Below are 111,477 nucleotides of genomic sequence, written 5' to 3' on the forward strand. Positions count from 1 at the left end.
CGCAGCCGCCACAGACATCCCAGCGCGTTCCGCGGAACGCAGGACAACCCGCTCGCAGCCGCGTCGCCGCAGACATCCCCGCACGTTCCGCGGAACGCACGACACCCCGCTCGCAGCCGCCGCGTCGCCACAGACACCCCCGCACGTTCTGCGGAACGCGTGACGGCCCGGCGCGTTCCGCGAAACGGTCGCCGGTCCTCGCAGTCCTCCCGACATCCCGCAGAACGGGCTGCGGACCGCTCGTGCGTTCCGCGGAACGCACGCCGGCCGCCGCACCCCGCCATCGACTGTCATCCCGGCGGTGCACTGCGCGGAGCGGGCCACACCCGGCACTGCCGCACACCCCGTCACCCGGTCCGGCGCGTTCCGCGGAACGCATGCGGCGCCCCCGGGCGTCCACATTGCTGCCCGGCGGCCGACGGCCGCACACTGTCGGACCCCTGGTGCACACTCATGCGAACACACGTTCGATTCATATGGTCGACCCAGGGGGAACCGATGAGCACCGACCACGGCACCGGACCCGATCGGCAGCAGCTGCCGCCGCCCACACCGCTACCCGAGCTGGAGTCGGAACTCCTGGGGCTGGCAGGCCACATCGCAGCGGCGGAATGCCGGTTCCTGCAGCTCCTCGCCGAGTTCGACCGCCGCGACGGTTGGGCCGGCGTCGGCGTGCGCTCGTGCGCCCACTGGCTGACCTGGCGGGCGGGCATGAGCATGCGGACCGCCACCGAGCACCTGCGCATCGCCCGCGCCCTGGAGAACCTCCCCCGGATCAGGGCGGAGTTCGCGGCCGGGCGGATCTCCTACTCGAAGGTCCGGGCGATCACCCGCGTGACCGGCTCGGACACGGCGGCCCTCGCCCGCATGGCCGACCGGATCACCGGGCCGTCCGCGACCGGATCGGGCACCGCACGCCCCTCGGGCATCTCTCGCGCAAGCGACCGGACCGGCCCCAGCACCGTCGGCGACACCGCTCCGAGCGCCGCCGATCGCACCGCCGCGCCGGATCCCGGCCACACCGACGGCTTCGGCAGGGACGGCACTTTCCGCACCAACAGCACCAACAGCACCGACAGAACCGACAGAACCGCCGGCACCGCCGGCACCGACGAGGACACCGCCGGAGCCGGCATCGTCGACTCCGACGCCGCCCCGGACTACGACGACCCGGACTCCGACGCCCCGGACTCCGACGCCCCGGACCGCGACGACCAGCGTTGCGACGAACAGGGTTGCGACGACCAGGACTGCCCCGACCAGGACGACGACCGGGGGCTGCACCGACAGAGACTGCGACGACCAGGACTGCGCCACGGACGGGACCACGACCGGCGTCTCGGTCGCCGATCCCGAGGTCGCCGAGCAGATCCTGCTGGAACTCGCCCTCTCCGGAACCGCGAGCCACGTCGAGACGGTCGTCCGTGCGGTCCGCCGCCGAACCGCACCGCCCACCGTCACCGCCACCCGCCGTGGCCTGAGCTGGTACCACGACGCCGACGGGTCCCTCGTCCTGCGCGGCCGGTTCACCCCCGAGGACGGCGCGGAGCTCGTCGCGGCGATCTCGTCCCGGCTCACGGTGCCCGCCCCGGCCGGTCATGATCCCGAGCAGGCCCCGGGTCCGGTTGCCGACCCGAGTGCGGCCCAGCGGGCCGACGCGCTGCTGGACCTCGTCCGCCACCAGGAGGGCCGGGCCGGCGACGACGCACCGGCGGTCACCCGCGGCGAGGCCCGGGTCGTCGTGCACATCGACGCCGGAACCGGAACCGCCCGCCTCGCGAACGGGCCGGAGATCCCCGGCCCCACCGCGGAACGGCTCGCCTGTGACGCCCGCGGCCGCGTCCTGCTCGACGATCGTCGCCGGAACCGGCTCTACCTGGGGCGCTCCCGCCGGCTCGCCTCCCCGGCACAGATCGCCGCGCTCACCGCACGCGACTGCGCCGACGGCGGAGGCTGCCGGTTCCCCGGCTGCGACAGCACCCGGTACCTGCACGCCCACCACGTCCGGCACTGGCTGCGCGGCGGACGCACGGACATCGACAATCTGGTCCTGCTGTGCGGGTTCCACCACCGGCTGGTCCACGACCACGGCTACCTGATCCACTACGCCGACGGGCGCTGGCAGTTCCGACGGGCCGACGGGACACCGGTACCCGGCGCCGGTGCGCCCCTGAGCGGCGACGACGGAGCGCTGGTCGCCCGGAACACCGGCGCCGGCCTCGGGATCGACGGCGACAGCCTCACCCCCGAGTGGTACGGCGACCGGCTCGATCCCGGGCTGATCCTGGACGCCCTGCTCCCTCCCGTCGTCCCGGGAACGGCTGCCTGAGGGCGCGGGACTACGCCCCGTCCAGGAACTGCGCGATCCGGGGAACCTGGCCGAGCACCGCGTGTCCGGAGCCGGGCACCAGCTCGACGCGCGCGTCCGGGCAGAGCCGCAGCAGCCGGTCTCGGGTCCGCACCGGATCGAAGACGCGGTCCCGCTCGCCCAGCAGCGCGAGCACCGGCATGGTCAACCGGCGGAGGGCGTCGTCGTCGAACACCGGGAAGCGGGTGGTACGCGGACGGAAGTGCTCGAAGAGCAGGCAGATCTCGTCCAGCACCTCAGGGTGCTCGCGTCCGTCCAGCCCGGTGACGATCTCCGCGGAACGGCGCCGCCCGCCCGGCCCGAACGCGCTGAGCAGGAATGCCGGGGCGATCCTCCGGAACGTCTGGCCGCCGATCCCCGCGGGGCAGACGAGTGCCAGCCGGTCCACCCGCCCCGGGTGCCGGATCGCGAAGTCGGTGGCCGTCCATCCGCCGAGCGAGATGCCGGCCAGGTCGGTGGCGCCGATCCCGAGACCGTCCAGGATCCCGGCGAGCCAGTCGGCGGTCGCCGACGTCGTGAGATCGAGCCGGACCGGGTCGCTGAGCCCGGGCTCACCGAGCAGGTCCACCAGCACCACACGCCGGGTGGCCGCCAGCAGCCCGATGTCGTCCCGCCACACCGCGCTGTTCGCCCCGGAGCCGTGCAGCAGCACCACCGGCCGACCCGCCGGGTCGCCGCAGGTCAGCACCGCCGTCGCGCCGGCGCCGGTCTCGACGCGGTGCCGCTGCAGCGGCACCGGCCAGCCGGCGAGCTGCCGCTCGTAGCGTTCCCGGACCACGGTCGCGCCCGCCTCGCTGATGTAGATGCCCGTCGCCCGCCCGGTCCGTCCCACCGGCCGATGACAGCACGGCCGGCCCTGCCGGCACCATCGGATTGCCGTGCCGGTAGACAATGCCGATGCGCTGGTACGCGGAACGCCCCGCCCGTCTGGCCCGGCAGGTCGTCGCCGACCTGCTCGCCGTCCTGTGGTCGGTCATCGCGGTGCTCGCCGGGATCGCGGTGCACGACGGGCTGCGCACCCTCGAGGGCCCAGGCCGCTCGCTGGTCGCCGCGGGCGGCCGGATGTCGGAGGTCTTCACCGGGATGTCCGGGGCCGTCTCGTCGCTCCCGTTCGTCGGCGCGGACCTCGCCGTCGCGCTCGACCCGGCGACCCGCGCCGGGGCGGATCTCGCGGCCGCCGGGCACGAGTTCGGCCGGACCGTGGGAATGCTGGCGACCGGTGCGCTGGTCGTCGTGCCGCTGCTGATGCTGCTGCCGGTACTGCTGGGCTGGCTGCCGCTGCGGCTGAACTACGCCCGCCGGGCCGGGGCCGCGGTCGCCGCCCGGGCGGGCGCGCCGGACCTGCTCGCCGTGCGCGCGCTGGCCCGGGTCCCGGTGGCCCGGCTGACCCGGGTGGCCCCCGACCCGGCGGCCGCGTGGCGGGCCGGGGACCCGGACGTCGTCGCCGGGCTGGCTGCGCTGGAGCTCACCTCGCTGGGCCTGCGGCCCCGGACCTGAGCCGACCACGGCACGGCGGGATCTGCAGCAGCGGTCGGGGCAGCGGTGATCGTCAGGCAGGTCCCGGGTCCGGGTCCGGGTCCGGGGACGACGCGTGCGCCCAGTACCGGCGCGGGATCCGCCCGGCGTGCCGGGCGGCCCAGCCCGCCTCGACCCCGCGGCGCATCGCCGTGGCCATCCGCTCCGGATCGGCGGCCCGGGTGACCGCGGTCGCGAGCAGCACGGCGTCGCAGCCCAGCTCCATCGCCAGCGCGGCCTCGGACGCGGTGCCGATTCCGGCGTCGAGCACCACCGGCACGCCCGCCTCGGCGACGATCATCTCGATGTTGTGCGGGTTGCGGATCCCCAGGCCGGTGCCGATCGGTGAGCCGAGCGGCATCACGGCGGCACATCCGGCCTGTTCCAGCTTGCGGGCGAGCACCGGATCGTCGTTGGTGTAGGGCAGCACGACGAACCCGTCGTCGACGAGCTGCTCGGCGGCGTCCAGGAGCTCCACCGGATCCGGCAGCAGGGTCCGCTCGTCGGCGACGACCTCCAGCTTCACCAGGTCGGTCTCCAGCGCCTCCCGCGCGAGCCGTGCGGTCAGCACCGCCTCGGCGGCGGTACGGCAGCCCGCGGTGTTCGGCAGCACCCGGATCCCGAGCCGGCGCAGCAGGTCCAGCAGCCCGGTCCCGCCGGTGACGTCGACCCGGCGCAGCGCCACCGTCGTCAGCTCGGTCCCGGACGCGACCAGCGCCCGCTCCAGGATCTCCAGGTTCGCCGCACCCCCGGTCCCCATGATCAGCCGGGAGTCGAACTTCTCGTCGCCGATGATCAGCGGCGCGTCGGCCTGTTCGGTCATGGTCATCCTCCCTGCACCGCGGTCAGCACCTCGACCCGCGCACCGTCGGTGATCCGGTGCTCGTTCCAGGACGCCCGCGGCACCACCTCGCCGTCGACGGCCACCGCGATGCCCCGAGCGGGCAGCCCGGCGTCGGCGAGCACCCGGGCCAGCACCGGCTCGCCGTCGCCCTCGATCTCGTGGCTCTCACCGTTCAGCACGATCTGCAACGTCAGCTCCTCTCGGCCCCGACCGGGTCGAACCGGCGGGGGTCGGCCGCACGGGCGGTGTCCGGCACGTCCCGGCCGCGCAGCAGCGCGGCGACCGCGGCGGCGGTGACCGGGACGAGCAGCATGCCGTTGCGCCCGTGCCCGGTCGCCACGAACATCCCGTCCGGCCCGATCCGGCCGATCAGCGGCAGGTTGTCCCGGCTTCCCGGGCGCAACCCGGCCGCCGTCTCGGTCAGTTCGTACTCGGCGATCCCGGGCAGCACCCGTTCGGCGTCCCGGAGCAGGTCCCGCACCCCGCCGACGGTGACGGCGGTGTCGAACCCGTTCTCCACGGTCGTCGCACCGATCACCAGGTCCCCGTGCCCGGGTACCACGCGGGGGACGGCGTACACCGGGCGTCCGTCGACGAGTGCGCGCACCGTCCGCGACGGCGGCGGCAGCGCGCAGGCCCGCCGGGTCAGCCGCAGGATCTCGCCCTTCACCGGGCGGACCAGCCCGTCCAGCGCCGGGTGCAGTCCGGCCGAGTGCGCCCCGGCGGCGAGCAGCACGGCGTCGGCGTCGATCGCGGTGCCGTCGGCCAGCCGCACGCCGGCGACCCGGCCGCCGGTCTCCCGCACCTCGGTGACGGCGCGCTCGTCGACGGTGACGCCGAGCCGCGCGCAGGCGGTGCGCAGCGCGGCGAGCAGCCGCCGGTTGTCCACCGACGGGTCGCCGGGCACCGACAGCCCGCCGCGGACGTCCGGACCGAGCGCGGGTTCGAGCCGGCGCAGCTCGCGGCCGGTCATCCGCTGCACCGGCCGGTCCAGCGACTCCAGGTACCCGGCGAGCGAGTTCAGCTCGTCCCGGTCCCCGGAGCCGGTGGCGACGACGACGGTGCCCTCGGGATGCATCCCGGCGTCGGTCCCGGCGTCGTCGGACAGGGCGCGGGCGAACTCCGGCCAGCGTGCGACCGAGTCCAGCCCGAGCGCCAGCAGGTCCTCCTCGCCCGGCCACGCCTCGGTGACCGGCGCCAGCATCCCGCCGGCCACCCAGGACGCCCCGGTCGCCGGCGCCGGGTCGAACACGGTGACCTGCCAGCCGGCCCGGGCCGCCTCGCGGGCCGCGGACAGCCCGATGGCACCGGCACCGGCGACGGCCAGCCGGCCGCTCCGAAGGGCGGTCATGGAACTTCCACCTCACTCCCTGCGCCGGCATGACCCGGATCAGGTTCGACGGTCGGGACCGCGGCAGGTCCCCTCTCAGCCCGCTCGCCGGGCTCCCGTGGTTCGTCTCGTGCCACCGTCAGGCTACGCCGTACCGTGCGGGCCGTGTCCCACACCGATACCCGCGTCCGTCGCCTGGACAGGCTCGCGGACGCCCGCCTCTACCTGTGCACCGACGCCCGCTCCGAGCAGGGCGACCTGGCCGACTTCGCCGACGCCGTGCTCGCCGGCGGGGTCGACATCGTCCAGCTGCGGGACAAGGGCGGCCCGGACGGGCCGCTGGAGGCGCGGGCCGAGCTGGCCGCCCTGGAGATCCTGGGTGACGCCTGCCGCAGGCACGGTGCGCTGCTCGCGGTGAACGACCGGGCGGACGTCGCGCTGGCCGCCGGGGCGGACGTGCTGCACCTGGGCCAGGACGACCTCCCGGTGCGCTGGGCGCGCCAGGTGGTCGGCGACGACGTGATCGTCGGCCGGTCCGCGCACAGCGCCGACGAGACGGCCACCGCGGCCGTCGAGGACGGCGTCGACTACTTCTGTGCGGGCCCGTGCTGGCCGACGCCGACCAAGCCGGGCCGTCCCGCCCCGGGCCTGGACCTGGTGCGCACGGTCGCGGACCGGGCACCGGAGCGGCCGTGGTTCGCGATCGGCGGGATCGACGAGCAGCGGCTCGACGAGGTGCTCGACGCCGGGGCCACCCGGATCGTGGTCGTCCGGGCGATCACCGGCGCCGAGGACCCGAGGGCCGCCGCCGAGCGGCTGCGCGCCCGCCTGCCCCATCGGACGCAGGCAGCAGGCGCGCCCGCGCCGCACCACTGAGCCGGGGCCGGCGGCGCACCGCACCGCTGGGCTCAGCCGGTACCGCCGGTGGTGCCGCCGTCCTGCCCGGACTGCTGCCGGCCGGACTCGGGCTGCTCGGTCGGCAGCACCCGGTTCAGCCGGTCCTGCAGCGAGTCGCCCTGTCCCGAGCCGGATCCGCTCTCCTGGCCGGGCTCGGAGGTGGCGGTGCTCTCCGCCGACTCCGAGGTGGACGTGCTGGTGCCGGTCTCCCCGGTCGAGGTCTCGGACTCGCTCGACCCGGTGTCGCCGGAGCCCGCGCCCTCGTCCTGCTCGGTGGTGTCCGTGGCCGGCGGGCCACCGACGGCGCGGCTGATCGAGGTGCCGCCGTCGCCGCCGCTGAGCGGCGAGCCCTTGATGAACTCGATGCCGGTGATCAGGAACATCGAGACGGCGAAGGTGACGACGCCGATCACCGCGGACACGATCACCGACTTGCGGGTGAGACGCACCCGCCGGAACCGGCCGGGCGCCTGCTCCGCCGGGGCACGGCGGGTCCGGCCCGGTGCCGCCGCGGCGCCGAGCAGCACGGTCTCCTCGCCGGTCGGGCCGGCGGCCCCGCGGACGACCGGCTCGCGCACCGGCAGCACCGCGCCCTTCTTCGCCAGCTCGACCGCCTTGGCCGCCTTGTCCTTGCTGACCTCGATCGAGCGGGTGAACAGGGTGGTGGCGAGCGTCGAGATGATCGAGCCGAGTGCGGCGCCGACCACCGTGCCGACGGCACCGAGGAACGACCCGAGGATCGCCGTGACGACCGCGGCACCGGCACCCGCGGCGATCTTGGTCGGGCTCAGGTCGGCCTTCAGCGACGTCTCACCGCCGGCCTTCTCGGTGCCGCCGTCCGCGCCGCCGGAACCGCCGCCGGGTCCGCCGCCACCGGGACCGCCCGGGCCACCGGGGCCGGTCGGTCCACCAGGGCCACCGGGACCGGCCGGGCCACCGCCGGCGGGGCCGCCGCCGACCGGGCCGTGCGGGCCGCCGGGACCGGCCGCACCCGGGCTGCCGGGGTACGCCCTGGTCTGCGGGTGGCCGCCCGGGGGCGTGCCCTGCGGGACGCCGGGGCCGGGCACCACCCGGGTGGGTCGCTGCACGGCCCGCGGGGACCGCGCCGTCGGGACGCCGGGGGGCGCACCCTGCGGCGGCCGGGACGGGGCGGAACGGCGCTGGACCGGGACGCGCGGCGCGTCCGGTGCGACGGGACGGCCGGAGGGGAACGGGTGAGCGGGGCGGCGTCCACCGGGGACACCACGCGGGTCGTCACCGGGGCCGGGCTCGGGGGGGCGCTGCTGAGGCATGGCTCCTTGCAAGGGTCGTGGTCCGGCGGCTCCGCACAGGTGAACGTCCCGGGGCGCGCGAACGCACCCGATGATCACCTGAAGTGGCAACCCTCACACGGGTGAGTGAAAGTCACGTTGTGATCACGATTCTACCGTGACCGGTCGTTGCGTCGCGTCACCGGGGGTGACGGATCCCCGGGTGATCGTCCGGCAGCGCCGTACGCAGCAACGGCCACGACGCGAGCACGCTCAGACCCACCAGCACCGGGCTCAGGACGGTGCGCGCCAGCCCCAGCAGCACCACCTGGTCCGCGGCCCACAGCGGGAGGAACACGGCGAGCCGCACGACGTACTGCGACACCCACGCCCAGGACGCCCGCTGGTACCCGCGCAGCAGATCGGGATCGCGGCGCCAGCGGGTCCGCTGGCCCAGCAGGCCGCCGACGATGACGCCGAGCAGCGGCCAGCGCACGACGATCGAGATCGCCCACGCCAGCGCACTGCCGGCGTTCGACACGATCTGGACCAGGAAGAAGTCCGACGCCCGGCCGGTGATCAGCGCGATCGCCGCCGCGGCCACCACCCCGGCCAGCCCGAACAGCACCGCGCGCGGCTTGCGCCCGCTGCGGATCCGCCAGACCGCCACCGCGGCACCGGCCACGACCGCCGCCCCGGCGCCCCAGTTGATCGGGTAGACCGATCCGGCCCATCCGGCGGCCAGCCAGGTCGCGACGAACGCGACCACCGGGACCGAGGCGTCGACGGCCCCGGCCCGGCCGCCGAGCAACTCGGCCAGGCCGGGGTCCTGTCGGGGCGCTGCGTGGGGGGTCGGATCGGGGGCCACACGGTAAGGGTGCCCTATCCCGGGCCCGCGCGTCGACGGATCGGCTGTGGCACATCGCGGGAACCGCCGTGACAGATCGCGGGAGCCCCGGCGGGCGGAGGGCCCGCCCCGGAGCGTCCGGGACGGGCCCTGCCGTCAACTGATGATCTTGTGGTGGTTAGCGCACCGGGGTGGCGTCACGCGCGCCGATGTACTCGGGGCGCGGCTTCGGCGCGTAGAACGGCTCCACGCACGCGTTCTCGACGCTGTTGAACACCAGGAAGATGTTCGACCGCGAGTACGGGGTGATGTTGTCGCCGGAGCCGTGCATGCAGTTCGAGTCGAACCAGGTCGCGGAGCCGGCCCTGCCGGTCATCATCGCGATCCCGTGCCGGTTCGCCATCGCCGTGATCGAGTCCGGGTCCGGGGTGCCGATCTGCTGCTCCTTCAGCGACGTCCGGTAGTAGTCCTCGGGCGTCTCGCCGACGCAGGACACGAACGTCCGGTGCGAGCCGGGCATGATCATGAGGCAGCCGTTGTACGGGTGGTTGTCGGTCAGCGAGATCGAGCAGCTGACCGCCCGCGGCGTCGGCATGCCGTCCTCGGCGTGCCAGGTCTCGAAGTCGGAGTGCCAGTAGAAGCCGCCACCGCCGAAGCCGGGCTTGTAGTTGATCCGGCTCTGGTGCACGTAGACGTCGGACCCGAGGATCTGGCGGGCCCGCGACAGCACCCGCTCGTCGCGCACCAGGCGGGCGATCGCGGCCGAGATCCGGTGCACCTCGAAGATGGAGCGCACCTCGTCGGACGACTTCTCGATCACGCACCGCTCGTCGGAACGGACGGCCGGATCGTTCGCGAGACGGTCGAGCTCGGCCTGGTAGAAGGCGACCTCGTCGCCGGTGAGCAGGTCCGGGACCTGCACGAAGCCGTCGCGGGAGTGCGCCGCGAGCTCCTGCGCGCCGAACATCCCGGCGCTCCCGGGCTCACCCCACACCGTGGGCTCCACCCGCTCGATGAACGCGGGCTCCGGGGAGACCCGGGTGTAGTAGCGGTCACCCGCACCCTGCAGGCGGGTGAGATCGTCGCTGCCGGCCAGGGCAGTCATGGACATTCCTCCTTGCGGTGTCTCTCTTCTTCCCTTCGACGGGGGTCGGTCGGACCTGACGGACCGAAAGGGGCGTTCCCGCTGTCATACAGCGGAAACGCCCCGGTTTCGGACCTGCGTGTGCGGAGGAGGCTCAGCTCTCCTCGGTGATGAGCGGGTACACGCCGTTCTCGTCGTGCACCTCGCGGCCGGTCACCGGCGGGTTGAAGACGCAGACGCACTTGATCTGGGTCTTCGGGCGCAACTGGTGCCGCTCGTTGCCGTTCAGCACGTAGATGGAGCCCGGCTTGAGCTGGTACGTGACGTCGTTGTCCTTGTCGTAGATCTCGCCCTCACCCTCGGTGATGAAGACGGCCTCGATGTGGTTGGCGTACCAGAAGTCGTTGATCGTTCCGGCCTGCAGGGTGGTCTCGTGGACCGAGAAGCCGATCTTGTCGTCGGCGAGCACGATGCGCTTGCTGCGCCACTGCCCGTTCTCGGACTCGACGTCCCGCTCGGTTCCGGTGATCTCGTCGATGGTGCGGACGATCATGTGGGTATCAGCTCCCGATGACGCTACGGACGGACTCGCCGATGATCGCAAGACCCTCGTCGATCTCGTCATCGGTGGTGGTGAGCGGAGGCAGGAGCTTGAGCACCTCGTCGTTCGGACCGGCCGTCTCCAGCAGCATCCGGTGCTCGAAGGCCTTGCCCGCGATCTTCTCCGCGAGCCCCTCCTCCTCGAACTGGATGCCGCGGGCGAGGCCACGCCCCTTGGCGAACATCTCGGTGCCCTGGTTGTCGGCGATGATCTTGTGGAAGCCCTCTTCGATCTTCTCGCCCTTGCGGAGGGTGTCCTTCTCCAGGGTGTCGTCGGACCACCAGTGCCGCAGCGTGTGCGTCGCCGTGACGAACGCCGGGTTGTTGCCGCGGAAGGTGCCGTTGTGCTCGCCGGGGCCCCACTGGTCGTACTCCGGCTTGATCAGCACCAGGGCCATCGGCAGGCCGTAGCCGGAGATGGACTTCGAGATCGTGACGATGTCCGGCTTGATCCCGGCGATCTCGAACGAGAAGAACGGCCCGGTGCGGCCGCAGCCCATCTGGACGTCGTCGACGACCAGCAGCAGGCCCTTGCGCCGGCACAGGTCCTCGAGGCCCTGCAGCCACTCGATCCGCGCCGGGTTGAGGCCGCCCTCGCCCTGCACCGTCTCGACGATCACCGCGGCCGGCTCGTTGAGGCTGGACCCGGTGTCGTCGAGGACCTTCTCGAACCACAGGAAGTCGGGCATCTTGCCGTCGAAGTAGTTGTCGAACGGCATCGGCGTGGAGTGCACCAGCGGGATGCCGGCGCCGCCGCGCTTCATCGAGTTGCCGGTCACCGACAGCGCGCCCAGGGTCATCCCGTGGAACGCGTTGGTGAAGTTGATCAGCGCTTCCTTGCCGGTGATCTTGCGGGCCAGCTTCAGCGCGGACTCGACGGCGTTGGCGCCCGTCGGGCCGGGGAACTGGACCTTGTACTCCAGGCCGCGCGGAGCCAGGATCTTCTCCTGGAACGTGTTCAGGAACTCGCCCTTGGCCGTGGTGTACATGTCCAGGCCGTGGGTGATTCCGTCGCGGCCGAGGTACTCCAGCAGCGGCTTCTTGAGCACCTCGGGGTTGTGCCCGTAGTTCAGTGCCCCGGCGCCACCGAAGAAGTCGAGGTAGGAGTTGCCGTCGACGTCGGTCAGCCGGCTGCCCTTGGCCGTGTCGAAGACGACCGGCCAGTTTCGGCAGTAGCTCCGGACCTGGGACTCGAGATCTTCGAAAACGGTCATGTGTTGTCAACCTTCTCTGCTGCGATCGGGCCGATGCGGTACAGGTGCTCCGGCTCGTGCTCGTCACCGAGCAGGTCCGGACCGAACAGGTCCTCCCGCTCGATCGTCGTGTCGTGTCGTCGGGCGAACGAGGTGAACAGGCGGATGGACGACTCGTTGTCCGGGGTGATGGTCGTCTCCATCCGGTCGGTGCCCGCCTCTCGCGCGGTCCGGTCCCACACCGCGTCCAGCATCCGGCCGGCGAGGCCGGCGCCGCGGGCGACCGGGTCCACGCACACCTGCCAGATGAACAGCGTGCGCGGCTGCCCGGGGCGCAGGTAGCCGGTCACGTAGCCGACCGGCCTGCCGTCGTCCCGGCGGGCGATCACGGACGCGCCGGCGAAGTCACGGCACCAGAGGACGTAGGCGTAGCGGGAGTTCGCGTCCAGCGTCTGCGACTCCACCGCGAGCCGCCACATGAGCGCCCCGTCGGCCGGCTCCGGCGACACGATCTCGTACGAAGGGTCACCGTCGGCGTCGGCGTCGGACCGTTCCGGGGAGCTCGTGGCTCCGGAGGTCGACGCGGACGCCCGAGGTTCGGCCTGCTCGGGTGCGATCATGTCGGACGAGATTAACGGCCCGGACGGGCCGTCGCAGCCGCTGACGGCCCGGACCACCGGCTCGGGCCATCGAAATTGTGACTGCACGCACATCAGGCAACCGGGCGGACGAATCGGACGTCGTCCCAGCAAGCGGCCGGGTTCCGGGGGTCGCCGGGGCCCGTCGCCGCACGGTCCGGAGGGTGTGCAGAATCGGTCGTCGTGTCGCTCGCCACGCTCCGCGACGAGCCGGCCCGCCGTTCGGCCGTTCGTGCGGATGCACTTGCATCTGCACGGGGCCGGGGTGACGATGGATGCTCCGCCGCACACCAACCGGAGGAGAGCCGTGTCGGTACCGCCCGCAGGTGCGCGTCAGGTGCCGTCGCCGACCCTCCCGGTCGAGCCGTCCGTACCGGCTCCGGAGCAGAACGTGGCGGTCACCTGCGCCCGTGACGGGTACAGCCACGTCGTCCCGCACGCGGTGCTCGCCGACTCGCTGGCCTCCGGGACCGGGCACTGCACCGCGATGTGCGGGCACGTCGTGCTCCCCGCCTCGCTGGCCGCGCCACCCGGCGACAGCTGCCTGCTCTGCGCCGAGACCACCGGGATCGGGCGCCGCGCCCCGCGCCGGCGTTCGTGGGCCTCCCTGGCGCGCTCGGCGCGCACCCCCTGACCCGTCCGCTCCCCCCGGCGACCTACCGGCCGCCGGCGACGTCGAGCACCGTGCCGGTCACGTAGCTCGCCTCGTCGGAGAGCAGCCAGGCCACCGCGGCCGCCACCTCGTCCGGACGCCCGGCGCGGCCCATCGGGATGGACGGCGCCATCCGGGCCGCCCGCCCGGGCTCGCCGGCCCTGGCGTGGAAGTCGGTGTCGAGCAGCCCCGGGCGGACCGCGGCCACCCGGATGCCGTCCGCGGCGACCTCCTTCGCCAGGCCCACCACCAGCGCCTCGACGCCCGCCTTGGCCGCGGCGTAGTCGTTCCACTCGCCGGGCGAGCCGAGCACCGCGGCCCGCGACGTCACGTGCACCAGCACGCCACCGGCACCGCCGTGCCGCGGCGACAGCGCGCGCACCGCCGCCCGCGAGCAGATCAGCGCGGCCCGCAGGTTGAGCGCGAGCACCCCGTCGATCCGCTCGTCGCTCATGTCCTCCAGCCGCTGCCGGGACGGCGCACCGCCGGCGTTCACCACCACCCCGCTGAGCGGGGCCGGCATGTCCGCCGCGAACTCGAACAGCTGCTCGACGCCCGCGGTGCCGGTCACGTCGGCGGCGACCGCGCGGGCCTGCACGCCCATCGCCCGGCAGTCGGCGACGACCCGCCCGGCCTCGCCGGGCGACGACCGGTGCGCCACGACGACGTCCCGCCCGCGGGCGGCCAGCAGCCGGGCGGTGGCCGCGCCGACCCCACGGGAGGCACCGGTGACGAGAACGGTCATGCCCGCAGTGTGCCCCGGCCGGTGGGCGGGATCACCGACCCTGATCGTCCGGTCACTCCCCGTGGACAGTGCGCGCCGAGAGCGGTTCTGATGGGACCCGACCATCGACAGGCGGCGCCGGTGCCGCCGGGCGCGAAGGAGCTGATCGGTGCTTCCGAGTCTGGAACCGGTCGATCTGACCCGCTACCCGCTGCACGAGCCGGGCTCACCGCGCTGGGCGGCCGCCGTGCGGGCGGCGCGGGAGGCCCTGGACTCCGACGGCTGCGCGGTGCTGCCCGGCTTCGTGCGGGCGTCCTACCAGGACCGGCTGCGCGCCGAGGGTGAGCGGATCGCCCCGCTGGCCCACCACGAGAGCCGGGTCGTCAACGTCTACAACACCGAGCCGGACCCGGCGCTGCCCGCCGACCATCCCGCCCGGGTGCCGCTGCAGCGGGGCAACGCGTTCGTCGCCCGGGACCGGATCCCGGCCACCGGGCTGATCCACCGGCTCTATCCCGATCCGGCGTTCCGCGCGTTCCTCGCCGCCTGCGTCGACGTGCCGGAGCTGCACGAGCTCGCCGACCCGCTGGCCGGGCTGTGCCTCAACGTCGTCGCCGACGGCCGGTCGCACCCGTGGCACTTCGACACCAACGAGATCGCGATCAGCCTGCTCACCCGCGCGCCGGAGCAGGGCGGGATCTTCGAGTACGTCCCGGGCATCCGGTCCGCCGACGCGGAGAACACCGCCGAGGTCGCCGCCGTGCTGGCCGGCGAGGGCGGCGACCGGGTGCGCAGGCTCCGGCTGCGCCCCGGTGACCTGCAGCTGTTCCGCGGCCGGTACTCGCTGCACCGGGTCACCCAGGTGCGCGGCGCGACCGCCCGGCACACCGCGATCTTCTCCTACAGCGGACGCCCCGGGGTGGTCGGCAGCGCCGAACGCACCCGGCAGCTGTTCGGCCGGGTACTGCCCGCGCACGGGGGGCCACGTTCCGTCCGGGTCGACGGGCTGATGGACTGATCGCGTGACGGAGCAGACACCCTCGACCTTCGCGGCCGACGACGACCTCCCGAAGGTTCCGCTGCCCACCCTGTCCGCGTCGGTGGACCGCTTCCTGGAGTGGTGCGCGCCGCTGCTCACCCCCGACGAGTACGCCCGCACCGCCGACGCCGCGGCCGAGCTGCTCGTCCCCGGCGGCACCGCGTCGGTGCTGCAGGCCGACCTGGAGCGGTTCGACGCCTCGGCGCACAGCTGGCTCGACGAGTTCTGGCCGTCGCGCTACCTCGGCCGCCGGGACCGGATCGCGCTGAACGCGAACTTCTTCTTCCTGTTCGGGCCGGGCACCGCCGACCAGTGCCTGCGCGCCGCCGAGCTGGCGACCGCCGCGATCGGGCACAAGGTGGACCTCGACGCGGGCACGTTCCCGCCGCCCGCCGGCCGGGGCGGCCCGCAGTCGATGGACCAGAGCAGGCACATCTTCTCCACCACCCGGATCCCGGGCGACCCGCAGGACACCGTCCGCACCCCCTACAGCGACGCGTGGCCGGGCCCGTCCACCGAGTCCCACGTGGTGGTGCTGTCCCGGGGCCGGATCCACCGGCTCGACGTGTTCGGCCCGGACGGCGCGCTGCACACCGTCGACGAGATCGCCGGCGCACTGCGCGCGATCCGCTCCGCGCACGCCGCGCGCGCCGGGCTCGACGAGGCGGTCGGCTCGCTCACCACCCTCGCCCGGGCCGAGTGGGCGGCCGTGCGGGACCGGCTGACCGGGCTCGCCCCGTCGAACGCCGACGCCGTCGATCTCGTCGAACGGGCGCTGTTCGCGATCTGCCTGGACGACGACGTCCCGGCCGACGAGAGCGCGGCCGCCCGGACGCTGTTGGCCGGGGACTCCGGGAACCGCTGGTTCGACAAGGCGCTGTCGATCGTGGTGCTGCCCGACGGGACCGCCGGGGTGAACATCGAGCACTGCGAGCTGGACGGCACGACCGTGCTCACCCTGGTCGACGCGATGTTCGCGGACAGCGTCGCGACGCACGCCGAGCGGGCCGGGGCCCGCCCGCAGGGCTCCCCGGCCGTCACCGAGCTGGAGTTCGTGCTCGACGACGACCTGCGCGGCACCGTCCGGCGGGCGCACGAGGGGTTCGCGGCGTTCCTCGACGCCACCGCGACCACCCTGGTCGCCGTCGACGACTTCGGCGCCGACACCGCCAAGGCGCTGGGCGTCTCCCCGGACGCCTTCGTGCAGGCCGCCTACCAGGTCGCCCACCGGCGCGCGAAGGGCGTCACCGGCGCCACCTACGAGTCGATCGCGACCCGGCAGTTCCGGCGCGGGCGGACCGAGGCGATGCGCGTGGTCACCCCCGAGATGGTGGCCTTCGTCGACCTGATGCAGGACCCGCAGGCCTCCGCCGACGACCGGCGCACCGCGCTGCGGGCCGCCGCGGACGCGCACGTCGCCCGCGCCCGGCAGTGCCAGCAGGGCGACGCGCCCGAGCAGCACCTGTGGGAGCTGGAGTGGATCCAGCGCCGCCGCGGCGCCGGGCTCGGCGCCACCGGGCCGCTCGCTGTGTTCTCCTCGCCGGGCTGGACGATCATGCGCGACGACTGGCTGTCGACCAGCTCCGCGCCGTCGCGCAACGTGCGGTACTTCGGCTTCGGGTCGACCAGCTCGCGCTGCATCGGCGTCGCCTACGTGCTGCTGCCGGACCGGTTCCACCTGCACCTGTCCACCCCCGCCGACCAGGCCGAGCCGATGGCGGCGTTCGCGCGCGAGCTGCGGGTGGTGATCGGCGAGCTGGTGGCACTGCTGGAGCGGTAAACCGCTGGCCGCCGGACGAGCGCCGTGCTGGGCTCCGCCGATGGAGAGATTCCTCGTCACCGGCAGCTCGGGGCACCTCGGTGAGGCGCTGGTCCGCACGCTGCGCGCCGACGGCGTCGGCGTCACCGGGCTGGACCGGTCGCCGTCGCCCTGGACCGACGTCGTCGCCCCGCTGGCCGACCGGGCCGCGCTGGCCGGCGCCCTGGCCGGCGTCACGCACGTCCTGCACACCGCGACGCTGCACAAGCCGCACGTCGGGTCGCACACCCGGCAGGAGTTCGTCGACAGCAACGTCTCGGGCACCCTCGCGGTGCTGGAGGAGGCCGCGTCCGCCGGGGTGCGCGGCGTCGTGTTCACCTCGTCGACCAGCGCGTTCGGCCGGGCGCTGAGCCCTGCCCCCGGCGGGCCGGCGACCTGGATCGACGAGAGCGTCGTGCCGCGGGTGCGCAACGTCTACGGCGCCACCAAGACCGCCGCCGAGGAGCTGTGCGAGCTCGCGTCGCTGGACCCGGGCCTGCCGGTGGTGGTGCTGCGGACCTCGCGGTTCTTCCCGGAGGCCGACGACCGCGACGAGATCCGGGCGCGGTTCGACGACGCCGCGGTCAAGCTGGTCGAGTTCTGCCACCGCCGGGTCGACGTCGCCGACGTGGTGTCCGCGCACCTGGCGGCGGCGCGCCGGGCGCCGGAGCTCGGGTTCGCCCGGTACGTGATCAGCGCGCCCACCCCGTTCACCCGCGACGACCTCGCCGGGCTCGGCCGGGACGCGCCCGCGGTGCTCGCCCGCCGGGCGCCGGAGGTGGCCGCGCTGCTGCGCGAGCGGGGCTGGGCGGTGCCGGCGGTGGACCGCGTCTACTCCTCGGCGCGCGCCGTCGCCGAGCTGGGCTGGCGGCCGCGGTGGGACGCCGCGACGATCACCGCGCGGCTGCGCTCCGGGGCCGGGCCGGGCAGCCCGCTCGCCGCGACGGTCGGCGCGAAGGGATACCACGCAGAGCCGACCGGCGTGTACACACCGTGAGATCAGCTCACCGGACCAGGTGACTGTAGGACGCAAGGGCTAACGCCGCGGGTGCGTGCGGCGGTATGGGTGACACAGCAGCATCCACTCCCTCAGCACCGACCCCTCAGCACCGACCCCTCTGCACCGACCCCTCTGTACCGACCCACTCAGCACCGCCCCACAGCGCTTGCCCCTCAGCACCGAGCCCGGAGGTCCGCATGACCGGCCCGCACCAGCCCCGGCCCCACCCCGCCGACGGGACCGCCGGTGCACGGCCGTCCCCGCAGCCCCGGCACGGCCGCTCCGAGCACGACTTCCCGGAGGACTCCTACCAGGGCGACCAGCACGGCGGCGGCTATCCGGACCTGCGGGCCGCCCGGCCCACCGAACGCCCGGTCCCCTCCGCCGAGGGCCCCGACGACCTGTACGGCGAGCGCCCCGCCGGGCCGGGCGGCTACGGCGACCCGGGTGGTTCCGGCGACCCGGGCAGCTACGGCGATCCGGGCAGCTCCCGCGACCACGGCGGCTACAGCGACCCGGGCAGCTCCCGCGACCACGGCGGCTACAGCGACCCGGGCGGTTACGGCGCCCCCGGCGGCCACAGCGACCCGGGCAGCTCCCGCGACCACGGCGGCTACAGCGAGCCGGGCGGTTACGGCGCCCCCGGCGGCCACGGCGACCCGGGCAGCTCCGGCGAGCACGGCGGTTACGGCGACTACGGCGATCCCGGCGACCCGGGCAGGCACGGCCGTCCCACCCCTCGCGGGCAGGCCGACCGGGACCACCGTGGCTATGGCGGTGAGGTGCCCGAGCCGGAGCCCGGTGCGGCCGGCCGGCCGGGCTACCTCGAACCGTCCCCGGCGGCCGCCACCCGCCGGCCCACCCACGGCGCCGGGCCGTCGCGCGGCGCCGGCTCCCGCCCCGGCTACGGCGAGTACGGCGATCCGGCGTCGCGCGGCGGGACCGCGATCGACGGCGGCCCGCCCTACGCCGCCCCGGCGACCGCGGCGGCCGCACCCGCCGGAGCGGGCTCAGGCTCGGAATCGGGAGCGGGCTCGGGACCGCGGACGGCGGTGGCCGAGCGGGCCGACTCCGACCTGGCGACCGGGCCGACCGCGGCCGTGCCGGCACAGCGCGGGGCGCCCGCCGGCCAGGTCCCGGGCGCGGCCTCAGCCACTGCCCCGGCCACCGCGTCGAACCCGGCCCCGGCTCCGGCCACAACCGCCGGGAACCGGCCGGCCACCGTCGCCGAGGCCGCCGCCGCCCGGTTCGGCAACCAGGGCGGCGCGCCGTCCAGCGGATCCGCGCCGGCCCCGGCCGCCGCCCAGGCATCCGCTCCGGCCGATGCACCGGCGGCTGCACCGGCGTTCGTTCCGCGGCGGGACCCGGCCGCACTCACCGTGCTCCGGGTGATCACCTACGTGCTGGTGTCGCTGTCCTGCCTGATCTTCCTGGCCGGTGCGGTGTACGGCGTCGTCGCCTGGCTGGAGCTGCGCGAGGCGCTCAGCACCTCGCCGCTGTTCGGCGGGATCGGCGGCTGATCCGGGCGCCCGGCCGGACACCCGGCCGGGCCCACAACCGGGCTCACAGCCGGGCCAGCACCTCGCGCAACCGTGCGTCGAACGCGGCGGGGTCCTCCATGAACCCGATGTGCCCGCCCGGGAAACGCTCGGGCGTCACACCCAGCCGGTCCGCCAGCGCGCGCGAGGTCAGGTCGCAGAGCTGGTCGTCGGAGTCCGCGCCGATCCCGACGGCCACCCGGCGGCCGCGCAGGGCGTCGAGATCGGGCACCCACCGCACGGTCTCGCGCATCTCGTGCAGGAAGAAGTGCCGCTCGTCGGCCGCCTGGCGTTCCTGGTCCGGATCCGGGCCGTCGGCCCCGGGCAGGCCGGTCGCGGCGGTCTCGCCCGGGCCGTCCCCCGGCCCCTCGGTGGGGTCCGCCGCCGGCGGCCCGACCGGCAGGTTCGCCGCCTCCATGAACAGCGCCCAGGCCGCACCGGCGCCCTGCTCCCGGTAGCGCCGCACCATCTCGTCGGTGGTGGCCCGCCGGGCGGCCGCGTCGGGCAGCAGCTCCTGCAACGGCGGCTCGTGCGCGACGACGGCGTGCACCAGCTCGGGCCGCGCCTGCAACAGTGCGAGCGAGACGACCGCACCGCCGCTCGACCCGAACAGCGTCGCCGGCCCCTGGCCCAGGTGCTCGACCAGCGCCGCGAGGTCCGCCGCGCGCAGCGGCACCGGGGAGTCGGCGTCGACGTCGTCGACCGGGCTGCGGCCGGTGCCGCGCGGGTCGAACGTGACGACGGTGTGATCGGGCGCGAGCAGCGCGGCCGTCGCGGCGAACCCGTCCGCCCCCATCGGGGACCCGACGAGCACCAGCAGCGGGCCGGTCCCGCGGACGTCGAAGTGGATACGGGCCCCGGCGACGTCCAGCACGGCGTCGGTGAGGGTTCCTGCGGTTTCTGCGGTGCCGGTCACGGGGTACCTCCGGTCGATTCGGCCTGCACGGGTTCCGACCGGCGGCGGACCCGGAACTCATCGCCGTACGCTGGAGATCGTGCCGAGAACGGTGGGCCGACCGATCGCCAGCCGCATCACCGCGATCCTGGGCGTCCTGCTGGCGCTATTGCTGCTCGGCGGGGCGCTCGTGTGGTTCGCCGAGCGCCGCGGCCTGACCACCGACGACCTGTGGGAGATCGTCGACCCGCCCCCGCCGGAGCAGTGCACCGAGGACGATCCCACCTCGGCGGGCTGCCTCACGCCGAGCACGCTGCGCCTGCACGACGCGGCGGTGGCCCGGTTCGGCGAGCCCGGACCGGACGCGCCGGTCCGGTCACTGACCTGCTGGTCCGAGCACGCCTGGAACCCGTCCAGCGACCATCCCCAGGGGCGGGCCTGCGACTTCTTCCCGGCCGGCTACGGCGAGTTCCCCGCCGGGACCGACCTGGAGCAGGGCTGGGCGGTGGCGGACTGGCTGCGGGAGAACTCGTCCGAGCTGCGGGTGCGGTACGTGATCTGGCAGGGCCGGATCTGGTACCGCGGCGCGGGAGACGCCGGGGAGGGCCGGGCGGGCTGGGGCCGTCCCTACGACGGCGGCGGCATCTACGACCCCGACGACGCGACCGGCGGGCACTTCGATCACGTGCACGTCAGCGTCCGGCCCTGACCGGCGACGGTCAGAGGACCTGCTCGCCGTACATCTCGCCGAGCGGGTCGGCGATCAGCTCGACCCGGGCGCCGTCGGGATCGCGGAAGTACACCGACACCCCGGAGTGCACCTCGTGCTCGACACCGGCCTCGGTCAGGCGCGCGACGAGCGCGTCCCACCGCTCCGGCTCGACGCTGATCGCGATGTGGTGCAGCCCGCCGAGCACCTCGGCGTACGGGCCGACGTCGAGCCCGGGGAAGTCGAAGAACGCGAGCAGGTTCCCGTTGCCGATGTCGAAGAAGAAGTGCGACGAGCCCGGGTAGTCCCGGTTCTCGATCAGCTCGGTCAGCGGGAAGCCGAGCACGTCCTGGTAGAACCGGACGGTCCGCTCGACGTCCGAGCTGACCAGGGCCGTGTGGTGCAGGCCGCGGGCGGTCGAGGCCGGTCGCTCCCCGGCGGGCCTCAGGTGGGTCCGGCGGATCCGGTCGCGTTCGGCGTCGAGGGTCGGGACGTCGGTGCTCATGGTGCTCAATCCCTTCGGTGCTGCCGTGGAAGATCGGTGCTGCTGGAAGATCAGTGCTGCCGGGCGATCAGTGCTGCTGGGCGATCAGTGCTGTGAAGTCCGCGACGTCGTCGAAGGCGTCGGTCCGTGTGGCCCGCGGCCGGTGCGCGACGACGTCGGCCAGCTCGCCGGCGGCCCGCTCGATCCGGTCCTCCAGGGTGCTCGACGAGTCGGTGGCACCCCAGTCCTCGGGGGCGGCGAACACGGCGGTCGGGACGACGACGGCGTGCAGGTGCGCGAACAGCGGGCGCATCGCGTGCTCCAGGGCCAGCGAGTGCCGCGCCGTCCCGCCGGTGGCGGCGACGAGCACCGGGGTGCCGGTCAGCGCCTCCCGGTCGAGGACGTCGACGAACGTCTTGAACAGGCCGCTGTAGGACGCCGCGAAGATCGGGGTCACCGCGATCACGGCGTCGGCCAGCGCGACCGAGTCCAGGACCGGCGACAACGACGCGTTCGGGAACCCGGTGAGCAGGTGGTCGGCCAGGTCGTGGGCGTGCTCGCGCAGCTCCACGGTCTCGATCTCGACCTGCTCCCCCCGATCCCGCAGCGCCGCCGAGGCGGCCGCGGACAGCCGGTCGGCGAGCAGCCGGGTCGACGACGGCGTCGACAGCCCGGCGCTCACCAAGACGATCCTGCGTGTCATCAGGCGGCCTCCGTCCCCTTCTCACCGTCGGTCTTCTCCGTGTCGGCGGTCGTCGCCGCGACCAGCGTGGCGTGTGTCGGCGCGTCCGGCACGCCGGGCGCGCGCAGCGCCGCGAACTCCTTGCGCAGCACCGGGACGACCTGCTCGCCGAGGATGTCCAGCTGCTCAAGCACGGTCTTGAGCGGCAGCCCGGCGTGGTCGATCAGGAACAGCTGACGCTGGTAGTCACCGACGTAGTCACGGAACCCGAGGGTCCGGTCGATGACCTGCTGCGGGCTGCCGACGGTCAGCGGGGTCTCCCGGCTGAAGTCCTCCAGCGAGGGACCGTGCCCGTAGACCGGCGCGTTGTCGAAGTACGGCCGGAACTCGCGCACCGCGTCCTGCGAGTTGGCCCGCATGAACACCTGGCCGCCGAGCCCGACGATCGCCTTCTCCGCCGGTCCGTGGCCGTGGTGCTCCCAGCGCTTGCGGTAGAACTCGACCATCCGCCGGGTGTGCGACGCCGGCCAGAAGATGTGGTTGTGGAAGAAGCCGTCGCCGTAGTAGGCAGCCTGCTCGGCGATCTCCGGGCTGCGGATCGAGCCGTGCCAGACGAACGGCGGGACGCCGTCGAGCGGGCGCGGGGTCGAGGTGAAGCCCTGCAGCGGGGTGCGGAAGCGGCCCTCCCAGTCCACCACCTCGTCGTCCCAGAGCTTGCGCAGCAGCGCGTAGTTCTCGACGGCGAGGTTCATCCCCTGCCGGATGTCCTGGCCGAACCACGGGTACACCGGGCCGGTGTTGCCGCGGCCGAGGGTGAGGTCGATCCGGCCGCCGGACAGGTGCTGCAGCATCGCGTAGTCCTCGGCGATCTTCACCGGGTCGTTCGTGGTGATCAGCGTGGTCGCGGTGGACAGCTGCAGCCGCTCGGTCAGCGCCGCGATGTAGCCCAGCGTCGTCGTCGGCGAGGACGAGAAGAACGGCGGGTTGTGGTGCTCGCCGAGCGCGAACACGTCCAGCCCGACCTCCTCCGCCTTGCGCGCGATGGCGACGACGTCGGAGATCCGCTGCGCTTCGGTCGGCGTCCGGCCCGTCGTCGGGTCGGTCGTGATGTCGCTGACCGAGAAGATTCCGAACTGCACGACTACCTCCGAGATTGTTGACCTGTCATCTACATTCTGTCCGAACGTAGGTGACGCGTCAACTATTCCGGTAGTCTGGGACGCGTGACACGGTGGCTGGACGAGCGCGAGCAGACGACGTGGCGGGGTTACCTGCGGATGCAGGCGAGACTGCAGGCGGAGCTGCACCGCAGGCTGCAGGCCGAGTCGGGCCTGTCGATCGCGGACTTCGACGTGCTCGTGGCGCTCACCGACCGGCCGGACGAGCGGGTGCGCGTGCTGGAGCTCGCGACGTCGCTGGAGTGGGAGAAGAGCAGGCTGTCGCACCACCTGGCCCGGATGCAGCGGCGCGGGCTGATCACCCGCGAGGAGTGCGACGACGACGGCCGCGGCAACTTCGTCGTCCTGACCGACCAGGGGCGGACCGCCATCGAGCGGGCCGCCCCCGGACACGTGGAGTCGGTCCGGGAGCTGGTCTTCGACACCCTCACCGACGACGACGTGGACGCGCTCGCCCGGATCACCGGCGCCGTCGGGGCGCGGTTGGACCGGGCGCGGCACTGACCCCGCCGCAGCGCCGCGCCCGCGTCCGGGGCCTGGTCCGGGGCCGGGTCCGGGTCCGGGTCGGCCGGAACCACGTCGGCCCGTGACCAGGTCGGTCGGGGCCGAGTCGCTCGAGGCCGGGTCCGGGGCCGGGTGGCTCGCAGCCGGGACCGGGCCGGGTAGCTCACAGCCGGGACCGGGCCGGGTAGCTCACAGCCGGGACCGGGCCGGGTAGCTCACAGCCGGGACCGGGCCGGGTAGCTCACAGCCGGGACCGGGCCGGGTAGCTCACAGCCGGGACCGGGCCGGGTGGCTCGCGGCCGGGTCCGGGGTCGGGTGGCCGGCCGCGTTCCGCGGAACGCCCCTGGGTCCCCTGCACCGGGCGGATCGCGTTCCGCGGAACGCGATCGCGGCCTGCCCGGCCGGTGCGGTGGGCGTTGGGCGGGCCGCGTCCTGCGCGTGCGCATCACCGCTCCCACCGCCCCGGCCGCGTTCCGCGGAACGCACCGCGGCTCTCGCCCACCGGCTGGATCGCGCTCCACCGGACGCACGGCGCGACTCGCCCGCTCGGCCCGGACCGCACCACCGGCCTCACCCGCCGTGCCCCATCGCGTTCCGCGGAACGCACCCACGGCACGATCCCTGCCGGCCGGGCCGGGTCCGCGGAAGCCGATCGGGCCACACCCGGCGGCCGGACCACGTTCCGCGGAACGCGCCGGGAGCCTCGTCCGCCGGCCTGGTCGCACTCCATGGGAGGCGCCGGGAGCCGGGGCCTTCTGCGTTCCGCGGAACGCAGTTCCGGACTGCCTGCCGGCCGGACCGCGGCCCCGCCGAACGCGCCACGCGGCTCGCCGCTTCGGCCGGCCACGCCCCGCGGAATACACGCACCACCGGAACCTTCTGCCGGCCGGACCGCGTTCCGCGGAACGCGCCCACGGGTCTCACCCGGCCCGATCGCGTTCCGCGGAACGCGACGGCGCCGCCCACCGCGGCCCCGCGGAACGCATCAGCGGGCTCCCCCACTGGCCTGACCGCGTTCCGCGGAACGCGTCGAGGCTGCCCCCGGCTCCGGCCGGACGCGCTCCATGGGAACGCTCCGAGGTCTCGCCCCACCATGCTCCGCGGAACGCACCACCGGACTCCCCGGCCGGCCCGGACCACGGCCCGCAGAACACACGTCACGAATCGCGCCCCGATCGACCCGACCGCGTTCCGCGGAACGCAGGCCCGTCCGGCCTCCCCAGCCGGCCCGACCGCGTTCCGCGGAACGCGTCGCCGCATGCGAGACGTGGCCGAGACGGTGCGAGACGGCCCGGAGCTGGACGGGCCGGAGCGGGGCGACGGCGACGGCGACGGCGAACAAGCCACCCGCCGTCACCGCCCGCCGCTGCTCACCACCTGCCCCGGCCCTCCGTCCGCGCCGGCTGTCCGTCCGGCTCACCCCCCGACCGGCTCACCGCCGGCCGTCCGATTTACCACCCGCCTGATGCTCCGCTGACCGCCCGATACCGCTGCCCGACCAGCTCACCGCCGCCCGGCCGACGCACCGCTGCCCGACCAGCTCACCGTCCGCCTGATGCACCGCTGACCGCCCGATGCCGCTGCCGCTCAATGCACCGCTGCCGGTCCGATGCACCGCTGCCGGCGCGGCTCACCGCTGCCCGGCGTCCCCGACGGTGCTCCCGGGGTAGCGGGTGCGGAGCAGCCCGCGACAGAAGTGCGCGTTGCCCTCGATCGAGATGCGCTGCGACCGGGCCATCCGCAGCTTCAGCGGAACCTGCTCGGCCGGGTACGGGACTCCGTCGTGCCCGACCAGCACCGGCTCGCCGTCACCGGTGCCGAGCCCGATCGCGGCCCGCCGCCTGCGCAACGCGTCGGTGCCGGGACCGGCGGGCAGGTCGCCGAGCGTCACCCCGTGCAGCGACTCCGGGGTGCGGTCCGGGTCGGCGCGCAGCAACGCGGTCAGCGCGCGCTCCATCGCCGCGGCGTGCGCCTTGCGCCGGAACGTCTCCCGCAGGCCGTCGAGGTCGGAGTCGGCCTCGTGCCGGAAGGTGCCGCGGTATCCGGCGTCGGCGGCCAGGCCGGCGTTGATCAGGTCCGAGTCGTGATGGTCGTCCAGTTCGACGACGATCTCACCGGTCCAGTCGAGCGCGGTCAGGACGTCCTTCGCGTCGGACGCCATCAGATAGGCGAAGTTCGGGGCGCAGAAGGCGGTGGGCAGCCGCAGGTGGACCTCGACCCGGTCGCCGTCCACCTCGATCGACCGGACGAACTCCAGGTCGGTGATCGGCTCGTCCAGCTCCGGATCGACGACGGCGTCCAGCGCACGACGGGCCGCCGCGACCCGGCAGCCGGGCCCGCCCACCGCCGTGGCCGCGGCGGTCACGGCAGCGCCGGAACCACCCCGAACACCGGCGGGGCCAGCGGGAACGCCGGCGGCGCCATCCGGAACACCGACGAGGCCAGCGGGAACGCCGGCTGGGCCACCGGCGGCGTCGAGCACCGGCGTGTTCACGAGGCCACCGCCACTTCCTCCGGGGTCTCGTCGCGCAGCTGCAGCTGCTCCGGCACCTCGATGTCGTACATCGTCGCGGCGTTCAGGCCGAGGATCTTCTTCTTCTGCGCGGTGGTCAGCGGCGCGTACTCGGCCAGCTCCTCGGGGATCTGGAAGTCGACGAACCGCTCGACCAGCCAGCGCGGCGTCCAGATCGCGTAGTCGCTGGAGAACTGGATGCGGTCCTCGCCGATCCAGTACAGGAGCTCGCCGAGGATCTGGGCGAAGTACTTGGGCCGGGTGTGGATGAACGGCATCGCGACCGCCAGCCCGGCGTGCACGTTCGGCTCCTGGGTGGCGATCCAGCAGAAGTCCTCGAGCCGCGGCAACCCGCAGTGCTCGACGACGAAGTTCAGCTCGGTGAAGTCGGTCGCCACCTTGTCGACGTCGGCCACGTCGAACGCGTCCCGGTCCAGCGGCCGGATGGTCGGCCCCTTGTGCACGTGGATGTTGCGGATCCCCAGCTCCTGGGCGGCCTCCAGGTACCGGTAGGACCAGAGGTCGTCGAGCTTCCAGCCGCGGGAGTCGCCGTGCCACTCGGCGGTGTAGAGCTTGACGCCCTTGAGGCCGAACCGCTTCGCGTCCTCGCGCAGCCGGCGCAGACCCTCCTCCCCGTTGCGCGGGTCCCAGTTGTGGTTGTAGGTGAGCCGGTCCGGGTTGGCCCGGGCGAGCGCGAACGCCTCCTCGGTCTGGCCGAAGCCGTTGACGTAGAACTCGCCGAGCTGGGCCGGCTGGAAGATCGCGTGGTCGACGTGGCCGTCGATGAACAGGTCCTTCATCAGCCGGTCGCCGCCCTGGTAGAGGTAGTCCTCGTAGGGCCAGACCTCGGACTCCGGGCTGAGGTTGCGGTGGTAGTCGTAGAAGCAGTCGATGAACTGCCTGCCGTGGATGTTGCGCTGGTTCTCCGGTCGCGCGTCCCACAGCGCCACGTGCGCGTCCACGATGAAGTAGGACTCACCGTTCGTCGAGTACATCGTCGTCCTCCCGGTCGCGGCGAGGTGGTGGACACCCCGCGACTGCGCGGGCCGGTGCAGGTCCCGCGTCGGAGCCCGACGGTAGGAACGCCGGACACCCGGATGGCGCCCCCGGCGTCTCAACCTGAGACGAGACGGCCGCGCCGGGGCGTGCACCGTGGAGACACCGGCCGGGTGGGAGGTGCGTGATGGGGCAGCCGCCGGCGCCGGCGCGGATCTCGGCGTCCTGGATGCGCAGCGAGACCTACGGCGCGCCGACCGAGGCGGTCAGCCCGGCCTTCACCGGCACCGTCGACGACGGGTCGCTGTTCGCCCGCTGCGGCAGCGAGGTGCTCGCCGGGCTGCACGAGGCGTTGCCGGGCGAGCCGATCAGCCTGATGCTCACCGACGCCGAGGGCGTCGTGGTGTCCCGGCTGTGCGACGAGCGCGCCCTGCTCGACGCGCTCGACGACACCTACCTGGCCCCCGGGTTCGCGTTCGGCGAGCGGGAGGTGGGCACGACCGGGCTCGGACTCGCGCTGGCCGACCGGGTGCCGTCGCTGGTCCGCGGCGACGAGCACTACTGCGCCGGGCTGTGGGGCTACACCTGCGCCGCCGCGCCGGTGCTCGACCCGGTCGACCAGAACCTGCTCGGCAGCATCAACCTCACCACCTGGTCGCAGCGCTCGTCCGGCCTGCTGCTCGCGCTCGCGCGGACCGCGGCCGGGCAGACCTCGGCGCTGATGCTGGCGCACGGGCGGGGCGCGGCGTCCCGCCCGGCGCCGCGCGGCGAGGTGTTCCGGATCGCCCCGCAGGCGCCCGCGCTCGCCGCGGACGGGCTGTCCGCCGGCTGGCGGCAGGCGCTCGACGAGGTCGCCGCGGCGCTGCGCGACGGCGCCCGGGTCGGGATCGTCGGCGAGCCCGGCGCCGGGAAGTCGGCGCTGCTGGCGGCGGCGCTGCGCGCGGCCCGGCCACGGCACCGGGTGCTGCACGCCCGCCCGCCGGCCGCCGCGGACGCCGTCGACTGGCTGTCGCTGTGGGCGCCGGAACTGGGCAAGCCGGACACCGCGGTGATCGCCGGGCGGGTGCACGAGCTGCCCGCCCCGGTCGCGACCCGGCTGGCCGGCCTGGTCCGCGCGCTCCCGCCGACAGCCCTGAGCATGACCGCCGGCTCGGCCGACGCGGTGCCCGAGGCGCTGGGCCGGCTGCTCGACGTCGTCGTCGAGGTCCCCGCGCTGCGGCACCGGTCGGCGGACGTGCTGCCGCTGGCCCGGCACTTCGCGCGGCCCGGGACGACCTTCACCGACGACGCCGTCCGCGCCCTGCGCGGCCATCCGTGGCCGGGCAACGTCGAGCAGCTGCGCCGGGTCGTCCGGGACGCCTGCGCCCGCAGCACCGTCGTCGACCTGCGGCACCTGCCCGCCGAGCTGCTCACCGGCCGGTCCGCCGCGCTCACCCGGATCGAGGCGCTGGAACGCGACGAGCTGGTGCGCTGCCTCAACGGGCACGGGATGAGCGTGACCCGGGCCGCCGAGGAGCTGGGGATCTCCCGGGCCACCGCCTACCGGCGGGTGCAGCGCTACGGCATCACGCTCCCCGACCGGGCCCGCTGACGCTCACAGCCTGCGCACGCAGGAACCCACCCACACGCCGCCGAGCAGCACGACGATCCCGCCGGTCACCAGCGCCCCGACCACGAGCAGGGACACCCCGCCGGCGAGCACCAGGGCGGCGACGAGGAGCTGGATCCACAGCAGCACCGCCCCAGGATTGCACCGCGCACGATCCCTCGCACGATCCCGCGCAGCACGGCGCACCATCGCGCGCACAGCGCGGCGTACACCCACAGGGACACCACCGGGGTGCCGCGAACCGCGTCCGGTGCCATCATCGGTGCAGCGGGCAACGGCGCTCGCAGGGCCGCCCGGGTGACGACGTCCGACCGATCGGACGCACTGTCCACACCCGTTCGGCCGTTCCTGCGGCGGCCGGGGGAACCTGCACCCTCCCCGGACGTCACAGGTGGTGACGGACGGCGTCCGGCCCCGGTGCCCGGGGCGGCGTCCGGACGCACCGGGGGACAGGGCACCATTTCCGGGTGGTACCTGATCGGAGGCTTGCGTGATCGGACTGTCGGACACCGTGGCCGCGTTGCTGGCCGCGATCCCGGCTGCGCCGATCCGGTCGCTCCTCGTGATCGGTCTCGGGGCCTTCCTGGAGGGCCCGATCGTCACCGTCGCCGCGGCCGCACTGGCCGGCGCCGGTCAGCTGCCCTGGTGGGGGGTGTGGCTGGCCGCGGTGGTCGCCGACGTCGTCGGCGACACCCTGCTCTACGCGCTCGGCAGGCACGGCGACCGGCCGGCCGTCGCCCGGGTGCTGGTCCGGCTCGGCCTGTCCGACGCCCGCCGCGAGGCCCTGACCCGCGAGGTGCACACCCACCTGCCCCGGATCGTCGTCGGGGCGAAGCTCGTCGACATCGGGGCGATCCCCGCCTACCTCGCGGCCGGTCTGGCGAACGTCGGCTACCAGCGCTTCCTGTCCTGGATCATCCCGGCGACCGCGGTCCGGGCGGCCGTGCTCGTCGGCGTCGGCTACGCGGCGGGCGACCGGCTCGCCGCGGACCTGGAGAGCCGGCCGTGGCTGCTGGTCGTCGCCGGGATCGCGGTCGGTGTGGCGCTGGTCGTCGGCAGGCTGGCGATCGTGCGGGCCACCGCGGGCCGCCGCCGGGCGCACGCCCGCTGACCGGCGCCGGCGTGGGACGCGCCGGGCGGCGCGGGCCCGGCGGTCCGGACATCCCGCCCAGCTGACGGGAACGCGTTGACAGGCACCGCCGGGCCCGGGTGGGCTGGGCGGTGGTCCGGACCGGAGGGGAGGCGGGTGCGCGTGCGTACCGACGTCGTCCGCCCCGTGTGGTCCGTGCGCAGGCACGTCGACCACTGCCGGGTCTGCGCCGACCTGTGTCGCTGAACCCGATCGCCCCGCCGCCGATCCGGTCCGACCCGCCCCTGGAGCCCTCCCGTGCTCGACGTACGCCGCCTGGCGATCCTCCGTGCCATCCGTGACCACGGGTCGCTGTCCGCGGCGGCCCGGTCGCTCTACCTCTCGACCTCCGCCGTCTCCCAGCACATGAACGCCCTGGAACGCGAGGCCGGGCTGCCGCTGCTGCTGCGCGCGCCCGGCTCCGGCGGCCGGCTCACCGCGGCCGGGGAGATCCTGGCGGTGCACGCCGAGGCGCTGCTCTCCCGGCTGGCGGAGGCCGGCGCGGAGATGGCCGCGCTCGCCGCGCAGCGCGCCGGGCGGCTGCGGGTCACCGCGTTCGCCGGGCCGGCCGACACGCTGCTGCCCGCCGCGCTGGACCGGCTCCGCGCCGGGTTCCCCCGGGTGGACGTCGACGTCCGGGTGACCGGAGCGGACGACGCCGTCGCCCGGCTGCGCGCCGACGAGACCGACCTGGCGCTGCTCACCGGGGTGCCCGGTGCGGGCGGCGGCGAGGACGGCGTCGTCAGCACCCCGGTGTACGCCGAGCGGTTCGTGCTGCTGGTGCCCGACCGGCACCGGTGGCGGCACCGGCCTGCCGTCCGGCTGGACGAGCTGGCCGGGGAGCGGTGGATCCTGGGCGCGCCGTCCGGCCCGACGCCCGAGGAGCGGATCGTCCGCCGGGCCTGCCGGGAGGCCGGGTTCGTGCCCGCGGTGGCGCACCGGGCGGACGCCCCGGACACGGTCCGTGAGCTCGTCGCGGCCGGGACCGGGATCGCGCTCGTCCCGGAGCTGACGACCGGTGACCGGGCGGCCCGCGGAGCCGGCGCGGTCGCCGTCGTCCCGGTCGCCGGCCGGGCGCCGGTCCGGGACGTGCTCGTCGCGACCGCCCGCGGGGTCCGGAACCGGCCCCCGGCCGTCGAGGGGCTGCTGCGCGCGCTGCGCGAGGCGGCCGCGGCGCACGCCCTGGACCGGACGCTCACCGCGGCCGCCGGCTGACCGGCCGGATCACCCCCGCAGCTCGGGGAACGCGTCGTCGCGCCACTCGAGCGCGGCGGCCGCCTCCGGCTGGTCGGTCTCCCGCCGGCGCAGCTCCACCCGGCGGATCTTCCCGGAGATCGTCTTCGGCAGCTCGGTGAACTCCAGCCGCCGCACCCGCAGGTAGGGGGCCAGGTTCGCGCGGGCGTGCGCGAGGATCGCCAGCGCCGTGTCCCGGGTCGGCTCCCAGCCGGGCGCCAGCGCGACGTACGCCTTGGGCACGGCCAGCCGGACCGGATCGGGCTGCGGCACCACGGCCGCCTCCAGCACCGCCGGGTGCTCGACGAGCACGCTCTCCAGCTCGAACGGCGAGACCTTGTAGTCGGACGCCTTGAAGACGTCGTCGGTGCGCCCGACGTAGAACAGGTAGCCGTCGGCGTCCCGGGTCGCGGTGTCCCCGGTGTGGTAGAAGCCGCCGGCCATCGCCTCCGCGTTCCGCTCGGGGGAGTCCAGGTAACCGGTCATCAGGCTGAGCGGGCGGCGGGCCAGGTCGATGCAGATCTCGCCCTCGGTGTCCGAGACCTCGCCGGTGGCCTCGTCGACGAGCACCACCGGGACGCCGGGCAGCGGGCGGCCCATCGAGCCGGGCTTGACCACCGAACCGGGGGTGTTGCCGACCGACGCGGTGGTCTCGGTCTGCCCGAACCCGTCGCGCAGGGTGAGCCCCCAGTGCCGCTGCACCTGGTCGATGATCTCCGGGTTCAGCGGCTCGCCCGCCGCGATGACCTCGCGCAGCGATCCGGGCCCGCCGGACAGGTCGGCCTTGATCAGCATCCGCCACACCGTCGGCGGAGCGCAGAACGTGCTGACCCGCCGGCTGCGCAGCGTCTCCAGCAGCGCCGCGGCGTCGAACCGGGTGTAGTTGTAGAGGAAGATCGTCGCCCCGGCGATCCACGGCGCGAAGAAGCAGCTCCAGGCGTGCTTCGCCCAGCCCGGCGAGCTGATGTTGAGGTGCACGTCGCCGGGGGTGAGCCCGAGCCAGTACATGGTGCTCAGGTGACCCACCGGGTACGACGCCTGGGTGTGCTCGACGAGCTTCGGCCGGCTGGTGGTGCCGGAGGTGAAGTACAGGAGCAGCCGGTCGTCGGCGGTGGTGCCGGGATGCTCGAGCGGTGCCTCGGCGTCCGCGGCGGGCACGGTGTCGGCGGGGGTGTCGGCGGCGGTGTAGTCCAGCCAGCCCGGCGCCGATCCGCCGACGGCGACCAGCACCCGGCCGTCGTGCAGGCCGTCGAACTTGTCCGCGCAGGACGCGTCGGCGATCACGAACCGGGCCGCGCCGCGCTCGAGCCGGTCCGGCAGGTCGGGCGCGCCGAGCGCCGTCGTGGTCGGCATGACGACCGCGCCGAGCTTCATCACGGCGAGCATCGACTCCCACAGCTCGACCCGGTTGCCGAGCATGACCAGCACGCTGTCGCCGCGGGAGACGCCGAGCGAGGCGAGCCACCGGGCGACCCGGTTGGAGCGGCGGCGCAGCTCGTCGAAGGTCCAGGAGCCCTCGGTGCCGTCCTCCTCGACGATCTGCAGGGCGGGCCGGTGGTCGCCGTCGGCGATCACGTCGAACCAGTCGTGCGCCCACTGGAACGGGCCGGACAGCTCGGGCCAGCGGAAGTCGGCGACCGCCTTCTCGTGCTCGCCGTGCAGCGCGACGAGCCGGTCCCGGGCGTCCCGGAGGATCTCGTGGTTGGTGCTCGGGTGGCTGGTGCTCATGCGTGCGCCTCCGCGTTCTCGGTCTCGTGCTCCAGGGCCCGGTTCCGGGTCTCGTGCAGGAACGAGACGCTGACCAGCGAGATCACCGCGGTGATCGAGAGCATCACGCCGATCGCGATGCTGCCGAACGACGCGGCGAGGCCGGGCGCGAGCAGCGGCGGGATCGCGCCGCCGAGGACCCCGGCCAGGTTGTAGCCGAGCCCGGCGCCGGTGTAGCGGTGCTCGGCCGCGAACAGCTCCGGCAGGTACGACCCGGCCGGCCCGTAGGACACCGAGAAGATCACCAGGGTGACCGAGAGGCCGATCCCGAACGCCAGCGGCGTGCCGATGTCCAGCACCGGGAACAGCGCGAGCGCCCAGACGATGCCGGCGATGCAGGAGACCCGGATGACGTTGCGGCGCCCGAACCGGTCGGACAGGATCCCGGAGATCACGATCCCGGCGCCGAAGACCACCGACGCGCCGATGCCCAGGCCGAGCACGACCGGGCGGGGCAGCGCGGCGCCGTCCGGGTCGGTGCCGTAGGCGGTCAGGTACGCGGTGCCCATGTAGAAGAAGGCGAACAGCATGGTCAGCGCGCCGGCCGACAGCAGCACCTCGCGCGGCTGGGCGCGGACGGCCTCCAGGAACGGCAGCCGCTTCGACCGGTCCAGGGTGGCCGCCTCGGCCTTGGCCCGGACCTGGGCGTCCTTGAACGCGGGGGTCTCCTCGATCGAGAGCCGGACCCACAGGCCGACGCCGATCAGGGCGATCGAGAGGATGAACGGGATCCGCCAGCCGTAGGTCAGGAACGCGTCGTCGTCGTCGCCCATGACCAGGCCGGTGACCAGGAAGGTGCCGGACGACAGCGCGAACGCGATCGCCGGGCCGAGCTGCGGGAACACCCCGTACAGCCCGCGCTTCTCCTTCGGCGCGTACTCGGCGGTCAGCAGGGTCGCGCCCGCCCACTCGCCGCCGACGGCGAAGCCCTGGCAGAAGCGCAGGAACACCAGGATCAGCGGGGCGGCGACGCCGATCGTCTCGGCCGAGGGCAGCAGCCCGATCAGCACGGTCGCGATCCCCATCAGCAGCAGGGTCGAGATCAGCGTCCGCTTGCGGCCGATCCGGTCGCCGTAGTGGCCGAAGACGACGGCGCCGACCGGGCGGGCGAAGAAGGCGACGGCGAACGTCGCGAAGGACGCGACGGTGCCCGCGGTGGCGCCGAGCGCCGGGAAGAAGACCGTCGGGAACACCAGCGCGGCGGCGGTGCCGTAGATGAAGAAGTCGTAGAACTCGATCGTCGTCCCGGCACAGCTGGCCGCGGCGACCCGGCGGAGCGGGACCGGTTTCGTCGTCTCCGGAGGGGACGCGTCGGACATGGGCAGGGGCTCCTCGTCGAGCGGGACGGGTGTCGGGCGGATGGGTGGACGAGAGGTTCACCGAGCCGGTGCCGGTGCCGCTACCCACCGAAGTGGGGCTACCCACTTCGGTGGGTAGCCGGCTCGCAGGGCGCTTGACGCCGACCGGGACACATGCGACAACGCACCCGGGACGCGGATGATGAAGCACATCCGCGCGCACCGATGGAGGGCACCCGTGGTCGACGGTGGCACGGCGTGGGACGCGGCCCGGGACGCGCGCAGCGACGCGGCCGGTGGCCCGGCGTGGCATGCGGCGGAGGACGTCGTGGCGCGGACGCTGGAGGCCTCGCTGGCGCGGCGGCTCGGCGAGCTGCACCGCAGCACCGGGCTGCCGGTGGTGTTCGGCGGCGCGACCCGCAGCTGCGCGGCCGGGCAGAAGCTGACGATCACCCGGCTGGCGGGCACCCTGGGCGACTCGCTGCGCCAGCTGGACGTGGTGTCCGGGCGCGGCCTCGGCGGTGCCGCGATGGTGCGCAGGCGGCCGTGCCGGGTGAACGACTACGCCTCGACGGCCGGCATCACCCACGACTACGACCTGCCGGTCGTCGAGTACGAGAAGCTGACCTCGATCCTGGCCTACCCGATCATGGTGGGCGGGGCGGTCCGCGGGATGGTCTACGGGGCGGTCCGCGCGGATCGGCCGATCGGTGACGTCGCCGTCCGCCGGACCGGTGCGATCGCCACCCAGGTCGCCCGGGACGTCACCGCGGCGCTGGAGCCGGTCGCCCCGGCCCCGGGCGGCGGGGCCGGCCCGGACCGCAGCACGGCGCTCGACGAGCTGGCGGCGCTGGCCCGGTCCACCGCCGATCCGGGCCTGCGGGCCAAGCTCGACCAGATCCACCGCGCGCTCACCGGTTCCCGCCCGCCGACGGCCGCCCCGCCGGGGACCCTGCTGGCGCCGCGGGAGGCGGAGGCGCTGCGGCTGGTGGCGGTCGGGGCGAGCAACGCCGAGATCGCCGCGGACATGGGCCTGGCGGTGGACACCGTGAAGACCTACCTGCGCAGCGCGATGCGCAAGCTCGGCGTGCACAACCGCACCAAGGCGGTGCTGGCGGCCCGCTCCGCCGGCCTGCTCTGATCCTCCCTTCGGGTCGGACCCCGGGGCACCGGGCGGGTGCTGCCGCCCGGGAGCGGGTGCAGGGAGCATCATGGGCAGGCATGAGCCGGGTGCACGCGTTCTCCGACGACGCTCTGGGTGACGCCGACGCGGTCGGTCTGGCCGAGCGGCTCCGCCGCCGCGAGGTCTCGGCGGCCGAGCTGCGGACCGCGGTCGCCGGGCGGGCCGCGCTCGTCGAGCCGCAGCTGCACGGCCTGGCGCTGGACCGGATCGCCGATCCGGTGACCGGCGAGCGGGCCGGGCCGCTGGCCGGCGTCCCGACGCTGGTCAAGGACAACACCGACGTCCGCGGCTGGCCGGTCACCAACGGCACCGTCGCCTACGTCCCGGCGCCCGCCCGGGAGCACGCCGAGGTCACCCGGCAGCTGCTGGCGACCGGCCTGGACCTGCTGGGCCTGACCCGGATGCCGGAGTACGGCCTGAACGCCTCCACCGAGTTCGCCGCCGCCGAGCCGACCCGCAACCCGTGGGACCCGCGGTTCTCGGCGGGCGCGTCGTCCGGCGGCGCGGCGGCGCTGGTCGCGGCCGGTGTGGTGCCGGTCGCGCACGCCAACGACGGCGGCGGCTCGATCCGGATCCCGGCCGCGGCCTGCGGGCTGGTCGGGCTGAAGCCGACCCGGGGCAGGCTCGCCCCGAACGCGAACGGCGCCCGGATGCCGATCGACCTGGTCGCCGACGGGATCGTGTCCCGGACGGTGCGCGACACCGCGACCTTCCTGGCCGCCGCGGACCGGTACCGCCGCAACCCGGCGCTGCCGCCGGTCGGCCTGGTCGAGGGCCCGGCCCGCCGGCGGCTGCGGATCGGGCTGGTGCTGGACTCGCCGACCGGCGCGCAGATCGACGCCGAGACCCGGACGGCGGTCACCGAGGTGGCCGAGCTGCTCGGCAAGCAGGGGCACCTGGTCGAGCCCGCGAGCACCGGCATCGGGTCCCGGTTCGTCGACGACTTCCTCGACTACTGGGGGCTGCTCGCGTTCTCGGTGGTCACCGGCGGCCGCTGGCTGCACGGCCGCACGTTCGACCCGGACCGGCTGGACGCGCTCACCCACGGCCTCGCCGACCACTACCGGAAGGCGATGGCCCGCACCCCGGTGTTCCTGCACCGGCTGCGCCGGGTCGCGCAGTCCTACACCGAGCTGTTCACCCGGCACGACGTGCTGCTCTCGCCGGTGCTGGCGCACACCCCGCCGGAGATCGGCTGGCTGAGCCCCGCGGTCGGGTTCGACGAGCTGACCCGGCGGCTGCTCGACTACGTGGCGTTCACCCCGCTGTGCAACGTCGCGGGTGCCCCGGCGATCGCGGTGCCGGCCGGGGCGGCGGGCAACGGGCTGCCGCTGGGGGTGCACCTGTCCACCGCGGCCGGGGACGAGCGCACCCTGCTGGAGCTGGCGTTCGCGCTGGAGTCCGACCGGCCGTGGCCGCGGATCCAGGGCTGAGCAGCGGCGGCCCCGGACCGCTCAGATGTTGCCGCGGCGCTCCTGCTCCCGCTCGATCGCCTCGAACAGCGCCTTGAAGTTGCCCTTGCCGAAGCCGAGCGAGCCGTGCCGCTCGATCAGCTCGAAGAACACCGTCGGCCGGTCCCCGACCGGCTTGGTGAAGATCTGCAGCAGGTAGCCGTCCTCGTCGCGGTCCACCAGGATCCCGCGGGAGCGCAGCTCGCCGATCGGCACCCGGACCCGGCCGATCCGGGCGCGCAGGTCCGGGTCGTCGTAGTAGGCGGCCGGGGTGTCGAGGAACTCGACGCCGCGGGACCGCAGCACGTCGACGGTGCGCAGGATGTCGTCGGTGGCGAGCGCCAGGTGCTGGACGCCGGGGCCGCCGTAGAACTGCAGGTACTCGTCGATCTGCGAGCGCCGCCGCCCGGGCGACGGCTCGTTCAGCGGGAACTTCACCCGGTGGTTGCCGCTGGCGACGACCTTGCTCATCAGCGCCGAGTAGTCGGTGGCGATGTCGTCGCCGACGAACTCGGCCATGTTCGTGAAGCCCATGATCCGCCGGTAGAAGTCGACCCAGGTGTCCATCCGGCCGAGCTCGACGTTGCCGACGACGTGATCGAGCGCCTGGAACAGCCGCGGCCCCCGGTCCGCGACGGTGGACGAGCGGGCGACGTAACCGGGCAGGTAGGGGCCGGTGTAGCGGGAGCGGTCGACCAGGGTGTGCCGGGTGTCGCCGTAGGTCGCGATCGCGGCGGTCCGGACGGTGCCGTGCTCGTCGGCGAGGTCGTGCGGCTCGACGAGCACGGTGGCGCCGTGCGCGCGGGCGTGCGCGATGCAGCGGTCCACGTCGGGCACCTCGAGGGCGATGTCGACGATGCCGTCGCCGTGCGCGCGATGGTGGTCGGCGACCGGGCCGGCCGGGTCGACGGCGCCGCGCAGCTCGAACCGGACCGCACCGGAGCGCAGCACGTACGCCTGGTGGTCGCGGTTGCCGGTCTCCGGGCCGGAGTAGGCGACCAGCTCCATCCCGTGGACGACCTGGTGGACCAGCGCGGCCTGGGTGGCGTTGCCGACCGCCCACACCACGGCGTCCCAGCCGGTCACCGGGAACGGGTCGCGGGAGCCGTCGTGCTCCACCAGGCCGACCAGGCGGTGCAGGGTGGCGGCGTCCAGCTCGGCCAGCCGTTCGGCGTCGGTGAGGGTGTGCTCGACGGTCATCGGGTCACCTCCGGGGTGGGGCACGGGTGTGCACCGAGGACACCTCAGTCCGGTGAGCTCGGCAACCAGACCAGCAAGAGCTGGCGCCACCGCCCAGATCGGCCCGGCGTGGACCGCGCCGTGCTGGGCGCAGCGCCCAGCAGCCGGCGGTCACCTCCCGGGCCCGCGCCCGGCCCAGCTCCAGGCGTACGCCGGGTCCTCGACGGCCGCGCCGCCCGGGCCGAGCGACAGCGGCGCGAAGGTGTCGACCATGACGGCCAGCTCGTCGAAGAACTCCGCACCGAGCGACCGTTCGACCGCGCCGGGCTGCGGGCCGTGCGAGTGGCCGCCCGGGTGCAGCGAGACCGAGCCCTGCCCGATGCCCGACCCCTTACGGGCCTCGTAGTCGCCGCCGCAGTAGAACATCACCTCGTCGGAGTCCACATTGGAGTGGTAGTAGGGCACCGGCACGGCCAGCGGGTGGTAGTCGACCTTGCGCGGCACGAAGTTGCAGATCACGAAGTTGCGGCCGGCCAGCACCTGGTGCACCGGCGGCGGCTGGTGCACGCGGCCGGTGACCGGCTCGAAGTCGGCGACGTTGAGGGTGTAGGGGTACAGGCAGCCGTCCCACCCGACGACGTCGAACGGGTGGGTGGGCACGACGTGCCGGGTGCCGGTCACGCCGTGCTCCCCGCCGCGGTGCTTGATCAGGACCTCGACGTCGGTGCCCTCCACCAGCAGCGGGCCGTCCGGACCGTGCAGATCGCGCTCGCAGTACGGGGCGTGCTCGAGCAGCTGGCCGTAGCGGGACAGGTACCGCTGCGGCGGCCCGATGTGCGAGCTCGCCTCGATCGCGTACAGCCGCAGCGGCTCGGACCCGGCCGGCACCCAGCGGTGCGTGGTGGACCGCGGCAGCACCACGTAGTCGCCCTCGCGGGCGTCGATCACGCCGAACACCGTCTCCACCACGGCCGCGCCGGACTCGACGTACAGGCACTCGTCGCCGATCGCGTTGCGGTACAGCGGGGAGGGCGCACCCGCGACGACGTAGGAGATCCGCACGTCGGCGTTGCCGAGCACCAGCTGCCGCCCGGTCACCGGATCGGCCGCCTTCCAGTCCGGCCCGCCGAGCCCGTGCAGCCGCAGGTGCCGCGGGATCAGCGGCCGGTTCTCCCGCAGCTCCTGGCCGGGGAGCTCCCACGGGGTCGCGTCGACGATCGCCGACGGCACCCCGCGGTGGTAGAGCAGCGAGGAGTCCGCGGAGAACCCCTCCTCCCCCATCAGCTCCTCCCGGTACAGCGTCCCGTCCGGGGCGCGGTGCTGGGTGTGCCGCTTCGGCGGGACGTCACCTGCTCTGCGGTAGTACGCCATCGGACCGGCTCCTCCCCCGTGGGCTGCGGTGCGGCCCGATACTCCCGGCGGCCGGCCCGGTGGCGCCAGCGGGCGGCCTACCGTTGCTCCGGTGACGACCGACGACCTGCCCGGCCGCCCCGCGCCGTCCGGGCCGCCCCGTACCCGTCCGCTGGACCCGGCCGGGCTGGATCCCGAGCGGGCCGCACTGCACGCCCGGATCGCCACCGGGCCGCGGAAGGCGCAGGCCGGGGTGCCGCTGACCGACGAGCGCGACCGGCTGCTCGGCCCGTTCGGGGTGATGCTGTTCTCGCCCCGGATCGGCGACGCCGTGCAGCAGGTCGGGGCCGCGTTGCGGTTCGACGACGACCTCCCGCCCCGGTTGCGCGAGCTCGCCGTGCTCGCCGTCGCCGTGCACCACCGCAGCGCGTTCGAGTGGTCGGCGCACGAGCGTCCGGCCCGGGAGTCCGGCCTGTCCACCGGGCAGCTGCGGGCGGTGCTCGACGGCGCCGTCCCGGACGGGCTGGACGCCGCCGAACGGACCGCGCTGGACGTCGTCCGGACCCTGCTGACCACCCGTGACCTGGACGACGACCGCTACGCCGGCGTGCTGCGCGAGCTCGGCCGGGACACCCTGGCCGCGCTGGTGTGGCTGACCGGCTACTACGCGATGCTCGCCGGGGCGCTGGCGGTGTTCCGGCCGGAGTAGCGGGTACCCGCGGTCAACGGCCTACCGCGCGCGGCCGCGATCGCGGATGCTGGGTGTGCCGGAGCCGGGTGGAGGGAGCAGCGTGACCGGGACCGTCGTGGGGCAGACCGTCGCCTCCGCCATGCACACCTTCCCGAAGACCTGCCGGCCGGCGACGACGGTCGGCCAGGCCAGGGCGCTGTTCGGCAAGCCGAAGGTGCACGCGCTGCTGCTGGTCGACGACGACGGGCTGCTGCACGCCGTCGTCGAACGGGCCGACCTGGCCGGACGTGCCGACGCCGCACCGGCCGCACCGGCCGGCCGGCTGGCCGGTCGCACCGTCGGACCGGCCGCGGACCTGCGGACCACCTGGGACGCGATGGCGGGCGAGGGGCGGCGCAGGCTGGCCGTCGTCGACGACGGCGGCCGGCTGCTCGGGCTGCTCTGCCTGAAGCGGTCCGGCCGCGGCTTCTGCTCCGACGAGGGCATCCGCGCCCGGGAACGGGAGCGCGCCGGGCCCGGCCGGACCGCCCGATCGGGGTGATCGTCGCCACATCGGCGTGAGGGAGCCGGCCGTGGGGCACTCCCACCCACGCAGGCAACCCGAGGAGGTCATCGTGTCGTTCACCGACAAGATCAAGAACAAGGCCGAGAACGCCACCGGCGTCGCCAAGGAGAAGGCCGGCGAGGCGACGGGTGACAACGAGCTGCGCGCCGAGGGCAAGGCCGAGCAGAGCAAGGCCTCGCTGAAGGACGCCGGCGAGAAGGTCAAGGACGCCGCGTCCAACGTCAAGGACGCCTTCACCAGGGACTGACCGCCCGGGCCTGCGCCCGCGGAACCCGCACCGGGTCCGCGGGCGCCGGCCGTCCCGGTCAGCCGCCGGATCCGCGGGCGGCGGACAGCCCGGCGGCGACCAGCGGGGCCGTCGCGTCGCCGATGCCGTCGAACCCCTCGCCGCGGGTGTCGCCGCGCAGGTGCCGCTCGTGGATGCCCTCGGCGATCACCGCGATCTTGAGGTAGGCCAGCCCGCGGTGGAACGCCCAGTCCCGGGGCTCCCGGCCGGAGGCCGCGGTGTAGCGGGCGACCAGCTCGTCCGGGGCGGGCATCCGGGCACTGGTCGAGGCGGCCGTGCCGGCCAGCACCGGGGCGAACACCTCGTCCCGGTAGACGGTGTGCAGCGCGAGATCGGCCAGCGGATCGCCCAGGGTGGCCATCTCCCAGTCGACGACGGCGAGCACCCGGGTCGGGTCGGCCCGGTCCAGGATGGCGTTGTCGATCCGGAAGTCGCCGTGCACCACGGCCGCGTCGCTCTCCGCCGGGCAGCCGGCGTCGAGCAGGGCGTGCAGCGCGTCCACGTCGGGCAGCTCCCGGGTGCGCACCCGCTGCCACTGCGAGTACCAGCGGTCGACCTGGCGGCGCAGGTAGCCGGCGGGCCGCCCGAGCCCGGCGACCGGCTCCGCGGTCACGTCGACGGCGTGCAGCGCGGCGAGCGTGTCGACGAGCGCGAAGGCGCAGTCCCGGACCAGGCCGTCGGACCAGCCGGCCAGGTCCGCCCCGCCGCGCACCACGATCCCGTCGACGAACCCGGTCAGCGCGAACGGCACCCCGAGCACCGAGTCGTCGGCGAGCGCGACCGCGGGGGCGACCGGCACGCCGGACCCGGCGAGCGCCTCGACGAACCGGAACTCGCGCGCCATGTCGTGCGCCGACGGGGTGAGCGTGCCCAGCGGCGGGCGGCGCAGGATCCAGGTGGCGGCGCCGTCGGTGACCCGGTAGGTCAGGTTGGACCGGCCGCCGGAGACCAGCTCGGCGGTGACGCCGCCGCGGTAGCCCTCGACGTTCCCGGCCAGGAAGCGGTCCAGCGCGACCAGGTCGAGCCCGTCCGGGCCGCTCACCGGACGCCCGCCGGCCGCGCCGCCCCGGCCGACCCGGCTGCCCCGGCTGTCCCGGCTGTGTGCCGGCCCACCACCCGGCGGGCGATCGACCAGCGGTGCGTCTCGGACGGGCCGTCGTAGATCCGGAACGGCCGCACCTCGCGCAGGAACCGGCCCAGCAGCACGTCCCCGGAGACGCCGAGCGACCCGCAGAGCTGCAGCGACCGGTCGACCACCCGCCACACGGCCTCCGCGGTGAAGGTCTTCGCGATCGACACCTCGGCCCCGGCGTGCCGGCCCCGGTCCAGCTCCCAGCAGGCGCGCAGGATCAGCCCGCGGGCGGCCGCGACGTCGATCTCGTTGTCGGCGATCATCGCCTGGGCCATGCCGAGGTCGCCGAGCCGCGAGCCGAACAGCCTGCGCTGCGCCGCGTGCCCCACCGCGATGTCCTGGGCCCGGCGGGCGATCCCGAGCCAGCGCATGCAGTGCGTCATCCGGGCCGGGCCGAGCCGCACCTGGGCGTAGCGGTAGCCCTGGTCGGCCTCGCCGAGCACCGCGTCGTCGCCGACCCGGCAGTCGTCGAAGGTGACCTCGAGGTGCCCGCCGTACAGCGACTCGTCGAGCGTCGGAATGTGCCTGCCCACCTGCATGCCCGGGTTGCCGGCGTCGACCAGGAACATGGTGGCGCCGCCGCGGTCCCCCGGCTCGCCCGCGGTGCGGGCCATCACGATGGCGAAGGCGGCGCCGTCGGCGCCGGTGATGAACCACTTGCGGCCGTCGATCCGCCAGCCGCCGGGGACCCGGGTGGCGGTGGTGGACAGCGCGTCCGGGTCGGAGCCCGCGCCGGGGGCCGGCTCGGTCATCGCGAAGCAGGACCGCACGTCGCCCGCCGCGAGCGGGGCGAGGTAGCGCGCCTTCTGCTCCTCGCTCGCGATCTGCTCCAGCATGTGCACGTTGCCCTCGTCGGGCGCGGCGATGTTCAGCGCGATCGGGCCGAGCAGCGAGTAGCCGGCCTCCTCGAACACCGCGGCCCGACCGCACATGTCCAGGCCGTGGCCGCCGAACTCCTCGGCCGCGTGCGGCGCGAACACCCCGGCCGCGCGGGCCCCGGCCTGCAGCCGGCGGCGGACCTCCTCGGATCCGACGACGCCGTCGTGCGCCACCTCGACCGGGATCACCTCCTCCCGGACGAACCGCCGGGTGCGGTCGGCGAGCTCGGCGACCCTGGGGTCCGGCTCGAAGTCGACGGCCATGTCTCCTCCTGCGTGTTGGCTAATAGTCATTAGCCACCATGACGACTGGTCGACGCAAGATGCTGCCGCACGGGTCACAGCTCGGGGATAGACTGCTAGCCGTGCGGGAGGCGGAGATCCGGTCGGCCGCGCTGGAGCAGTTCGTCCGGCGCGGCTACGAGGCGACGACGATGGCCGACATCGGGGCCGCCGTCGGGATGCGCGGACCCAGCCTCTACAAGCACGTCAGCTCCAAGCAGGACCTGCTCGCCTCGCTGATGCACGCCACGATGACCGCGCTGCTGCGCGACCACGACGCGGCGGTGTCCGGGGTGGACGATCCGGTGGAACGGCTGCGCCGGGCGGTCGACGCGCACGTCCGGTTCCACGCCCGGCACCGGCGGGAGGCGTTCGTCGGGAACCGGGAGCTGCGCAGCCTCGTCGAGCCGCACCGCTCGGCCATCCTGGGCCTGCGCGACAGCTACGAGCAGCGGTTCCGCGCCCTGATCGGCGACGGTGCCGCACGCGGCGCGTTCCGGGTCGCCGATCCGCAGCTGGCGTCGTACGCGATCCTCGATCTCGGGATGGGCGTCGCGGTCTGGTTCCGGGAGGACGCCGGGCCGACCGAGAACGAGGTCGCCTGGGCGCAGGTGGAGTTCGCGCTGCGGCTGGTCGGCGCGGCCGTCCCGTGACGGCGCGGGGCCGGTCCCGCGGGCGGGCGCTCACCCGGACAGCAGCACGACGGCGAGCGCGGCGTCCCGCGGCCGGGTCAGGTCCAGCCCGGTGAGCGCCGCGAACCGGCGCAGCCGGTTGAGCACGGTGTTGCGGTGGCAGTACAGCCGGCCGGCGACGGTGGCGACGCTGCCCGAGTCCAGATAGGCCAGCGCGGTCTCGCGGAGCAGCCCGGTCTCGTCCGGGCGGGCCGCGTCCAGCCCGGCGAGCAGCGTGCCCGCCAGCCCGCCGTGGTCGTCGAGCGCGCGCCGGGCGACCAGCGGCCACACCTCGCGCGGCCCGTGCGGCGCGGCCGCGTCCGGCGGGAGCAGGTGGGCCATCCGGAGCGCCGCGGACGCCGCGTCCGGCACCGCGGCGAGCCCGGCGACGCCGCCGACCACGACGCATCCGATGTCCGCGGTCAGCCGGTGCTCCGGCGGGGCGGCGCCCGGCACGTCGGCCGGCCAGAACGCCACCACCCCGAACTCGACGTCGCGCAGGTGCACCCCGGCGGTGCGGGCCGCCCGCCCGCGCAGGGTCGCCGCGTGATCGGCGAGGGCCGCGCAGACGGTGAACGCGGCGTCCTCGCCGACGCCGAGCCCGGCCGCCAGCCGGGCGGTCCGGTGCTCGGCGGGCGTGCCGCCCGGGCCGCCGCGGAACAGCAGGTCCAGCAGCTGCCGCTGCTCGTCGCGCTGCTGCTCGGCCAGCACCGCCTGCTCGTCGAGGAACGCGAAGTGCACCTCGCGGGCGTAGGCGTCGACGACCGCCCACACCCGGTCGGCGCGCCGGACCAGGACGGCGGCGTCCCCGTCCTGGTCGAGCAGCGCCGACCAGAGCACCGGGAAGTCCAGGCGGACCGCGCGGACCAGGTCGTCGAGATCGACGCCCTGCCGGGCCCGGTGCCTGCCGAGCCGGTCCGGGAGGTCCCCGAGCTCGATCCGGCCGTCGGTGCGGGCGAGCTGGTCGACCAGCAGCGCGAGCGACTCCTCGGCGGTGTCACGCAGGTCGGCCGGGGTGACCGGCTGGTCGTCGTAGTGACCGTCCCGGTCGAGCCGGGCGAGGAACGCGGTGGCCAGCTCCGGCACCCGCCGGCGCAGCCGGGCCACCATCCGCGCCCAGGCGTCCTCGGTGTCCATCGGCGTCACCCTGCCAGCTCAGCCCGCGGTGATCTCCCCCGCGGCCAGCCGGCGCAGCACCCCGGTCAGCAGGTCGAGCCCGGCGAGGGCGTCGGCGTCGGTGGTGTGCTCGCCCTCGTTGTGGCTGATCCCGTCCACGCTGGGGACGAACAGCATGACCGTCGGGACGTGCCCGTTCAGGTTCACCGAGTCGTGCCCGGCGACGGTCGGCATCCGCCGGTGGCCCAGCCCGAGCCCGTCGGCGACCTCGCGGGCCAGGTCGATCCCGGCCGCCGGGAACGGCTGCACGCCCCAGCCGTGCGACCCGGCGATCTCGACCGCCACCCGGGCCGACCGCTCGATCCCGGCGATCCGGGAGTGCAGCAGCTCGTCGGCCCGGGCCAGCAGCTGCTCGTCGGGCGAGCGCAGGTCCAGGTTCAGGGTGACCTCGCGGGCGACGGTGACCGGGCTGTTCGGCTCGACGGTCATCCGGGACACCGAGGTGTGCAGCGGCGCGCCGGTGCCGGACAGCTCGTCGGAGAGCTCGCGGGCCAGCACCACCAGCCGGGCGGCGCCGAGCAGCGCGTCCCGCCGGTCGGCCATCACCGTCGAGCCGGTGTGCGACTGCTCCCCGAGCACCCGCAGCGCGTACTTGCGGGCCGCCCAGGTGGCCTCGACCAGGCCGATCGTGGTCCCGGTGTCCTCGAGCACCCGGCCCTGCTCGACGTGGATCTCGGCGTAGCAGGCGATGTCGGCGAGCGTCGGCGCCCCGGTGCCGGTCCGGCCGGACGCGGCGAGCAGGTCGCCGACCCGGATGCCCGCCGGGTCCCGGGTGTCCAGCGCCGCGCCCGGATCGAGCGCGCCGGTGAACACCGCGCTGCCGAACATGCTGGGCGTGAAGCGGGAGCCCTCCTCGTTGAACCAGTTGACCACCGCCAGGTTCAGCGCGTGCGTGGTGCCGGCCAGCCGGTGCGCGGCGTGCGCCGCCGCCAGCACCCCGTAGGCGCCGTCCCAGCGGCCGCCGAACGGCTGGCTGTCCAGGTGCGAGCCGACCAGCACGTACGGCGCGCCCGGGGTGCGTTCGAGCAGGCCGAACTGGTTGCCGATCCGGTCGTGGACGACGGTGAACCCGCGATCGGCCAGCCACCGCCCGAACCAGGCCCACTGCCGATCGTCCGCCTCGGACGCGGCCTCCCGGTGCACCCCGCCGCGTTCGGTCGCGCCGAAGCCGGACAGGGTCGCGAAGTCCGCCAGGAAGGTCGGGGCGCCGTCGTCCGCCATCGGGTCCTCCTCGTTCGCCGGGTCCCCCATCGCAGCACGGCCGGTGCCCGGCGGTCACCGGCGCGGCGCCGCCGGTTCACCGACGACTGCTGTGCAGCTGCACAGCGGATCCGGCGCTACATGACGACCACGTTTCGTTGTGCACTCGCACAGTCTGCGGCCGGTAGATCGCGGCGTACGTGCGTTCCGCTCGGCCGCCGGGCCGCCGATGCTGGCACGACCCCAACACGGACGGACCCCGGGAGGCGGCATGGCCGGCGAGACGGCGGACGGGAACACCGGCGGGAAGGTGACCGTCACCGACGCCGAGGCGCGCAAGGTCGCGTTCGGCGCGTTCGTCGGCACCGCGCTGGAGTGGTACGACTTCTTCCTCTACGGCACGGCGGCCGCGCTGGTGTTCAACCGGCTCTACTTCGCGACCGACGACGTGGTGGTCTCCACCCTCGCCGCGTTCGCGTCGTTCGCGGTCGGGTTCGCCGCCCGGCCGCTCGGGGCGGTGGTCTTCGGCCACCTCGGCGACCGGATCGGCCGCAAGCGCTGCCTGATCATCACCGTCACCATGATCGGGATCGTGACCGGCCTGATCGGCCTGCTCCCCGACTTCGCCGCGATCGGGATCGCGGCGCCGCTGCTGCTGACCCTGCTGCGGCTGCTGCAGGGCGTCGCGGTCGGCGGCGAGTGGGGCGGGGCGGTCACCCTGGCCGTCGAGCACGCACCGCCGGAGCGCCGCGGCCGGTACGCCGCGATGCCCCAGATCGGCTCCCCGGTCGGCACGCTGCTGTCCTCCGGGGCGTTCCTCGCCGTCGCGCAGCTGCCGCCGGAGAGCTTCGACGCCTGGGGCTGGCGGATCCCGTTCCTGGCGGCGTTCCCGCTGCTCGCGGTGGCGGTGTGGCTGCGCAGGCGGGTTGAGGAGTCCCCGCTGTTCGAGCAGATGCTGGCCCGGGACGAGCGGTCCTCGTCCCCGGTCCGGGAGGTGTTCGCGCGGGCCTGGCCGCAGCTCGCGGTCGGTGCGGGCACCACGCTGCTCGGCGTCGGCGGCTTCTACCTGGTCACCACGTTCGTGATCAGCTACGGGACGACCCAGCTCGGCCTGCCGCGGTCGCTGATGCTGGGCGCGACCCTGGTCGCCGCCGCGGTCGAGATCGGCGTGCTGATCCTGGGCGGGCGGCTCGCCGAGCGCTACGGGGCGTGGCGGGTGACGGTGGCCGGTGGCGTCGCGTCGGCGCTGATGGCGTTCCCGGCGTTCTGGCTGATCGACACCCGCGGCGCGGCCGCGGTGGTGCTCGGCGTGACGGTGGCGACCGCGCTGCTCTCGATCCCGTACGCGGTCTCCGGCGCTCTGCTCACCGAGCTGTTCCCGCCGCACCTGCGCTACAGCGGCGTCGCGCTGTCGGCCAACCTGGCGGGCGTGGTCTCCGGGTTCGTGCCGCTGGTGGCGACCGCGCTGCTCGCGGTCGGCGCCGGGACCTCCACCCTGCCCGCGCTGCTGCTGGTCGGGATCGCGCTGGTCACCGCCGGATCGGGCGCGGTGGCGCCCCGGTTCTTCGTCGAGCGGGACCGGGTCGCCACCCGGGACTGACCGCGGCGCCCGGCGGGATCAGATCGAGGCGAGGATGTCGAAGCCGGCGCCGTCCGCGGTGGCCAGGTAGATGCGCTGCTCGGTGCGGGCCCCGGTGACCCGCACCGTCCCGCGCGGCCCGTCGTGGCAGGACCGGTCGGCGACCTCGGTGAGCGGCCCGATCTCGGCGGTCCCGGCCCGCTCGACCAGCCCGGCCAGCACCCGGACGCCGTCGTAGCAGGACTCGCCGGGGGCGTTCAGCACCGGCGCGTCCGGCCCGAACCGGCGCACGTAGCGGGCGCCGAACCCGAGGCTCTCCGCGGTCGGCAGCGACTCGAAGTAGCCGGCGGCGGTGAACACGTCCCGGGACGCCCGGGCGCCGGTCTGGGCGAGCATGCTCTCGTCCATCAGCGGGGCGAAGCGGGCGCACCGGTCCTCCAGGCCGCGCCGGGCGAACTGCCGGTTGAACTCCACCGCGTCCCGGCCGACGAGCAGCATCAGCACCCCGTCGCCGTCGCCGGACTCGATCCGGCGCAGCACCGGCCCGAAGTCGGCCGTGCCGAGCCGGACGAACCGCGCCCCGTCCAGCGGCGGTGCCCCGCACTCGCGCAGGAACCGGTGCACCAGCTCGGTGGAGCGGCGCGGCCACACGTAGTCGTTGCCGACCACGAACCAGCGCCGCACCCCGATCTCCTCGCCCATCCAGCGCAGCGCCGGATAGAGCTGGATCTCCGGGGTCTCGCCGATCGCGAACACCCCGGGGGTCGTCTCGCCGCCCTCGTAGAGCGCGGTGAACACGTAGGGGACCCGGCCGCGCAGCCGCGGCACCAGGTGCTGCCGGACGACCGAGGTGTGCCAGCCGACGACGGCGTCCAGCCGGCCGGCGTCGGCCAGCCGCCCGACCTCGTCGGCGACCCGCGCGGGTCCGGCGCCGCCGTCCACCACGATCATCCGGACCGGCCGGTCGAGGATCCCGCCCGCGGCGTTGATCTCCTCGGCGGCCAGCCGGGCGCAGAGCAGGCAGGACGGCCCGTAGAGCGCCTCGGAGCCCGCGAACGGGATCACGAGGGCCACGGTGAACTCCGTCATGTCCCATCACCCCGGTGTGCAGGCCCCACCCCGGCCAACGCACGGCGGGCCGCCGGGTATTTCCGGATCGGCGACCGGACCGGTTGCGGCACACGCCCGCTGCGGCGTCCGGCGGCGCCCGGTGCGCCGGTCGGTGCAGCGCCGCCGCGGGCCACCGGTGCGTTCCGCGGAACGCACCGGGCCGAGCTCGTGGCGCGCCCATGCTCCAGGACATCGTTCATGGTCGAGGAGGCCGGGAGTGCCCACGGGGACACCGCGGCGCGGGCAGACGCGCTGCCGGATGATCGAGAGCACGATCGCGCTGCTCCGCGAGCGAGGGGCCGCGGGGACGACGATCGACGCCGTGCTGGAGCACAGCGGAGCCCCCCGCGGCTCGGTCTACCACCACTTCCCGGGCGGCCGGCGGGAGCTGCTGCGCACCCCGGCGTGAGACGGGCCGGTCAGCGGCGGCGCAGCACCGCCAGCAGCTCCTCCAGGGTGGCCAGGCTGTGCCCGGCGAGCAGCTCGTCGAGGTGCGGCAGCGCGGCCACGATGCCGCCCTGCACCGGGAGGTAGCCGTCCTTCCCGGCGTGCGGGTTGACCCAGACCAGCCGGTGCGCGAGCCGCGCCAATCGGCCCGCCTGCTCCCCCAGCAGCTCCGCGGTGCCGCGCTCCCACCCGTCGGAGAACACCACGACGGCCGCCCCGCGGGCGGTGCCGCGCCGGCCCCAGACGTCGACGAAGGTCCGCAGCACCTCACCCAGCCTGGTCCCACCGGAGCGGTCCACGATCGCGGCGTCGGCGGCGCGCAGCGCGTGCTCCGGATCGCGCAGCCGCAGCTCCCGGCTGACCCGGGTCAGCCGGGTGCCCAGGGTGAAGACCTCGGTCGACGCCGGGGACCGGCGGGCGACGACGTGCGCGAACCGCAGCAGGGCGTCGGCGTAGGGCTGCATCGACCCGGAGACGTCGATCAGCAGCACCACCCGCCGGGGCCGCCGCTCCTGGTCGCGGCGGTGCAGCGCGCGCAGCTCCCCACCGGCCCGCATCGCGGCCCGCAGGGTGCGCCGCGGATCGGCACCCCCGTGCCGGGCCGGGCTCAGCCGCCTGCTGCGGCGCAGCGGCGGGTCCGGGCGCAGCCGGGCCAGCAGCACCCGCAGGTGCTCCCGCTCGGCCCGGGTGAGCTCGGCGATGTCCCGGTCCCGCAGCACCTCGGTCGCCGAGGCGGCCACCGCGATCTCCAGCACCTCGGCGCTGCCGTCGGCGTCGGCGTCCGGGTCCCGGCCGCTGCCCAGCGGCGCCGGCCGGGCCGGCGGCGGGGTCGCGGCGGGCGGCGCGGTGCGGGCCGTGATCGCCGGATCGAACCAGGTCGCGAACGCGATGTCGTAGCGCGGCAGGTCGTCCGGGTCGGAGCAGAGGGTGACCCGGCCCGCCCGGTACGCCCGCTCCCGGTCGGTCACCCCGAGATGGCCCACCGCCTGCAGGAACGCCGCGACCCGGTCGGTCGGCACGGCGAGGCCGGCGTGCCGGAGCACCGCGGTGAACCCGGCGAGCGCGGCGACCGGCCCGCCCGCCGAGCGACCGGCCAGCAGCGGATCGATCCGGGCGATCGCGTCGGTCCGGGCGGTGTGGATCGGGCCGGGCGGCGCGTCCGGCCCGCTCACGACGGGTCGCGCCGCGCCAGCACCGCCAGCGCGCGCTCGGCGTCCTCCCGGTACTTGAGCACCGCGCCGAGGGTGGCCGCCGCCCCGTCGAGGTCGAGCGTGGTGGACCCGATCAGCTGCAGCGCCTGCGCCCAGTCCAGGGTCTCGGCGACCCCGGGCGGCTTCACCAGATCGGCCGCCCGCAGCGCCGCGACGGCCTCCGCGACCTCGGTCGCGAGCCGCTCGGACAGCCCGGGCAGCCTGCTGCGCAGGATCCGGATCTCACCGGCGACATCGGGATGGTCGAGCCAGACGTAGAGGCAGCGGCGTTTGAGCGCGTCGTGCACCTCACGGGTCCGGTTCGAGGTGAGCACGACCGCCGGTGGGCTGACGGCGCGGATCTCACCCAGCTCCGGGATGGTGACGGCGTGCTCGGTGAGCACCTCCAGCAGGAAGGCCTCGAACTCGTCGTCGGCGCGGTCGATCTCGTCGATGAGCAGTACCGAGGGGCTGGTGCGCAGGGCGCGCAGGATGGGGCGGGCGAGCAGGAACCGCTCGTCGTAGAGGCTGTGCTCGACGGCGCCGGGATCGAGCTCGCCGCCGGTGGCCTCCAGGGTGCGCAGGTGCAGCAGCTGGCGGGGGAAGTCCCAGTCGTAGAGGGCCTGGCCGGCGTCGATGCCGTCGTGGCACTGCAACCGGATCAGCGGGGCGCCGAGTACCTGGGCGAGCGCCTGCGCGAACGCCGTCTTCCCGGTGCCCGGCTCGCCCTCGCAGAACAGCGGCCGGTTCATCCGCAGCGCCAGGAACGCGGCGGTCGCCAGGTCGTCGCCGGGGAGGTAGCCGGTGCCGGACAGCGCCTTCGCCAGCACCTCCGGCGAGTCGAACCCGGTGCGGGACGGCTCGGCTGGTGACTCTGCCACGGGTGTGCCTCCTGGGGCCCGGGCGCGGCCGGGGGGATCTCCGGCCGCGCCCGGCGGTGGGAGCGGGATCAGGACTCGTCGGCGCCGATGGCGCCGATCAGGCGCAGCACGTAGTCCGGCGCCAGCGGGAGCTGCCGGACCTTCGCCCCGAACGGGGCGAGCGCGTCGGCGACCGCGTTCGCCACCGCGGCCGGGGCGGCGATCTGGCCGCCCTCACCCATCCCCTTGATGCCGCCGATGCTGAACGGCGACGGTGAGCAGAGGCTCAGCACCTCGATCGGCGGGATGTCGGTGGAGGTCGGCACCAGGTAGTCCATGTACGTCGTCGTCTGCGGCTGACCGTCGTCGCCGTAGACGAACTGCTCGAACAGCGCGCCGCCGACGCCCTGGGTGATCGCGCCGTGCACCTGCGCCTCGACGATCATCGGGTTGATCACGGTGCCGCAGTCCTCGATCGCGACGATCCGGTCGAGGGTGACCGAGCCGGTGCCCGCGTCGACCTCGCACAGCACCACGACGCAGCCGTTGGCGTAGGTCGCGGGCGGGTCGTAGAACCGGGTCGCGGTGAGCAGCGGCTCGTCCGACCGCACCTCGGAGTCCCAGTAGGCGGCGTAGGCGACCTCGGCCATCGTCTTCGACACCCCGGGGGCCCCGGTGACCGAGATGACCGAGTCGTCGATCGTGAGGTCCTCCGGGTTGGCCTCCAGCATGTTCGCGGCGACCTTGAGGATCTGCTCGCGCACGTCGGCGGCGGCCCGGGCGACGGTCGCGCCGCCGATCACCGCACTGCGGCTGGCGTAGGTGCCCAGCCCGTAGGGCGCCGACTCGGTGTCCCCGTAGATGACCTTGACGTCGCCGATCCCGACGCCGAGACCGTCGGCGGCGATCTGGGCGTAGGCGGTCTCGTGGCCCTGCCCGTGGCAGGACGTGCTCACCGCGACGGTGACGGTGCCGCTCGGGTCGACGGTCACCGTCGAGTTGTCGTGCGAGGGCAGCGGGGTGCCGGCCTGCGCCGAGGAGTCGCTGCCCCACGCGGTCTGCTCGACGTAGGAGCTGATCCCGAGCCCGAGGTAGCGGCCCTGCTCGCGCAGCTCCGCCTGCCGGGCCCGGAACGCGGCGTAGTCGATCGTCTCGATCGCCAGGTCGAGGGACTCGTGGTAGCTGCCGCTGTCGTAGAGCTGCTCGGTGATCGAGCGGTACGGCAGCTCGTCGGCGTGCAGCATGTTGCGGTGCCGGATCTCGACCGGGTCGATGCCGAGGCCGCGGGCGATCTCGTCGACCACGATCTCGCGGACGGTGTTCGCCGCCGTCCAGCCGACGCCGCGGTAGGCGGCGACCGGGCTCTTGTTGGTCAGCGACGCCGCGACCGTCTCGTCGTAGGCGTCGAGCCGGTACGGCCCGGGGAACGACTTGGCGGCCAGCGCCGGCTCGATCAGCGCGCTCTCGGTGTTGAACGAGTAGCCACCGCCGTCGCCGACGAACTCGCCGCGGACCGCGAGCAGCTTCCCCTCGTTCGTGACGGCGACCTCGAGGGTGATGTGCTCCTCCTTGGCCTGGGTCGCGGCCAGCAGGTGCTCGTGCCGGTCCTCGATCCACTTGACCGGCCTGCCCAGGGCGACCGCGATGAAGGGGATCACGATCTCCTCGGGCGAGGTGCACATCTTCTGCCCGAACCCGCCGCCGACCTCGGGGGCGATCACCCGGACCCGGTGCTCGGGCAGCCCGAGCTGGCCGGCGATGATCGAGCGCAGGAAGTGCGGCATCTGGGTGGACGACCAGACCGTGAGCTGCTTGTCGTGCCGCTCGTAGTCGGCCAGCACGCCGCGGGTCTCCATCGGCGCGGCGCCGTAGCGGTTGTGGTGGAACGCGATCTCGAAGACGTGGTCGGCGGCGGCGAAGGCGGCGTCGCTGTCCCCGTGCCGCTCGGTCTGCCGGTAGATCTCGTTGGTGCCCAGGTCCTCGAACAGCAGGGCGGCGCCGGGCGCGTTGGCGGCGGTGACGTTCGGGATCGGCGGGAGCACCTCGTACTCGACGGCCGCGCCGAGCTCCTCGGCGGCGTCCTCGGCGGCGTAACGGTCGGCCGCGACGACGACGGCGACCGCGTCGCCGACGAACCGGACCTTGTCGACGGCGATCACGTTCTGCGGGGTGCGCAGCAGGTGGTCCAGGGCGACGTGGTCGATCAGCGGGGGTACGTCGGCCAGGTCCTTGCCGGTGAACACCCACACCGAGGTACCGAGACCGGGCAGCACCGAGGTGTCCACCGAGACGATCCGGGCGTGCGGGTGCGGCGAGCGGACGTAGACGGCGTGCAGCATCCGGGGCCGGACCAGGTCGGCCACGTAGCGCGCGTTACCGGTGAGGAACCGGGGGTCCTCGACCCGCTTGGTGCGCTTGCCGATCCACTTGTCGGTGCGGATCCGCAGGTGCTCGGCGGCGAGCCCGTTCCCGGCCGCGGGGGCAGCGGTGGGGGCGGGGAGAGTCTCGGTCATGGTGGGAGTTCCCTTCTGGAGGGGCCTGCTCGGGAGGGGCGAGACCCTGGGTCAGGAGGCCCGGGCGCCGGGCTGCGCGGCCTTGGCCGACGCGGCGGCCGCCGAGACGGAGCGGACGATGTTGGTGTAGCCGGTGCAGCGGCAGAGGTTGCCGTTGAGACCGACCCGGATCTCGTCGTCGGTCGGGTCCGGGTTCTCGGCGAGCATCGCGTGCGTCGTCATCAACATGCCCGCGGTGCAGAAGCCGCACTGCAGCCCGTGGTTGTCGGTGAACGCCTGCTGGACGTGGTCGAGCGTGCCCTCCTCGGCGAGGCCCTCGACGGTGGAGATCTCGGCACCCTCGGCCTGCACGGCGAAGACCAGGCAGGCCCGGACGGCGCTGCCGTCGAGCAGCACCGTGCACGCGCCGCAGACGCCGTGCTCGCAGCCGAGCTTGGTGCCGGTCAGCCCGACCTCCTCACGCAGCACGTCGGCGAGGGTGCGCCGGGGTTCGACGAGCACGTCGTGCGTCTCGCCGTTGACGGTCAGTCCGATCGGGTGCTTGGGGTGGTTCGACATCGTCGGTCGTCTCCTCGGGTTCGGTCGGTCAGTCGCGGGCGCGGTCGAGGGCGGTGCGGAGACCGCGGGTCACCAGGACTCCCGCGACGTGCCGCCGGTAGGCGGCGCTGCCGTGGATGTCGCCGGTCGGGGTCAGGTCCGACGAGACGGCCGCGCCGGCCGAGCGGAGCAGTTCCTCGTCGACGTCGGCCCGGGCGGTCCCGACGAGCAGCTGCTCGGCCGCCGCCATCCGCTGCGGGGTGCCACCGCCGCCGAACACGGTGATCCGGGCCTGGGCGACGGATCCGCCGGTGACCGCGACCAGGGTGACGACGCCGACGATCGCGAAGTCGCCGTGCCGGCGGGTCACCTCCTCGAACGACCAGCCCGATCCCGGCGGGGGACTGTCGAAGGTGACCGCGGTGGCGATCTCGTCGGCGGCCAGCGAGGTCGTCAGGTAGGAGTCGAAGAAGTCGGCCGCGCCGATCGTGCGGGTGCCACCCGGGCCCTGCGCGGTGACGGAGCCGCCGAGGGTGGCGAACACGGCGGGCATCTCCGCCGCCGGATCGGCGTGACACAGGCTGCCGACGACGGTGCCCCGGTTGCGGATCTGCGGGTGACCGACGTGCCCGAGCGCGGCCACCAGCATCGGGGCCGCGGCCCCGACGGCCGGGGAGATCTCCACCGTGTGCTGGCGGGCGGTCGCTCCGACGGTGATCCCGGCCGGGCCGACGTCGACGGCGTCCAGCCCCGGGATCCGGTTCAGGTCGACCAGGTCGGTCGGGTTGGCGAGCCGCAGGTTCATCATCGGGACCAGGCTCTGGCCCCCGCAGATGACCTTGGCGTCGGCCGCCGCCCCGAGGTGCCCGACGGCCTCCTCGACGGTCCGGCATGAGTGGTAGGTGAACGTGGCGGGTTTCATCGGGTGTCCCCTCGGGAGCGGGTGCGTGAGCGGCGGCGAGGTGGTGGGGTCCGCGGTCCCGCTCGGCGGTGGCGCGGGACGGGCGGATCGAGATCGAGAACGTCACCGAGCGTAGGAGCGGGCCGGATCGGCATCTTTGGAATCCGTGCCGAAGGGATCGCCGAACTTGGCGGAGCTGCACAAGCGGCCGCAGCATGTCAATTCCGTGCTGCGTGATGTGAATGACATGTTACGAGCCGAGGTCACGGGTCGATCCCGGAAGCGGCTCCGCAGATGCGGCTATCCGGCCGGGTTCCGGTTGCCCGCGGCGTCCAGCACCGCTTCGATGATCTTCTGGTAACCGGTGCACCGGCAGAGGTTCCCGGCCAGTGCCACCCGCACGTCGTCCTCGTCCGGTTCCGGGACCCGGTCGAGCAGCGCCGTCGCCGACACCACCATCCCCGGCGTGCAGAACCCGCACTGCACCCCGCCGGCCTCCAGCAGCGCCCGCTGGACCGGAGCGGGCGAGTCGGCCGTGCCGATGCCCTCCACCGTGGTCACCGCACGGCCGTCGGCCTGCACCGCGAGGTAGGAGCAGGCGTTCACCGGATCGCTGTCGAGCAGCACCATGCAGGCCCCGCACTCGGAGTCGTCGCAACCCTCCTTCGGCCCGGTGATCCCGAGCTCGGTACGGAGCACCGAGAGCAGGGTCCGGTGCGGATCGAGATCGAGCGCGGACCGGACGCCGTTGGCGGTCAGGACGACGGGGACGGGTGTCATGCGGTCCTCCCGGCGGGGATGTGGGGGGCGTTCCGGGCCCGCCCGGCGGCGGCGGTCAGCGCCCGCCCGACGAGCACGGCGACCATCGCGGCGCGGTACCCGGCGCCGGCGCGCACGTCGCTGATCGGCCGGACCGAGGCCCGGGCGGTGGCCCCGGCCAGTGCGAGGGCCTCCGGATCGGGGTGCCGACCGGCCAGCAGGTCCCCGATCCCGGGCACCAGCAGGCAGGTCGGCGCGACGGCGGTGAGCGCGACCGCGGCCGCGACGAACCGCCCGGCCGGATCGAGGGTGACCGCGGCGGCGGCCCCGACCACCGCGATCTCCATCGCCCGCCGGTGTTCGAGCCGGACGTAGGCGCTGCCCGAGCGCGGCGCCGGGGCGGGCACCGTCACCTCGGTCAGGAGCTCGTCGGGGGCGGCGGCGGTCCGGCCCGGGCCGGTCAGGAACCGCTCGACCGGCAGGGTCCGGTGCCCGCCCGCCCGGCGCAGCCCGATCCGGGCGCCGAGCACGAGCAGCGGCGATCCGGTGTCCATCGCCGGCGAGGCGTTCATCAGGTTGCCGCCCAGCGTCCCGGTGGCCCGGGTGGCCGGCGAACCGACCAGCGCCGACGCGTCGGACAGCGCGGACCACCGGTCCCGGACGGCCGGATCGGTGGTGAGCGTGGCGTGGCTGGTCCCGGCGCCGATCGTGAGACCGGCGTCGTCGGCGTGCAGCCCGCGCAGCTCGTCGATCCGGTGCAGCGCGAGCAGCGACCCCGGCAGCGGCGCCTTCCCGCCGCGGGCGGCGACGACCAGGTCGGTGCCGCCCGCGACCGGGCGGGTGCCGGGCCGGTCGGCGAGCAGGTCGAGTGCCTCGGCGAGGGTGCCGGGGGCGGCGTAGCTGCGGTGGTTCACGACCGGCCCCCGTCGGCCGGATCGTGCAGCGCCGTCCAGACCCGTTCCGCCGTCATCGGCAGCGCCCGCACCCGGCGGCCGGTGGCCGCGGCGATCGCGTTGCCGATCGCGGCGGTGGTGCCGACCACGGTGGGCTCGCCGACCGCCTTCGCGCCGTACGGCCCGCCCTGGTCGACCGGGTCGTCGAGGAACTCGCTGACGATCCGGGGCGCGTCGGCGGCGGTGACCAGCTTGTAGCCGAGCAGGCCCGGGTTGAGCTGGTGCCCGTCGGCGTACCGGCTGCCCTCCAGCAGTGCCATCCCCATCGCCTGGACCACCCCGCCCTCGACCTGGCCCTCGGCGCCGACCGGGTTGAGCACCCGGCCGAACTCGTGCACCGCGACGACCTCGCCGACCGTGGCGACCCCGGTGTCCGGGTCGACCCGCACCCGGGCGACGTCGCAGAAGAACGACGGCGCCGCGAAGGCGGCGTAGCCGAGCCGCCCGCCGCAGCCGCTGACGTCGTGCTCGGGCAGCGGCGGCGGGGTGCCGGAGCCGCTGGCGATCAGCTGCGTCGAGGCGGCGAACTCGGCGATCGGGACGGACCGCTCCGGGACGCCGCGGACCCGGACGGTGCCGCCGGCGAGCTCCAGGTCGGCGCGGTCGATCTCCAGCCGGGCGGCCGCCAGGTCGAGCAGCCGGTCCCGGATCACCCGGGCCGCCTCGACCACCGCGCGGCCGTTGTTGAAGGTGGTCTGGCTGCCGGCGCTGCCGATGTCGAACGGCCCGGAGCCGGTGTCCTGGTACTGCACCGAGAAGGCACCGGGCGCCATCCCCAGCTCCTGCGCGGCGAGCAGCGGGAGCCCCATCACCGAGCCGCTGCCGTTCTCCTGCGCGCCGGTGACGATCGTGCCGGTGCCGTCCGGGTTGATCCGCAGGTGGGCGCCGGAGGGCACGGACAGGCTGAACCACCAGCCGACGGCGACGCCGAGACCCTCGTGCGGGCCGGGCTCCGGGCCGCGCGCGGCCAGCTCGACCGCCCGGTCCAGGCACTCGACGGCGCTGGCGCTGACGAACCGCTGCCCGGTCTGCCCGGTGTCGCCGGCCCGCACCAGGTTCCGGCGCCGGAACTCGACCGGATCGAGCCCGGCCAGCGCGGCGAGCTCGTCGGTGTGCTGCTCGACCGCCCAGCAGGTCTGCGGCCCGCCGGGGGCGCGGACGCTGCCCGCCGGGGTCCGGTTCGTGTAGACGGTGTGCACCTCGGCGTGCAGGTGCGGGATCCGGTAGGGGCCGGCGACCATCATCAGTCCGATCTCGGTCGCGAACAGCGCGTCGCCGCAGTAGGCGCCGGAGTCGAGGACCAGCCGGGCCCGGCGGGCGGTGATCGTGCCGTCGCGGCGCAGGCCGGTGGTCAGCCGGATCCGGGTGGCGTGCCGGACCTTGTCGGTGGCCAGGAACTCCTCGCGCCGGCTGAACACCAGCCGGACCGGCCGCCGGGTGGCCCTGGCGAGCAGCGCGACGTGCGCCTCGAAGTGGAAGTCGCACTTGCCGCCGAACCCGCCGCCCAGGTGCGGCACGACGATCCGGACGTCGCTCAGCGGCAGCTGCAGGGTCTCGGCGACCCCGGCCCTGGCCGGGAACGGGACCTGGCTGGTGCTCCAGATCGTGACCGTCGTGCCCTGCCACTCGGCCACGACGGCGTGCGGCTCGATCGGGACGGCGTGCACCATGTCGCTGGTGTAGGTCTCGGTGAGGGTCAGGTCGGCCTCGGCGAAGCCGGCGTCGACGTCGCCCTTGACCGAGGTCATGTGTCCGCAGTCGTTGTGACCGCGCTGCACGCCGGACTGGGTCCCGTAGCCGGCCCAGCCCGCGTGCACCGGTGCCGAGTCCGGGTCCAGCGCCGCCTCCGGATCGAGGATCGGGGGCAGGTCCTGGTAGACCACCTGCACGGCGGCGACGGCCGCGGCGGCGTGCTCGGCGGTGTCGGCGGCGACGGCCGCGACGATCTCCGCCTCGAACCGCACCACGTCGGTCGCGAACAGCGTGCGGTCCTTCACGAACATCCCGTAGCGGACCGGCGGGGCGTCCGCCGCGGTGAGCACGGCGTGCACCCCGGGCAGCCGGGACGCCGCGGTGGTGTCGATCGAGACGATCCGGGCGTGCGGGCGGCCGGCGTAGACGAACGCGGCGTGCAGCAGGCCGGTGAACGACAGGTCCGCGGTGTAGCGGGCCTCGCCGCTCACCTTCTCCGGCCCGTCCCGCCGGACGAACCGGCTGCCGAGCACGGTGGGCGGGACGGTCGCGGTCATCGCGGGCTCCTTGCCGGGGAACGGGACGGGACACCCGGCCTGCCGGACGGCGGCCCGGGCATGCGCGGTGGGACGAGCGGCGGCCCGACGGCCCGCACGCGGACCCGGACGGCCGGGTCACGCAGGTAGGACAGCGGGATCTCCTCGACGCCCGCCACCCGGACGCGCTCCGGCCAGGCGCCGGCCTGCACGGCGTGGTCGACGGCCTCGGCGGACAGCTCCTCGACGGCCCGGCGGAGCAGGTCCGGGCGGCCGCCGCAGATCCGCTCCGCGGTGCCGCCGACCGGGGCGACCGCCGCACCGACCGCGTTGGCGACCTCGCCGTGCGGCGGCCGTACGACGCGGCCGATCCCGGGCAGCCGGTCCGGCGCGATCCCGCCGCCACCGCCCACGACGAGCACCGGCAGCCCGTGCGCGCCGAGCCCGATCCGGTCCACCGCCTCGGCGAGCAGCTGGTCGTACCGGGCGAGGCGGCGGGCCAGCCCGGCCCGGTCGGACTCGGGCACGCCGACACCGCCCGCGGTCGTCCGCCCGTCGGCGACGGCCGCGTCGGTGAGGGTCGCGAGCGGGCCGCCGTTGCACCGGGCGTCGCGCAGCGATCCGCCGCCGAGCGGGAGCACGACCAGATCGGGCAACCGCAGGTTGGTCACCACCCCGCCGATCGTGTACGGCGAGGTGGACTCGTCGGGGAAGCCGTCGACGAGCCGGCCGACGGTGGTCCGCGAACCTCCCACGTCGACGACGACGGCGTCGGCCAGGCCGCTGCCGTGCGCGCCGCCGCGCATGCTGTTCGCCGGTCCGCTGCCGATCGCGAGGATCGGGAAGCGGGTCGCGTGGCCGAGCGCGCGCAGCGTCCCGTCGCGCTGGGTCAGGAAGCACTCGGCGTCCATCCCGTGCCGCCGGACGACGGCGCGCAGCGCCGAGGCGGTGTGCTCCACCCCGCCGGAGAGGGCGGCGTTCAGCACGGTGGCGTTCTCCCGCTCGAGCAGGCCCATCGAGCCGATCTCGTGGCTGGCCGACACGGTGACCGGGCCCAGCCGGTCGGCCAGGATCCGGGCGGCCCGCAGCTCGTCGGCCGGATCGACCGGGGAGAACACGGCGGTGACCGCGACGGCGTCCGCGCGGCCGGCGACGGCGTCGGCGAACCGGGCCACCGCCCGCTCGTCGAGCGGGGCGATCCGGGTGCCGTCGAGCTCACAGCCGCCGGCGACGATCGCGGTACCGGCGTCGACCATCGAGCGCAGCCCGGCCGGCCAGGTCGCCATCGGCGGGATCGCCCCGCTCAGCGGCGCCCCGATCCGCAGCACCGCGACCCGGCGCAGATCGGCCCCGGCGTCCACCGAGTCCTGGGTGCGGTCGGTACCCAGGCTGATCGCGCAGACCGCCGCGGGATCGACGGTGCCCCGGACCAGCAGCGACGACACCGCGGTGTCGATGCACTCGGCGAGATCGGCGACGGCGGGCACCTTGGCCCGGGCGGTGACCACACCGTCGGCGTCGACGAGCACGGTGTCGGTGTTGGTGGACCCGACGTCGATCCCCATCCGCAGACCGGTCGCACCGCTGCGTTCAGGAGTCACGTCCGGCCCCCGTCGCCACCGGCCGGGCGGAGCCGGGCACCGGTGCCAGGTCGTAGCCGAACAGCCGGGGCCCGACCACGTCGAGACCGGCCGGGGTCCACCAGACCTCCGGGGTGGGGATCGCGACCACGCCGACCCGGCGCCCGTACTCCAGCCGCTCGGTCCCGATCGGGCGGCCGTCCTCCAGCGCGAGCACCGCGATCACGTCCGGCACGGTCGCCACGACCTCGCCGTCCTCCAGCGCGAGCAGCACCTCGTTCTGCAGCTCCAGGCGCAGCCGCCGGGTGTCGGTGGTGCCGCTGTCGACGACCGCGTGGCCGCGGGTGAACCCGGCGCCGCTGCTGCGTTCCAGCTCCACGATGCGCCCCTCGGCCAGCACCCGGCCGCCGGTCAGCTCGGCCAGCGCGGACGGCCAGCCGTCCCGGCAGCGCTGCATGGCGGTGCCGACCTGCAGCGCCCGGGACACCGAGCCCGGGATCACCGCGGAGCGGGCGACCGGCCCGGTCATCACGTAGAGCGCACCGGCGCACACCCCGCCGAGCGCGGCCGTGCAGCCGCGGGCGAGCCGCTCCGCGTCGGTGTTGTTCGCGGTGTGCAGGACGATGTCGTTGCCCCGCCCGTCGGTCAGGACCAGCGGCCCGGCCGGCACACCGGCCACGTGCATCGCCTGCTGCTGCATCTCCGGGAAGGCCCGGCCCATCCCGTCCGCGTCGAGCAGCGGCAGCCCGAGCAGCGCCGCCCAGGAGACCGGGAGCAGGCCGTTCGCCCCGGCGATCTCGTAGCACATGACGGTGTCGACGGGCCGGTCGTGCAGCGCGGCGACGGCATCCGCCAGCTGCCTGCCCTCCTGGCCGCTCCAGATCCGCTCGTGCGCGATCGTCGGCGACCCGATCAGCCCGCACGGCATCACCAGCGTGTCCGGACCGAGCCCGTCGGGTGGCAGAACCGGGACCGGCCCCGACTCCGCGATCGCCAGGCGTGCCATCGCCAGCCCGACCGGGGTGTCCCCACCGCCGCCGGCACCCAGCACGGCACAGCCCAGCGCGTAGGCCTCGATGTTCTGGTCGCTGAGCTGCACGTCGAGAACGTAACAGCGCATTTTCCGCTCGCTATGTGCACGTTGCACGAGATTTGGCATTCTTTCGGCACTTCTGACGATCGGAGATGCCGTGCCCCCGTTGAGCGAGGTTCTGCGTGCCCCCGGCCTCGCCCTGGAGCCGATCGGCGAGCAGCTGCCGGACGTCGACGTCACCTGCGTGGCGCTCGCCGAGGACCTCGAGGATCTGGGCCGCGCCCCGGCGGGCTCCGCGGTGGTCCTCGGCCGCGGCGCGCACGCCGCCGTCGGAACGTACCGGTTCGACGTCGCGCTGCGGGCCGCCGCGGGGCGCGGGGTCGCGGCCGTCGTGCTCTCCGATCCGGCCGTCGCGCCGACCACGACCTCGGTCGCCGCGGCCCGGCGGCACGGGATCGCACTGCTGCGCGACGTGAACGCCGGCGGGATCGTCCCGCTGCTCTGCGAGCTCGACGCCGCGTTGCGCGGTCCCGCCGAGCTGGCGCTGCGGCGGGCGCTGCTGACCGTGCAGCGGCTCGCCGGCCGCCGGGGCACCGCGGCGGCCGACCTGGTGGCCGACGTCGCGCGGATCACCGACTCGGAGATCGAGCTGACCGACCGTCCGGACGGCGGGCAGGCGTTCCCGGTCGGGCTGGACGACGAGGCGACCGAGTGGGTCGTCGTCCGGGCCGCCACCGGCGCGGAACGGCCCGAGCTGCCGCTGATCGGCCGGCTGCTCGCCGACGCGCTCGGCCTCGCGCACCTCGCCGAGCGGCGGGCCCGCGACCTGCCGATCCGGTCCCGCGCCGAGCTGCTCTCCGAGCTGCTCGACAGCTCGGCCCGTGGCCGGTCGGAGCTGCTGGGCCGGGCCAGGGCGATGGGGCTGCCGATCGACGGCTGGCATCTCGTCGCCCGGTTCGAGCTGGAGGAGGCCGACCGCCCCGAGCCGGACGAGGTGGCCGCGTTCGCCGCCCGCGAGGAGCTCGCCCGGATCCTGCTCGACGGCGTCCGCAGCAGCGGGACCTGGCACTTCGCCCGCTCCGAGCGGGGACTGCTGCTCATCCAGATGTCGCGCAGCGATCCCGGGTCGACCGCCGCCGCCGACACGGTGCGCGCCGTGCAGCGGGCGGTCGACATCGCCGTCGCCGCGTTCCCCCGGCTGGAGCTGTACTGCGGGATCGGGACCGCGCAGGGCGGGCCGACCGGGCTGATCACCTCCGCGGCCGAGGCCCGGGCGGCGGCCGGTGCGATGCGCGCCAGGGGGCGCTCCAACACCGCGACCGCGTTCGACGGGCTCGGCCTGCGCCGCACCCTGGTCGAGTGGTACGCCTCGCACACCGCCCGCTCGGCCGTCGACGCGGTGCTGGCCCCGCTGGACCGGATGGGTGGCGCCAAGGCCGAGGCCGCCATCCGGACCCTGCGCGCCTACCTCGACAACCACGGATCGCTCTCCCGCGCCGCCGACGAGCTGCACCTGCACCGCAACTCGGTCGCCTACCGGGTCGACCGGATCTTCGCCGAGCTCGACGTCGACCTGGAGAACCCGGACGACTGGCTGCTGCTGCAGCTGGCCTGCCGCGCCCGCTCGCTCACCTGATCCGGACCAGTTCCTCGACCGGCGTCCAGTCGGCGTCCAGGCCGAACGCCCGTGGCCCGAAGACCGCCAGCGCCTCCGGCGTCCGCATGATCTCGGGCGTGCCGATCACGAAGATCCGCACCCGCTGCCCGTAGCGCAGCGCCTCGGTGGTGATCGGGAACGCGGTCTCGGCGTCGAGCACCGTGATCAGGTCCGGGGCGACGGCGAGGAGCCGTCCGCCCTCGCGGGCCATCAGGTGCTCGTTCTGGAAGGTGAGCTCCACCGTGCGGCCGCCGTCGAAGGTCGCGATCCGCGCCGAGCCGCGGACGAACCCGTCCGCGCTGCGCCGCTCGACGTCGACGACCTTGCCCTCCAGCAGGCTGTGCCCGAAACGGTAGATCGTCGTCGCCAGGCAGCCGGCGAGCGCCTCGAACGGGTCCCGGTGCTCGTCGTGCGCCAGCCGGATGACCCGGCCCAGGGCCAGCGCCAGGCTCGACGTCCCGGGGATGGCGGTGCGCTTCACCTGCGCACCGGTCATCGGGTACTCGGCGATGTAGGCGACCCCGCCCATCCGGACGGTCACCGCACGGGCGTACCACTCCATGCTGTGGTTGTCCGGCCCGGTGTCGAGCAGCGCGGTGTGACCGCGCTCGTTGCAGATCGCGATCGGCGACCCGGAGACCCCATACACCCCGAAGGTCTCCATCTGCAGCTCGGGGAAGGCGCGGCCCATCCCGTCGCCGTCGACCATCGGCAGCCCGGTCCGGGCCGCCACCAGCAGCGGGATCATCGAGTTGAGGCCGCCGCACTCCATCGGGATGATCGCGTCCGCGGCGCGGCCGAGATGGCGCTCCAGACTGCGCAGCGCCTGCACCGGCTCGTCGCCGCCGGGGATCTTCTCGATGACGACGGTCGGGGCACCCATGAAGGCGCTCGCCACGACGAGCGCGTCGTCGTCGACCTCGTCCGGGTCGAGCAGCGTGATGGTCGCGCCGCGTTCGAGCTCGGCGCGCACCAGCAGCAGCCCGATGTAGGGATCGCCGCCGCCGCCCGCACCGAGCAGCGCGGCGCCGCGGGCGAGATCGGGGAGGTCGTCGATCGGCAGTTCACGGGGCACGGGCGTCTCCGGGATCGGGGTGGGTGTGGGGGTCCGGCGGCTCGGCGGCTCGGCAGCCTCGGCAACTCAGCCGGTCAGCACGAGATCGCCCGCTGCCTTGACCCGGATCCGGGTGGCGTTGCCGGGCAGGTAGGCGAGCGGGACCTCGTCGACGTCGACGATCTGCACGCTGCCCGGTGCGGCCCCGGCGGCGACGGCCTTGCCGACCGCCTCCTGCTTGGCCTCGTCGAGCAGCCGTTCCCGCTGGCCGGGGCCGACCGAGCACATCCGGTCGACCTCGCCGCCGATCTGGGCGGTCGCGGCGCCGATCGCGTTGGCGGTGGCGTGGTGCTCCGGCCGGTGCACCCGGCCCACGCCGGTGAGCGTGTCGGGCACGAGGATGCTGCCGCCGCCGACGGCGACCACCGTGGTCGTCGCGCCGGAGGTCCGGACCCGGTCGACGGCGGCGCCGATTGACTCGCCGATCCGCTCGCGCACCACGGCGACCAGCTCCGGATCCAGCCCGCGGACCAGCCGGGCGTCGCCGATGTCCGCCATCCCGGCGGCGACCGCCACGTCGGTGCAGGTCAGCGTGTCACCGCCGAACACGAGCGCCTCCCGGGTCAGCCGGTAGCCGACGCTGTCCGGGCCGATCCGCAGCGGATCGGTGCGCACCCGGCTGCCGCCGCCCAGGCCGATCGACAGCACGTCGGGCATCCGGAAGTTGGTGCGGATCCCGGCGACGCTGATCTCGGTGCCCGCCTCGTGCGGGAACCCGTTGCGCAGCATGCCGACGTCGGTGGTGGTGCCGCCGACGTCGACCACCGCGCAGTCGCCCGAGCCGGACAGGAACGCCGCCCCGCGCATCGAGTTGGTCGGGCCGGAGGCGAACGTGGACACCGGGAACCGGCGGGCGTGCTCGACGTCCATCAGGGTGCCGTCGTTCTGGCTGAGGTACAGCGGGGCGTCGATGCCGGCGGCCGCCACGGTCGCGCCGAGGCCCGCGCAGATCCGGACCGCGAGCTCGCCGAGCGCCGCGTTGACGACGGTCGCGTTCTCCCGTTCCAGCAGGCCCATCCGGCCGATCAGGTGCGACAGGCTGATCGTGACGCCGGGCAGCAGCGCGCCGAGGATCTCCGCGGCCTCGATCTCGAACTCCGCGTTGACCGGCGAGTACACCGACGACACGGCGACGGCGCGCAGTCCGCGGCGGCGGATGTCCTCGGCGGCGCGTTCCAGCTCGTCGCGGCGCAGCGGGGAGATGGTCCGGCCGTCGATCTCGTGCCCGCCGTGGCACAGGTAGCTGCGCCCGCGCACCGCCCGGACCAGCCGCTCGGGCCAGCCCGACATCGGCGGCAGCGCCCGGGTGGCGGGCAGGCCGAGCCGCACCGCCGCCGTCGGGGCGAGATCGCGGCCCTCGACGAGCGCGTTGACGAAGTGCGTCGTCCCGATCATGACGCCCTGCACCGAGGCGGGATCGTGTCCCGCGGCGGCCCGCAGGGCGGCCAGCGCGTCGGCGATACCGGACGTCACGTCCTCGGTGGTCGCGGTCTTCGTCTCCGCGAGCACGGTCCGCCCGTCGATGAGTACGGCGTCGGTGTTGGTCCCACCCACGTCGATGCCGATGCGCATGGCCCCTCCGTTGTCGTGCCGGACGCGCTCCGGATCCGGGTGCGCCGGGCTCCGACGCTAGAGAGCGGGGCGGGGCCGCTCCTGTGCGTTCCGCCCGAAGATCGCGCGGTTTTCGTGCTGCGTGTCAGGGAGGAACGTCCGGTTCCGGACCGCTGGGCATCGTGCACAACTTCGGCCCCCGCCTCGGTGGATATGACGGAGACCGGTACGCAACGGCGAACCTAGGGTCGGACGACGATCCTGTGCGGACTGGAGGCCCCGTGACCGAACCGCCGTGTACCCGCCCGTCCGGACCGAACCGGTGAGCGCCGCCCGTTCCCCCGTCGGCCTGGTGCTGGGCAGCCACATGCCTCCCGGGGACATCGTGGCGACCGCCCGCTCGGCCGAGCAGCTGGGTTTCGGGGAGCTGTGGTTCTCCGAGGACTGTTTCTTCTCCGGCGGGATGGCCGGGGCCGCCGCCGCGCTGTCGGCGACCACCGACATCCCGCTCGGGCTGGGGATCGTGTCGGCGTCCGCCCGGCACCCGGCGATCCTGGCGATGGAGCTGGCCACCCTCGACGTGCTGTTCCCGGGCCGGATCTACGGCGGCATCGGGCACGGCGTCCCGGCCTGGCTCGACCAGATGGGCATCATGCCGCCGCGCGCGCTGTCGGCGCTGCGCCAGTGTGTCGGCGCGGTGCGCAGGCTGTGCGACGGCGAGCAGGTCACCGAGGACGGCCACTACCGGTTCGACCGGATCGAGCTGGCCCACCCGACCGCCACCCGGGTGCCGCTCTACACCGGCGTGGTGAACGAGAAGGGGCTGCGGCTGTCCGGCGAGATCGCCGACGGGACCGTGCTGTCCACGCTGTCGGGCACCGACTACGTCCGCTGGGCCCGGGCCCGGATCGACGAGGGGCGCAAGACCGCCGACCGCACCGACGACCACCGCCTGGTCACCTACGCGCTGTTCTCCGTCGACCACGACCGGGAGGTCGCCCGCCGCGCCGTCCGCGAGTCGGTCGCGTTCTACCTGTCCGCCATGCCGGACACCGCGCTGTCCCGGGTCCCCGGGATCCAGGACGAGCTGACCGCGCTGCTCGCCGAGGTCGGCGCGGACGGGCTGGCCGACGCGCTGCCCGAGCAGTGGATCTCCGATCTCGCCGTCGCCGGCGACCCGGACGAGTGCGTGCAGAAGCTGCGCGCCCTGCTCGACGCCGGATCCGACTCGGTCGGGCTCTGGCTGTTCCCGGCGCCCGAGGCCGGCCGGATCGCCGAGCTCGCCGCCCGCGAGGTGCTCCCCCGGCTGTGAACCGGCCGCCGTCCCCCCTTCTGAGGAGAACTCCCGTGACCCACCGCGTGTACTTCCTGAACCGGCTGCTGCCCGGCGTCGAACCGGCCGCCTACGAGGAGTGGATCCGGCGCAGCGACTACCCGGTCGCCCGGGCCTGCCCGGCGATCCTGAGCTACGACGTCACCCGGATCGACGGCACCCTGGACGGTGCAGGCACCCCGTCGGTCGCCTACCTGGAGGTCATCGAGGTGACCGACATCGACGAGTACCGGGCCGCCGGCAAGGCCCCCGAGTTCGCCGCGCTGCTCGCCGAGTGGGCGACCTTCGTCGAGCTCGCGGAGGCGGTGCACGGCCCGGTCGTCGAGTAGCCCCGGCCCGCTCAGCGCTCGATTCAGCGCTCGATTCAGCACTCGATCACGTTCACCGCCAGCCCGCCGCGCGACGTCTCCTTGTACTTGACCTTCATGTCCGCCCCGGTCTCGCGCATCGTCTTGACCGCCTTGTCCAGCGACACCACGTGCGTCCCGTCGCCGTAGAGCGCCATCCGGGCGGCGTGCACCGCCTTCGCCGCCCCGACCGCGTTGCGCTCGATGCACGGGATCTGGACCAGCCCGCCGACCGGGTCGCAGGTCAGCCCCAGGTGGTGCTCGACGGCGATCTCGGCGGCGTTCTCCACCTGCTCCGGGGTCCCGCCGAGCACCTCGGTGAGTCCGGCGGCGGCCATCGCCGCGGCCGAGCCGACCTCGCCCTGGCAACCGACCTCGGCGCCGGAGATCGAGGCGTTCTCCTTGATGATCGACCCGATCGCGCCGGCGGTGAGCAGGAAGCGGACCACACCGGCGTCGTCGGCACCGGGGACGAACCGGCGGTAGTAGTGCAGCACCGCCGGGACGATGCCGGCGGCGCCGTTGGTCGGGGCGGTGACGATCCGGCCGCCGGAGGCGTTCTCCTCGTTGACCGCCATCGCGAACAGGCTGACCCAGTCCATCACGTGCAGCGGATCGGACTCCCGGCCCGCGGCGAGCAGCCACCGGTGCAGGCCGGGTGCGCGGCGGCGGACCCGCAGGCCACCGGGCAGCACGCCGTCGCGCTCGCACCCGTTGCGCACGCAGTCCTGCATGACCGCCCAGATCCGCAGCAGACCGTCGTCGATCGCGGTGTCGTCGCGGTGCACCCGCTCGTTGCCGCGCATCACACCGCTGACCGGCAGACCGGTCCGGGCGCAGGTGGCGAGCAGGTCCGCACCGCTGTGGAACGGGAACGGGAACGGGGACGGGGACGGCACCGGGCCGGCACCGTCGGCGGACCCGTCCGGCGGTCCGGCCGGGCCGCGCACGAACCCGCCGCCGACCGAGTAGAAGGTGCGGACCCGCAGCTCCCCGCCGTCGGCGTCCCAGGCCCGGAACTCCATCCCGTTGGGGTGCTCGGGCAACGTCCGGCGGCGGTGCAGCACGACGTCGTCGGCCGCCGAGAAGGCGATCTCGTGGCGGCCGCCGAGCCGGAGCCGCCCGGCCGCGCCGATCCCGGCGACGACGTCCGGCGCGCGGGCGGTGTCGACGGTCTCGGGGCGCTCCCCGAGCAGCCCCAGCAGCACGGCCGGGCCGCTGCCGTGCCCGTGCCCGGTCGCGCCCAGCGACCCGAACAGCTCCGCCCGGACCCGCCCGACGCGGGGCAGCAGGCCGTCCTCGGCGAGGCCGGTGACGAACCGTGCCGCGGCCCGCATCGGGCCGACGGTGTGCGAGCTGGACGGGCCGATCCCGATCGAGAACAGGTCGAAGACGCTGACCGGCACGGGCATCGGGTCAGCGCCCCGGGTAGAGCGGGCGGCGCGCGACCAGGGCCGCGACGCGCTCGCGCAGGGCGGTCGCCCGCGCGGCGTCGAAGCCCGGGGCGAGCGCGCCGGCGACGATGTCGGCGACCTCGCGGAAGTCGTCGGCGTCGAACCCGCGGGTGGCCAGCGCCGGGGTGCCGATCCGCAGCCCGGAGGTGATCATCGGCGGGCGCGGGTCGAACGGCACCGCGTTGCGGTTGACCGTGATCCCGACGTCGTGCAGCCGGTCCTCGGCGGCCCGGCCGTCCAGCTCGGAGTTCACCAGGTCGACCAGCACCAGGTGCACGTCGGTGCCGCCGGTGAGCACCCGGATGCCGGCGTCCGCGCAGTCCGCGGCGACCAGCCGCTCGGCGAGCAGCCGGGCGCCCTGCACGGTGCGCCGCTGGCGCTCGGCGAACTCCTCGGTCCCGGCGATCCGCAGCGCGACCGCCTTGGCGGCGATCACGTGCTCCAGCGGGCCGCCCTGCTGGCCGGGGAACACCGCGGACGCCAGCTTCTTCGCGTGCTCGGCGCGGGCCAGGATCAGCCCGCCGCGCGGGCCGCCGAGCGTCTTGTGCGTGGTGCTGGTGACGACGTCGGCGTAGGGCACCGGGCTCGGGTGCTCACCGGCGGCGACCAGCCCGGCGAAGTGCGCCATGTCCACCATCAGCAGCGCGCCGACCTCGTCGGCGATCCGCCGGAACCCGGCGAAGTCCAGCTCGCGCGGGTACGCCGACCAGCCGGCGATGATCAGCTTCGGCTGCTCGGCGCGGGCGACCCGCTCGACCTCGGCCATGTCGACGAGCCCGGTCGCGGCGTCCACGTGGTAGGCCGAGACCCGGTAGAGCCGTCCGGAGAAGTTGAGCTTCATGCCGTGCGTGAGGTGCCCGCCGTGCGCCAGGTCGAGGCCGAGGATGCCGTCGCCGGGCTGCAGCAGCGCCGCCATCGCGGCCGCGTTGGCCTGCGCGCCGGAGTGCGGCTGCACGTTGGCGTACTCGGCGCCGAACAGCTCGCGGGCCCGGTCGATCGCCAGCTGCTCGACGACGTCGACGTGCTCGCAGCCGCCGTAGTAGCGGCGGCCGGGATAGCCCTCGGCGTACTTGTTGGTGAGCACCGAGCCCTGCGCCTCCAGCACCGCGACCGGGGCGAAGTTCTCCGAGGCGATCATCTCCAGGGTGTCGCGCTGCCGGGCCAGCTCGGCGTCGACGGCCTTCGCGACCTCGGGATCGGCGTCGGCCAGCGACGCACCGAAGGTGCTGTTCACGCGCCACCCTCCCCGGTCAGCGAGCGGTACTCGGCGGCGGTCAGCAGCTCCGGGACGCCGTCGTCGCCGGGCTCGACCCGGAACAGCCAGCCGCGGCCGTAGGGGTCCTCGCCCGCGGTCTCCGGCGCGTCGTCGAGGGCGTCGTTGACCACGGTCACGGTCCCGCCGAGCGGGGCGAACAGGTCGCTCACCGACTTGGTGGACTCGATCTCGCCGCAGGCCTCGCCCGCGGTGACGGTGTCGCCCGCGGCCGGCAGCTGGACGAACACGACGTCGCCGAGCGCCTCGGCGGCGTGTGCGGTGATGCCGACGGTGGCGGTGCCACCCTCGACCCGTACCCACTCGTGCTGCTCGGTGTAGCGCAGGTCGTCAGGGACGGACATGTCGGATCCTCTCACTCGGGACGGGTGTAGAAGGGCAGGCCGACCACCTCGACCGGCTCGGGCCGGCCGCGGACGTCGACGACGAGCGCGGTGCCGGGCCCGGACACGGCCCGGTCGACGAACGCCATCGCGATCGGATGGCCCAGGGTCGGGGACAGCACGCCGCTGGTCACCTCGCCGACCGTGGCCCCGGCGCCGTCGAGCACCGGATGGCCGGCCCGCGGTGCGCGCCGGCCGCTGCCGCGCAGCCCGGCGGGCACCCGGGCCTGCGGGGTGTCCCGCTCGCGGGCGAGCGCGGCGCGGCCGACGAAGTCGGCCTCCTTGCCGAACTTCACGACCCGGCCCAGGCCGGACGCGAACGGCGAGAGCCCGGGGCCGAGCTCGTGTCCGTGCAGCGGCATCCCGGCCTCCAGCCGGAGCGTGTCGCGGCAGGCGAGTCCGCAGGGCACCAGCCCGTGCCCGGTCCCGGCCGCGGTGAGCCGCTCCCAGACGGCGGCCGCGCCCGCCGTGCCGACGTAGACCTCGAAGCCGTCCTCGCCGGTGTAGCCGGTGCGGGCCAGCAGCACCTGGTGCCCGGCGAGGGTGGCCGGGCGGGCCGCGTAGTAGCGCAGGTCGCCGACCGGCGCACCGGTCGCGGTCTCGACGATCGCGGCGGACGCCGGGCCCTGCACGGCGACCAGCGCGGTGTCCGCGGAGCGGTCGGTGATCCGCACGCCGTCGCCGGCGCAGCGCTCGCCCAGCTCGGCGGCCACCAGCAGCCGGTTCGACGCGTTCGCGACGACCAGGTAGTGCTCCGCGGCGAGCCGGTAGACGACCAGGTCGTCGAGCACGCCGCCGTCCGGCGCGCAGAGCATCGTGTAGCGGGCCCGGCCGGGCGCCAGCGCGCCGAGGTCGCCGACCAGCGCGCCGTCCAGCGCCGCGGCGGCGGCCGGGCCCTCGACGTGGATCTCGCCCATGTGCGAGAGATCGAACAGGCCGGCCGCGCGGCGCACCGCGTGGTGCTCGGCGAGGTCACCGCCGTAGCGGACCGGCATCGTCCAGCCGGCGAAGCCGGTGAAGGTCGCGCCGAGCGCGACGTGCGTGTCGTGCAGCACCGAACGCAGCAGCTCGCGCTCGCTCGGCCCGGTCCGGGTCTCGGTGTCGGTCTGGGTCTCGGTCTGGGTCATCGTGGTGCTCACCCCGGGGCAGACGCGTGGGCGGTGCCGCCCACACGGTCCCCCTCTGTCCCGAGCCTGAGAGATTCACCGGTGCACGACCGGCTTTCACCATCGGCGAGGCGTGTCCGACGCCTGCTTTCCAGAGTGGCCTGGCCCGTGCGGTGTGGGGTACCTGAGAGTTTGGCGGGGTGCTTGCTCCTCCGGTGCCTGTCCGGTCGTGCGACAGGTCTCTTCCGCGCGGGCTCGTACGGCCCGGTCTTCAGTTGTCCGCAGGACGATACCGATTCCCGCGCCGGAGGGAAGGGGTCCGGACCGCTTCCGGCTAGACTCCGTACCATGTCAACGGATCCTGACGCGTCTGACGCGTTCGGCGTGGGCGGCCGGGACGCCGGTCTCGCCTTCGACGCGCTCGCCGATCCGGTCCGCCGCCGGATCCTGGCGGTGCTCTCCGAGAGCGACGAGTGCAGCGCGGGCGAGCTGGCGGACCGGATCACCACGGTCGGCCGGACCGCGGTCTCCACCCACCTGCGGGTGCTGCGGATCGCCGGCCTGGTCAGCGAGCGCCGGTCCGGCAGGTTCCGCTACTACGCGATCGAGCCCGGCGGTGCCGCGGCCGACGTGATCGCGCTGCTGCGCAACCTGTTCCAGTCGTCGCTGGGCGAGGCCCGGTCCGCCGCCGAGAGCGCGGCCGGGCACCGGGAGCCGGCCCGCCGGGAGGCGGCCGGATGACCCGGCGCGCCGACGGATCCCGCTGACGGCCACCCACCCACCGGCATGGGGACGATCGCGGTCACGGTGGAGGAGTTCGCCGCCGTCGCACCCGAGGTGGTCTTCGACCGGTTCGGCCGCGACGGCGGGGGCTGGCTGTTCGGCGCGTCCTGCGACCGGGTCGCGCTCGGCGAGCCGATCACCCTGCTGACGCCGATCGGCGACGGCCCGCCGGTCGACGTCCTGGGCCGGATCAGCGACCTGCGCAGGCCGCACGGCATCACGATCACCCACGACCAGCCGTGGCGCGGCCGGATCCGGCTGCGCTTCACCGCGGCCCCCGGCGGGACCCGGATCCGGCTCGACGCGCACATCGACGAGCAGGGCCTGGAGTGGCTGATGCGCCGGCGCGGGCACCCGGTGCGCGACCGGGCCGCCACCGGCCCCCGGATCGGCGCCCTCACCAGCCGGTCCGGTTCCGGGAGCGTGTTCGCCTCGGCCGTCGCGAACGCCGCCGTGCTCGCCGTCGACGAGGTCAACGCCGCGGGCGGGATCGGCGGGCGGCCGGTCGAGCTGCTGCACGCCGACGACGCGACCGATCCCGGCACCGGCGCGCTGGAGGCGCTGCGGCTGGCCCGCGCGGGCTGCCGGACGATCTTCCTGACCACGACGTCGGCCACCTACCAGGCGGTGTCCTCGGCGCTGACCGGCCACGACGTGCTGGTCGTGCACACCAACATGAACGAGGGCGGCGGCGAGTCGCGGCTGCGGATCCGGCTCGGCGAGCGGCCGTGGACCCAGATCGCGCTGGCGGCGGGCCCGGTGATGCGGTCGGCGGGCGGGCGGCGCTGGTTCCTGGCCGGCAACGACTACGTCTGGCCGCGGACGGTGAACCGGATCGCCCGGGAGGTGCTGCCCGGCAACGGCGCGGTGCTGGTCGGCGAGGGGTACGCCCCGCTCGGCGCCCGCGACTTCGGCCCGCTGATCGAGCGGATCGCCGCGTCCGGTGCGGACATCGTGCTGGACACCTTCGTCGGCGCGGACGCCGCCGCGTTCGAGCGCCAGTGCCATGCGATGGGCCTGCGCGAGCGCACCGTCAGCCTGGGCCCGGCGATGGACGAGGCCACCCTGGAGCGGATCGGGTTCGAGGCGTCCGAGGGCATCCACGGGGTGTCCGGCTACTTCCAGCACCTGCAGACCGAGCGCAACGGGACGCTGCTGCAGCGCTACCGCGAGCGGTTCGGCCGCTGGGCGCCGCCGCTGTCCAGCCTGTCCGAGTCGATGTTCGAGGCGATCCACGTGTGGGCGGCCGCGGCCCGGCAGGTCCGGACCACCGACCCGACCCCGGTGGCCGACGAGATGCGCCACGGCCGGTTCGAGGTGCCGCGCGGCACGATCGCCCTGGACGGCCGTCATCACGTGGAGCAGCCGCTGCACCTGGCCGCCGCGCGCGGGGCCACGTTCGGGTCGATGTCGGACAGCGACGGCGCGGTGCGGACCGGCGCCGCGCCGACCCGGCCGGGCCGCCGCCGGTGAGGGCGCGGGCCGTGCGGCGGCCCGCCGGGCTCAGGGCAGCAGTGCCCGCACCCGCTCCGGGTCCGGCCCGCCCGGCGCGATCGCCACGACCGCGTCGTCGAAGCCCGCGTCGGCGTAGCGGCGCAGCTGCTCGCCGATCGGCCCGAGATCGGCGCCCGCGGGCACCGGGATCGCGTACGCGACCGCGCGGAGGCCACCGGCGGCCCGGAACCGGTCGTGCGCGGCGAGCAGCTCGTCGGGGGTGACGCGGAACGCCGAGCCGAGCCAGCCCTCGAAGTGGCGGGCCGCCTTCTCGACGTTCGCGCCCCACGAGCCGAGCAGCAGCGGCGGGCGGCCGTCGCGCGGCGGGTCGGCGAGCCGGGCCTGCGCGTCGCCACCGTCGGCGAGCAGTGCCCGCAGCCGGACGATGTTCTCGTCGAAGGCACGGAAACGGCCCCGGTGGTCGCGCCCCAGCACGGCGTAGTCGCTGCGGGTCGAGCCCGGGCTCACCCCGAGCGACAGCCGGTCGCCGCACACCGCCTGCAGCGAGAGCATCCGGTGCGCGAGCTCGGCGGGATGGTGCAGCGGAACCTGCACCGTGCCGGTTCCCAGCTCAAGGTCCGGGGTGGCGGCCGCCGCGGCCGCCAGCGCCGCGAACGGGTCCGGGACCAGCCGGCCGCGCCCGATGATCTCGGGTGCCCACAGGCTCCGGAACCCGGCGTCGGCGAGCCGGCGCGCCCACCCGACCACCGGGTACGGCGGCGCGTCCGACAGGTGCGCGAGCAGCGCGCCCAGGCGCACGGCTAGGCCCGCCGGTCCGGCGGGCCCGGGTCGTCGACCGGCACGCCCACCGCCGCCCGGCTCCGGAGCGGGCCGTCCATCTGCACCGTTCCTCCCGCGACGCGTCGGTGGTCCGCGACCGGGACCCACCCGGGCAGCGTCCCACGGATCGTGCGGCCGGGGGGACCGGCGTCCGATCCCGAGGGGCGGTCCTGATCTCACCCGGATGACGGGCGGTTGACGTCCAGATCAGAACTCCTGTCAACGCGTCGGCAAACATTGACACGACAGGGCGGGCTCCCTAGCTTTCTCGCATCCACAGCACGTGAGGAGTTCTGCTCCATGGCACTACCACCCCCTGATCCCGCCCGGCTCGCGGCGATCAACTCCCAGCACGCGTTCGGACTGTCCGAGGCCGAGCTCGCCGAGTTCCTCCCCGCCGTGACCGCGACGCTGAGCGCGACCGACCGGGTCGAGGAGCTGTACCGGGCCTCCGCCCCCGAGGCGCCGGAGCGCGCCTGGGCCGAACCGGCCGACAACCCGCTCGGCGGCTGGTACGTGACGACGTCGGTGCCCGGCGCCGCGGACGGCCCGCTCGCCGGGCGGACGGTCGCCCTGAAGGACAACATCTCGCTCGCCGGGGTCCCGATGACCAACGGCTCGGCGACCGTCGAGGGCTTCGTCCCGCGCCGGGACGCCACCGTCGCGACCCGGCTGCTCGCCGCCGGGGCGACGATCACCGGCAAGGCGGTCTGCGAGGACCTGTGCTTCTCCGGTGCCAGCTTCACCTCCCGGCCGTGGCCGGTGCGCAACCCCTGGGACCCGTCGCGGGCGGCCGGCGGCTCGTCCAGCGGCAGCGCCGCGCTGGTCGGCAGCGGCGCGGTCGACCTGGCCGTCGGCGGTGACCAGGGCGGCTCCATCCGCATCCCCAGCGCGTTCTCCGGCACGGTCGGGCACAAACCGACGCACGGTCTGGTGCCCTACACCGGGGCGTTCCCGATCGAGGCGACGATCGACCATCTCGGGCCGATCACCCGGACCGTCTCCGACGCCGCGCTGATGCTCGGCGTGCTCGCCGGCGTCGACGGGCTCGACGCCCGCCAGCCCACCTCGCTGGAGCCGGTCGACTACCTCGCCGCACTCGGCACGTCGGCGGCCGGGCTGCGGGTCGGGATCGTCACCGAGGGCTTCGGCCGCCCGGAGAGCGACCCGGGCGTCGACCGGACCGTGCGGGAGGCGATCGACACCCTGCGCGGGGCCGGGCTGACCGCCGAGGAGGTGTCGATCCCCTGGCACCTCGACGGGATGGCGGTCTGGAACGTCATCGCCACCGAGGGTGCCGCCTACCAGATGGTCGCCGGCAACGCCTACGGGATGAACTACCCCGGTCTCTACGATCCCGAGCTGATCGCGCACTACGCGCGGCAGCGGATCGAGCGCGGCGCGGAGCTGTCCAAGACGGTGAAGCTGGTCGGCCTGTCCGGCGGCTACACCTTCGGCCACGGCGGCGGCTCGTACTACGGGATGGCCCGCAACCTGGCGTTCGACCTGCGCGCGGCCTACGACGCCGCGCTGGGCAGCTACGACGTGCTGGTCATGCCGACCCTGCCCTACACCGCCCCGGAGCTGATCGGGCTCGACGCCGACCTGGACAGCTACCTGCCCACCGCGCTCGGGATGGTCGGCAACTGCGCCCCGTTCGACGTCACCGGGCATCCGGCGGCGAGCGTGCCGGCCGGCCTGGTGGACGGGCTGCCGGCCGGGCTGATGATCGTCGGCAAGCGCTTCGACGACGCGACCGTGCTGCGCGTCGCACACACCTTCGAGCAGGCCGTCGGCGGCTTCCCCGCCCCGCCGGCGCTCACCACCGTGGGAGGACAGCAGTGAACGGAGTCTTCGATCTCGGCGGAACCGACGGTCTGGGCAAGGTCGAGAACGACCACATGGCCGAGCCGGTGTTCCGCGCCGAGTGGGAGAAGATCGCCTTCTCGATGTTCGCGCAGAGCGCGCGGGCCGGGCTGTTCAACGTCGACCAGTTCCGGCACGGCATCGAGAAGATGGACCCGGCCGAGTACCTGCTCTCCAACTACTACGAGCACTGGGCGCACGCCGTCGAGCACTACGCCGAGGCCGCCGGCCTGCTCGACCCGGCCGAGCTCGCCGAGCGCACCCGCTACTACCTGGAGAACCCGGACGCCCCGCTGCCCGAGCGGGAGACCGACACCGAGATCGTCGAGTTCGTCGACTGGGCGGTCACCAACGGGTTCCCGGCGCACCGCGAGTCCGACCGGAAGGCGCAGTTCTCGGTCGGCGACGAGATCGTCGTCTCCGACGACAGCCCGTTCGGGCACACCCGCCGGGCCCGCTACATCCGCGGCAAGCGCGGCGTCGTCACCGCCGCGCACGGCACCTACCTGTACCCGGACACCGCGGGCAACGGGCTCGGCGACTGCCCGGAGCACCTCTACACCGTGCGGTTCACCGCGGCCGAGCTGTGGGGCCCGGAGACCGCCGACCCGAACGGCTCCAACTACTTCGACGTGTGGGAGCCCTACCTGAGCCCCGCCCCCGCGACCGTCCCCCAGGGAGCCTGACCGTGACCGAGATCCGCACCGACACCCGCCTCAGCTCGCAGGAGGAGATCACCGCCCGGGTCAAGGCCCTGGAGGCGCTGCTCATCGAGAAGGGCGTGATGACCACCGCGGCCGTGGACCGGCTCGCCGAGGTCTACGAGAACGAGGTCGGCCCGCAGCTCGGGGCGAAGGTCGTCGCGAAGGCGTGGACCGACCCGGCCTTCAAGGAGCGGCTGCTCGCCGACGCCTCCGCCGCCTGCCGCGAGCTGGGCATCGGCGGTCTGCAGGGCGAGGAGATGGTGGTCGTCGAGAACACCGACACCGTGCACCACGTGATCGTCTGCACGCTGTGCTCGTGCTACCCGTGGCCGGTCCTCGGGCTGCCGCCGAACTGGTACAAGGCGCCGCCGTTCCGGGCCCGGATCGTGCGCGAGCCGCGCACGGTGCTCGCCGAGGACTTCGGGTTCCCGGTGCCGGACGCGGTCGAGATCCGGGTCTGGGACTCCAGCTCCGAGCTGCGCTACTGGGTGCTGCCGCAGCGCCCGGCCGGCAGCGAGAACCTGTCCGAGGAGGAGCTCGCCGCGCTGGTCACCCGGGACTCGATGATCGGCGTCGGCGCGCCGCTGCCGGTGGGGTCCGCCGGATGAGCGGCACCGGCGGCACCGGGGTCCGCACCGACGCCACCGAGCTGGGCGACGCCCGGCGCCGGGTGGAGAAGCTGGTGTGCGACATGCCGGGCGCGGACCGGCCGTTCTCCGAGCCGTGGGAGCTGCGGGCGTTCGCGATGGCGGTGGCCGCCTACCACGAGGGCCACTACGAGTGGAGCGAGTTCCAGCTGTCGCTGATCGACTCGATCCGGCAGTGGGAGGCCGGCCAGGGCGGCGAGCCGTGGAGCTACTACCTGCACTGGCTCGACGCGCTGGAGCACACCCTGGCCGCGAGCGGCGCGCTGTCCGACTCGGCCGCGCTGGACGACCGCACCCGCCAGGTGCTCGCCACCCCGCGCAACGCCAACCACCACGAGGCCCGGCGCGAGCCGGTCACGGTCGACCCGGCCCGGCGCTGAGCGACGCCGGACGAGTACCGCGACGGCCCGGTCCGCACCCCCCGCGGACCGGGTCCGTCCCGGCGACCTTCCCGTCCGGTCCGGGCACCGTGCCGGTCGCCCGCGTCCCGCTGGGCGACCGGTTCGTGGCCCGCTCCGGTCGCCCGCCCGGCTGGACGCCCGCCGCCGTCGCACTCGGGTCCCGGCTCGACGACACCCTGGACCGGACCGTCGCCGACCGGCGGGCACCCGGCCGGGCGGTCGCCGCGGCCCTGCTCCTGGACCGCTACGCGCTGCGGCTGGCCGCACCGGTGCTGGCGGCGTTCCACGAGCTCGACACGCTGCTCGACGCGCGGCCCGGCAACGTCGCGCTCGGCCCGGACGAGCGGGTCCCCGGCTGGCTGGCGTTCGCCGAGCCCGGGATCCCGGCCCGGTCCGATCCGGACGCGCTCTGCGCCGGCCTGCTGACCGGGAGCCTGCTCCCGCTGGCCGACGAGCTGGCCGCCAGGACCCGGGTGGGGCGTCGCGTGCTGCGCGGGTCGGTCGCGCACGCGGTGGCGCTCAGCGCGCTGCACCTGTCGTGGCACCGCCGCGAACCCGACCGGCTGGTCGCCCCGACCCGTGACCTGCTCGGGCGGGCCGGCCTGGCCGGGCTCGTCACGGTCGGGACGGTCGAGGTGGACGGCGGCTCCTGGATGACGGTGTCCCGGCGCGCCTGCTGCCTGGCGTTCCGGACCGCGCCGGTGGGCGGGCCGCCGGCGTTCTGCGGGACCTGCCCGTGCCGGGACCCGGCCGACGTCGCGACCGACGTCGTGGCCGCCGTCCGGTCGTTCCGGGAGCGGGACGATCAGCGGGCGCGCAGCAGGTAGCGCTGGATCTTGCCGCTGGGCGTCTTCGGGAGCTCCGGTACGAAGTGGACCGTCCGCGGGTAGGCGTGCCGGGAGTAGGTGTCCCGGACGAGCGCCTGCAGCTCACCGGCCAGTCCGGCGTGCCGGTCGGCGGTGACCTCGCCCGCCGGGACCACGAACGCCTCGACGACCTCGCCCCGGACACCCTCGGGATCGGGGCGTCCGACCACGGCGACGTCGGCGACCTCGGGATGGGTGATCAGCACGCTCTCGACGTCGAACGGGCCGATCCGGTAGCCCGCGGCGAGGATCACGTCGTCGTCGCGGGCGGTGAAGAAGAAGTGGCCGTCCGGATCCACCCGGCCCGTGTCGCCGGTGAGGTACCAGCGCCCGTCGGCGGTGAACCGCTCGGCGGTCCGCTCCGGCGCGCCGTCGTAGCCGGCGAACCAGAACAGCGGGCTGGCGGTCGCGTCAATCGCGATCTGGCCGTCGACGACGTCCGCGGTGACGCCGGGCAGCGGGCGGCCCATCGAACCGTCCCGGATCGGGTGCACGACGTCGTCGTGCCAGTGGTTGCCGATCACCATGCCGAGCTCGGTCTGGCCGTAGTGGTCCCGGATCGGGGTCCCGAAGGTCTTCTCCCCCCAGGCCACGACGTCCGGGGTGAGCGGTTCACCGGCCGACGACGCCCGCCTCAGCGTGACGCCCTCGACCGCGCCGCTCTTGCTCAGCGCGCGGTAGACGGTGGGGGCGCCGGCGAAGTTGGTGACGCCGAAGGTCCGCAGCACCGCCACCGCGGAGGCCGGCGTGAAGTTCCCGCGGAACAGCAGGTTGGGCCGCCCGGCCAGCAGTGGCGCGACGATCCCGTAGTACAGCCCGTAGGCCCAGCCGGGGTCCGCGATGTTCCAGTAGACGTCGTCCGCGGCGACGTCCAGCCCGTGGTGCAGGTAGCAGTGGAAGGAGGCGAGCGCCCGCACCGGCACCACCACGCCCTTCGGCTTCCCGGTGGTGCCGCTGGTGTAGAGCTGCAGCAGCGCGCCGTCGCCGCCGACCGCCTCGGTGCCGGTGCACGGCTCGCCGCCGGTCACCAGCTCGTCGAACCCGGCACCGGTGACGAGCACGTCGAGTCCGTCCAGGGCGTCGAGCTTGGGCCGTTCGGCGGGCTCGGTGACGACGAGCCGCACACCGGCGCTCTCCACCCGCAGCCGGATCGCGCCCTCGGCGAAGGCGGTGAACAGCGGGACGTGCACCGCACCGAGCCGCCAGATCGCGAGCAGGGTGAGCACCAGCTCCGGGCGCTTGGACATCAGGACGGCGACCCGGTCGCCGCGCCGGACACCGCGGTCGGCCAGCGCGCCGGCCAGCCGCCGGGACCCGTCGGCGAGCTCGCCGTAGGTGGCCGTGGTGCACGTCAGGTCCCCGTCGCCGGTGACGTCGACGAACCGGAAGGCGACGGCGGCCGGATCGTGCCGGTCGCACAGCAGGTGCGCCGCGTCCGCGTCCGGCGATCCGTACTCGTCGAGCCAGCGGCTGAGGGTCCCGGCGACGTCCGACATGGCTGCTCCTCGGATGTTCCTTGTAGGTACTGCTCCCACCGGGCGAGACTGTCGTCGTGCCGAGCGTCGACGCCCACCCCCCGACGAGGGGGATCGGTGCCGCGCTGCCCGCGAGCATCGGCCGGGCACTGGCCCGGATCCGGCGGAGCACCGGCAGCTCGCTCGCCTTCGGTGGCCGGGTCGGCCCCGGCGGGGTGCTGCTGGAGCACTTCGACGGCCAGGTCGTCGGACCGCTGCGCGGGGCGAACCTGGAACCGGGGCAGGGTCTCGGCGGGCAGGTGGTGGCGCAGCAGCGCGCGCTGGCGGTGCCCGACTACGTCGCGAACCCCATGATCACCCACCGGTACGACGCGATCATCCGGGCCGAGCGGTTGCGCGCGCTCGCCGCGGTGCCGGTGGTGGTCGCGCGGCGTCCGGTGGCGGTGCTCTACGCCTCGCACCGGACCCCGCACCAGGGTCTCGACCGGGTACTCGACGTCGTGGTGGCGGAGGCGAGGGCGCTGGAGCAGGAGCTGGCCGTGACCGCCGCGGTCCGCACCGGCGGCCCTGCCGGCCCCGACGGCCCCGACGGCACTGGCGGCGCTGCCGGCCCCGACCCGGACGGGTTGCGCGTGCGCGCCCAGGACACCTTCTCGGAGCTGTACGCGCTCGCCGCGCGGATCGACGACGAGCAGCTCGCAAGCGCCGTCCGTGCCGCCGCCGAGCACCTCCTGCCCGGACCCGCGGACCACGGTGGCCCTCCGGTGCACCTGACCCGCCGCGAGCGTGACGTACTGGCGCTGGTCGCGGCCGGGCTGGGCGACCGGGACGTCGCGGCGGCGCTCGGCGTCCGGCTGTACACGGTGAAGGGGCACGTGAAGAGCCTGATCGGGAAGCTGCACGCGGCGAACCGGCACGGCGCGGTGGTGCAGGCGCGCCGGTACCGGCTGCTGCCCTGATCCGGGTCATCCGCCGCCGCGGGTGCGGGCGTAGTGCCGGTTCGACTTCGACCGGTTGCCGCAGGACGCCATCGAGCACCAGCGCCGGGTCCCGTTCCGGGTGGTGTCCAGGAAGTGCAGGACACAGGTGTCGTGCGCGCACCGCCGGACCCGCTCGGGGCGGGTCTCCAGCAGCCGGAGCAGCGCCTCGGCCGCGGTCCAGGCGGGCAGCCAGGCCGGGTCGCCGGTCTCCGGGCGCGTCACGGCCCCGGCCGGGCCGTACCCGCGGCGCAGCCGGCCGCGGTCCAGGATCCGGTCGAACGCGGCCGCGGTGCCTGCGGCCGGCGCGTCCAGCAGCTCGGTCATCACCGCGCGGGCCTCCCGCAGCGCCGCCGCGACCGGCTCCCCGGCGGGCCCGGCGAACCCGTGCCCGGCGAGCCAGGCCGCGACGCCGTCCGGCGTCGACAGCAGGTCCTGCTCCGTCCCGCCCTCGCTCCACCGGGTGTTGAGCAGATCCAGCGGGAGCGGCTCCCCGGTGAGCGGCCGGACGTCGGGCATCGGCCCAGGGTAGCCGCCGGCCCGGCTTGACCCGAGCCGCTGTCCGTGCTTCTGTCTAACCATCTAAACAACATTAGGAGGTTGGAATGACCGGGACAACCGCTGCGGCCACCGAGATCGAGTACCGCCACCACGAGATCGCCGGGCACCGGGTCTTCGTCCGCGAGGCCGGCCCCCGGGACGCACCGGTCGTGCTGCTGCTGCACGGCTTCCCGACCAGCTCACGGATGTACCGGGCGCTGCTCCCGGCACTCGGCGAGCGCTACCGGGTGATCGCGCCGGACCACATCGGCTTCGGCCACTCCGACGCGCCGGGCACCGAGGAGTTCGGCTACACCTTCGACGCGCTGACCGACGTGACCGAGGCGCTGCTCGACGAGCTGGGCGTGCACCGGTTCGCGGTCGTCGTGCAGGACTACGGGGCACCCGTCGCGTGGCGGCTGGCGCTGCGCCGCCCGGCCGCCGTGACCGCCGTGATCAGCCAGAACGGCAACGCCTACGACGAGGGCTTCGTCGAGGACTTCTGGGCGCCGGTCTGGGCCTACGCGAACGCCCCGGGCCCGGACACCGAGCCCGCGGTGCGCGCCGCGCTCGGCGAACCGGCCATCCGGTGGCAGTACCTGCACGGGGTGGACCGGCCCGAGCTCGTCGACCCGGACACCTGGACGATCGACGCCGCCTCGATGGCCCGCCCCGGCTCCGACCAGGCGCAGCTGAGCCTGTTCCGCGACTACGCGACGAACCCGCCGCTCTACCCGGAGCTGCACGCCTGGTTCCGGAGGACCCAGGTCCCGCTGCTGGCCGTCTGGGGTGAGAACGACGAGATCTTCGGCCCGGCCGGGGCCCGCGCGTTCGCCACGGACCTCCCGGACGCCGAGATCCACCTGGTGCCCGGGGGCGGCCACTTCCTGATCGAGAGCCACCCGGACACCGTCCTGCGGCACGTCGAGGACTTCCTCGCCAGGCACCTGCCACCGGACCCGGACCGGCCGGCCGATCCGGGTCCTGCGGTGTCAGATGATCAGTGAGATCAGCAGCACCAGCGCCAGCCCGACCACCGAGATCAGCGTCTCCATCACCGACCAGGTCTTGATCGTCTGCGTGACCGAGAGCCCGAAGTACTCCTTGACCAGCCAGAACCCGGCGTCGTTGACGTGCGAGAAGAACAGCGATCCGGCGCCGATCGCGAGCACCAGCAGCGAGGTCTGTGCCGGATCGAGGGTGCCGACGAGCGGCGCGAGGATTCCGGACGCGGTCACCGTTGCCACGGTCGCCGAACCGGTGGCGAGCCGGATGAGCACCGCGATCAGCCAACCGACGATCAGCACCGAGGCGCTGCCACCGGACACCAGCCCGGCGATCAGGTCACCGATCTGCGTGTCGATGAGGGTCTGCTTGAAGCCACCACCCGCGGCGACGATCAGCAGGATCCCGGCGATCGGGGGCAGCGCCTGCTCGAGCGACCGGCCGATCGCCTTCGCTCCCATCCCGGTGCCGCGGCCGAGGGTGAACACGGCGACCACGACGGCGATCAGCAGCGCCATCAGCGGGGTCCCGAGGAAGTTCAGCACGACCCGCACCGGATCGGTCTTGTCCGCCACGAAGATGTCGGCGAGGGCCTTCCCCATCATCAGGACCACCGGCAGCAGCACGCTGACCAGCGTCGCGACGAAGGTGGGACGGGTGGCGGCGCGGCGCTCGGTCGCGACGCCGGAGCCGCCTGCCGGCTCGCCGCCGGACGGCGCGTCCCCGGCGGGCGCGGTGACGTCGACCCAGCGGGCGGCGTAGCGCGCGAACAGCGGGCCGGCGACGGCGATGACGGGCAGCGCGATGAGCACACCGAGGCCCAGCGTGATGCCGAGGTTCGCGTTCAGCGCGGAGACCGCGACGAGCGGACCGGGGTGCGGCGGGACGAGCCCGTGCATGGCGGAGAGGCCGGCCAGCGCCGGGATGCCCACCTTGACCAGCGAGAGCCCCGAGCGCCGCGCCACCAGGAAGATGACCGGCATCAGCAGGACGAGGCCGATCTCGAAGAACATCGGGAGGCCGATGAGGGCGCCGATCAGCGCCATCGCCCACGGCAGGCTGCGTTCCCCGGAGCGACGCAGGATGGTGTCGACGATCTGGTCGGCACCGCCGGAGTCGGCGAGCAGCTTGCCGAACATCGCGCCGAGCGCGATCAGGGTGCCGACCCCGGCCGCGGTGTCGCCGAAGCCCTTGCTGAAGCTCGCGACCGCGGCGGTGACCGGCATCCCGGCGATCCCGGCGACCACCAGCGAGCCGATCGTCAGCGCGAGGAACGGATGCACCGAGAACCGGGTGATCAGTACGACGATCAGTCCGATCCCGACCAGCGCCGCGGTGATCAGCAGGGCGGCGGGGGCCGGCGGGGCGGCGGGGGCGGTCTGGGCGAGCAGGAACGTGGTCATGCCAGACCGCCGAGCCGGTCGGCGCCGGTGACGGCGTCGGCCGCGACGGCGACCAGGTCGTCGACGGACCGGTCGAGATCGAGGGTGATGCCGTACTCGTCGTCGCCGAGCGGCTCGAGGGTGTCGTACTGGGAGTCGACGAGCGCGGCGGGCATGAAATGGCCCGGCCGGCCGGCGACGCGGCGGGCCACGGTCCGGCGGCTGCCGGTCAGGTGCACGAACATCTGCGCCGGGGCGGCGGCGCGGAGCCCGTCGCGGTAGGAGCGGCGCAGGGCCGAGCAGGTCACGACCGCGCCGGAGGCGGTGCGATCGGCCTGCCAGGTGCCGATCGCCTGCAGCCACGGGACGCGGTCGTCGTCGGTGAGCGGGACGCCGGCCGACATCTTGGCGATGTTCACCGCGGGATGGAAGTCGTCGGCGTCGGCGAAGGGGACACCGAGGCGCTGCGCGAGCGCGGCTCCCACGGTCGTCTTCCCGGAACCGGAGACACCCATCACGGTCACCAGGGGCAGGGGCTGTGGCATCGGATCGTGTCCTCTCGCGGCATCAGTGGTGCGACGACATGAGAAGAGTGGCCTGAAAAGTATTAACTATTCAAGCCTGTACCGATTCATGACAACGAGCTTGGCTCGTCGTCCGCCACAAATGCGATCATCGGGACCATGACCGCCCACTCGTCGGTCGGCCTGCACGCCGACCTGCTGGACTCCCTCGGCCGCCGGATCGCCGCGGGCGAGCTCCCCGAGGGCGCCGTCCTTCGCACGGAGGAGCTGGCTGCCGGATCAGCCGTGTCGCGCACCATCGCCCGCGAGGCCGTGCGGGTGCTCGAGTCGCTCGGGATGGTCACCAGCAGGCGACGCGTCGGCGTCACCGTCGCCCCACGGGCGGCCTGGAACGTCTTCGCCCCGATGATCATCCGGTGGCGCCTCGCCGGCAGCGACCGCACGGCGCAGCTGCGCTCCCTGTCCGAGCTGCGCGCGGGCTTCGAGCCTGTCGCCGCCCGTTACGCGGCGGACCGTGCGACCCCTGAGCAGTGCGGGCTGCTCACCGGTGCCGTCATGGACATGGCGGTGCACGGCCGCTCCGGCGATCTCGATGCCTACCTCGACGCCGACGTCCGCTTCCACCGCGCGCTGCTGGAAGCCGCGGGCAACGAGATGTTCGCCGCCCTGTCCGGCGTCGTCGCCGAGGTGCTCGCCGGGCGGACCCGGCACGGGCTGATGCCCGCCCGGCCGGAGCAGGTCGCGATCCGGCTGCACGGCGACGTCGCGGAGGCGATCCGCGCGGGTGACGCCGACGGCGCGGAGCGGGCCATGACGGCGATCATCGGCGAGGCCGCCGCCGCGATGACGAGCCGGGAGCTCCGGCCGGAGCGGTGATCAGCGGCCCGGGCTTCCCGCCGCCGCCCCGGGCACGCTCAGCGGGCCGGTACGACGCCCGCCACGGCCTCGTCGATCGGTGTCCCGCCCCGGGCGAGCTCGAGGATCTGCCGGTTCACCCGGGGTTCGTACAGCAGCGCGACCAGCGTGTCGGCGACGTCCCGGCGGGTCACCTCGGTGTGGATCTGGGCCTGGCCGAGCGCGACCGTGCCCCGTCCCGGCTCGTCGAGCAGCACCGCCGGCCGGAGGACGACCCAGTCCAGGCCGCTGCGGGTCAGCGCGACGTCGGCGCCCTTCTTCACCGCGATGTAGTGGTCGAAGCCGGGCCCGAGGTTCCGTTCGCGCCACGCCTCGGGGAACACCGAGACCAGCAGGAAGCGCCGGACACCGGCGATCTGCGCGGCCTCGATCGCCGTGTCGACGCCGGCGCCGTCGATCGCCGAGGTGGCCTCGGCCCCGGCGCCGCCCGCACCGGCGGTGAACAGGATCGCGTCGGCGCCGCGGACGAGCCCGGCGAGCTCGGCCGGCGTGATGGTGGTCAGGTCGCCGAGCGTCGCGTCGACGCCCGCCGCCACCAGCTCGTCGCGCTGCCCGGCCCGGCGCACCAGGCCGGACACGGAGTCGCCGCGCTCCTGCAGCGACCGGGCGGCGAGCGAGCCGACCCCGCCGGTCAGGCCGATGACGAAGACCTTCACGCGGCGACCCGCGCGATCAGCGCGTCCGCCGCCGCCGCGGACGACGCCGGGTTCTGGCCGGTGATCAGCAGGCCGTCCTGCACCACGTAGGACGCCCAGTCGTCGCCCTGCGAGTAGTCGCCGCCGAGCCGGGTCAGCTCGTCCTCGACCAGGAACGGGACGATGTCGACCAGCCCCACGGCCGCCTCCTCGGAGTTGGTGAAACCGGTGACCCGGCGCCCGGACACCAGCGGTGCGCCGTCCTCGTCGACGACGTGGCGCAGGACGCCCGGCGCGTGGCACACCAGCGACACCGGCTTGCCGGCACGCAGCGTGCCCTCGATCAGGCGCACCGAGTCCCGGTCCTCGGCGAGGTCCCACAGCGGCCCGTGACCGCCCGGGTAGAACACCGCGTCCGCGTCGGCCGCGGTGACCGAGTCCAGCCGCACGGTGTTCGCCAGCGCCGCGGTCGCGACCGGATCGGCCTCGAACCGGCGGGTGTCGTCGGTCCGGAAGTCCGGCTCGTTGCTCGCCGGGTCGAGCGGCGGCCGGCCGCCCGCGGGCGAGGCCAGGACGACCTCGTGGCCGGCGTCGACGAACCGGTAGTACGGCGCGGCCAGCTCCTCCAGCCAGAACCCGGTCTTGCGGCCGGTGTCGCCGAGCTCGTCGTGCGAGGTGAGAACGATGGTGACCTTCATGGAGCTCCTCCGTCGTATGTCGCGTGCTGTGTGTCGCGTTCTGTGTCGCGTGCTGCCCGTGCCGCGGGCATTGAGTAGACCGGTCGACTAGTACCCGGCATCGTGCACCGTTATGCACCGGACCGGCCGGCGACTGTCCGGGCTATCCGGCCGTCGTGGCGCCCAGGATCCGCTCGGTGACGGCGAGCGCGTTGTCCAGCGGGGCGGTGTCCCGCTGGATCTTCGCCATCACGCTGGCCCCCAGCCACAGGTCGTAGAGCGTGCGGGCGGTGGCGGCGGCGTCGAGCCCGACCGGGATCGAGCCGTCCGCCACACCGGCCTCGACGGTCCGCCGCACCCGGTCGACGATCGAGTCGGTGCCCGCCTTCAGCGCCGTCCGCATCGACTCCGACAGGTCGGCCACCTCGGCCCCGAGCTTGACCGCCAGGCACCTGCCCTGACAGTCCCGGAGGCTCTGGGTGGCACGCCAGTTCCGCCAGTAGTCCATCAACCGGCCGGCCGCCGGGGACGTACCCGCGAGGATCCCGTCCATCTCCGCCAGGTAGCCGACGAAGTAGTTCCGGATCATCGCCTCGCCGAAGGCGTCCTTCGAGCTGAACCAGTGGTAGAACGAGCCCTTGGGGACCCCGGCCGCGCCGAGCACCTCGTTGATGCCCACCGACCCCCATCCCCGGTCGGCCATCAGGCGTTGGCCGACGTCGAGGATGTTCTGCCGGGTGTCGGTGGCGGGCACGGGACCACTGTACGGCCCATTAGACCAGTCGTCTAGTCGCTGCGGGAGCTGCGGGAGCTGCGGGAGCTGCGGGAGCTGCGGGACGGACGAGCCGCGCGACGGGACTCCGCGCAGGCGGGAACACCTGGTCAGACGCGGAGCCGGAGGTCGGGATCGAACCGACGACCTACTGTTTACAAGACAGTTGCTCTACCACTGAGCTACACCGGCGGGTCGCCCCAGACTAGCTTCCCGCCCCTCCCACACCCTCCCCGCCCGCCCACCGGACGCACCGGACGGGCGTCCGGCCGTGCCGCCGTCACCCGCCCGACACAGATCCCTAGCCTGGGAGGCCGCACGGACTACAGGAGAGGTGAACCGAACGTGGCCGAGGACACGCCGCCCGCCGACAGGTTCGCGCGGCGACTGCGCGGGGCGCTGCGGCGGGACGCGAAACGGCTGCTGACCCCCGGCCCGTCGACGGTGCCGATGCTGATGCTCGGCCCCCAGGTCCCCGACGACGCCCAGGTCCAGCAGGTCCTCGACCTCTGCATGCGGATCGGCGAGATCGAGCTGTCCAGCGGCGAGTCGGTGGACGAGGTCACCGCGACGATGCTGCGGCTGGCCAACGCGGCCGGCCTCCCGGCGGTGGACGTCGACATCACGTTCACCTCGATCACGATGTGCTGCCACCGGGGCAACGCGGCACAGCCGGTCACCACGATGCGGCTGGTCCGCTACCGGACCCTGGACCTGTCCCGGCTGGCCGAGACCGAGCAGATCGTCCGCGACCTGGAGGCGGGCCGGCTGGACGTGCGCGCGGCGTCGTCGCGGGTGTCGGACGTGGTGCGCAGCCCGCACCCCTACCCGCGCTGGGTCGCGACGTTCGGCTGGGCCGGGCTCGCCGCGTCGATCGCGCTGCTGCTCGGCGGCGGCCCGATCACCGCCACGGCGGCCTTCGTCACGACGGCGGTGATCGACCGGATCGGCAGGCTGCTGGCCCGGTGGGGGGTCGCGTCGTTCTTCCAGCAGGTGCTCGGCGGCTTCCTGGTGACCGCGTCGACGATCCTGCTGATCTCGATCGGGCTGTTCCCGGCCGGGACCAGACCCTCGTTCATCGTGGCGGCCGGGATCACCGTGCTGCTGTCCGGGCTGAGCGTCGTCTCCACCGTGCAGGACGCACTGACCGGCTACTACCTGACGGCGGCGGCCCGGATCGTGGAGATCTCGCTGCTGTCGGCGGGGCTGCTCACCGGCGTCGTGCTCGGGCTGCAGCTGGGCTTCCAGTTCGACGTGCCGATCGAGGTGTCCGGGGACCTGCCGTCCAGCGTCGGGCAGTTCGGCCTGTCGGTGCTGTCCGGCGCGCTGGCGGCCGCGTTCTACGCGCTCGCCGGGTACGCCCCGCTGCGCTCGCTGCCGATCGCCGGTGCGGTCGGCGCGGCGAGCTGGGCGGTCTACGGCGTGCTGACCCAGGTGTTCGGGATCGGGGCGGTCCCGGCGACCGGCGCCGCGGCCCTGGTGGTCGGCCTGGCCGCCGGGCTGCTCCGGCGCGGGACCGACACCCCGCCGATGGTGGTGACGCTGGCCGGCGTCACCCCGCTGCTCCCCGGCCTGGCCGCCTACCGCGGCTTCTACCAGCTGGCCGTGGAGGGCGTCTCGGAGGGACTGGTGACGGTCACGATCGCGCTGGCGATCGGTCTCGCGCTGGCCTCCGGTGTGGCGCTGGGCCAGTTCGCGACCCGGCCGCGGCGCCGGCCGGAGGAGACGCCGACCTCCGGGGACAGCCCGTCCACCGGCAGCGGCTACATGCTCGCGCCGGACTCCGACGCCGCCGAATCGCAGGCCGCCCCCGCCGACTCGAAGTAGGCTCGGCGACGGGCCCGGGACGCGCCCGCGGCCCGTGCGTCGAGGAGGGCATGTGACCAGCGGCGAACCGGTGACCGCGGCGGATCTGGTGGTGGTGGCCAACCGGCTGCCGGTGGACTACGAACGCCGGCCGGACGGCAGCACCGGCTGGAAGCGCAGCCCGGGGGGCCTGGTCACGGCGCTGGAACCGACGCTGCGGGCCCGGGAGGGCGCCTGGGTCGGCTGGCCCGGCGTCCCGGACGTCGAGGTCGATCCGCTGGTGGAGGACGGCCTGTCGCTCTACCCGGTCCGGCTCTCCGCCCAGGAGGTCGAGGACTACTACGAGGGCTTCTCCAACGGCACGCTCTGGCCGCTCTACCACGACGTGGTCGCCCAGCCGCAGTTCCACCGGCACTGGTGGCGGGCCTACACCGCGGTCAACCAGCGCTTCGCCGAGGAGGTCGCCAGGGTCGCGGCGCACGGCGCGACCGTGTGGGTGCAGGACTACCAGCTCCAGCTGGTCCCGGGGCGGCTGCGCGAGCTGCGGCCGGACCTGCGGATCGGGTTCTTCCTGCACATCCCGTTCCCCCCGGTGGAGCTGTTCCGCCAGCTCCCGTGGCGGACCCGGATCATGGAGGGCCTGCTCGGCGCGGACCTGGTCGGGTTCCACACCGACGGCGGCGTCCGCAACTTCCACTGGCTCGCCCAGGAGCTGGCCGGCGCGACCCCGGACCGGGATCCGGAGGTGGTGCGCTACGGCGGCCGGCAGGTCCGGCTGGGCGCGTTCCCGATCTCGATCGACACCAAGCAGCTCGACGAGCTGTCCCGCACCGAGACCGTCCTGAAGCGGGCCGCGCAGATCCGCGAGGAGCTCGGGAACCCCGCGCGGATCGTGCTGGGCGTCGACCGGCTGGACTACACCAAGGGCATCGACGTGCGGCTGCGCGCGTTCCAGGAGCTCCTGGAGGAGAACCGGATCACGGGCGGCGACACGACGCGCAGCGGAGCGGAGTCGGCCATCGACACCGTGATGATCCAGCTGGCCACGCCGTCGCGCGAGCGGGTCGAGCACTACCAGCAGATGCGCAACGACATCGAGCAGGCGGTCGGCCGGATCAACGGCGAGTTCGCCAGGGTCGGCCATCCCGCCGTGCACTACCTGCACCGCTCGCTGCCCCGCGAGGAGCTGGTCGCGTTCTTCCTGGCCGCCGACGTCATGCTGGTCACCCCGTTGCGGGACGGCATGAACCTGGTCGCCAAGGAGTACGTGGCGGCCCGGCACGACGACGGCGGCGTGCTGGTGCTGTCCGAGTTCGCCGGCGCCGCGATCGAGCTGACCTCGGCGCTGCTGGTGAACCCGCACGACACCGACGGGGTCAAGGAGGCGCTGTACGCGGCGCTGACGATGAACCCCGACGAGGGCCGCAAGCGGATGCGCACGCTGCGCCGCCAGGTGCTCGACCACGACGTGGACCGGTGGGCGCGCTCGTTCCTGGAGACGCTGGGCGTGAAGGTGGACCGGTGACGCCGGCGGGCCCGGCCGGCGCGCTGGACCGGCTGGCCCGGGCCGACCGGCTGCTGGTGGCGCTCGACTTCGACGGCGTGCTGGCGCCGCTGGTGGACGATCCGTCGGCGTCCCGGCCGCTGCCGGGGTCCGCCGACGCGGTGCGCCGGCTCGCCGGCACCGATGCCACCACGGTGGTGCTGGTCTCCGGCCGCGGGCTCGACGATCTCGCGACCGTCTCCGGCTTCGGCCCGCCGGTCGGGCTGGTCGGCAGCCACGGCGCCGAGTTCGACGCGCGGCTCTCCGAGCTGCTCGGCCGCGGCGGGCTGCTCAGCGACGCGCAGGCCCGGCGGCGGGCCGCGCTGCTCGACGGCCTGCGGGAGCTGGTCGAGGCCACCCCGGGCGCCCGGCTGGAGACCAAACCGGCCGGCGGCGCCGTGCACGTGCGCGGGATGGACCCGGCGACCGGTGCCGCGCTGCTGGAGCAGGTCGAGGCCGAGTGGGTGCGCGACGGCGTCGACGCCACCGCGGGCAAGGACGTGCTGGACCTCGCGGTGCTGCGCACCACCAAGGGCGCCGCGGTGGCCGCGCTGCGCGACGCGCTCGGCGCCGGTCCGGTGCTGTTCGCCGGCGACGACGTCACCGACGAGACCGTGTTCGGCACGCTCGGCCCGGACGACGTCGGGATCAAGGTCGGCGACGGCGCCACCGCCGCCGGCTACCGGATCGCCGATCCGCACGAGCTGGAACCGCTGCTGCACCGGCTGGCCGACGCGCGGACCGGTGCGGTCAGGAGCGGGCCCGGCCGGTGACGGTCAGCTCGTCGCCGACCCGCAGCTCGGGGCCGGGGCCCGGGCCGGGGCCGGGATCGAGGTCGGGGATGAGATTCACGCCGAACAGCACGCCGCCGCCCACCCGTCGGTGCCGGGCGAGGGTGACCATCGGCTCCCGGCCGCGATCGGCCGTCACCGGGTCGACCGTGGTGAACACACACCGGGCGCAGGGTTTCGCGACCCGGAACGCGACGTCGCCGACGGTGATCCGCCGCCAGCCGTCCTCGGCCCACGGCGCCGCCCCGGACACCACGAGGTTCGGCCGGAACCGGCTCATCGGCAGCGGCCCCTCCGCGGCGTGCGGGCCGTCCGCGACCAGCTCGTTCAGCGCGTCGAGGGAGTCCTGCGAGGTCAGCAGCAGCGGGTACCCGTCGGCGTAGGACACCCGGTCCTGCGGCCGGGAGAACTCCGGATCGGGCCGCCGGCGGTCCGGGTCGTCGAGGTGCACCAGGCGCACGTCGGTGCCGAGCAGCCGGGAGAACCACCGGTCGGCCACGGGGCCCGCCGGCACCCCGGCGGTGTCCGAGCGGTGCACCCGCACCGGGACGGTCCCGACGGCCGGGTCCGGCTCGGCGACCTGCAGCACCGGGAGCCCGGGTCCGGTCACCTCCAGGCCGCCGCCGGCGGGGAGCCGCGGCGCGGCGAGGACCAGCCGCGGGTGCTTCCGGCCGGTGACCATCACGCCGTCCGGGTCGACGACCATCCACCGCCGGTCGCCGGCGAGTCCGGCGCGCTCGACGGGGAGCCGGTCCTCCGGCGTCCCGCGGCAGGACTTCACCGGGTACCGGAGGAGACCGGTCAGCCTCACCATCCGGAGAAGAACTCCCCCGACTGCCGCAGCGCCCGGGTGGTGGAGCCGACGACCAGCTCGGTCGGCAGCGTGACGTGCTCGGAGACGTGCCGGTCGCCGCGTTCCAGCAGCAGCCGCCCGGCCTCCCGGCCCTTCTCCCGGAACGGCTGCCGGACCGTGGTCAGCCCGACCCGGTCGGCCTCGGGCACACCGTCGAACCCGGCGACCGACAGGTCCTCGGGGACCCGCAGGCCGCGTTCCCGGGCCTCACCGAGCGCGCCGAGGGCGAGGATGTCGGAGGTGCAGACGACCGCGGTGATCCCCGGGTGCGCGTCCAGCAGGGCGGCCGCGCCGTCGGCCCCGGCCTCGGCGGAGTGCTCGAAGCGCTCGATCACCGGCACCGTGGACCAGCTGACCCCGGCCTCGGTGAACGCCTCGCGCAGGCCGGCCAGCCGCTCCCGCTGCACGCTGTAGGTGCTGCGTTCCTGCCGCTCGGGACCGACCGGCCCGTCGTGCCGCTGCGAGCTGAGCCGCATGCACAGCACGCCGATCCGCCGGTGCCCCAGCTCCACCAGGTAGCGGCCGAGCGCCAGGGTGCCCGCCCGGTCGTCGACGCCGACCCGGTCGACGCCCTCGACGCCGGCCGGCTGGTCGCACACCACGGTCGGCACCGGACGCTGCAGGACGGCGCGGAAGTGCGGGTCGTCCTCGCTGACCGAGTAGACGACGAAGCCGTCCACCCCCGCCTGGTAGACGGCGTCGACGTCGGAGTGCTCCGGGCTGACCGGCACCAGCAGCAGCCCGGTGCCCGCCTTCTCGCAGGCCAGCGCGAGCCCCTCGAGGAAGCCGGTGGCGCCCGGGTCGCGGAAGGCGTAGCTCAGCGCCTCGGTGAGCAGCAGCCCGACCGCGCCGGCCCGGCGGGTGCGCAGCGAGCGGGCCACCGGGTCCGGGCCGGGGTACCCGAGCCGGCGGGCCGCCTCCAGGACGCGCTCGCGCAGCGGCGCGGACAGCTGGTCGGGGCGGTTGTAGGCGTTGGACACGGTGGTCCGGGAGACGCCGAGCTCGGCCGCCAGCGACGCGAGCGTCGCCGGACGCCGCTGGTGCTGGGGACCGGTCACGCCTCGAACGGTAGCGGCGGCGTCACCCGGGTGAAAGTCCGCCCCGGCCCGGGCGTATGGATCACATCGTCGCAGTCCGGCCCGACTGTAGAGTGAATTTGAGAACGATTTTCGATAAATACATGACGATACGTTGATAGGAGTTCGGTCGTGTCCCGTTCCCCGCTCCGCCCGGCCGCGCTGGTGGCCGGGCTCGCCGCCCTCTCGCTGGGCCTGTCCGCCTGTGGCTCCGGCCAGGTGGACGCCCCGACCAGCCCGGACATCCCGCAGACCGCGATCGTCGCCTCCACCGACGCCTGGGGCGCCGTCGCGCGCGCCGTCGGCGGCAACTACGTGCAGGTCGAGTCGATCATCGACTCGCCGAACGTGGACCCGCACGGCTACGAAGCGACCCCGCAGGACGCCCTGACCGTCGGCGACGCCCAGCTGATCCTGATGAACGGCGGCGGCTACGACGCGTTCATGACCGGCCTCATCGCCTCCTCCGGCAACCAGGCGCCGGTGGTCGACGCGGTCGAGGTCTCCGGGCTGGAGGGCGCCGACGAGGCCGGGCACGCGCACGAGGGCGAGGCCGGGCACGCGCACGAGGAGGAGGCCGGGCACGCGCACGAGGACGAGGCGGGCCACGACCACGCGCACGAGGACGAGGCGGGCGGCCACGAGGGACACGACCACGGCGCGTTCAACGAGCACGTCTGGTACAGCCTGCCGACCGTGCAGCAGGTCGCCCAGCAGCTCGCCGACCGGCTCGCCGAGATCGACCCGTCGGCCGCCGAGTACTTCCGGAGCAACGCCCAGGCCGTCTCCGGCGGCATCGCCCAGCTGACCTCGAAGGCCACCGACATCGGCCGCAGCCACCCGGACGCCCGGGTCGTCGTCACCGAGCCGGTCCCGGACTACCTGCTGGAGTCGGCCGGCCTGGAGAACGTCACGCCGCAGGAGTTCTCCTCGGCCGTCGAGGAGGGCACCGACCCGCCGGCCGCCGTCGTCGCGCAGACCCTGGACCTGTTCCGCAACCAGCCGCCGGCCGACGTGCTGATCGTCAACAGCCAGACCGAGTCCGCGAGCACCGACCAGGTGCGGGCCGCTGCCGAGCAGGCCGGCGTCCCGGTCGTCGAGATGAGCGAGACGCTGCCCGAGGGCGTCGACGACTACGTCCAGTGGATGAACGGCAACCTCGACGAGCTGAACGCGGCGCTCTCGCAGTGACCACCCCGGCGCTCTCACTGCGCGGGGCGGGCCTGCGGTTCGGCGACCGGACCCTGTGGTCCGGCCTGGACCTCGACGTCGCACCCGGGGAGTTCGTCGCGGTGCTCGGCCCGAACGGCTCCGGCAAGACGACGCTGATGCGCGTCCTGCTGGGGCTGCTCGCGCTCTCCGAGGGCGAGGTCCGGATCGCCGGCGCCGCGCCGCGCCGCGGCAGCCCGGAGATCGGCTACGTCCCCCAGCAGCAGCAGCTCGATCCCGATCTGCCACTGCGCGGGCGGGACCTGGTCGGGCTCGGCCTGGACGGGCACCGGTTCGGCCCCGGCTGGGCCCGGCCCGGCGCCCGCCGGGAGCGGCGCGAGCGGGTCGACCGGGCGCTCGCCGCGGTCGGCGGCACCGGGTACGCCGGATCGCCGGTCGGCAGGCTCTCCGGCGGCGAGCAGCAGCGGCTGCGGGTCGCGCAGGCGCTCGTCGGCGATCCGGCGCTGCTGCTGTGCGACGAGCCGCTGCTCTCCCTCGACCTGTCCCACCAGCGCACGGTCACCCGGCTGATCGACGAGCGCCGGCGCACCGACGGCACCGCCGTGCTGTTCGTCACGCACGAGATCAACCCGGTGCTCCCGCTCGTCGACCGGGTGCTCTACCTGGTCGACGGCCGGTTCCGGATCGGCCCGACCGAGCAGGTCATGACCTCCGAGGTGCTCTCCGAGCTCTACCGCACCGAGGTGGACGTGCTGCGCGTGCGGGACCGGCTGGTCGTCGTCGGCGCCGAGGACGCCGGCCTGCACGCCGAGCACGGCGGGGTCCCGGCGTGATCGACCGGCTGTTCTCCTTCGACGGCACCCTGGAGCTGCTGGCCGAGCCGTTCGTGCAGAACGCGCTGATCGCCTGCGCGGTGCTCGGGCTGGTCGCCGGGCTGCTCACCCCGCTGGTGGTCAGCCGGGGCATGGCGTTCGCCGTGCACGGCACCGCCGAGCTCGCCTTCACCGGCGGCGCGGCAGCGCTGCTGATCGGGCTGGAGGTCGGGCTCGGGTCGGTGGTCGGCGCGGTCGTCGCGGCGACCATCTTCGGCGTGCTCGGCCTGCGCCAGCGCGAGCGGGACTCGGTGATCGGCGTCGTGCTCGCGTTCGGGCTCGGCCTCGGCGTGCTGTTCCTGTCCCTCTACGAGGGCCGCTCGGCGAACCGGTTCGGGCTGCTCACCGGCTCGATCGTGGCCGTCGACGGGACCAACCTGCGGGTGCTCGCCGTCGTCGCGGTGCTGGTGCTCGTCGCCCTGCTGGTGGTCTACCGGCCGCTGCTGTTCGCGAGCACCGATCCGGACGTGGCGCTCGCCCGCGGCGTGCCGGTGCGCGCCCTGTCGCTGGTGTTCGCGGTGCTGATCGGGCTGGTGACCGCGCTCGCGGTGCCGATCGTCGGGGCGATCCTGGTGCTCGCGGTGATGATCGTCCCGGGCGCCGCGGCGAACCGGGTGACCGCCAACCCGGTCCGCGCGACGATCCTGGCCGTGGTGATCGCCGAGGTGTCGCTGGTCGGCGGCACGATCCTGTCGCTGGCGCCGGGGCTGCCGGTGTCGGCGTACGTGGCGACCATCGGCTTCCTCGCCTACCTGCTGTGCCGGCTGGTCGCCCGGCTGCGCGGGCGCGCCGTGGCCCGCGCCTGAGCCCGGTCCGTCAGCGACCGACGCGGCGGCGGCGCGCCACCTCGGCCAGCACCACACCGGTGGCGACCGAGGCGTTGAGCGACTCGACGTTCCCGGCCAGCGGGATCGAGACGGTGACGTCGCAGGTCTCCCGGACCAGCCGGGACAGCCCCTTGCCCTCGGACCCGGTGACCAGCACCAGCGGGCCGGTGGCGAGATCGAGGTCGTCGAGCGAGACGTCGCCGTCGGCGGCCAGGCCGGCGACCATCAGCCCGGCCGAGGCGTACTCGCGCAGCGTCCGGGTCAGGTTCGTCGCGCGGGCCACCGGCAGCCGGGCCGCGGTGCCGGCCGAGGTCCGCCAGGCCACCGCCGTCATCCCGGCGGCGCGGCGCTGCGGGACGACGACGCCGTGCCCGCCGAACGCGCTCACCGAGCGGACGACCGCGCCGAGGTTCCGCGGGTCGGTGACGCCGTCCAGGGCGACCGCGAGTGCGGGCCGGCCGGAGTTGGCGGCCCGCTCCAGCAACTCGTCGGGGTGGGCGTAGGAGTACGGCGGCACCTGCAGGGCCATCCCCTGGTGCAGCGCCCCGCCGGTGATCCGGTCGAGATCGTTGCGCGGGACCTCCAGGATCGAGATCCCGGCCTCCGCGGCCAGCGCGACCGCCTCGGCGACCCGCTCGTCGGCCGGCATGCCGGTGGCGACGTGCAGGGCGGTCGCCGGGACGCCGGCGCGCAGGCACTCGACGACCGGGTTGCGGCCGAGCACCGTCTCCGGGCCCTCGCCGTCGCCGCGCCGGCCGGCGACCGGCCGGCGGCGCTGCTGATCCTGCTGGGCCGCCCGGCGGGCGGCCGCCTTCTGCTTGGGGTGCCCGGGCCGCAGGTCACCGGGCGGGGTCGGCCCCTTGCCGCGCAGCGCGCGGCGGGACTGGCCGCCGGAGCCGACGACCATCCCCTTCTTGGTGCCGTCCTTGCGGATCGCTCCGCGGCGCTTGGAATTGCCTGCCATCGTTATCGGGCGTCCTATGCGTCTTTGAGAGTCCAGGTGGAGCCGCCGGCGCCGTCCTCGACGGCGATGCCGGCGGCGAGCAGCTCGTCGCGGAGCCGGTCGGCGGTGGCGAAGTCGCGCTCGGCGCGCGCCGCCTGGCGACGCTCCAGCATCGACTCGACCAGGGTGGCCAGCGCCTCCCGGGCACCGTCACCGGTGGCCTCGGCGGCGCCGCCGGCGGCCAGCGGGTCCAGCCCCATCACGGCGGTGGTGGCGCGCACGCAGGACGCGGCCCGCGAGGCCGTGCCGGCGTCGCCCGCGTCGAGCGCGGTGTTGCCCTCGCGCACCAGCTTGTGGATCACCGACAGGGCACCGGGGGTGCCCAGGTCGTCGTCCAGGGCGGCGGCGAACTCGGCCGGGACGTCCGCCGACGGCTCGGGCAGCCCGTGCCGCTCGCGGACCCGGTTCACGAACGACTCGATCCGCCGGTAGGCGGCGACCGCCTCGTCCAGTGCGGCGTCGGAGTACTCGATGGCCGACCGGTAGTGCGGGCCGACCAGGTAGTAGCGCAGCTCGGCCGGGCGGACCCGCTGCAGCAGCGACTCGATCTGCAGCGTGTTGCCCAGCGACTTGGACATCTTCTCGCCGCCCATGGTCACCCAGGCGTTGTGCAGCCAGAACCGGGCGAACGGGTCGCCGGCCGCGTGCGACTGGGCGCGCTCGTTCTCGTGGTGCGGGAAGACCAGGTCCAGTCCGCCGCCGTGGATGTCGAACTCCGGGCCGAGGTAGGCGGTGGCCATCGCCGAGCACTCCAGGTGCCAGCCCGGACGGCCGTGCCCCCACGGGGTCGGCCAGCTCGGCTCGCCCGGCTTCGCCGCCTTCCACAGGGTGAAGTCCAGCGGATCGCGCTTGTGCCCGCCCTGGCCCTCGCCCTGGTGCACGTCGTCCACCTTCTGGCCGGACAGCGAGCCGTACTCGGGCAGCGTCCGGACGGCGAAGTAGACGTCGCCGGCCGCGGTGTAGGCGTGCCCGCGGTCGATCAGCCGCTCGATCAGGTCGACCATCTGCGTGATGTGCCCGGTCGCGCGCGGCTCGATCGAGGCGGGCAGGCAGCCCAGCGCGTCGTACGCGGCGGTGAAGGCCCGCTCGTGGGTGGCGGCCCACTCCCACCACGGACGGCCGGCAGCCTCGGACTTGCGCAGGATCTTGTCGTCGATGTCGGTGACGTTGCGGACCAGCGTGACGTCGTAACCGGCGTGGGTCAGCCAGCGGCGCAGCACGTCGTAGTTGAGGCTCGACCGGACGTGACCTATGTGCGGCAGGCCCTGCACGGTGGCACCACAGACGTACATCGACACGGCTCCGGCCCGCAGCGGCGTGAAGGCACGCTGCTCCCTGGTCGCTGAGTCGAGAAGTCTGAGGCTCACATCACCAGGGTACGGCTCTCCGATTCGTCCACTACACCGGCGGTGTCCGAGCGGCAAGGTGTGCGTCATGACTGTTCAGCAGCTGTACCCCAGGCTCGTCGTGTCCGACGCCGACGGGGCCGTCCGGTTCTACGCCGCGGCGTTCGGCGCGGAGCTCGTCGAGCGCTACACCGACGGGTCCGGCCGGGTGGTGCACGCGCTGCTCCGGGCCGGCGACGCGCTCTGGGCGGTCAAGGACGCCGACGACACAGACCCGGCACCGGCCGGCCCCGGCGCGGTGATCGTCGCGCTCTACGTCGACGACCCGGACGCGGTCGCCGCGGCGATGGTGGCCGGCGGCGGGCGGGTGCTCTTCGAGGTCGCCGACCATCCCTACGGCGAGCGCGGCGGCCGGATAGCCGATCCGTACGGCCACGCCTGGATGGTCGCCGCGCGCAGCGAGGAGCTGGACCCGGAGGAGGTCCAGCGGCGGACCGCGGCGGCCTATCCCTGACCGGCGGCCAGCAGCAGGGCGGTCGCCACCGCGGCCCGGCCCTCGCCGCGGCCGGTGAGGCCGAGCCCGTCGGTGGTGGTGCCGGACACCGAGACCGGTCCACCGAGGACCCCGGTCAGCACCTGCTCGGCCTCGGCCCGCCGGCGGCCGATCTTCGGGTCGTTCCCGATCACCTGGACGGCGGCGTTCTCGATCGTCCAGCCGTCGCGTTCGAGCAGCCTGCGGACCTCGGCCAGCAGCGCCGAACCGGAGGCACCGGACCATTCCGGACGGCCGGTGCCGAACACCGCACCGAGGTCGCCGAGCCCGGCCGCGGACAGCAGCGCGTCGCACAGCGCGTGCGCGGCGACGTCGCCGTCGGAGTGCCCGGCGCAGCCGTCCACCCCGGCCCACAGCAGGCCGGCGACCCAGCAGTCCCGGCCCGGCTCGACGGGGTGCACGTCGGTCCCGATACCGACCCTCATTCGATACCGACCCCCTCATCCGGTGCTCCGCCGAGCAGCAGCCCGGCGATCCGCAGGTCCCAGCCGGTCGTCACCTTGAACGCGAGCGGATCGCCCGCGACGGTCGCGACCGGCTCGCCGAGCGCCTCGACCAGGCCGGCGTCGTCGGTCGCCGGATCGGGACCGCTGGCGTAGGCGAGACGAAGCTCACGCGCCCGGAAGCCCTGCGGCGTCTGCACCGCCCGCAGCGTGGAACGGTCCACAGTGGACAGTACGGTCCCAGCCGGATCCACCGTCTTGACGGTGTCGGTCACCGGCAGCACCGGGATCACCGCGGGCGCGCCCGCGCGGACCGCGTCGACCACCCGGCGGACCACCCCGGCGGGGGTCAGCGGGCGGGCGGCGTCGTGCACCAGCACGACCTCGGCGTCCGGCCGGGTCGCGGCCAGCCCGGCGGCCACCGACGCGGTGCGGTCGGCGCCACCGGGCACGACCGTCACCGGCCGGCCCGGGAGCAACCCGACCGCATCGTGCACCTGCTCGGCGGGGACGACGACCACCACGTGATCGACGACGCCGGACCCGAGCAGGCCGTCGACGGCGCGCACCAGCATGGGCACGCCGCCGACCTCGACGAACGCCTTCGGCACCCCGGCACCGAGCCGGACCCCCGAACCCGCCGCAGGCAGCACGGCGACGACGGGCGAACCGCTCACTCCGCGATGCTCAGGCGTTCGCGGTGGCGAGCACCTCGTCGAGCAGGATCTCGGCCCGCTCCTCGTCGGTGCCCTCGGCCAGCGCGAGCTCGCTGACCAGGATCTGCCGCGCCTTGGCGAGCATGCGCTTCTCGCCCGCGGACAGCCCCCGGTCCTTCTCCCGGCGCCACAGGTCACGCACGACCTCGGCGACCTTGTTCACGTCGCCCGAGGTGAGCTTCTCCCAGTTCGCCTTGTAACGGCGGGACCAGTTCGTGGGCTCCTCGGTGTGCGGCGCGCGCAACACCTCGAAGACCCGATCCAGACCCTCCTGACCCACCACGTCCCGAACGCCGACGACCTCTACGTTGTCGGCGGGAATGCGGACCGTCAGATCCCCCTGCTGAACCTTCAGGACGAGGTACTGCACTTCCTCGCCCTTGATCGTCCTCATCTCGATCGCCTCGATGAGCGCGGCACCGTGGTGCGGGTAGACGACGGTCTCTCCGACCTTGAAAACCATGTGTCCTCTGGCCCCTTTCGCTGGGTCCAGATTAACACGCCGTTCGAACGGGCCGGTGACCGGCTTTCACCGTCGTCGCAGGTCAGGGGGTTGACAACACCGGAAAAACGTGTTCCCGCGGGTGTGTCCCGGGTCTGCCGGAAGCCCGTCACCTGCGCTCCACCGGGCCGCCACGCGGTGGACGGAGCCGGCCTGCGGACGCCCGACCGCGCACCGGCGCGGGGCACGCGACTAGGCTGCCGGGCGGATCGGGCGATTCCACCGCGCCGGTCCGCACTCGCCGTACGCGCGCCGGGAGCAGCTCCCGGCCGGCAGGAAGGACACGCCGACCGTGAGCCGCAACCGCCGTCCCGTCCGCACCCTGGCCGGGGTCGCCGGAGCCGTCGCCCTGACCGGCCTGCTGCTGAGCGGGTGTGGTGCGGGACAGCTCTCGCAGACCGCCCAGCAGGTCGCCGCGACCAACGGCGTCAACGTCTCGGTCGGCTCGGTCGACCTGCGGGACGTGCAGGTCGCCTATCCCGAGTCGCCGGCCAGCGAGGCCGCGCTCTACGCCAGGGGCACCGCGGCGCCGCTGCGCGCCACCCTGGTGAACTCCGGCAGCGTCGCCGACCGGCTGGTCTCGGTCAGCTCGCCGGCCGCCGCGAACGTGCTGGTCGACGGCGACCCGGTCCTCCCGCAGGACATCGCTCTGGTGTCGGCGGCGAACTTCCCGCTGTCGCCGACCGCGAGCCGCCCGCTGAACATCACCCTCGAGGGCCTGACCCAGCCGATCGGCGCCGGCGACACCATCCCGGTCACGTTCGTCTTCGAGCGCGCCGGTTCGGTCACCGCGCAGGTGCCCGCCGCCGTGCCGACCGAGGACGTGCCGCTCGGCCCCGGCCCGGAGCGCGACGACTTCTCCGCCGAGGCCGAGGCCGCCCCGGCGCCGCCGGAGCTGCCGGCCGACGAGGGCCAGGACGGCGCGGACACCTCGGTCACCGACGGCGAGGGCGTCGAGTCCGCCCCCGGCAACGAGGGCAGCGGCGCCGGCGGCGCCGCCGGCAACTGACCACCAGGACCCGGGCGGCCCGCTCGGGTGGCTACCGCTGCACCGAGTGCGACCAGCGCACCGCGCAGTGGGTCGGCCGCTGCCCGGGCTGCCAGGCATGGGGCAGCCTCGAACAGGTCGAGGCCCCGCGCGGCAACGGCCGCACCGTCGTCGCGGGCGCACCGAGCACGCCGGCCCGGCGGATCGCCGACGTCGAGCTGGACGCCGCCCGGGCCCGCCCGACCGGCGTCGACGAGCTGGACCGGGTGCTGGGCGGCGGGCTGGTGCCCGGCGCGGTCGTGCTGCTCGCCGGTGAGCCCGGCGTCGGGAAGTCCACCCTGCTGCTGGAGGTAGCGGCCCGCGCGGCGGCCGGATCTCGGGTGCTCTACGTGTCCGGCGAGGAGTCTGCGGGCCAGGTCCGGCTGCGCGCCGAGCGGACCGGCGGGCTGCACGACGAGCTCTACCTCGCCGCCGAGTCCGACCTGGAGTCGGTGCTCGGGCACGTCGACGCGCTGGCGCCGTCGCTGCTGGTGATCGACTCGATCCAGACCATGTCCACCGCAGGCGTCGACGGCACCCCGGGCGGGGTCACCCAGACCCGCGCGGTGACCATCGGGCTGACCGCGCTCGCCAAGGAGCGCGGCCTGGCGGTGCTGCTGGTCGGCCACGTCACCAAGGACGGCGGCATCGCGGGCCCGCGGGTGCTGGAGCACGTCGTCGACGTGGTGCTGCACTTCGAGGGCGACAAGCACTCCGCGCTGCGGATGGTGCGCGGCGTGAAGAACCGGTTCGGCCCGGCCGACGAGGTCGGCTGCTTCGAGCTGCGCGACTCGGGCATCGTCGGGCTGCCCGACCCGTCGGGGCTGTTCCTGGGCCGGTTCGGCCAGGGCGGCGACGGGGTGCAGCCGGGCACCGCGGTGACCGTGGTGATGGACGGCAGGCGGCCGCTGCTGGCCGAGGTGCAGGCGCTGGTGGCCGGGGCGAACATCCCGAGCCCGCGGCGGGCGGTGACCGGGCTGGACGCGTCCCGGGTGCCGATGCTGCTCGCCGTCGTCGAGCGGCGGGGCGGGCTGAAGCTGCACGACGCCGAGGTCTACACCGCGACCGTCGGCGGCATGAGGATCACCGAGCCGGCCGCGGACCTGGCGGTCGCGCTGGCCGTCGTCTCGGCCAAGCGCGACATCGCGCTGCCCGCCGATCTCGTGGTGCTCGGCGAGCTCGGCCTGGCCGGTGAGCTGCGCCGGGTGCACGGCATCGGGCGGCGACTGGCCGAGGCGGCCCGGCTCGGCTTCACCAGGGCGATCGTCCCCCCGGACGCCGAGGTCGGGTCGACCGGCATGAAGATCACCGAGGCGGCGTCGCTGAAGCAGATCATGGACCGGCTGCGCTGAGCCCGGTCAGCCCATCAGCAGCGGGGCCGGCGCGCTGACCACCCCGCCGAGCCGGGCCAGCACCCGGTAGCCGCCGGGCTCGACCCGGGCCCGCTCGGCCGCGCAGCCGGGATCGGACCGCAGCCCGCTCCAGGTCACCGCGAACGCGACCGGCTCGCCGGGCACCAGGGTGCGCAGGTCGTCGGTGGCCGGGTTCGAGCAGTCGTTGGACGACCAGAGCTTGTCCGCGCCGTCGCCGCTCCACACCGCGATCTCCTGCTCCGCACCGTCCAGGTCGCGCACGCACGGCTCGCCGGACACGTTGGTGACCACCAGCCGCAGCTCCGGGCGGGCGTCGGCCGGGTAGCTCGGCTGCCCGGTCTCGGCCCGCACCTCGATCATCCCGTCGGCGCAGGGCACCGGGCCGGTCGCGGGGGACGGCGTGGCGTCCGGCACCGGCACCGACGGGCGCGGGGTGTCGTCGGGCCGCACCGTCTCGTCCACCGGGCCCGCGTTCGGGGCCGCGGGCCCGGTGGACTCCCTCTCGTCCGCCGGTCCGGGGCCGGCGGTGGCGGGGAGCGGCGGCTGCGGTGCGCCCGGGGCTGGGGACTCCGGGGCCGGGGATGCCGGAGCCGCCGCTCCGCTGTCGGGGGTGGACACCGCTGCGGCACCGGTCGGTGTGGTGTCCTCGCCGGCCGCTCCGGGGATGAGCAGCCAGGTGGTCAGCCACAGCAGGGCGAACAGCGCGAGCAGCGCGACGCCCACCGCGACTGCGCGCCGACGCCAGTAGACCGACGCCGGCAGGGGTCCCACCGGGTCCAACATGTCACTGACGGTAGATCGATGATTACTCGATGTCGTCGGCGCCGCGCCGGTGCGGAGCAGGTCGGCGCGGTTGTACCCCTGTGAGGGAACGGGGGACGCGCCACCGGGTGACCGGGGGGCACCGGCACCGACCGACCGTGCCCGGACGTCCCCGTCGGAACCGCCCCGGCCGCACCCGACCAGGGGCGATGATCACGGATCCGGCACCGGGACGGTCGCCCGGTGCCGCTCCGGGTGCCCGATCCGTGATCACGTCCGGGCACCCGCGACACTGGAGGGGTGCTGGCCGAGCGGATCCACCCGTGGTTCTCCGCGCATGCCCGGGACCTTCCGTGGCGGCGCCCGGGCACGACGCCGTGGGGGGTGCTGGTCAGCGAGTTCATGCTGCAGCAGACCCCGGTGGCCCGGGTCGAGCCGGTCTGGACCGAGTGGATGCGGCGCTGGCCCGCACCGTCCGCGCTGGCCGCCGCGCCGCGGGCGGACGTGCTGCGCGCCTGGGGCAAGCTCGGCTACCCGCGCCGGGCGATCCGGCTGCACGACGCCGCGGCCGCCATCGCCCGGGAGCACGGCGACGCCGTCCCGTCGGACGTGGACGCGCTGGAGGCGCTGCCGGGCGTCGGCTCCTACACCGCGCGCGCGGTCGCCGCGTTCGGCTTCGGGCTGCGGGCCCCGGTGGTCGACACCAACGTCCGGCGGGTGGTGGCCCGCGCCGTGCACGCCCACGGCGACGCCGGCCCGGCCCGGACCCGTGCCGATCTCGCCGACGTCGACGCGCTCCTGCCGCCGGACGACGCGACCGCGGCGGTCGTCTCGGCCGGGCTGATGGAGCTCGGCGCGGTGGTCTGCACCGCGCGGGCACCGCGCTGCCCGCTCTGCCCGGTCGAGGCGGAGTGCGCCTGGGTGGCCGCGGGCAGGCCCGCCTACGACGGCCCGCGCAAACCGGTGCAGGGCTTCGCCGGGACCGACCGGCAGGTCCGCGGGAAGCTGATGGACGTGCTGCGCGGCGCCCCCGGCCCGGTCCGGCGGGCCGAGCTGGACGCGGTCTGGCCGGACGCCGGGCAGCGCGACCGCTGCCTGCACTCGCTGCTGGTCGACGGCCTCGCCGAGCAGACCGACGACGGCCGCTTCGCGCTGCCCGCCTGATGCCCGCGACCGTCCGGTTCCGGCTCGATCCCGCCGCGGTGGGCGAGCTGGCAGGGCTGCGGGCCCGGCTCACCGCCGCCGGGCTGCCCGCCGCGGGCGGCGATCCGGTGGTCACCGTCGCCGCCGCCGGGACCGTCCCAGGACCGGCCAGACACGCCCTGGTGGCCGAGCTGCGGCTGGTCGCGCTGCCCGCGCTCTGGCTGGCCACGCTCGGCTCCCGGACCGGCGACGACGATGCGCTGGTGCTCGCCGCCGTCACCGACCCGGAGGTGCTCGCGGTGCACACGGCGGTGCACGACGCGCTGGCCGGACGGGTCCGCGGGCCGCACGCCGCGCACCTGCCCGGCTCCTGGCTGCCGCACGTGGTGCTGGCCACCGGGCGGCCGGCGGAGGCGTTCGCGCTGCTGCACCCGGTGCCGCCGGTGCGGGCCCGGATCGTCGCCGTGGAGCTGCACGACTCGCGCACCGGGGCGACCGAGGTGCTCGCTCACTGACCGGTGGCGCCGAGCAGCGCGGTCACCGCCCCGGCCCAGCCGGCCGGGTCCGCGTCGTGCACGAGATGGCCGGTCCCGGGCAGCCGGACGTGCCGGGCGCCCGGCACCCGGGCGGCGAGCAGCGCGAGCTGCCCCGGTGGGGCGACCGACTCCCCCGCCTCGATCACCAGCAGCGGGACGCGGACCGCCGACAGCTCGTCGAGCAGGCCGCGGCGCAGCCAGTGCGCGGCGATCGCGCAGGCGTCGTCGACGTCGCAGGCGAGCCACCAGCCGTCGGCGCGGCGGACGGCGCAGCGCCCCATGTGCTCGCCCACCTCGGGCCGCGGCCGGCCGAGCACCGCCGCCAGCGCCGCCCGGGACGGGTGCGGCCCGGCGACCGCGCCGAACCAGGCGCGCATGTCGTCGAGCAGCCCCGGCGGGCTGCCGGTCAGGTCCGGTGGCGGGTCCTCGGCGACGACCGCGGTGACCAGGTCCGGCCGACGGGCGGCGGCCAGCAGCGCGGACAGTCCGCCCATCGAGTGGCCGACCAGTGCGGCCGGCCCGGTGCGCCCCAGCAGCTCGACGACGTCGCGGGCCAGCCGGTCCGGCGACCAGGCCGCCGGGTCCGCTCCGGCCGGCCGGCCGGAGCGCCCGTGCCCGCGCGCGTCCGGCGCCAGTACCCGGCCGTACGGTGTCAGCGCCGCCGCGCGCGGCTCCCAGCTCGCGGCGCAGCTCATCAGGCCGTGCAGCAGCACGATCGGCCGCCCGCGGCCGCCGAACGCGAAGACGGCCAGCTCGACGCCGTCGGAGGAACGCACGGGCCGACCCTAGGCTGCACCCGTGGCCGACGAGCACGACGTGCGCCGGATCGCCCTCGGGCTGGACGGCGCCGTGGAGAACCCTGGCGACGGGTTCGACTTCCGGGTCCGTGGCAAGGGGTTCGTGTGGTCCTATCCGGAGCGGGTGCCGGGCCGCCGCCGGGTGATCCGGACCGACATCGCGGTGCTCTACGTCGGGGACGAGGCGGAGAAGCAGGCGCTGCTGCGCGGCGAGCCGGAGCTGTTCTCCACCGACCCGGGACACGAGCCGTTCCCGCTGGTCCTGGTGCACCTGGAGCGGGTCGGCGTGGACCGGCTGGCCGAACTCGTCGGCGACGCCTGGCGGATGCGCGTCGACGGGGCCGGTCCGGGCTAACGTGGGTGCATGGCCGTAGTGAAGATCAACGCGATCGACGTCCCGGAGAACGCCGGGCCGGAGCTGGAGAAGCGGTTCGCGAACCGCCTGCACGCCGTCGACGGGCAGCCCGGGTTCATCTCGTTCCAGCTGCTCCGCCCGGTCTCCGGGGACGACCGGTACTTCGTGGTCACCCACTGGGAGACCGAGGAGGCGTTCCAGGCGTGGCGGGACGGGCCCGCCGCCGAGGCGCACTCCGGTGCGCGCTCGCCGAAGCCGGTCGCCACCGGCGCCTCGCTGCTGGAGTTCGAGGTCGTCGATCTCGAGCAGATCGCGGCGGGGTCCTGATCGATCCGGACCTGCGCTCCGCCGCGGCGCTGATCGGCGGCGCCGACGCGCTGCTGGTCACCGCCGGGGCGGGGATGGGCGTCGACTCGGGCCTGCCGGACTTCCGCGGCGACGAGGGCTTCTGGCGCGCCTACCCGCCGTACGCCCGGCTCGGGCTGCGGTTCGTCGAGCTCGCCGATCCGGAGCACTTCACCGACGATCCGGCGCTGGCCTGGGGCTTCTACGGGCACCGCCTGCACCTGTACCGGCGGACCGTCCCGCACGCCGGGTTCGACGTCCTGCGGCGCTGGGCCGGGCGCGTCCCGACGACCGTGCTCACGTCCAACGTGGATGGTCAGTTCCAGCGCGCCGGGTTCCCCGCCGGGGACGTCGCCGAGGTGCACGGCTCGATCCACCACCTGCAGTGCCTGCGGCTGTGCGGGTACGGCGTGTGGCCGGCCGACGGCGTCGACGTGGCGATCGACCCGGACAGCATGCGCGCGACCGGCCCGCTGCCGTCCTGTCCCGGCTGCGGCGGGCTCGCCCGGCCGGCGATCCTGATGTTCGGCGACGCCGGCTGGGACGCCTCGCACGCCGAGCCGGCGCTGCAGCGGCACGTCGACTGGCTGGCCCGGCACCGGGCCGGGCTCGCCGTCGTCGAGCTGGGGGCGGGCACCGCACTGCCGACCGTGCGCCGCCGCTCCGAGCTGGCCTCGGCCGCGACCGGCGCGCTGGTCCGGATCAACGTCCGGGAGCCGCAGGTGCGGCACGGCCGCGGCGTCGGCATCGCGGCGGGGGCCGCTGCGACCCTCGCCGCGATCGACGAGCTGCTCGACGCCCGGGCGGCCGCTCAGTCCGGCACGGACTTCTGACCGGGCACCACGATCGCCGGCAGGTCGGCGAGCCCGGCCAGCGCGGCGGAGTGCACCTCGGCGGCCCGGACGGTGCCGTCCACCCCGGGCAGGTCCCGGGTGGCGGTGGCCGCGGCGACCACGGTCGGGACGTGCCCGGCGGAGAACGCGCTGCGGGCCGTCGAGTTGACGCACATGTGCGTCATGAACCCGGCGAGGACCAGGTCCTGGTAGCCCTCCAGCAGGTCGGCCAGGCCGGTGTGCACGAAGGCGCTCGGGAAGTTCTTGACCACGACGGCCTCGCCGTCCCGCGGCGCCACCGAGTCGTGGATCGCGCCGATCGGGGCGGTGACGTCGTACGGGCTGCCCTCGCCCGCGTCGTGCTGCACGTGGATCACCCGGGCGCCCGCGGAGCGCGCCCGGTCGAGCAGCGCGGCGGCCTCCGCCAGGGCCGGCTCGACGTTCTCCAGGCGCATCACGCCCTCGGTGTAGGTGTTCTGCAGGTCGATCATGATCAGGGCGGAGCGGCCCAGCGGGGCCGGCTCGACCGGCAGCCCCATCAGCCCGCGCAGGGTGTGCGGTGCGGACATCGGTGTCCTCCTTCGTCCGGACACACCGCGGGCCCGGACACACCGGTCCGGGCCCGCGATGGGTCAGTCGTCGTTCAGTGACCGCCACTCGTCGTCGGTGAACAGCCGGGAGCGGATCAGGAACCGGACGCCCTCCGGCGCCTCGACCGAGAACCCGCTGCCCCGTCCCTTCACCACGTCGACGGTGAGATGGGTGTGCTTCCAGTATTCGAACTGTGACGCCGACATCCAGAAGCCGATCGGCTTCTCGATCCCGTCCACCCGGAGGTCCCCCAGATGGACGTCCGAGCCGCCGGTCTTGAAGTCACCGTCCGGGTAGCACATCGGGGCGCTGCCGTCGCAGCATCCGCCGGACTGGTGGAACATCAGCGGACCGTGCAGCTCGGTGAGCTTCACCAGCAGATCGGCGGCGGCCGGCGTCAGCGCCACCCTGGGGGTGACGGCGGCGTCCGGCTGCCCCATCAGAAGAAGCCCAGCGCGTTCGGCGAGTAGCTCTGCAGGACGTTCTTGGTCTGCTGGTAGTGGTCGAGCATCTGCTTGTGGTTCTCCCGCCCGATGCCGGACTGCTTGTAGCCGCCGAACGCCGCGTGCGCCGGGTAGGCGTGGTAGTTGTTCACCCACACCCGGCCGGCCTGGATGTCGCGGCCCGCCCGGTAGGCGGTGTTCGCATCCCGGCTCCACACGCCGGCGCCGAGGCCGTAGAGCGTGTCGTTGGCGGTCCGGATGGCGTCGTCGTAGTCGGAGAAGCGGGCCACCGAGACGACCGGGCCGAAGATCTCCTCCTGGAAGATCCGCATCTGGTTGTTGCCCTCGAACACGGTCGGCTTGATGTAGTAGCCGCCCGCGAGGTCGCCACCCAGATCGGCCTTCTCGCCGCCGGTGAGGACCTTGGCCCCCTCCTGACGACCGATGTCGATGTAGGACAGGATCTTCTCGAACTGGTCGTTGGACGCCTGCGCACCGATCTGGGTGTCGGTGTCGAGCGGGTTGCCCTGCTTGATCTGCTCGGTGCGCTTGACCGCCTGCTCCAGGAACTCGGAGTAGATGCCGCCCTGGATCAGCGCGCGGGACGGGCAGGTGCACACCTCGCCCTGGTTGAGGGCGAACATCGCGAAGCCCTCGAGCGCCTTGTCGTAGAACGCGTCCTGCTGGGTGGCGACGTCGTCGAAGAAGATGTTCGGGCTCTTGCCGCCCAGCTCCAGGGTGACCGGGATCAGGTTCTCCGAGGCGTACTGCATGATCAGCCGGCCGGTGGTGGTCTCACCGGTGAAGGCGATCTTCGAGATCCGCTTGTTCGACGCCAGCGGCTTGCCCGCCTCGACCCCGAACCCGTTGACGATGTTGACCACACCCGGCGGGAGCAGGTCGGCGACCAGGTCCAGCAGCACGTGGATCGAGGCCGGGGTCTGCTCGGCCGGCTTGAGGACGACCGCGTTGCCCGCGGCGAGCGCCGGTGCCAGCTTCCAGATCGCCATCAGGATCGGGAAGTTCCACGGGATGATCTGGCCGACCACGCCGAGCGGCTCGT

The 111,477-nt window shown here is 74.7% G+C and carries 112 protein-coding genes, 1 tRNA gene, 1 pseudogene and 2 riboswitches (1 of these 116 running past the window's edge); of the genes and pseudogenes, 49 read left to right on the forward strand and 65 right to left on the reverse strand.

Features of this window, described 5'->3' with window-relative positions; genetic code table 11:
- Positions 1–806 precede the first annotated feature (806 nt).
- Positions 807–1,136, reverse strand: coding sequence for a hypothetical protein (locus ABD160_RS10980; protein WP_344021155.1), 330 nt, complete (start codon positions 1,134–1,136; stop codon positions 807–809).
- A gap of 188 nt (positions 1,137–1,324) precedes the next feature.
- Here ABD160_RS10980 and ABD160_RS10985 point away from each other — a divergent pair.
- Together ABD160_RS10985 and ABD160_RS10990 are read left to right on the forward strand one after the other, a co-directional pair.
- Positions 1,325–1,924: pseudogene (locus tag ABD160_RS10985) on the forward strand (13E12 repeat family protein); the annotation flags it as partial.
- Positions 1,913–2,329 carry an HNH endonuclease signature motif containing protein gene (locus ABD160_RS10990; RefSeq protein ID WP_344021749.1) on the forward strand — a complete coding sequence of 139 codons (417 nt, stop codon included), beginning with the start codon at positions 1,913–1,915 and terminating at the stop codon, positions 2,327–2,329. The pseudogene ABD160_RS10985 and the gene ABD160_RS10990, both read left to right, overlap by 12 nt.
- A gap of 10 nt (positions 2,330–2,339) precedes the next feature.
- Here ABD160_RS10990 and ABD160_RS10995 read toward each other — a convergent pair whose 3' ends face one another.
- Positions 2,340–3,200, reverse strand: a complete 861-nt coding sequence (locus ABD160_RS10995; RefSeq protein WP_344021157.1) for an alpha/beta fold hydrolase — start codon at positions 3,198–3,200, stop codon at positions 2,340–2,342.
- 65 nt (positions 3,201–3,265) lie between these two features.
- On the opposite strand from ABD160_RS10995, the gene ABD160_RS11000 reads away from it, so the two are divergent.
- Complete coding sequence (locus ABD160_RS11000; RefSeq protein WP_344021159.1) at positions 3,266–3,865, forward strand: hypothetical protein; 600 nt, start codon at positions 3,266–3,268, stop codon at positions 3,863–3,865.
- A 52-nt stretch (positions 3,866–3,917) separates the two neighbouring features.
- Here ABD160_RS11000 and thiG read toward each other — a convergent pair whose 3' ends face one another.
- The 3 genes from thiG to thiO all read right to left on the reverse strand — a co-directional run bounded on the left by thiG (position 3,918) and on the right by thiO (position 6,078).
- Positions 3,918–4,706, reverse strand: a complete 789-nt coding sequence (gene thiG, locus ABD160_RS11005; RefSeq protein ID WP_344021161.1) for a thiazole synthase — start codon at positions 4,704–4,706, stop codon at positions 3,918–3,920.
- A 2-nt stretch (positions 4,707–4,708) separates the two neighbouring features.
- Entirely contained in the window at positions 4,709–4,906 is a 198-nt protein-coding gene (gene thiS / locus ABD160_RS11010) for a sulfur carrier protein ThiS (protein WP_425563609.1), read from the reverse strand.
- Between the two features lie 11 nt (positions 4,907–4,917).
- Positions 4,918–6,078, reverse strand: a complete 1,161-nt coding sequence (gene thiO / locus ABD160_RS11015) for a glycine oxidase ThiO (RefSeq protein ID WP_344021165.1) — start codon at positions 6,076–6,078, stop codon at positions 4,918–4,920.
- A riboswitch (TPP riboswitch) is annotated at positions 6,077–6,184 on the reverse strand. (Overlaps the previous gene by 2 nt.)
- Before the next feature lie 29 nt (positions 6,185–6,213).
- On the opposite strand from thiO, the gene thiE reads away from it, so the two are divergent.
- Positions 6,214–6,933 carry a thiamine phosphate synthase gene (gene thiE, locus ABD160_RS11020; protein ID WP_344021167.1) on the forward strand — a complete coding sequence of 240 codons (720 nt, stop codon included), beginning with the start codon at positions 6,214–6,216 and terminating at the stop codon, positions 6,931–6,933.
- A 32-nt stretch (positions 6,934–6,965) separates the two neighbouring features.
- On the opposite strand, the gene ABD160_RS11025 is transcribed toward thiE, so the two are convergent.
- The 6 genes from ABD160_RS11025 to ectA all read right to left on the reverse strand — a co-directional run bounded on the left by ABD160_RS11025 (position 6,966) and on the right by ectA (position 12,548).
- Positions 6,966–8,042 carry a hypothetical protein gene (locus ABD160_RS11025; protein WP_344021169.1) on the reverse strand — a complete coding sequence of 359 codons (1,077 nt, stop codon included), beginning with the start codon at positions 8,040–8,042 and terminating at the stop codon, positions 6,966–6,968.
- A gap of 361 nt (positions 8,043–8,403) precedes the next feature.
- Positions 8,404–9,072 carry a DUF3159 domain-containing protein gene (locus ABD160_RS11030; protein ID WP_344021171.1) on the reverse strand — a complete coding sequence of 223 codons (669 nt, stop codon included), beginning with the start codon at positions 9,070–9,072 and terminating at the stop codon, positions 8,404–8,406.
- A 157-nt stretch (positions 9,073–9,229) separates the two neighbouring features.
- Positions 9,230–10,156, reverse strand: a complete 927-nt coding sequence (gene thpD, locus ABD160_RS11035) for an ectoine hydroxylase (RefSeq protein ID WP_344021173.1) — start codon at positions 10,154–10,156, stop codon at positions 9,230–9,232.
- 133 nt (positions 10,157–10,289) lie between these two features.
- Positions 10,290–10,688, reverse strand: a complete 399-nt coding sequence (locus ABD160_RS11040) for an ectoine synthase (protein WP_344021175.1) — start codon at positions 10,686–10,688, stop codon at positions 10,290–10,292.
- Positions 10,689–10,695: 7 nt separating this feature from the next.
- Positions 10,696–11,949, reverse strand: a complete 1,254-nt coding sequence (gene ectB / locus ABD160_RS11045) for a diaminobutyrate--2-oxoglutarate transaminase (protein WP_344021177.1) — start codon at positions 11,947–11,949, stop codon at positions 10,696–10,698.
- Entirely contained in the window at positions 11,946–12,548 is a 603-nt protein-coding gene (gene ectA, locus ABD160_RS11050) for a diaminobutyrate acetyltransferase (RefSeq protein WP_344021180.1), read from the reverse strand. Before ectA ends, ectB begins: the two co-directional genes overlap by 4 nt.
- Before the next feature lie 355 nt (positions 12,549–12,903).
- Here ectA and ABD160_RS11055 point away from each other — a divergent pair, with 355 nt between their 5' ends.
- Positions 12,904–13,200 (forward strand): hypothetical protein, encoded by a 297-nt coding sequence (locus ABD160_RS11055; protein WP_344021181.1) that lies wholly within the window; start codon positions 12,904–12,906, stop codon positions 13,198–13,200.
- Positions 13,201–13,222: 22 nt separating this feature from the next.
- Here ABD160_RS11055 and ABD160_RS11060 read toward each other — a convergent pair whose 3' ends face one another.
- On the reverse strand, positions 13,223–13,963 hold the full coding sequence (locus tag ABD160_RS11060; protein ID WP_344021184.1) for an SDR family oxidoreductase: 741 nt from the start codon (positions 13,961–13,963) through the stop codon (positions 13,223–13,225).
- Between the two features lie 148 nt (positions 13,964–14,111).
- Here ABD160_RS11060 and ABD160_RS11065 point away from each other — a divergent pair, with 148 nt between their 5' ends.
- From ABD160_RS11065 to ABD160_RS11080, 4 genes are all read left to right on the forward strand, one after another.
- Positions 14,112–14,960, forward strand: coding sequence for a HalD/BesD family halogenase (locus tag ABD160_RS11065; protein ID WP_344021186.1), 849 nt, complete (start codon positions 14,112–14,114; stop codon positions 14,958–14,960).
- 4 nt (positions 14,961–14,964) lie between these two features.
- Entirely contained in the window at positions 14,965–16,761 is a 1,797-nt protein-coding gene (locus ABD160_RS11070) for a choline/carnitine O-acyltransferase (protein WP_344021188.1), read from the forward strand.
- 40 nt (positions 16,762–16,801) lie between these two features.
- Positions 16,802–17,776 carry an NAD-dependent epimerase/dehydratase family protein gene (locus tag ABD160_RS11075; RefSeq protein ID WP_344021190.1) on the forward strand — a complete coding sequence of 325 codons (975 nt, stop codon included), beginning with the start codon at positions 16,802–16,804 and terminating at the stop codon, positions 17,774–17,776.
- A gap of 200 nt (positions 17,777–17,976) precedes the next feature.
- The gene (locus ABD160_RS11080; protein WP_344021192.1) at positions 17,977–19,299 is read left to right on the forward strand and encodes a chromosomal replication initiator protein DnaA; all 1,323 of its coding nucleotides are present in this window, start codon (positions 17,977–17,979) and stop codon (positions 19,297–19,299) included.
- Between the two features lie 43 nt (positions 19,300–19,342).
- On the opposite strand, the gene ABD160_RS11085 is transcribed toward ABD160_RS11080, so the two are convergent.
- Positions 19,343–20,233, reverse strand: a complete 891-nt coding sequence (locus tag ABD160_RS11085) for an alpha/beta fold hydrolase (protein ID WP_344021194.1) — start codon at positions 20,231–20,233, stop codon at positions 19,343–19,345.
- 79 nt (positions 20,234–20,312) lie between these two features.
- Here ABD160_RS11085 and ABD160_RS11090 point away from each other — a divergent pair, with 79 nt between their 5' ends.
- Positions 20,313–20,921 (forward strand): VldE C-terminal domain-containing protein, encoded by a 609-nt coding sequence (locus tag ABD160_RS11090; protein WP_344021196.1) that lies wholly within the window; start codon positions 20,313–20,315, stop codon positions 20,919–20,921.
- A 10-nt stretch (positions 20,922–20,931) separates the two neighbouring features.
- On the opposite strand, the gene ABD160_RS11095 is transcribed toward ABD160_RS11090, so the two are convergent.
- From ABD160_RS11095 to ABD160_RS11105, 3 genes are all read right to left on the reverse strand, one after another.
- Positions 20,932–21,426, reverse strand: a complete 495-nt coding sequence (locus ABD160_RS11095) for a VOC family protein (protein WP_344021198.1) — start codon at positions 21,424–21,426, stop codon at positions 20,932–20,934.
- 67 nt (positions 21,427–21,493) lie between these two features.
- On the reverse strand, positions 21,494–22,108 hold the full coding sequence (locus ABD160_RS11100; RefSeq protein WP_344021200.1) for an FMN reductase: 615 nt from the start codon (positions 22,106–22,108) through the stop codon (positions 21,494–21,496).
- The gene (locus ABD160_RS11105) at positions 22,108–23,226 is read right to left on the reverse strand and encodes an LLM class flavin-dependent oxidoreductase (protein WP_344021202.1); all 1,119 of its coding nucleotides are present in this window, start codon (positions 23,224–23,226) and stop codon (positions 22,108–22,110) included. The genes ABD160_RS11100 and ABD160_RS11105 overlap by 1 nt, the downstream gene beginning before the upstream one ends.
- An 84-nt stretch (positions 23,227–23,310) precedes the next feature.
- On the opposite strand from ABD160_RS11105, the gene ABD160_RS11110 reads away from it, so the two are divergent.
- Complete coding sequence (locus ABD160_RS11110) at positions 23,311–23,769, forward strand: MarR family winged helix-turn-helix transcriptional regulator (protein ID WP_344021204.1); 459 nt, start codon at positions 23,311–23,313, stop codon at positions 23,767–23,769.
- A 1,630-nt stretch (positions 23,770–25,399) separates the two neighbouring features.
- Here ABD160_RS11110 and ABD160_RS11115 read toward each other — a convergent pair.
- On the reverse strand, positions 25,400–26,134 hold the full coding sequence (locus ABD160_RS11115) for an iron-sulfur cluster assembly protein (RefSeq protein ID WP_344021206.1): 735 nt from the start codon (positions 26,132–26,134) through the stop codon (positions 25,400–25,402).
- 125 nt (positions 26,135–26,259) lie between these two features.
- The gene (locus ABD160_RS11120) at positions 26,260–27,276 is read right to left on the reverse strand and encodes an amidohydrolase family protein (RefSeq protein WP_344021208.1); all 1,017 of its coding nucleotides are present in this window, start codon (positions 27,274–27,276) and stop codon (positions 26,260–26,262) included.
- Positions 27,277–27,464: 188 nt separating this feature from the next.
- Here ABD160_RS11120 and ABD160_RS11125 point away from each other — a divergent pair, with 188 nt between their 5' ends.
- Complete coding sequence (locus tag ABD160_RS11125) at positions 27,465–28,868, forward strand: AAA-type ATPase lid domain-containing protein (RefSeq protein WP_344021210.1); 1,404 nt, start codon at positions 27,465–27,467, stop codon at positions 28,866–28,868.
- Between the two features lie 3 nt (positions 28,869–28,871).
- Here the strand turns inward: ABD160_RS11125 and ABD160_RS11130 are convergent, their stop codons facing one another.
- Positions 28,872–29,015: a hypothetical protein gene (locus tag ABD160_RS11130; RefSeq protein WP_344021212.1), complete on the reverse strand. Its 144-nt coding sequence runs from the start codon at positions 29,013–29,015 to the stop codon at positions 28,872–28,874.
- Positions 29,016–29,376: 361 nt separating this feature from the next.
- On the opposite strand from ABD160_RS11130, the gene ABD160_RS11135 reads away from it, so the two are divergent.
- Positions 29,377–29,997, forward strand: coding sequence for a DedA family protein (locus tag ABD160_RS11135; RefSeq protein ID WP_344021214.1), 621 nt, complete (start codon positions 29,377–29,379; stop codon positions 29,995–29,997).
- Between the two features lie 276 nt (positions 29,998–30,273).
- A complete protein-coding gene (locus tag ABD160_RS11140; RefSeq protein WP_344021216.1) occupies positions 30,274–31,230 on the forward strand; it encodes a LysR family transcriptional regulator in 957 nt (318 codons plus the stop codon).
- 9 nt (positions 31,231–31,239) lie between these two features.
- Here ABD160_RS11140 and ABD160_RS11145 read toward each other — a convergent pair whose 3' ends face one another.
- Positions 31,240–32,976 (reverse strand): AMP-binding protein, encoded by a 1,737-nt coding sequence (locus tag ABD160_RS11145; RefSeq protein ID WP_344021218.1) that lies wholly within the window; start codon positions 32,974–32,976, stop codon positions 31,240–31,242.
- A complete protein-coding gene (locus ABD160_RS11150; RefSeq protein WP_344021220.1) occupies positions 32,973–34,334 on the reverse strand; it encodes an MFS transporter in 1,362 nt (453 codons plus the stop codon). The genes ABD160_RS11145 and ABD160_RS11150 overlap by 4 nt, the downstream gene beginning before the upstream one ends.
- Before the next feature lie 217 nt (positions 34,335–34,551).
- On the opposite strand from ABD160_RS11150, the gene ABD160_RS11155 reads away from it, so the two are divergent.
- Entirely contained in the window at positions 34,552–35,454 is a 903-nt protein-coding gene (locus ABD160_RS11155) for a LuxR C-terminal-related transcriptional regulator (RefSeq protein WP_344021222.1), read from the forward strand.
- An 80-nt stretch (positions 35,455–35,534) separates the two neighbouring features.
- Positions 35,535–36,929 (forward strand): amidase, encoded by a 1,395-nt coding sequence (locus ABD160_RS11160; RefSeq protein WP_344021224.1) that lies wholly within the window; start codon positions 35,535–35,537, stop codon positions 36,927–36,929.
- Positions 36,930–36,950: 21 nt separating this feature from the next.
- Here the strand turns inward: ABD160_RS11160 and hppD are convergent, their stop codons facing one another.
- Together hppD and ABD160_RS11170 are read right to left on the reverse strand one after the other, a co-directional pair.
- Positions 36,951–38,147 (reverse strand): 4-hydroxyphenylpyruvate dioxygenase, encoded by a 1,197-nt coding sequence (gene hppD / locus ABD160_RS11165; protein ID WP_344021227.1) that lies wholly within the window; start codon positions 38,145–38,147, stop codon positions 36,951–36,953.
- A gap of 150 nt (positions 38,148–38,297) precedes the next feature.
- Complete coding sequence (locus tag ABD160_RS11170) at positions 38,298–39,497, reverse strand: homogentisate 1,2-dioxygenase (protein ID WP_344021229.1); 1,200 nt, start codon at positions 39,495–39,497, stop codon at positions 38,298–38,300.
- A 91-nt stretch (positions 39,498–39,588) separates the two neighbouring features.
- Between ABD160_RS11170 and ABD160_RS11175 the strand changes: the two genes are divergently transcribed.
- The 3 genes from ABD160_RS11175 to ABD160_RS11185 all read left to right on the forward strand — a co-directional run bounded on the left by ABD160_RS11175 (position 39,589) and on the right by ABD160_RS11185 (position 40,979).
- Entirely contained in the window at positions 39,589–40,185 is a 597-nt protein-coding gene (locus ABD160_RS11175) for a carboxymuconolactone decarboxylase family protein (RefSeq protein WP_344021231.1), read from the forward strand.
- An 82-nt stretch (positions 40,186–40,267) separates the two neighbouring features.
- The gene (locus ABD160_RS11180; RefSeq protein WP_344021234.1) at positions 40,268–40,708 is read left to right on the forward strand and encodes a CBS domain-containing protein; all 441 of its coding nucleotides are present in this window, start codon (positions 40,268–40,270) and stop codon (positions 40,706–40,708) included.
- Between the two features lie 73 nt (positions 40,709–40,781).
- Positions 40,782–40,979 (forward strand): CsbD family protein, encoded by a 198-nt coding sequence (locus ABD160_RS11185; protein WP_344021236.1) that lies wholly within the window; start codon positions 40,782–40,784, stop codon positions 40,977–40,979.
- 58 nt (positions 40,980–41,037) lie between these two features.
- On the opposite strand, the gene ABD160_RS11190 is transcribed toward ABD160_RS11185, so the two are convergent.
- Positions 41,038–42,060: a phosphotransferase family protein gene (locus tag ABD160_RS11190; protein ID WP_344021237.1), complete on the reverse strand. Its 1,023-nt coding sequence runs from the start codon at positions 42,058–42,060 to the stop codon at positions 41,038–41,040.
- Positions 42,057–43,292 carry an acyl-CoA dehydrogenase family protein gene (locus tag ABD160_RS11195; protein WP_344021239.1) on the reverse strand — a complete coding sequence of 412 codons (1,236 nt, stop codon included), beginning with the start codon at positions 43,290–43,292 and terminating at the stop codon, positions 42,057–42,059. The genes ABD160_RS11190 and ABD160_RS11195 overlap by 4 nt, the downstream gene beginning before the upstream one ends.
- 101 nt (positions 43,293–43,393) lie before the next feature.
- On the opposite strand from ABD160_RS11195, the gene ABD160_RS11200 reads away from it, so the two are divergent.
- The gene (locus ABD160_RS11200; RefSeq protein WP_344021241.1) at positions 43,394–43,963 is read left to right on the forward strand and encodes a TetR/AcrR family transcriptional regulator; all 570 of its coding nucleotides are present in this window, start codon (positions 43,394–43,396) and stop codon (positions 43,961–43,963) included.
- Positions 43,964–43,993: 30 nt separating this feature from the next.
- Here ABD160_RS11200 and ABD160_RS11205 read toward each other — a convergent pair whose 3' ends face one another.
- Together ABD160_RS11205 and ABD160_RS11210 are read right to left on the reverse strand one after the other, a co-directional pair.
- The gene (locus tag ABD160_RS11205; protein WP_344021243.1) at positions 43,994–45,118 is read right to left on the reverse strand and encodes an RsbRD N-terminal domain-containing protein; all 1,125 of its coding nucleotides are present in this window, start codon (positions 45,116–45,118) and stop codon (positions 43,994–43,996) included.
- 18 nt (positions 45,119–45,136) lie between these two features.
- On the reverse strand, positions 45,137–46,408 hold the full coding sequence (locus tag ABD160_RS11210; protein ID WP_344021245.1) for a M20 family metallo-hydrolase: 1,272 nt from the start codon (positions 46,406–46,408) through the stop codon (positions 45,137–45,139).
- Positions 46,409–46,628: 220 nt separating this feature from the next.
- On the opposite strand from ABD160_RS11210, the gene ABD160_RS11215 reads away from it, so the two are divergent.
- On the forward strand, positions 46,629–47,957 hold the full coding sequence (locus ABD160_RS11215) for an MFS transporter (RefSeq protein WP_344021247.1): 1,329 nt from the start codon (positions 46,629–46,631) through the stop codon (positions 47,955–47,957).
- A gap of 18 nt (positions 47,958–47,975) precedes the next feature.
- Here ABD160_RS11215 and ABD160_RS11220 read toward each other — a convergent pair whose 3' ends face one another.
- On the reverse strand, positions 47,976–49,025 hold the full coding sequence (locus tag ABD160_RS11220) for a substrate-binding domain-containing protein (protein WP_344021249.1): 1,050 nt from the start codon (positions 49,023–49,025) through the stop codon (positions 47,976–47,978).
- A gap of 280 nt (positions 49,026–49,305) precedes the next feature.
- Between ABD160_RS11220 and ABD160_RS11225 the strand changes: the two genes are divergently transcribed.
- Positions 49,306–49,455, forward strand: coding sequence for a helix-turn-helix domain-containing protein (locus tag ABD160_RS11225; RefSeq protein ID WP_344021251.1), 150 nt, complete (start codon positions 49,306–49,308; stop codon positions 49,453–49,455).
- A gap of 10 nt (positions 49,456–49,465) precedes the next feature.
- Here the strand turns inward: ABD160_RS11225 and ABD160_RS11230 are convergent, their stop codons facing one another.
- The 10 genes from ABD160_RS11230 to ABD160_RS11275 all read right to left on the reverse strand — a co-directional run bounded on the left by ABD160_RS11230 (position 49,466) and on the right by ABD160_RS11275 (position 62,134).
- Entirely contained in the window at positions 49,466–50,602 is a 1,137-nt protein-coding gene (locus tag ABD160_RS11230; protein WP_425563610.1) for a vWA domain-containing protein, read from the reverse strand.
- Positions 50,603–50,661: 59 nt separating this feature from the next.
- On the reverse strand, positions 50,662–51,564 hold the full coding sequence (locus ABD160_RS11235; RefSeq protein WP_344021253.1) for an AAA family ATPase: 903 nt from the start codon (positions 51,562–51,564) through the stop codon (positions 50,662–50,664).
- A 68-nt stretch (positions 51,565–51,632) separates the two neighbouring features.
- Positions 51,633–54,056: a xanthine dehydrogenase family protein molybdopterin-binding subunit gene (locus ABD160_RS11240; protein WP_344021255.1), complete on the reverse strand. Its 2,424-nt coding sequence runs from the start codon at positions 54,054–54,056 to the stop codon at positions 51,633–51,635.
- A gap of 51 nt (positions 54,057–54,107) precedes the next feature.
- Positions 54,108–54,614 carry a (2Fe-2S)-binding protein gene (locus ABD160_RS11245; protein ID WP_344021257.1) on the reverse strand — a complete coding sequence of 169 codons (507 nt, stop codon included), beginning with the start codon at positions 54,612–54,614 and terminating at the stop codon, positions 54,108–54,110.
- Positions 54,615–54,642: 28 nt separating this feature from the next.
- Entirely contained in the window at positions 54,643–55,515 is an 873-nt protein-coding gene (locus tag ABD160_RS11250) for an FAD binding domain-containing protein (RefSeq protein ID WP_344021260.1), read from the reverse strand.
- 279 nt (positions 55,516–55,794) lie between these two features.
- A complete protein-coding gene (locus ABD160_RS11255) occupies positions 55,795–56,274 on the reverse strand; it encodes a (2Fe-2S)-binding protein (RefSeq protein WP_344021262.1) in 480 nt (159 codons plus the stop codon).
- The gene (locus ABD160_RS11260) at positions 56,271–57,167 is read right to left on the reverse strand and encodes an FAD binding domain-containing protein (protein ID WP_344021264.1); all 897 of its coding nucleotides are present in this window, start codon (positions 57,165–57,167) and stop codon (positions 56,271–56,273) included. Before ABD160_RS11260 ends, ABD160_RS11255 begins: the two co-directional genes overlap by 4 nt.
- On the reverse strand, positions 57,164–59,455 hold the full coding sequence (locus ABD160_RS11265; protein WP_344021266.1) for a xanthine dehydrogenase family protein molybdopterin-binding subunit: 2,292 nt from the start codon (positions 59,453–59,455) through the stop codon (positions 57,164–57,166). The genes ABD160_RS11260 and ABD160_RS11265 overlap by 4 nt, the downstream gene beginning before the upstream one ends.
- Positions 59,452–60,999: a hydantoinase/oxoprolinase N-terminal domain-containing protein gene (locus ABD160_RS11270; RefSeq protein ID WP_344021268.1), complete on the reverse strand. Its 1,548-nt coding sequence runs from the start codon at positions 60,997–60,999 to the stop codon at positions 59,452–59,454. The genes ABD160_RS11265 and ABD160_RS11270 overlap by 4 nt, the downstream gene beginning before the upstream one ends.
- 25 nt (positions 61,000–61,024) lie before the next feature.
- Complete coding sequence (locus tag ABD160_RS11275) at positions 61,025–62,134, reverse strand: S-methyl thiohydantoin desulfurase family protein (RefSeq protein ID WP_344021270.1); 1,110 nt, start codon at positions 62,132–62,134, stop codon at positions 61,025–61,027.
- A 79-nt stretch (positions 62,135–62,213) separates the two neighbouring features.
- Between ABD160_RS11275 and ABD160_RS11280 the strand changes: the two genes are divergently transcribed.
- Positions 62,214–63,683, forward strand: coding sequence for a PucR family transcriptional regulator (locus tag ABD160_RS11280; RefSeq protein ID WP_344021273.1), 1,470 nt, complete (start codon positions 62,214–62,216; stop codon positions 63,681–63,683).
- On the opposite strand, the gene ABD160_RS11285 is transcribed toward ABD160_RS11280, so the two are convergent.
- Positions 63,676–64,779 carry an S-methyl thiohydantoin desulfurase family protein gene (locus ABD160_RS11285; RefSeq protein WP_344021275.1) on the reverse strand — a complete coding sequence of 368 codons (1,104 nt, stop codon included), beginning with the start codon at positions 64,777–64,779 and terminating at the stop codon, positions 63,676–63,678. The genes ABD160_RS11280 and ABD160_RS11285 overlap by 8 nt on opposite strands.
- Before the next feature lie 66 nt (positions 64,780–64,845).
- A complete protein-coding gene (locus ABD160_RS11290; protein WP_344021277.1) occupies positions 64,846–66,390 on the reverse strand; it encodes a hydantoinase/oxoprolinase N-terminal domain-containing protein in 1,545 nt (514 codons plus the stop codon).
- A gap of 301 nt (positions 66,391–66,691) precedes the next feature.
- Here ABD160_RS11290 and ABD160_RS11295 point away from each other — a divergent pair, with 301 nt between their 5' ends.
- The gene (locus ABD160_RS11295) at positions 66,692–67,681 is read left to right on the forward strand and encodes an LLM class flavin-dependent oxidoreductase (RefSeq protein ID WP_344021280.1); all 990 of its coding nucleotides are present in this window, start codon (positions 66,692–66,694) and stop codon (positions 67,679–67,681) included.
- Positions 67,682–67,716: 35 nt separating this feature from the next.
- Entirely contained in the window at positions 67,717–68,031 is a 315-nt protein-coding gene (locus tag ABD160_RS11300; protein ID WP_344021282.1) for a hypothetical protein, read from the forward strand.
- 35 nt (positions 68,032–68,066) lie between these two features.
- On the opposite strand, the gene ABD160_RS11305 is transcribed toward ABD160_RS11300, so the two are convergent.
- Genes ABD160_RS11305 through gcvT form a run of 4 tightly spaced genes read right to left on the reverse strand, consistent with a single transcriptional unit; the run spans position 68,067 to position 72,286 of the window.
- Positions 68,067–69,455, reverse strand: a complete 1,389-nt coding sequence (locus ABD160_RS11305) for an L-serine ammonia-lyase (protein WP_344021753.1) — start codon at positions 69,453–69,455, stop codon at positions 68,067–68,069.
- Positions 69,456–69,465: 10 nt separating this feature from the next.
- Entirely contained in the window at positions 69,466–70,737 is a 1,272-nt protein-coding gene (locus ABD160_RS11310; protein ID WP_344021285.1) for a serine hydroxymethyltransferase, read from the reverse strand.
- On the reverse strand, positions 70,734–71,120 hold the full coding sequence (gene gcvH / locus ABD160_RS11315) for a glycine cleavage system protein GcvH (protein ID WP_344021286.1): 387 nt from the start codon (positions 71,118–71,120) through the stop codon (positions 70,734–70,736). Before gcvH ends, ABD160_RS11310 begins: the two co-directional genes overlap by 4 nt.
- A gap of 11 nt (positions 71,121–71,131) precedes the next feature.
- Positions 71,132–72,286: a glycine cleavage system aminomethyltransferase GcvT gene (gene gcvT, locus ABD160_RS11320; protein WP_344021288.1), complete on the reverse strand. Its 1,155-nt coding sequence runs from the start codon at positions 72,284–72,286 to the stop codon at positions 71,132–71,134.
- Between the two features lie 45 nt (positions 72,287–72,331).
- Positions 72,332–72,430, reverse strand: a riboswitch (glycine riboswitch).
- A gap of 183 nt (positions 72,431–72,613) precedes the next feature.
- Here gcvT and ABD160_RS11325 point away from each other — a divergent pair.
- Together ABD160_RS11325 and ABD160_RS11330 are read left to right on the forward strand one after the other, a co-directional pair.
- The gene (locus ABD160_RS11325; protein WP_344021290.1) at positions 72,614–73,006 is read left to right on the forward strand and encodes an ArsR/SmtB family transcription factor; all 393 of its coding nucleotides are present in this window, start codon (positions 72,614–72,616) and stop codon (positions 73,004–73,006) included.
- A 45-nt stretch (positions 73,007–73,051) separates the two neighbouring features.
- A complete protein-coding gene (locus tag ABD160_RS11330; protein WP_344021292.1) occupies positions 73,052–74,521 on the forward strand; it encodes a substrate-binding protein in 1,470 nt (489 codons plus the stop codon).
- A gap of 30 nt (positions 74,522–74,551) precedes the next feature.
- On the opposite strand, the gene ABD160_RS11335 is transcribed toward ABD160_RS11330, so the two are convergent.
- Positions 74,552–75,301, reverse strand: a complete 750-nt coding sequence (locus tag ABD160_RS11335) for an LLM class flavin-dependent oxidoreductase (RefSeq protein WP_344021294.1) — start codon at positions 75,299–75,301, stop codon at positions 74,552–74,554.
- Positions 75,302–75,622: 321 nt separating this feature from the next.
- Here ABD160_RS11335 and ABD160_RS11340 point away from each other — a divergent pair, with 321 nt between their 5' ends.
- The 5 genes from ABD160_RS11340 to ABD160_RS11360 all read left to right on the forward strand — a co-directional run bounded on the left by ABD160_RS11340 (position 75,623) and on the right by ABD160_RS11360 (position 79,767).
- A complete protein-coding gene (locus tag ABD160_RS11340; RefSeq protein ID WP_344021296.1) occupies positions 75,623–77,167 on the forward strand; it encodes an amidase in 1,545 nt (514 codons plus the stop codon).
- On the forward strand, positions 77,164–77,874 hold the full coding sequence (nthB, locus tag ABD160_RS11345) for a nitrile hydratase subunit beta (protein ID WP_344021298.1): 711 nt from the start codon (positions 77,164–77,166) through the stop codon (positions 77,872–77,874). Before ABD160_RS11340 ends, nthB begins: the two co-directional genes overlap by 4 nt.
- Positions 77,871–78,500 carry a nitrile hydratase subunit alpha gene (nthA, locus tag ABD160_RS11350; protein WP_425563611.1) on the forward strand — a complete coding sequence of 210 codons (630 nt, stop codon included), beginning with the start codon at positions 77,871–77,873 and terminating at the stop codon, positions 78,498–78,500. The genes nthB and nthA overlap by 4 nt, the downstream gene beginning before the upstream one ends.
- The gene (locus tag ABD160_RS11355) at positions 78,497–78,919 is read left to right on the forward strand and encodes a nitrile hydratase accessory protein (RefSeq protein ID WP_344021302.1); all 423 of its coding nucleotides are present in this window, start codon (positions 78,497–78,499) and stop codon (positions 78,917–78,919) included. The genes nthA and ABD160_RS11355 overlap by 4 nt, the downstream gene beginning before the upstream one ends.
- Before the next feature lie 89 nt (positions 78,920–79,008).
- The gene (locus tag ABD160_RS11360; protein ID WP_344021304.1) at positions 79,009–79,767 is read left to right on the forward strand and encodes a hypothetical protein; all 759 of its coding nucleotides are present in this window, start codon (positions 79,009–79,011) and stop codon (positions 79,765–79,767) included.
- On the opposite strand, the gene ABD160_RS11365 is transcribed toward ABD160_RS11360, so the two are convergent.
- Positions 79,746–81,302, reverse strand: coding sequence for an AMP-binding protein (locus tag ABD160_RS11365; protein ID WP_344021306.1), 1,557 nt, complete (start codon positions 81,300–81,302; stop codon positions 79,746–79,748). The genes ABD160_RS11360 and ABD160_RS11365 overlap by 22 nt on opposite strands.
- A gap of 56 nt (positions 81,303–81,358) precedes the next feature.
- Between ABD160_RS11365 and ABD160_RS11370 the strand changes: the two genes are divergently transcribed.
- A complete protein-coding gene (locus ABD160_RS11370; RefSeq protein WP_344021308.1) occupies positions 81,359–82,240 on the forward strand; it encodes a helix-turn-helix transcriptional regulator in 882 nt (293 codons plus the stop codon).
- Between the two features lie 6 nt (positions 82,241–82,246).
- Here the strand turns inward: ABD160_RS11370 and ABD160_RS11375 are convergent, their stop codons facing one another.
- Positions 82,247–82,777, reverse strand: a complete 531-nt coding sequence (locus tag ABD160_RS11375) for a CGNR zinc finger domain-containing protein (RefSeq protein WP_344021310.1) — start codon at positions 82,775–82,777, stop codon at positions 82,247–82,249.
- An 86-nt stretch (positions 82,778–82,863) separates the two neighbouring features.
- Between ABD160_RS11375 and ABD160_RS11380 the strand changes: the two genes are divergently transcribed.
- Positions 82,864–83,805: an alpha/beta fold hydrolase gene (locus tag ABD160_RS11380; RefSeq protein ID WP_344021312.1), complete on the forward strand. Its 942-nt coding sequence runs from the start codon at positions 82,864–82,866 to the stop codon at positions 83,803–83,805.
- On the opposite strand, the gene ABD160_RS11385 is transcribed toward ABD160_RS11380, so the two are convergent.
- Positions 83,791–85,206, reverse strand: a complete 1,416-nt coding sequence (locus tag ABD160_RS11385; protein ID WP_344021314.1) for a GntT/GntP/DsdX family permease — start codon at positions 85,204–85,206, stop codon at positions 83,791–83,793. The two genes, ABD160_RS11380 and ABD160_RS11385, sit on opposite strands and share 15 nt — an antisense overlap.
- The gene (locus ABD160_RS11390) at positions 85,203–85,730 is read right to left on the reverse strand and encodes a gluconokinase (protein WP_344021316.1); all 528 of its coding nucleotides are present in this window, start codon (positions 85,728–85,730) and stop codon (positions 85,203–85,205) included. The genes ABD160_RS11385 and ABD160_RS11390 overlap by 4 nt, the downstream gene beginning before the upstream one ends.
- 138 nt (positions 85,731–85,868) lie before the next feature.
- Here ABD160_RS11390 and ABD160_RS11395 point away from each other — a divergent pair, with 138 nt between their 5' ends.
- Complete coding sequence (locus ABD160_RS11395; protein WP_344021318.1) at positions 85,869–86,585, forward strand: FadR/GntR family transcriptional regulator; 717 nt, start codon at positions 85,869–85,871, stop codon at positions 86,583–86,585.
- A gap of 38 nt (positions 86,586–86,623) precedes the next feature.
- Here the strand turns inward: ABD160_RS11395 and ABD160_RS11400 are convergent, their stop codons facing one another.
- The 4 genes from ABD160_RS11400 to ABD160_RS11415 all read right to left on the reverse strand — a co-directional run bounded on the left by ABD160_RS11400 (position 86,624) and on the right by ABD160_RS11415 (position 88,900).
- Complete coding sequence (locus tag ABD160_RS11400; protein WP_344021320.1) at positions 86,624–87,280, reverse strand: NAD(P)H-binding protein; 657 nt, start codon at positions 87,278–87,280, stop codon at positions 86,624–86,626.
- Complete coding sequence (locus ABD160_RS11405; protein WP_344021322.1) at positions 87,277–87,957, reverse strand: type 1 glutamine amidotransferase domain-containing protein; 681 nt, start codon at positions 87,955–87,957, stop codon at positions 87,277–87,279. Before ABD160_RS11405 ends, ABD160_RS11400 begins: the two co-directional genes overlap by 4 nt.
- A 142-nt stretch (positions 87,958–88,099) precedes the next feature.
- Positions 88,100–88,690, reverse strand: coding sequence for a TetR/AcrR family transcriptional regulator (locus ABD160_RS11410; RefSeq protein ID WP_344021324.1), 591 nt, complete (start codon positions 88,688–88,690; stop codon positions 88,100–88,102).
- Between the two features lie 138 nt (positions 88,691–88,828).
- A tRNA-Thr gene (locus ABD160_RS11415) sits at positions 88,829–88,900 on the reverse strand.
- A 153-nt stretch (positions 88,901–89,053) separates the two neighbouring features.
- Between ABD160_RS11415 and ABD160_RS11420 the strand changes: the two genes are divergently transcribed.
- The 3 genes from ABD160_RS11420 to otsB are packed head-to-tail and all read left to right on the forward strand — an operon-like array spanning position 89,054 to position 92,830.
- On the forward strand, positions 89,054–90,535 hold the full coding sequence (locus tag ABD160_RS11420; protein ID WP_344021326.1) for a threonine/serine exporter family protein: 1,482 nt from the start codon (positions 89,054–89,056) through the stop codon (positions 90,533–90,535).
- 52 nt (positions 90,536–90,587) lie between these two features.
- Positions 90,588–92,039, forward strand: coding sequence for an alpha,alpha-trehalose-phosphate synthase (UDP-forming) (locus tag ABD160_RS11425; RefSeq protein ID WP_344021328.1), 1,452 nt, complete (start codon positions 90,588–90,590; stop codon positions 92,037–92,039).
- Entirely contained in the window at positions 92,036–92,830 is a 795-nt protein-coding gene (gene otsB / locus ABD160_RS11430; RefSeq protein WP_344021330.1) for a trehalose-phosphatase, read from the forward strand. Before ABD160_RS11425 ends, otsB begins: the two co-directional genes overlap by 4 nt.
- On the opposite strand, the gene ABD160_RS11435 is transcribed toward otsB, so the two are convergent.
- Together ABD160_RS11435 and ABD160_RS11440 are read right to left on the reverse strand one after the other, a co-directional pair.
- On the reverse strand, positions 92,808–93,662 hold the full coding sequence (locus ABD160_RS11435) for an MOSC domain-containing protein (protein ID WP_344021332.1): 855 nt from the start codon (positions 93,660–93,662) through the stop codon (positions 92,808–92,810). The two genes, otsB and ABD160_RS11435, sit on opposite strands and share 23 nt — an antisense overlap.
- The gene (locus tag ABD160_RS11440) at positions 93,656–94,759 is read right to left on the reverse strand and encodes a LacI family DNA-binding transcriptional regulator (RefSeq protein ID WP_344021334.1); all 1,104 of its coding nucleotides are present in this window, start codon (positions 94,757–94,759) and stop codon (positions 93,656–93,658) included. The genes ABD160_RS11435 and ABD160_RS11440 overlap by 7 nt, the downstream gene beginning before the upstream one ends.
- Before the next feature lie 150 nt (positions 94,760–94,909).
- Between ABD160_RS11440 and ABD160_RS11445 the strand changes: the two genes are divergently transcribed.
- Genes ABD160_RS11445 through ABD160_RS11455 form a run of 3 tightly spaced genes read left to right on the forward strand, consistent with a single transcriptional unit; the run spans position 94,910 to position 97,625 of the window.
- On the forward strand, positions 94,910–95,968 hold the full coding sequence (locus ABD160_RS11445; protein ID WP_344021336.1) for a metal ABC transporter solute-binding protein, Zn/Mn family: 1,059 nt from the start codon (positions 94,910–94,912) through the stop codon (positions 95,966–95,968).
- Positions 95,965–96,780: a metal ABC transporter ATP-binding protein gene (locus ABD160_RS11450; RefSeq protein WP_344021338.1), complete on the forward strand. Its 816-nt coding sequence runs from the start codon at positions 95,965–95,967 to the stop codon at positions 96,778–96,780. Before ABD160_RS11445 ends, ABD160_RS11450 begins: the two co-directional genes overlap by 4 nt.
- Positions 96,780–97,625, forward strand: coding sequence for a metal ABC transporter permease (locus ABD160_RS11455; protein WP_344021755.1), 846 nt, complete (start codon positions 96,780–96,782; stop codon positions 97,623–97,625). Before ABD160_RS11450 ends, ABD160_RS11455 begins: the two co-directional genes overlap by 1 nt.
- Positions 97,626–97,635: 10 nt before the next feature.
- Here the strand turns inward: ABD160_RS11455 and rlmB are convergent, their stop codons facing one another.
- Positions 97,636–98,610: a 23S rRNA (guanosine(2251)-2'-O)-methyltransferase RlmB gene (gene rlmB / locus ABD160_RS11460; RefSeq protein WP_344021340.1), complete on the reverse strand. Its 975-nt coding sequence runs from the start codon at positions 98,608–98,610 to the stop codon at positions 97,636–97,638.
- A 14-nt stretch (positions 98,611–98,624) separates the two neighbouring features.
- Positions 98,625–100,016: a cysteine--tRNA ligase gene (gene cysS, locus ABD160_RS11465; RefSeq protein WP_344021342.1), complete on the reverse strand. Its 1,392-nt coding sequence runs from the start codon at positions 100,014–100,016 to the stop codon at positions 98,625–98,627.
- Positions 100,017–100,083: 67 nt separating this feature from the next.
- Here cysS and ABD160_RS11470 point away from each other — a divergent pair, with 67 nt between their 5' ends.
- The gene (locus ABD160_RS11470; protein ID WP_344021344.1) at positions 100,084–100,509 is read left to right on the forward strand and encodes a VOC family protein; all 426 of its coding nucleotides are present in this window, start codon (positions 100,084–100,086) and stop codon (positions 100,507–100,509) included.
- Here the strand turns inward: ABD160_RS11470 and ispF are convergent.
- From ispF to ABD160_RS11485, 3 genes are read right to left on the reverse strand one after another with little or no spacing between them, the layout of a single operon-like run.
- Positions 100,500–100,973: a 2-C-methyl-D-erythritol 2,4-cyclodiphosphate synthase gene (ispF, locus tag ABD160_RS11475; RefSeq protein ID WP_344021346.1), complete on the reverse strand. Its 474-nt coding sequence runs from the start codon at positions 100,971–100,973 to the stop codon at positions 100,500–100,502. The two genes, ABD160_RS11470 and ispF, sit on opposite strands and share 10 nt — an antisense overlap.
- Positions 100,970–101,668, reverse strand: a complete 699-nt coding sequence (gene ispD, locus ABD160_RS11480) for a 2-C-methyl-D-erythritol 4-phosphate cytidylyltransferase (RefSeq protein ID WP_344021349.1) — start codon at positions 101,666–101,668, stop codon at positions 100,970–100,972. Before ispD ends, ispF begins: the two co-directional genes overlap by 4 nt.
- Positions 101,669–101,678: 10 nt before the next feature.
- On the reverse strand, positions 101,679–102,170 hold the full coding sequence (locus ABD160_RS11485) for a CarD family transcriptional regulator (protein WP_085910376.1): 492 nt from the start codon (positions 102,168–102,170) through the stop codon (positions 101,679–101,681).
- A gap of 331 nt (positions 102,171–102,501) precedes the next feature.
- On the opposite strand from ABD160_RS11485, the gene ABD160_RS11490 reads away from it, so the two are divergent.
- Both ABD160_RS11490 and radA read left to right on the forward strand, forming a co-directional pair.
- Positions 102,502–103,218, forward strand: a complete 717-nt coding sequence (locus ABD160_RS11490; RefSeq protein WP_344021352.1) for a copper chaperone PCu(A)C domain-containing protein — start codon at positions 102,502–102,504, stop codon at positions 103,216–103,218.
- Entirely contained in the window at positions 103,215–104,588 is a 1,374-nt protein-coding gene (gene radA, locus ABD160_RS11495) for a DNA repair protein RadA (protein WP_344021757.1), read from the forward strand. The genes ABD160_RS11490 and radA overlap by 4 nt, the downstream gene beginning before the upstream one ends.
- Before the next feature lie 6 nt (positions 104,589–104,594).
- Here the strand turns inward: radA and ABD160_RS11500 are convergent, their stop codons facing one another.
- The gene (locus ABD160_RS11500; protein ID WP_344021354.1) at positions 104,595–105,392 is read right to left on the reverse strand and encodes a hypothetical protein; all 798 of its coding nucleotides are present in this window, start codon (positions 105,390–105,392) and stop codon (positions 104,595–104,597) included.
- Between the two features lie 279 nt (positions 105,393–105,671).
- Between ABD160_RS11500 and ABD160_RS11505 the strand changes: the two genes are divergently transcribed.
- Together ABD160_RS11505 and ABD160_RS11510 are read left to right on the forward strand one after the other, a co-directional pair.
- Entirely contained in the window at positions 105,672–106,535 is an 864-nt protein-coding gene (locus tag ABD160_RS11505) for an HhH-GPD family protein (RefSeq protein ID WP_344021356.1), read from the forward strand.
- Positions 106,535–107,029 carry a 2'-5' RNA ligase family protein gene (locus ABD160_RS11510; protein ID WP_344021358.1) on the forward strand — a complete coding sequence of 165 codons (495 nt, stop codon included), beginning with the start codon at positions 106,535–106,537 and terminating at the stop codon, positions 107,027–107,029. Before ABD160_RS11505 ends, ABD160_RS11510 begins: the two co-directional genes overlap by 1 nt.
- Here the strand turns inward: ABD160_RS11510 and ABD160_RS11515 are convergent.
- Positions 107,023–107,826, reverse strand: coding sequence for an alpha/beta fold hydrolase (locus tag ABD160_RS11515; RefSeq protein WP_344021360.1), 804 nt, complete (start codon positions 107,824–107,826; stop codon positions 107,023–107,025). The genes ABD160_RS11510 and ABD160_RS11515 overlap by 7 nt on opposite strands.
- A 22-nt stretch (positions 107,827–107,848) precedes the next feature.
- On the opposite strand from ABD160_RS11515, the gene ABD160_RS11520 reads away from it, so the two are divergent.
- From ABD160_RS11520 to ABD160_RS11530, 3 genes are all read left to right on the forward strand, one after another.
- Positions 107,849–108,202: an MmcQ/YjbR family DNA-binding protein gene (locus ABD160_RS11520; protein ID WP_344021362.1), complete on the forward strand. Its 354-nt coding sequence runs from the start codon at positions 107,849–107,851 to the stop codon at positions 108,200–108,202.
- Between the two features lie 9 nt (positions 108,203–108,211).
- Complete coding sequence (locus ABD160_RS11525) at positions 108,212–108,529, forward strand: antibiotic biosynthesis monooxygenase family protein (RefSeq protein ID WP_344021364.1); 318 nt, start codon at positions 108,212–108,214, stop codon at positions 108,527–108,529.
- A 74-nt stretch (positions 108,530–108,603) separates the two neighbouring features.
- A complete protein-coding gene (locus ABD160_RS11530; RefSeq protein ID WP_425563601.1) occupies positions 108,604–109,380 on the forward strand; it encodes an SIR2 family NAD-dependent protein deacylase in 777 nt (258 codons plus the stop codon).
- Here ABD160_RS11530 and ABD160_RS11535 read toward each other — a convergent pair.
- The 3 genes from ABD160_RS11535 to adh form a co-directional block, all read right to left on the reverse strand.
- Positions 109,359–109,949 (reverse strand): cysteine hydrolase family protein, encoded by a 591-nt coding sequence (locus tag ABD160_RS11535; RefSeq protein ID WP_344021366.1) that lies wholly within the window; start codon positions 109,947–109,949, stop codon positions 109,359–109,361. The genes ABD160_RS11530 and ABD160_RS11535 overlap by 22 nt on opposite strands.
- A 63-nt stretch (positions 109,950–110,012) precedes the next feature.
- Positions 110,013–110,411: a DUF779 domain-containing protein gene (locus tag ABD160_RS11540; RefSeq protein WP_344021368.1), complete on the reverse strand. Its 399-nt coding sequence runs from the start codon at positions 110,409–110,411 to the stop codon at positions 110,013–110,015.
- Positions 110,411–111,477: the 3' portion of an aldehyde dehydrogenase gene (gene adh, locus ABD160_RS11545; RefSeq protein WP_344021370.1), read on the reverse strand. It continues 457 nt past the right edge of the window; 1,067 of the gene's 1,524 nt are visible here — the last part of the coding sequence; the start codon falls outside the window, past its right edge; it ends in the stop codon at positions 110,411–110,413. The genes ABD160_RS11540 and adh overlap by 1 nt, the downstream gene beginning before the upstream one ends.

It is taken from the genome of Pseudonocardia kongjuensis (assembly GCF_039526905.1).
Lineage (GTDB): Bacteria > Actinomycetota > Actinomycetes > Mycobacteriales > Pseudonocardiaceae > Pseudonocardia > Pseudonocardia kongjuensis.

What these genes read in the sequence shown, in the direction of transcription:
- ABD160_RS10980 (WP_344021155.1), bottom strand. Translation starts at nt 1,136, where the DNA reads ATGCCGGCTCCGGCGGTGTCCTCGTCGGTGCCGGCGGTGCCGGCGGTT.
- ABD160_RS11000 (WP_344021159.1), top strand. Translation starts at nt 3,266, where the DNA reads ATGCGCTGGTACGCGGAACGCCCCGCCCGTCTGGCCCGGCAGGTCGTC.
- thiG (WP_344021161.1), bottom strand. Translation starts at nt 4,706, where the DNA reads ATGACCGAACAGGCCGACGCGCCGCTGATCATCGGCGACGAGAAGTTC.
- thiO (WP_344021165.1), bottom strand. Translation starts at nt 6,078, where the DNA reads ATGACCGCCCTTCGGAGCGGCCGGCTGGCCGTCGCCGGTGCCGGTGCC.
- thpD (WP_344021173.1), bottom strand. Translation starts at nt 10,156, where the DNA reads ATGACTGCCCTGGCCGGCAGCGACGATCTCACCCGCCTGCAGGGTGCG.
- ABD160_RS11040 (WP_344021175.1), bottom strand. Translation starts at nt 10,688, where the DNA reads ATGATCGTCCGCACCATCGACGAGATCACCGGAACCGAGCGGGACGTC.
- ectB (WP_344021177.1), bottom strand. Translation starts at nt 11,949, where the DNA reads ATGACCGTTTTCGAAGATCTCGAGTCCCAGGTCCGGAGCTACTGCCGA.
- ectA (WP_344021180.1), bottom strand. Translation starts at nt 12,548, where the DNA reads ATGATCGCACCCGAGCAGGCCGAACCTCGGGCGTCCGCGTCGACCTCC.
- ABD160_RS11060 (WP_344021184.1), bottom strand. Translation starts at nt 13,963, where the DNA reads ATGACCGTTCTCGTCACCGGTGCCTCCCGTGGGGTCGGCGCGGCCACC.
- ABD160_RS11075 (WP_344021190.1), top strand. Translation starts at nt 16,802, where the DNA reads ATGGAGAGATTCCTCGTCACCGGCAGCTCGGGGCACCTCGGTGAGGCG.
- ABD160_RS11080 (WP_344021192.1), top strand. Translation starts at nt 17,977, where the DNA reads ATGACCGGCCCGCACCAGCCCCGGCCCCACCCCGCCGACGGGACCGCC.
- ABD160_RS11095 (WP_344021198.1), bottom strand. Translation starts at nt 21,426, where the DNA reads ATGAGCACCGACGTCCCGACCCTCGACGCCGAACGCGACCGGATCCGC.
- ABD160_RS11100 (WP_344021200.1), bottom strand. Translation starts at nt 22,108, where the DNA reads ATGACACGCAGGATCGTCTTGGTGAGCGCCGGGCTGTCGACGCCGTCG.
- ABD160_RS11120 (WP_344021208.1), bottom strand. Translation starts at nt 27,276, where the DNA reads ATGTACTCGACGAACGGTGAGTCCTACTTCATCGTGGACGCGCACGTG.
- ABD160_RS11125 (WP_344021210.1), top strand. Translation starts at nt 27,465, where the DNA reads ATGGGGCAGCCGCCGGCGCCGGCGCGGATCTCGGCGTCCTGGATGCGC.
- ABD160_RS11145 (WP_344021218.1), bottom strand. Translation starts at nt 32,976, where the DNA reads ATGAGCACCAGCCACCCGAGCACCAACCACGAGATCCTCCGGGACGCC.
- ABD160_RS11150 (WP_344021220.1), bottom strand. Translation starts at nt 34,334, where the DNA reads ATGTCCGACGCGTCCCCTCCGGAGACGACGAAACCGGTCCCGCTCCGC.
- ABD160_RS11160 (WP_344021224.1), top strand. Translation starts at nt 35,535, where the DNA reads ATGAGCCGGGTGCACGCGTTCTCCGACGACGCTCTGGGTGACGCCGAC.
- hppD (WP_344021227.1), bottom strand. Translation starts at nt 38,147, where the DNA reads ATGACCGTCGAGCACACCCTCACCGACGCCGAACGGCTGGCCGAGCTG.
- ABD160_RS11170 (WP_344021229.1), bottom strand. Translation starts at nt 39,497, where the DNA reads ATGGCGTACTACCGCAGAGCAGGTGACGTCCCGCCGAAGCGGCACACC.
- ABD160_RS11195 (WP_344021239.1), bottom strand. Translation starts at nt 43,292, where the DNA reads ATGGCCGTCGACTTCGAGCCGGACCCCAGGGTCGCCGAGCTCGCCGAC.
- ABD160_RS11205 (WP_344021243.1), bottom strand. Translation starts at nt 45,118, where the DNA reads ATGGACACCGAGGACGCCTGGGCGCGGATGGTGGCCCGGCTGCGCCGG.
- ABD160_RS11210 (WP_344021245.1), bottom strand. Translation starts at nt 46,408, where the DNA reads ATGGGGGACCCGGCGAACGAGGAGGACCCGATGGCGGACGACGGCGCC.
- ABD160_RS11215 (WP_344021247.1), top strand. Translation starts at nt 46,629, where the DNA reads ATGGCCGGCGAGACGGCGGACGGGAACACCGGCGGGAAGGTGACCGTC.
- ABD160_RS11220 (WP_344021249.1), bottom strand. Translation starts at nt 49,025, where the DNA reads ATGACGGAGTTCACCGTGGCCCTCGTGATCCCGTTCGCGGGCTCCGAG.
- ABD160_RS11225 (WP_344021251.1), top strand. Translation starts at nt 49,306, where the DNA reads ATGATCGAGAGCACGATCGCGCTGCTCCGCGAGCGAGGGGCCGCGGGG.
- ABD160_RS11240 (WP_344021255.1), bottom strand. Translation starts at nt 54,056, where the DNA reads ATGACCGAGACTCTCCCCGCCCCCACCGCTGCCCCCGCGGCCGGGAAC.
- ABD160_RS11245 (WP_344021257.1), bottom strand. Translation starts at nt 54,614, where the DNA reads ATGTCGAACCACCCCAAGCACCCGATCGGACTGACCGTCAACGGCGAG.
- ABD160_RS11250 (WP_344021260.1), bottom strand. Translation starts at nt 55,515, where the DNA reads ATGAAACCCGCCACGTTCACCTACCACTCATGCCGGACCGTCGAGGAG.
- ABD160_RS11255 (WP_344021262.1), bottom strand. Translation starts at nt 56,274, where the DNA reads ATGACACCCGTCCCCGTCGTCCTGACCGCCAACGGCGTCCGGTCCGCG.
- ABD160_RS11265 (WP_344021266.1), bottom strand. Translation starts at nt 59,455, where the DNA reads ATGACCGCGACCGTCCCGCCCACCGTGCTCGGCAGCCGGTTCGTCCGG.
- ABD160_RS11270 (WP_344021268.1), bottom strand. Translation starts at nt 60,999, where the DNA reads ATGGGGATCGACGTCGGGTCCACCAACACCGACACCGTGCTCGTCGAC.
- ABD160_RS11275 (WP_344021270.1), bottom strand. Translation starts at nt 62,134, where the DNA reads ATGCGCTGTTACGTTCTCGACGTGCAGCTCAGCGACCAGAACATCGAG.
- ABD160_RS11290 (WP_344021277.1), bottom strand. Translation starts at nt 66,390, where the DNA reads ATGCGCATCGGCATCGACGTGGGTGGGACCAACACCGACGCCGTACTC.
- gcvH (WP_344021286.1), bottom strand. Translation starts at nt 71,120, where the DNA reads ATGTCCGTCCCTGACGACCTGCGCTACACCGAGCAGCACGAGTGGGTA.
- gcvT (WP_344021288.1), bottom strand. Translation starts at nt 72,286, where the DNA reads ATGACCCAGACCGAGACCCAGACCGACACCGAGACCCGGACCGGGCCG.
- ABD160_RS11325 (WP_344021290.1), top strand. Translation starts at nt 72,614, where the DNA reads ATGTCAACGGATCCTGACGCGTCTGACGCGTTCGGCGTGGGCGGCCGG.
- ABD160_RS11330 (WP_344021292.1), top strand. Translation starts at nt 73,052, where the DNA reads ATGGGGACGATCGCGGTCACGGTGGAGGAGTTCGCCGCCGTCGCACCC.
- ABD160_RS11340 (WP_344021296.1), top strand. Translation starts at nt 75,623, where the DNA reads ATGGCACTACCACCCCCTGATCCCGCCCGGCTCGCGGCGATCAACTCC.
- ABD160_RS11355 (WP_344021302.1), top strand. Translation starts at nt 78,497, where the DNA reads ATGAGCGGCACCGGCGGCACCGGGGTCCGCACCGACGCCACCGAGCTG.
- ABD160_RS11365 (WP_344021306.1), bottom strand. Translation starts at nt 81,302, where the DNA reads ATGTCGGACGTCGCCGGGACCCTCAGCCGCTGGCTCGACGAGTACGGA.
- ABD160_RS11375 (WP_344021310.1), bottom strand. Translation starts at nt 82,777, where the DNA reads ATGCCCGACGTCCGGCCGCTCACCGGGGAGCCGCTCCCGCTGGATCTG.
- ABD160_RS11380 (WP_344021312.1), top strand. Translation starts at nt 82,864, where the DNA reads ATGACCGGGACAACCGCTGCGGCCACCGAGATCGAGTACCGCCACCAC.
- ABD160_RS11385 (WP_344021314.1), bottom strand. Translation starts at nt 85,206, where the DNA reads ATGACCACGTTCCTGCTCGCCCAGACCGCCCCCGCCGCCCCGCCGGCC.
- ABD160_RS11390 (WP_344021316.1), bottom strand. Translation starts at nt 85,730, where the DNA reads ATGCCACAGCCCCTGCCCCTGGTGACCGTGATGGGTGTCTCCGGTTCC.
- ABD160_RS11395 (WP_344021318.1), top strand. Translation starts at nt 85,869, where the DNA reads ATGACCGCCCACTCGTCGGTCGGCCTGCACGCCGACCTGCTGGACTCC.
- ABD160_RS11405 (WP_344021322.1), bottom strand. Translation starts at nt 87,957, where the DNA reads ATGAAGGTCACCATCGTTCTCACCTCGCACGACGAGCTCGGCGACACC.
- ABD160_RS11435 (WP_344021332.1), bottom strand. Translation starts at nt 93,662, where the DNA reads ATGGTGAGGCTGACCGGTCTCCTCCGGTACCCGGTGAAGTCCTGCCGC.
- rlmB (WP_344021340.1), bottom strand. Translation starts at nt 98,610, where the DNA reads ATGGCAGGCAATTCCAAGCGCCGCGGAGCGATCCGCAAGGACGGCACC.
- ABD160_RS11470 (WP_344021344.1), top strand. Translation starts at nt 100,084, where the DNA reads ATGACTGTTCAGCAGCTGTACCCCAGGCTCGTCGTGTCCGACGCCGAC.
- ispF (WP_344021346.1), bottom strand. Translation starts at nt 100,973, where the DNA reads ATGAGGGTCGGTATCGGGACCGACGTGCACCCCGTCGAGCCGGGCCGG.
- ABD160_RS11485 (WP_085910376.1), bottom strand. Translation starts at nt 102,170, where the DNA reads ATGGTTTTCAAGGTCGGAGAGACCGTCGTCTACCCGCACCACGGTGCC.
- ABD160_RS11500 (WP_344021354.1), bottom strand. Translation starts at nt 105,392, where the DNA reads ATGTTGGACCCGGTGGGACCCCTGCCGGCGTCGGTCTACTGGCGTCGG.
- ABD160_RS11510 (WP_344021358.1), top strand. Translation starts at nt 106,535, where the DNA reads ATGCCCGCGACCGTCCGGTTCCGGCTCGATCCCGCCGCGGTGGGCGAG.
- ABD160_RS11525 (WP_344021364.1), top strand. Translation starts at nt 108,212, where the DNA reads ATGGCCGTAGTGAAGATCAACGCGATCGACGTCCCGGAGAACGCCGGG.
- ABD160_RS11530 (WP_425563601.1), top strand. Translation starts at nt 108,604, where the DNA reads ATGGGCGTCGACTCGGGCCTGCCGGACTTCCGCGGCGACGAGGGCTTC.
- ABD160_RS11535 (WP_344021366.1), bottom strand. Translation starts at nt 109,949, where the DNA reads ATGTCCGCACCGCACACCCTGCGCGGGCTGATGGGGCTGCCGGTCGAG.
- ABD160_RS11540 (WP_344021368.1), bottom strand. Translation starts at nt 110,411, where the DNA reads ATGGGGCAGCCGGACGCCGCCGTCACCCCCAGGGTGGCGCTGACGCCG.